Raw genomic sequence first — 115343 nt, forward strand, 5'->3', positions numbered from 1 at the left:
AATCATTGTGTCAGCAAAAGACTCTATTAATGATAAAATAACAGGCCTGGAAGTAGGTGCTGATGACTATCTGGCAAAACCGTTTAGTCTGCCGGAACTTAGTTACATTCTTAAGTTCTGAAAATTATTTGTGTGAACAGGCATTCACCTTTGCAGATGCAAAAATGAAAGTGCATTTATATGAATATGAATGCATTGTTCTTGACATAATGCTGCCAGATGGGAACGGCCTTGAACTATTAAAAGAAATCAGAGACAGACATAGCCAAGTAGGAGTAATCATTGTGTCAGCAAAAGACTCTATTAATGATAAAATAACAGGCCTGGAAGTAGGTGCTGATGACTATCTGGCAAAACCGTTTAGTCTGCCGGAACTTAAAATGCGAATATACGCCATCATCAGACGAAAAAAATTTTATACCAGCAACATTCTGTGCAGCAACGGCATAAAAATTGATCTGCTAAAAAAGACCGTAACAATAAACTCTGAAACAATAACACTCACAAGAACAGAATACGAACTGCTGTTATTTTTAATAAGCAATAAGAATAAGGTTATATCAAAACTTTCTATGGCCGAACATTTAACCGGAGAAATGGCCGACATGCTAGACAATCATAATTTTGTATATACGCATATCAAAAATCTGAAGGCAAAACTTACAAGACAAGGATGTTCAGAGTGTATTAAAAATATTTATGGTACAGGATACAAATGGATAGAAGAATGAGAAGAAGTATTCTTATAGACAAAGCCATGCTACAGTTCACCATTTGCGTAACTATTCTCATGCTATTGGCAACGCCATTATTTTATTGGCTCACAAAACACTATTATGCAGAAGACCTCATACTGGTTATTGATACAATAAAACACGGAAAAGACATTCCCCCACTCGATGTTGAACGAGACATCATGCATGGAATCATGATACAATTCGGACTGATAATATGCATCATCGGAATATCTGTAATATTAATAATGAAAAATATTTCTGTAAAGCTTTGGACACCTTTTTATTATACACTAAGCCAAATAAGCAGATTTAAACTTGAGGACAAAAAGGTGCCACAGTTTCCGGAAAACAAGGTAAATGAATTTACTAAATTAAATGAGGCTGTAACAATCCTTATGAGAAACAGCCTGATAAGTTATAATATACAAAAAGAATTTACAGAAAATGCATCACATGAGATGCAAACACCTTTAGCTATATTCCAAAGCAAACTCGATAATTTGTTACAAGACGAGCATCTCACTAAAAAGCAAGCAGATACTATACAAGACCTTTACAATCTTACCGTACGCCTGACACGCCTCAACAAAAATCTATTATTGCTTGCAAGAATAGATAACAATCAATATAGTGAAATGTCTGAAGTTGATATAATAAATATCTTAAATCGTATGTTGCCCTTGTTACATTCTATATCTGATGGGATAACTATTATAAGAGATTTTAAACTTCCGTCTATGATAATTAAATGTAATAGCACTCTTTTAGAAAGCATGATCAACAATTTAATTGTAAATGCTTTAAGACACAACCAAATTAATGGTGAAATAATAATAACAGTTGAGCAAGACAGAATGATTATCTCAAATACATCAAATGGAATGGCACTTGATGAAAACTTATTGTTTAACCGCTTTTATAGACCGATACGCGATAATAAGGGCAGCGGTCTTGGGTTATCCATCGTAAAAGCGATATGCAAATTTCACAACTGGAAAATTGAATACAAACACGTTAACAACAAGAATCATTTTATCATAGCATTTAAATAATATATAAAGATATCCTTACCATAATTGGCCATAATCATAAATATTCACTTTACGAATTAATCATAACCACCTATAAATCGATACATTACAACGACAAGACATCTCATCCAAATAACATATCCATAACGATAATAATGCCAAGCAGTATTATTGCATAATAAGTATGATTAATAAATTAATCTATACAGAAAGACCAACACAAATACATTCGCCCGTAAATATTATTTATAATAAAATTGTCTTATAAAACCTTTCTGTTCTTATAGTTTAGCATTATCATTTGTACCAATAACACCACATAAAATGCTATATTTAACACTATTGTCCTAAAATCTACAAAATGTCTTCAAAATTCCCACTTATTTTTGTGCAAAAAACAGATGAAAAGAACTATTATCATATCTACAATTTCAGCAATAATAATCGTTTTTTGTATTATTCCAGGGTATTTATATCCTATTTTTGAAATATTGGATGCTATAGACAAACAATTAACAATTGCTTTAAATTTTAATGGAGGCTCAATTGTAGATGCTATTCTATATGCCATGTCATCAAGAATAACATGTTCAATCTGTGTTTTAATAGCAATCACTTTATATTTTCTAAGAAAAAAAACAAAACTAAGAAGATATCTTGTTATTGTTTTGGGATTAACACTCGTCATAACATTATGTGATCAGATATCAGCTTCTGTTATAAAGCCATATGTATGCCGTTTAAGACCATCACACACCATTGGCGTATGCGAATTTTTACATTACGTATATGGTTACAAAGGAGGTCAATATGGATTTGTATCCAGCCATGCAGCCAATACATTAGGAGCCGCCGCATTTTTATCTTACATAATTAAAAACAAAAGAATTACAATTTATCTGTTTACATGGGCTTTTATCGTTTGCTATTCTAGAATATATTTAGGGGTGCATTATTTGGGCGATGTAATATGTGGTGGTATTCTAGGCGCTGCGATAGGATATACAACAGCTTTCGCTATAAACAGCATTATCATTAGATACATCACATGGAAACATCTTCGTTCGTATAAAGCCCAATTAAGATAAAAACGCTGAAATAAACATTATATATTATTTTAGCACTGCCGACAAAGGTATTTTATATTGCATAGAAAAAATTAGGAATAAATATCGCTTTAAATAAGTTTTATTTTTAATTTTGCAATTCAATATTATGTTAGGGCTTGCAATTATGCTTCACACGATAATATGTGAGGCATATTTTAATGTATTGCTCATAAAATCAGAAATATGAATAAACAGGAAAAAAAATTATTATTAATTCTAATGGTGATATGCGTGATATCACTTATCTCATTCATCGGTTTGTCATTATTTAATACTCGTGGCGAACCGCGTGAGGCTATAGTATCATTGTCCATGCTAAAATACGGCAACTGGATATTACCAATAAACAACGGAATAGACATTGCATATAAACCGCCATTGCTACACTGGTTTATAGCGTTATTATCATATATTTACGGAGAAGTTACTACGTTCACCGCACGTATGCCTTCAGCCCTATCATTAATAGCAATGATTGCTGCTGGATATGTATTCTTTGCCAAGCGCAAAGATGCAACAACTGCTTTCATCGCCGGCATAATTACACTCACCTGCTTTGAAGTACATAGAGCAGGAACATCATGCCGTGTTGACATGCTGCTGAGTTCGCTTATAGTTATCGCCCTATATCAGCTGCACAAATGGGGCGAAAAAGGAATGAAAGGTTTTCCGCTATGGGGTGTATTAGCAATGAGTGGTGCCTTCCTGACCAAAGGGCCTATTGGCATATTATTACCATGCCTTGTGGAGTTTGTATATCTACTTATACGTGAAACAAAGCCCGCAAAACTTATTTTTACTTTCATATTGATTGGTCTATCTGCATGTATACTTCCATCATTATGGTACATTGCTGCATATAGGCAAGGCGGAGACAAATTTTTAGAATTAGTTTATGAAGAAAATGTCCTACGCTTTCTTGGCAAGATGTCATATTCTTCACACGAGAAACCTGCATATTATAATTTAATAACAGTAATTGCCGGATATGTCCCCTACACTCTTCTTGTAATTATATCGCTTTTTGCTATTAAATATAAGTCGTTTGATTTTGGAATAAACCAATGGTGGAAAAAACTTCGCAATCGAATTACAACAATGGATTCAGCACATTTATTTTCACTATTGAGCATAGTTATTATTTTCGTATTCTATTGCATTCCAAAAAGCAAACGTAGCGTTTACCTTTTACCGATATATCCGTTCATTGCCTTTTTCTTAGCAGAATATATAATATACCTATCCCATAAACATAAAATTGTCTTAAAGGTTTTTGGAAATATCATGGCAGGAATATCAATTCTGCTAATGATTTGTTTTTTTGCTGTAAGAATCAACATTATACCTGAAAGCATTTTTTCAGGCAAACATGCAGTAGAAAACATAAATATGATGAGAGACTTGGCCACTACAGAATTGAATTTTATGTCTATAATAATATTGGCAATCCCTATCATAGCTTCAATTATATTTTGGCGTATTAAGAATCAGAGCCCTTACAAATTAGTGTTATCCACATTAGGAATTGTTTGGGGAATCTTCATCTCTCTAGACGGATTCTATCAACCTGTAATACTTAGTTCTAAGTCAGACTACAATGTTGCCATGCAAATAAAAAAGATTGTACCAAGTGGCAGAATATATTCATATAGAACAGACATTGTTGTTGGAGACCGTATGCACCCGTTCACAATAAACTTTTATCTTGGCGACCGTGTTGTGCCGTTTGACTGTTTCAACCCTTCATATGGCTACCTTATTGCAGGAAATGATGACATTGAAACTTTCAAAAAAACATACCCCAATTATAGAGTAGAAGAAATTCGTGATTTTAAACATCGCAGCTGTGATGATAAAAAATGGTTGCACTTTTATAAATTCTACAACAACGAAGCAAATAAACAGAATTACAAATCAATATAACAATAAAAATAAACCTGAACAATGAACCTTTTAATAGTTGTACCATGCTATAATGAAGAGGAAATGCTGCCGGAAACCACTAAACAATTAACTGCAGTAATAGATAAAATGGTGCATGACAGAAGCATCAGCACCGGCAGGATCTTGTATATTGATGATGGAAGCAAAGACAACACATGGAAACTGATAGAAAAATATGCCTCAGAAAGCAACAAAGTATACGGTTTAAAACTATCTCGAAATTCGGGACACCAATTCGCCCTTACTGCAGGACTTGAATGGGCTTCTGAAAATGCGGATGCAGCAATATCAATTGATGCAGACCTGCAAGATGACGTCAATGCAATATATGACATGGTCAAATGTTTTAATGATGGTAAAGACATCGTTTACGGAGTAAGACGTGAACGCAAGACAGATACGTTTTTCAAACGCAATACAGCACTTTTATTTTACAAACTCATGAATAAGTTAGGCGGTAAGATAATCTATAACCATGCAGACTTCAGACTGATGAGCCGTAGGGCCCTTAAATCATTAATGGATTATCCCGAGCGTAATCTATTTTTACGTGGAATGGTCGCTTCATTAGGATATCCGTCAGATATAGTTTATTATGACAGAAAAGAAAGAATGGCTGGTGTATCTAAATATCCATTAAAGAAAATGATCAGCTTTGCCCTAGACGGAATAACATCCTTCTCAATAAAACCTTTACACTATATTACTTACCTTGGTGTTGTATTCATATTGATTTCTATAGCCGTAATTATATATGCACTGATATCATATTTCGACAGAGATGCAATTCAAGGTTGGACATCTCTTCTTATATCTGTATGGTTTATTGGCGGGTGTATACTTATCGCATGCGGGGTCATTGGTGAATATGTTGGAAAAATCTACATTGAGACAAAAAGAAGACCATTATATTTTATAGAAAAGACCGCAGGCATTTCGAATAAATAAAAGCATAGCTACCATATAAAGACTCCCCGGATTTAAATGTTTAAATCCGGGGAGTCTTTATATGATAAATCTTATAGTAACAAGATTATTATTTTGTAACATGGAACCAATCAGCCTCTAACCATCCTCTATTAGCCTTACCAGCAGGTTCTGCTGCTACAAAACCAATTTTAGCTCCAATCCATTTGCCTTCACGCATCTTGAAACTTTCGCCTACTTTCTTATATTTTTTTCCGTCTAAACTATATGCAAAATTACAGATGCCATCATTAACCATCATACGGAGATAAATATCTTCGTGAATGGCTGGTTGATAATCAATCTTATCAACTTCAGTAGGCTTAAGCTTGGCAATGACATTAACTTTTTCCGGCTTTCCTTTATCAGCTTTTAAGCAGGTAATCTGCTGAAGTTCAAATTCATCCCCAACTCTTTTTACAACAATAGCAGAATAATCGAGTCCCATCATAATCAGACCTCCAAACTGGTTCTGATCTTTAGCTGTTACACGTACTTTAGCTGTTGCTGTAAATTTATCAGCTGGAGTTTTCTGAAGCAGCAAATTCGGCACTTCCCATAAGTTCACGAAATTCTCGCTTAACTTATGATTATAGACTCTAAAAGTACCAAATGAAGTAGGCATACCAAAGAACTGATTATAATTTGCATGCCACTGCCATTGTTTACCCAAGAGAGGCTGATTAAACTCATCGCTTTCAACAGGATTTTGAATAGGCCAAGCTTTAGATGTTTTTGGCTTACGGTAAGTTTTAACAGGATCACCGCAATAATCACCATCTTTATCTATTCCCATAACAGGCCAATTATCTCTCCATTCAACCGGCTGTAAATGCACTACACGTCCATAACAGCCCTTATCTTGAAAATGCAAAAACCAATCTTCACCAAATGCAGTATGAACCCACGCTCCTTGATGAGGGCCATTGATATCACTCTTTCCTTGGGCTAATACTTTTTTGCACTCATAAGGACCAAATGGACTCTTAGATCTCATAGCAAGCTGGAATCCTGTAGGTACTCCACCTGCTGGGCACATAATCCAATACCACCCATCCCTCTTATAAAACTTTGGACCTTCACAAGTTCGGTTCTCCGTTCCATTACCATCAAAAACAATAACAGGATCACCGATAGCCTTTGTTCCATCAGCAGATAATTCACGCACTACTATTACAGATGCGAAACGTGATCTACTATTTGCATAAGCACTTACAAGATAGCATCGCCCGTCCTCATCCCATAGTGGTGTACTGTCAATATTGCCAGGTCCCGGAATAACGCAAACAGGCTTCTCCCACTCTCCGGCAGGATTCTTTGTCTTTACCATGAACACGCCATAATCAGGATCACCCCAGTAAATATAAAATTCTCCATTATGATACCTGATACTAGGAGCCCATACGCCATTACCGTGAGAAGGCATATTGTAAACGCTTGCCGGCTCAATATCCTTCAAAGCATGTCCTATTATTTCCCAATTAACCAAATCCTTTGAGTGAAGTATTGGCAAACCTGGAGTACAGTTGAAAGAACTTGCAGTAAGATAATAATCTTCACCTACGACGCATACATCAGGATCGCTATAATCCGCATTGATAACAGGGTTTGTATAAGTGCCGTCGCCATTATCAGGACACCAAACCTCAGAACGGTATTGTCCATATGAAGCTAATGGAACAAAAAGCAATGACAAAAAGAATGTTTTTTTCATGTGTTCAAGTAAATTAATTTTATATTAATAATTAAACGATATCCTATATGACTTTCACAAAATTTTTTCCTATTGAATCAAAACGCAATAAATAATTTACATCGTGCACAATATGCATAAATTCTACAGATGTGTCATTAGTTTTTCTTACTGAATTTGCCACATGCCCCATTGTACGACGCAAATTAATCTCAATACAAGGATTCAACAAAAAGCCGTTGGCACCACCAGAAACAATCATCATGTCAACACCAAACGGACCTTGATATAAACCTGAAAGATATGATGAAAAAACTTTTATAATATTTTCTCTGATACGTGTCAGCATTTCCTCCGACACATATTTTGAGAGTAATTCCGTTTTATATGATTCCGATGCTATGATATTACCCGTATATGACACACCATCTGTATTAAACAAAGATAAGCCACAATAACTAATATGCCCATCACCATGAGAATAAAACTCCATGGCAAAATCTTTCACCTTATTATAATACGGCTCAACACAAAGTCCTCCTTGACGATTTATAATGTTTTTAATCCATCCTAATTTAGAAGGGCAGACTTCCTTTTCTGAAAGATATTTAACGCCACGTCCACTACTACTCCACGGCGCTTTAACAACGACTTGTCCATATTTTTCAACTAAGTTAAAAATATCTTCAGGATGTGTAACATAAAAACTTTCACCACACGTCATATCCTCTATACCTGCTCTAATCAATTTCAATAAAGCGGATGTATGACTGCGATTTGAAAAATGTTTTACATCAGTCAGAATGCGATCATCAACGACATCACACAAATCTTTTCCGTTAATTATTATCCCTGACTTAGAAAGCATTGAACGTAGGCTTAAGTCCCATCCCCATGGGTCTATAGATGAAAAATCCGCGGCTTTCAAATCATCAATAGTAACAAAAACGACATCAGCATGACACCTGTGGGTCTTAGCTAAAGCTTTAAGTGCATAAGGAACATCATCAACAAGAACGCAATCACCATCATTTGCCCATAGTGCAGGAATATATCCCAAGTTCATTTTGAACTCCTGAATTGCGTGCGGCAGGGTTATGCTTTCTGTCCCATATGCTAAAGCAATGTCATGCTCTGGATTAAAAATATGTAACTTCACAAAAAACAATTATTGATTTTGGTGCAAAAATAATAAAAAAAAATGAGTTTTTGCAATGTATGGTTTGCAATTATAGAATAAAATATTATCTTTGCAAAAGAAAACAAATTAAAAAAGAATGGAAGCTTTCTTTCGTACCCATACTTATTTGGTAGAACACACAAACGCCCCCGTTCGCCGCATGCTGATGGACGAGATAAACTGGGACGAGAGGATGATTGGCATAAAAGGTACAAGAGGTGTTGGCAAAACTACTTTTCTTTTACAATATGCAAAAGAAAACTTCGCACCTAATGACCGTAAATGTCTTTATGTCAACATGAACAACTTCTATTTTCAAGGAAGAGGCATTGCAGACTTTGCCGGTGAGTTTTACAAAAATGGTGGAAACGTACTGCTAATTGACCAAATCTTCAAAGAACCAAATTGGAGTAAAGAGCTACGTCTCTGCTACGAAAAGTATCCACAACTAAAAATTATATTTACAGGTAGCAGCGTTATGCACCTAAAAGAAGAAAATCCAGAACTTAATGGTATTGTAAAAAGCTACAACCTTAGGGGCTTTTCTTTAAGAGAATATATAAATCTTGTTGCTGGAACAAACTTTAGGCCGTATACATTAGATGAAGTATTACGCGACCATGAACATATAACTCGCCACATCTTACCTGAAGTTTCACCTGGAAAATATTTAAAGGAGTATCTTCACCATGGATTCTATCCATTTTTTCTTGAGCACAGAAATTTCTCCGAGAATTTGCTCAAGACAATGAATATGATGACAGAAGTTGATATACTACTGATTAAGCAGATTGAGCTCAAATATCTCACAAAGATAAAAAAACTATTTTATCAGCTTGCAGTTGACGGTCCCAAAGCACCAAACATAAGCCAACTGGCAATTGATATAGAGACAAGCAGAGCTACGGTTATGAACTACATAAAGTACCTTGCGGAAGCACGGTTGATTAACATAATATATCCTGTCGGTCAGGAATTTCCCAAAAAGCCAGGAAAGATAATGATGCATAACCCAAACCTTATTTACGCAATATATCCTATTAGAGTAGAGGAACAAGATGTTATGGAAACATTCTTTGTTAACTCTATGTGGAAAGATCACAAGATAAATCAGAGCAATAAAGATAACTGTTACACAGTAGACGAAAATAAGGAGTTCAGAATCTGTGACGCTACAGGAAATGCAAAAATCAGAATGAATCCGGACACTATTTATGCCCGCTACAACACAGAAATCGGCAAAGGAAATCAGATACCATTATGGCTATTGGGATTTCTATATTAAAAGAAGAAATATTTTATTATATAATTAAGAAGGTATATAGATACACTAACATTTAATATTTTATTAAAAATGGCTAAAGAAAAAAAGTTTATCACTTGTGATGGTAACGAAGCTGCTGCTCACATAAGCTATATGTTTAGCGAAGTTGCAGCAATTTATCCTATCACACCATCTTCACCGATGGCAGAACACGTTGACGAATGGGCTGCAAAAGGCCGTAAAAACCTTTTCGGACAGACTGTTTCTGTACAGGAAATGCAGTCTGAAGGTGGAGCTGCCGGAGCCGTTCATGGTTCACTTCAGGCAGGCGCCCTCACTACAACATTCACAGCGTCTCAGGGCTTGCTGCTCATGATTCCTAACATGTACAAAATTGCCGGAGAACTTCTGCCATGCGTTTTTGACGTATCTGCACGTTCATTGGCATCAAATTCATTGTGTATCTTTGGTGATCATCAAGACGTTATGGCTTGTCGCCAGACAGGTTTCGCAATGTTCTGCGAGGGATCTGTACAGGAAGTTATGGACCTTACAGCCGTAGCTCACCTGGCATCACTTAAAACATGCGTACCATTCCTTAACTTCTTCGATGGTTTCCGCACATCTCACGAGTATCACAAGATAGAACTTCTTGAGCAGGAAGATATCGCTCCGCTGCTTGACATGGAAGACGTTAAACGTTTCCGCGACCGTGCGCTTACACCTGAGCGTCCTGTAACACGTGGTACAGCAGAGAATCCTGAAACATTCTTCACACACCGTGAATCTTGCAACAGCTATTATGACAAAGTACCTGAAGTTGTTGAGCATTACCTCGGTGAAATCAGCAAGATTACAGGTCGTGAATACCACCTCTTCTCATATTATGGTGCAGACGATGCTGACAGAATCATAATCCTTATGGGTTCTGCAACAGAGGCAGCACGCGAAGCAATCGACCACCTCAATGCAAATGGCGAGAAAGTTGGTATGATTTCTGTTCACCTCTATCGTCCATTCTCTGTTAAACACCTGCTCGCTTCTGTACCTAAGACAGTTAAACGTATTGCTGTTCTTGACAGAACTAAAGAACCTGGAGCTGAAGGCGAACCTCTGTATCTTGATGTTAAGAGCGCTTACTATGATGTTGAAGACAGACCTCTCATCGTTGGCGGCCGTTATGGACTAGGTTCTAACGATACAACTCCTGCTACAATCATATCAGTATTCAACAATCTGAAACTTAACGAACCTAAGAATCATTTTACAGTAGGTATTGTTGATGATGTTACATTCACATCACTTCCTCAAGTTGAAGAAATGGCTCTTGGCGGCGAAGGAATGTTCGAGGCTAAATTCTTTGGTTTAGGTGCAGACGGTACTGTTGGTGCAAACAAGAACTCAGTTAAGATTATTGGTGATAATACCAACAAACACTGTCAGGCATACTTCTCTTACGACTCAAAGAAATCTGGAGGTTTCACATGTTCACACCTGCGTTTCGGTGATTCACCAATCCGTAGCACATATCTCGTAAATACACCTAACTTCGTAGCATGCCACGTTCAGGCTTACTTACATATGTACGATGTTACACGTGGTTTGCAGAAGAATGGTACATTCTTGCTGAACACAATATTCGATGGCGAAGAGCTTGTAAACTTCATACCTAATAAGGTTAAACGCTATTTCGCTCAGAACAATATTACAGTTTACTATATTAATGCAACTAAGATTGCACAAGAAATTGGCTTGGGCAACCGTACAAACACTATTCTTCAGAGTGCATTCTTCCGTATAACAGGTGTTATTCCTGTTGACTTGGCCGTTGAACAGATGAAGAAATTCATCGTTAAGTCTTACGGAAAGAAGGGACAGGATGTTGTTGACAAGAACTATGCTGCAGTTGATCGCGGTGGCGAATACAAACAGCTTACAGTTGATGCAGCATGGGCAAATCTTGAAGACGATGCTATAGTAGAAGACGATGCTCCTGCATTCGTAAAAGAACTTGTTCGTCCTATCAACGCTCAGGCTGGAGACTTGCTGAAAGTTTCAGACTTCATCAACCATGACACTGTTGACGGTACATGGCAGAATGGCACATCAGCTTATGAAAAGCGCGGTGTTGAAGCCTTCGTTCCTGTATGGAATTCTGAAAACTGTATCCAGTGTAACAAGTGTGCATATGTTTGTCCTCACGCTGCAATCCGTCCGTTTGTTCTGACAGACGAAGAGCTTAAGGGCTTTGACGACACAACTCTCGAGATGAAGGCTCCTGCAGCAATGAAGGGTATGCACTTCGTTATAAAGGCAAGTGTTATGGATTGTCTTGGATGTGGTAACTGTGCTGATGTTTGTCCTGGAAATCCGAAGAAGGGTAAGGCTCTTACAATGGTTCCATTCGCAGGAAATGATGTTGAGGCTGCTCGTTGGGATTATCTGGTTAACAAAGTTTCAAGCAAACAGGATCTTGTAGACATCAAGTCAAACGTTAAGAACTCTCAGTTTGCTAAACCTCTGTTTGAGTTCTCTGGAGCTTGCTCTGGTTGCGGTGAGACACCTTACGTTAAACTGATTTCTCAGCTCTTCGGTGACCGTGAAATGATTGCTAACGCAACAGGTTGTTCTTCTATCTACTCTGCATCTATACCTTCTACTCCTTATTGCAAGAATGAAAAGGGACAGGGTCCTGCATTCGACAACTCGCTGTTCGAGGACTTCTGCGAGTTCGGTATGGGTATGGTACTTGGTAACAAGAAGATGAAAGAACGTGTAACAGTTCTTCTGAACGAAGCTATTTCAAAAGAGGATACTCCTGCTGAATTCAAGGCAGCAGCTCAGGAGTGGATTGGTGCTCAGGATGATGCTGAAGCTTCTAAAGCTGCAGCTGCTAAGCTGAAACCAATGATTGCAGCTAGCGCAGAATCTGGATGTGAAATCTGCAAGGAACTTAAGACTCTTGATCACTATCTCGTTAAGCGCAGCCAGTGGATTATCGGTGGTGATGGTGCATCTTACGATATTGGCTACGGCGGTCTTGATCATGTTATCGCAAGTGGTGAAGATGTCAACATCCTCGTCCTTGACACAGAGGTTTACTCTAACACTGGTGGTCAGTCTTCTAAGTCAACTCCTCTTGGTGCTATCGCCCAGTTTGCTGCCCAGGGTAAGAGAATCCGCAAGAAGGATCTCGGTCTTATGGCAACAACATATGGCTATGTTTACGTTGCACAGATTGCAATGGGCGCAGATCAGGCTCAGTGCTTGAAGGCTATCCGTGAGGCTGAAGCTTATCCTGGTCCGTCACTCATCATTGCTTACGCTCCTTGTATCAATCATGGTCTTAAGGCTAAAGGTGGTATGGGCAAGAGCCAGGCAGAAGAGGCTAAAGCTGTTGAATGTGGTTACTGGCACTTGTGGAGATACAATCCTGAACTTGCAGAAGAAGGTAAGAATCCGTTCTCACTCGACTCTAAAGAACCCGATTGGAGCAAATTCCACGACTTCCTGCTCGGTGAGGTTCGTTACCTCTCTGTAAAGAAGGCATATCCAAATGAGGCAGAAGAACTGTTCGCTGAAGCAGAGCGTATGGCTAAACTCCGTTATAACAGCTACATCCGTAAATCTAAGGAAGACTGGAGTAATGGTGAAGAGGCTTAATAAGCTAAATAATAATATTTAGGTGATTTTAAACGTTTATAAATCACCTGAATATCAGATCATAAGGCTGTCCCTTTAAATCGGGACAGCCTTTTTATATTAAGAAATCTAGGATTATATATAATTATTATAGAGCCTCCCCTATATTAACAAGCCATACTTAATCACACCCACAAATTATTTTCCTGCAACGATAAAATCTTAATTAATTATCAATTAATAAAAAGTCTGATGAGAACTTTATTGTATAATGGATAAAAGTCTATGATTTTTGAATAAAAAACAAGTCATTTATATCGTAAAAACAACAGAGTTTTTACCAAGAAATCAATTACTTATAATATAAAACCTAATTGGCAAGTTTTATAAAAACAAGCTATCATACGAAGCAAAAGCATATATATATAACATTTAGCCTCTAAAATATTACAATTTTAAAGGTATCATTAAAAAATTAAATGAATAAAAATTTCTAGATAACATCTATAATTTCTTTTTTCAAATAAATTTCATCATTGAATGAAAATCGGGCAACATTTTTCTAAACTATAAATAGAGTTATCATTATAAAAAAATCAGCAGGATTATTTTTAATTCTCCATGCTGATTTCTAAGTTAGAGTCAAATCTATAGGTTGAATGAAATCCTTCTTTTAAAATATTTTATCCTATCAGATAACTTTATTCTTCAACAATACCAGCCTTCATCCATTCTGACATTATCTTTTTTGAATCAGCAAATGCTATTTCAGTTGTCACTTGATATTTTTCTGTCAAAAGATCTGTCAACGTATTCTCGTCGAAAAAATTCAATGAGGATATCTCATTCCACAAATATGCAGAAGATTCATTCATACTTATTATATTTGTGAAATCTACATTATCAATTCCTTCTGCAACAATCACATGTTCACCACATACATTGCGTAGTTTAAAACCCTTTTTTGCTTTCATATTAAACTATAATTTTACCGGAAAAATTCTTAACCATAATTTTCTATAACCATATAGTAAGTATCTTCTAATTGGAAATAATTTATTCCAAATAAATGAATACAATTGCCATTTTATACCATCTGTCCGCTCCAGAGTGCTACGTCCTTTTCTGTAAAAGCCTACAGCACAGCCTTTAATATCATTAATTCGACATAATTCGGTCTGTATGTTTCCATCACCTCTCAATAGGATAAAATTTTCATCCATATTAATTACCCGATGCAATACATATTGTCCTTTATTAATTTCTGCCAACACAACATCATCTATTTTAATGCTATCAGACTTTTTTAATAACGCTTTATCTCTTTTATCCTCTAAAAAAGGCCTCATACTGAAACCTTTTAATCTTATTGTAACAGTACGTCCCTCATCCAACAGTCTTATAATTTCTGGGATGAGATATTTATTCTGGATTTCTATATCTTTTTGTTCAAGATCTTTTCGTGACATAAAAGTGCTGCATTTCTATCAGGAAGACAATATAACGTATAAATATCTATTTTACTTATAATTTGTATTATATTACTACAAATTGAATCATATACCAATGTATCCCATTTCATTGTGGAACAGCAAGGCAATATCGACGCAAAAGCCTCTGTTGGTCTTAATTTCTTAATATGGTTGCAGTCCCCTCGCTCAATCCGAACTAAAGCTCTTAGCTTTGTTTTAACATTTCGATAACATGGTGTCTTTCCACTCCAAGGGCTACCATACAAATATGGCACATCATTAATTATACGGATAATCGGATTATCATCATTTAATAATTCAGAATTAAATATGTGTTTAATCCACAAACCGGTATGCGTACTTTTACCTGTTCCACTCTTTGCTATAAAGGCAATTCCGTCATCACCATATTTTATTGCAGATGCATGTATAAGCAACGCTCCTTTTGAACTGCCGGCAAATGCATAAATCATCATTAAAGCATTATTAAGGCCAAAACGCCGCATACTTGCATCTCCTTTTAAGACGCAATGACATTCAGTAAAAGTTTTATCTGTAAGCAATTCACAGCATACATTATTACATATATCATTAACAGAAAACAGATATTCTCCACTTTCTAATTGATCTACTATGACACAACCATTTCCTGTATCAAATGAGCCTATATGGTTCTTGCATATACCGATTTCAGGTAATACAGAAACGACATACAGACAGAACAAAAAATTACCATCTGAATTATTCGATATGCTGAAATCATTCAAAGATGGTAACAAATCAATATTATTCTTACTGATATCCTCAAAAAGGATTTTTACAATAAAATCTGCGATATTAAAATAATATGCATGTGATGCAACATTTAAGTCTATATTTTCAGTTCTTACATTGTCCATCAACAATACGATATTATATGTTTTTATTTATTCAGGTTTTACATTAGTAAAATGAAAATCATCACTAGAAATATACTTTATATTAATATTTCCATTCTTTACATATTTATTCTTTATTTTCTGATACTTCTTATCAATATCTTTACGCTTCAATGCATAGCTGACAATACATGTACGATGAGGTATATTTTTATGTTCAAAATAATTTTTCAACTGATAAGAGTAATCGCTTCTATTTAACAAAAAATCACTTTTATCATCAATCCATGCACTATCCAGTTCCTGAATATCGGTGAAATATACTATTGAATCATTAAAAGATGCTGCAACTCCAAAAACATATGCCTTGGGCACACATTTGTTTTTTGCAGAAACCGTTATACTTAAAGCTATAATAGAAAAAATAATACAAATAAAATATTTCAAACTTCTCATTGTCCTAAATATGATTTTAGTAATTTATTTTTAGTATTGTGACGCAATCGTCTTATTGCTTTTTCTTTAATCTGCCTAACTCGCTCACGCGTCAGACCATACTTGTCTCCTATCTCCTCTAATGTCATCTCTGGCTGATTTATGCCAAAAAAGGCCTCTATAATATTGCGTTCACGCTCATTAAGAGTCTGCAATGCACGATTTATTTCCTCACGTAACGACTCCAACACAAGAGTCTTATCTGCCATTGGTGAATCATTATTCGGCAAAACATCCAACAAACTATTATCTTCACCTTCAGCGAATGGAGCATCAACAGACACATGCCTGCTGTTAACCTTCATTGCTTCTTCAATTTTATCATGTGGAATGTCTACCTTGTCTGCAATTTCATCAATACTGGGCCTACGTTCATTCTCTTGTTCAAACTTATTTAATGCCCGATTAATTTTATTTACAGACCCCACCTGATTTAGTGGAAGCCGCACAATTCTGCTTTGCTCCGCTATCGCCTGAAGAATACTTTGACGTATCCACCATACAGCATATGAAATAAACTTAAAGCCTCTCGTTTCATCAAATTTCTCAGCAGCCTTAATCAATCCGACATTTCCTTCATTAATCAGATCTGGCAAACTCAATCCTTGATTCTGATATTGCTTCGCTACCGAAACGACAAAACGCAAATTTGCTTTTGTCAATTTTTCCAAAGCCTTTCGGTCACTTTTTTTTATACGCTGAGCCAACTCTACTTCTTCTTCTACACTTATTAATTCTTCGTGTCCTATCTCCTGAAGATATTTGTCCAGAGAGTCACTCTCTCTATTGGTTATCGATTTTGTGATTTTTAGTTGTCTCATGTAGCATATAAATTTAAGTATTTGCAAATTTAATAACTTTCTTATTAAATGCAAAGAAAATATTGTGAAATATACAAAATATTTTCACATAAAAATAAGTAGAAGTTATAATTGGTAATTTTATCAACAATAAAATTGTCCCAAAATAACTTCTACTTAATTTAATCTACATCAACTATTTTGATATCGGAACAGCAAAATATGACTTCTTTCCAGTAGGATAAACACCCTGGATATAAAGAACTGGATCCTTACTTACAGATGCTTCTTTTACAGCCTTCTGAAGATCGTCGATTGTCTTCATTGTAACATCATTCACCTTTTGAATTATAAAGCCTTTATTGATGCCTGCTTCTTTAAATGCGCCATCGTTCACCTTCATAACCATCAAACCATAGCTAATATTGAGCTGTTTCTTTTCTGACTCATTTATTTCACGGAAGTTACCGCCAAGAACATCAAGATCTGCATTCTTGATAACCTTAGTGTTTCCTTGCTCATTCTTAAGTGTCACTGCTGCAGTCTTTTGACGCTTATTGTGCAGGAAAGTAATTGTCACCTTTTCACCCGGACGTTTATTTGCAAGATACTCCTGCAGCTCAGCCATCTTCTTAATCTTTTTACCGTCAACAGCAGTAATAACATCGCCCTCTTCTATTCCAGCCTCAAATCCAGCACCATCTTCAGAAACTTTAGATACATAGATACCTTCCATTGTACCTAAGTCTATTTCTTTACCATTTTCTTTCTGCTGATCAACATACTTGTTGACATCAGCACCTTCTATTCCCAGAACGGCACGTTGCACGGTTCCATAAGTCTTTAAGTCTGCAACAATTTTATTCATTATAGTTGTCGGTATTGCAAATCCATATCCACTATAACTTCCTGTTTGCGAATAAAGCATGGCGTTTATACCTATAAGTTCACCCTTTACATTAACCAATGCACCGCCTGAATTTCCGGCATTAATTGCAGCGTCTGTCTGTATAAACGACTCTATGTCGTTTGCTCCTAAAGACCTGGCTTTAGCACTTATAATACCAGCTGTTACAGTAGAACTTAAATTAAAAGGATTACCGACAGCCAGCACCCATTCACCTACTTTCAACTTATCACTATCTCCAATAGGCAAAGTAGGAAGATTTTTTCCGTCAATCTTTATTAAGGCCAAGTCGGTCTTTTTATCCGTACCGATAATTCGTGCCGAAAACTCTCTATTATCATCTAACGTAACAGTTAATTCGTCGGCTCCATCTACAACATGATTGTTTGTTACGATATATCCATCTGAAGAAATTATAACACCCGAACCCGCACCTTCACGCTTTGGTGTCTGAATCTTTCTTTTCTGAGAGCCCCTGTTTCCCGGATTACCAAAAAAGCCAAAAGGATCAAAGAAATCTCCGAAAGGATCGTCCTGCACATCAACAGTCTGAATTTTGCTGTTTTGTAGATATTTAATATGAACGACAGCAGGTAGAGCTTTTTCTGCTGCATATGTCAGGTCTACAGGTTGACCGGGCAAATTATTTGCATAAGCATTTGTAAAAGCTCCTGTTGAGAATGACATTGCTATTAAGCAAATAGCATAAGCGAAATAATTTGATAATTTTTTCATCTCATTTATTTTTTATTTAAACTTAAAATATCAATTTCTTTTCATGCAAATTTAGACGCAAAATTTGTTAATACCACGTTTTCTCTTATATATTTGTCCTCTTTTAACACTAAAAATAATACTATTAACGGCTCTTAGTGAGAAGTGCACATAATTTTACATTCGTTTAAATGTGCAATTGGCTTATAATTCATGACAATACATTACAATAAAATGTAAAATTATGATTTTATATTTCAAATTACATGATTTTTATGTATCTTTGCAGTCGAATACAGTGTTCCGGCTCTGTCGCTTGTAAGTTTAATCTTATAAGAGGAAAGTCCGGGCAGCATAGGATGCTCCACTTCTGAAAATAGGAGCTGTTGGCGACAGCAGGAGATGCAGAAGAAAACAACCGCCATAAAGGCAAGGGTGAGAAGGTGGTGTAAGAGACCACCAGCTGGCAAGTGATTGACAGGCTGTGCTATCTGGAGGCTGCAAGTTCATGTAAACCATCGTCTGAGGGTTATCCGTCCGAAATATCACGATGGAGGGTAGAATGCTCGAATTATGGGGTAACTCATAATCTAGATAAATGACAGGCACTTTAATATGCTATACGCATTTTAAAGGACAAAACCCGGCTTATAGGGACACTGTTTTCTTTTTATCTAACCACAAAATAATATTATGAAAAAATTGATAAATAACATTTTATCTTTTTTTACTGTTACTATTTGGCGTGTAAAACGTCAAGACGTCTCACCTCTAAAATACTTCTGCTACGAAATAATAAAAAAATTATTCCTGGCAATAGAAAGTGCAACAACTAAACGAATGACAGATTCGGCTTCTGCACTTACATATTCAACATTGCTGGCAATAGTACCCATATTGGCAGTTGTTTTTGCAATCGCCAGAGGCTTTGGTTATAATAAATATATTGAGTCTTGGTTTAGAGACGTTTTATCAAGCCAGCCACAAGCAGCAGAAGTTATTATCGGATTTGTAAATTCATATCTTGTTCATACAAAAAGCGGTATATTTCTCGGAATTGGACTTCTTTTTATGTTATGGACCGTTATAATGCTTATATATAATATAGAACAGAATTTCAATAGAATTTGGCAAGTAAAAAAGCCAAGAAGTTTATTCCGTACAATAACGGACTATATGGCAATGTTTCTTCTTGTACCAATAATAATAGTTGTCACATCAGGTATTTCCATATTCGTGGCAACAATTGCAGACCAGATGGAAAATTATGCGTTGCTGGCGCCAATGATTCGCCTTATCATCGATGTGATGCCATACATTCTCATGATTGCCGTATTCATTGCACTTTATGTATTTATGCCAAATACTAAAGTAAAATTAAAATGTGCGATTATGCCAGGAATATTAGCGGGGTCAGCAATGCAAGGTCTTCAACTATTTTACATACACTCTCAGATATGGGTAAGCAGCTATAATGCAATTTACGGTTCATTTGCAGCATTACCTCTTTTTATGCTGTGGGTTCAGATATCATGGATAATATGTTTATTTGGAGCCGAACTATGCTATACAAATCAAAACTTAGAAGAATTTGCCTTTAAGGCACAAACTGAAGATATAAGCCATCGTTACAAACTGATGATGTGTGTAATCCTAGCCAGCTGTATATGTAAAAGATTCGAAGAAGGCAGAAAACCATATACAGCATTAGATCTTAAATTAATTACAGGTATACCCATTCGAATTACAAATGATTTATTATATGAACTTGTCAAAATAAATATCCTGACAGAAATATCAACAGACGATAAAGGTGATTACAACTTCTATCAACCAGCGGAATCTACGTCACGACTGAGCGTAGGTCTATTAATAGACCGTTTGGAATCATACGGCAAATGGAAACTTGAATTAGATTTTCACAAATTTAAATCAGAAAGATGGAAAAAGATTCTAATGGCACGTTCCACATATCTTGAGAATCAGCGTAATATACTTTTAAAGGATTTATAAGCGTTGGGATGTCAACAAGAAAATACAACAAGACATTTTCATTAGAACCTTATACATAAAAGCCATACATCCAATAATACCTGTATCAACCTAATCACATGTTTTCAAAATACGAATTGTATCTTTAAACCTCAAATTCATTTGTGTTATTTTATGTTATTTTAGGATGTCAATAATATTATTCATTCCCAAATATATTGGATAAAATAAAAATTATTACTAATTTTGTCGTGGTATATTTTATTATAAATTAAAATCAAATAGAAATGAATTTACCTGATTTCATGTCATATTCCAATAAATTCACGAATGGTGACTTTATTGAAAAAATCTCGAGAATAGCAAAACGTGCGGGAGCAAAATTGGTTTACGCTTCTTTAATATTGTATTACACTTTGCAAAGCGATAAGGTTTCCGTTAAGGATAAAGCTATTATTATCGGTGCTTTAGGATATCTTATAAGCCCACTCGACGTGATACCTGATGCAATACCAATTGCCGGATTAGGTGACGACTTGGCCGTTTTAATTTACGTACTTAACAAGGTATGGGGAGACGTGTCAGAAGATGTTAAGGAAAAAGCAAAAAGCAAACTAAGTAAATGGTTTGATGAAGACGAAATAAAAGAAATTGACAACCTTTTTGATGAAACAAAATAAGACAAAATTGAGGGCGATTGTTAATCGCCCTCAATTTTGTTTCACTCATATCATTATTTTCAATAATGTCAGCACTATTTAAATCCCCCCCGATGCACTAAATATTAAACAAATTATTGTGCAACTGACATACTTATTTTACCCTTATACGTAATAGCCAGCTTAACAATAAAACAACTAGGACTATCAGGAATTGCCAACTGCGTCTGATAATGAAAACCTGATTTATCCAGATAATCCAATTTTATATCGCTCAAAACACATTGGCTAAGCATATTCTTTGGGACGCAAGATGCAAAATCATCTTTTCTGAAATCTTTAGAAAATAATTTTGAACTACCTGAGAATATACTAATATGAATAATATTATCATAATAAATGTTCTCAATTTCAAGTCCTTCATCATTATAAAATGTGCGATAAACTTTATATGTAGTAGGATTTATCTGAACATAACAATGATAATTCTTATCAGAAAAACTAACCACGGAATCTCGTTTAATGACTTTATTTTGGTTTAAGACGATTGGAGAATGCTGCACAAATTGCATAGCATCATTAGGATCGTCACTTTTAACCAACTTAACTATATCACCATTTTGATTCTTAAACTCAAATATATTTGGACTTTGTTTTACTATAGGATACTTTGAAATATTATTACCATAAAAAATCATCGTATCAGCAATAATCTTAAACATTACCGGCTGACTCATTGAATCAGGATAGTACACAGTATCACCTTTTATACGAAATGTAACATTTTCCCCATCTGCATCCAACCAAATTCCTTCCAACATAGATTTTGCCTTCAGGTTTTCAGCTACAGGCTTTTCACGTTTATCCAAGTTATTACAACTTCCAATAAACAATAGAGCTATTGCCGATACGAATATGTATATAATATTTCTAATCATTTTCCTATACAATGATATTCAAAACCATGCTCCGCCAAATCATCATTATCAAATATGTTCCTTCCGTCCAAGATTAATTTTCTATGCATTTTATTGGCGACAACATTCCAATCCGGTAATCTAAACTCTTTCCATTCTGTCAGCAAAATCAATGCATCAGCATTTTGCAAAGCATCGTATTTATTTTCATAATACTCTATCTTATCGCCAATTATGCGTCTACATTCATTCATTGCTTCAGGGTCATAGGCCTGCACTTTACATCCAGCATCCAACAACTTCTTTATAACAACCAATGCTGTTGATTCACGCATGTCATCGGTTTCTGGTTTAAAGGCCAATCCCCACAATGCAACAGACTTACCATTCAAATCCCCGTCAAAGGCTTTAACCAACTTCTTGAACAATACTTCTTTTTGTCTTTCATTAACTTTCTCAACAGCCTTCAATACTTCTAATGAATATCCATTATCATCGGCCGTTTTTATTAAAGCCTTAACATCCTTAGGGAAACAAGATCCTCCATATCCACATCCAGCATACAAGAATTTACGGCCTATACGTGTGTCAGATCCTATGCCTGCTCTAACCTTATTAACATCAGCACCAACAAGCTCACAAAGGTTGGCAATATCATTCATAAAACTGATACGGGTGGCCAACATTGAGTTTGCAGCATATTTTGTCATCTCCGCACTAGGAATATCCATGAAAATCACACGGAAATTATTCAGAAGAAACGGTTTGTATAATTTTGTCAAAATATTCTTTGCTCTTTCACTATCTACCCCAATAACAACTCGGTCCGGACTCATAAAATCTTTAATTGCATTACCTTCCTTAAGAAATTCCGGATTGCTTGCTACGTCAAATGCGACATCCACACCACGTTTTTTCAGTTCTGCCTTTATTGTATCAGCAATTTTGTGAGAAGTTCCAACAGGAACGGTGCTTTTTGTCACAACTACCAAATACCGGTTTAAGTTCTCCCCTATTGTTTTAGCAACCTGAAGAACATATTTCAAATCAGCACTTCCATCTTCATCCGGAGGTGTGCCTACTGCAGTAAATACAATCTGCTGATCATTTAAGACTTCTGCCAATGAGGTAGAAAACTTTAATCTGCCGGCATTAATATTTTTTACAACAAGTTCATCTAACCCTGGTTCGTAAATAGGTATAATACCTTTCCTCAATGCTGCAATTTTCGCGCAATCAACATCCACACATGTTACAGTTGCCCCAGTCTCAGCAAAGCAAGCACCAGAAACCAATCCGACATAACCTGTTCCAACAATTGCTATATTCATTCGGCTATAAATTATATATTACACCTATACATTAAAATATTCAGCATCTTTAAAAGCCACTCCATTCAGATCTTTCTGACTTGTCAGAATATCATTCGAGTCTATCGGCCAATTTATATTCAAATCAGGATCATCAAATCTTATTGACGCCTCGCTCTCCGGAGAGTAGACATTGTCCACCTTATACGTAAATATTGCCTCGTCACTTAAGACCAAAAATCCATGAGCAAATCCCCTAGGAATAAAGAATTGTTTCTTATTTTCATCGCTCAATTCTACCATTACATGCTTACCGAAAGTTGAAGAATCCTTCCGGAGATCTACTGCAACATCAAGTACACGTCCCTTAATGACACGTACTAATTTAGCCTGTGAGAAATCCCCCTTCTGATAATGCAAGCCACGCAAGACGCCATAAGACGATTTTGATTCATTATCTTGAATAAATGAAACCTGCCCTACGTGCTCTTTAAAGTCAGAATATTTAAAAGCCTCAAAAAAATATCCTCTGGAATCATTAAAAACCTTTGGCTCTATAATAAAAACTCCATCTATTTCTGTTTTTATGTAATTCATAATTTGAATATAATTTCTTAATAATTTATCTGCAAAATTAAAAATATTATCCGAATTATTGCAGCATGATTAAAAAAATCTTCATAATAAGCTACATTATTTTGTTTTTTAATCAAAAACGAGTAATTTTGCATCCGTGATAGAATTAGAAAGACATATTGAAATATTATTATTAAGGAATGACTGTGTCATCGTACCCGGACTTGGCGGTTTTATCGCCAGCCACATCCCGGCTACTTACGATGAAAGGGATTGTCTATTCCTGCCCCCTCAAAGGACATTAGGTTTCAACCCCAAATTAAACATCAATGATTCCTTACTTGTACAATCGTATACAGAAGCTTATGACATAAGCTATCCTGATGCACAGAACCGTATCTCAGGAGAGGTAAATGAATTAAAACAAATTATATATAACGAAGGGTCTTACGAACTCTGCGATATCGGTACATTATATTTAAACAACGACGGTAACCTTGAGTTCAAACCTTGCGAAGCAGGAATCCTGACACCAGATCTGTACAGCCTCAGTTCTTTTGAAATGAAAAGAGAAGAGGATGACAGCAACATATCTAAAGAAAATGACGTATGTCATGAAAACAGAGCGAACTCGGATAGGACGACTGCCACTGTAACATTTTCAACATCTCCATTAAACTATAGGATAAAAGAGAACGACGTATTAGAAGAAAAATTCAATGAATCAAGCAACAATACGCCATCAACAAAAATAAAGCTATTTAAAAGCGTATTGGCGGTATTTATTGCAATAATAACATTCTTCGCCTGGTCTTCCCCAATAAACAACAATAACAAAATTATACAAATGGGGAATATGGACAATGGTATTATTCATAACTTAATCAAAAATAGTTACAATAATATCACGAAAGAAAATATACAATTAAAGAAGGAAAGTAAAGCTGATATCAATTCAAAAAATATTAGCAACAAGTCGGTACAGGCTCCAGAGGAATTAAAGCCTGTCAAGCAAGACAAATATTTTTGTATTGTATTGGCAAGTAGAGTAACAAAAAAGAATGCAGACGCTTTTGTTACGAAGCTTACTACAAAGGGATATGAAGCAAGCACTTTAATTGAAGGCAATAAATCCATCAAAGTTGTATACGGAAAATACAAGACCAGAAATGATGCATATAACGCCCTCAATGACCTGAGAGGCAATGAGTTTTTTTATGATGCTTGGGTATACCAGATAAAATAATATAATGAAAAGAGTTAGATGTCCAAAATGTGATGGATTTATCACATTTGATGAAACAAAATACAAAGAGGGGCAGTCACTTATATTTGAATGTCCACAATGTGGCAAACAATTTGGTATTAGAATTGGAGCCACAAAACTTAGAAATCCGCAAAAAGATGAGATATTAAACGAAAATGAATATAATGACGAATTCGGAGCATTAATTGTCATCGAAAATGTCTTTCATTATAAGCAGGTCATACCGCTAAAATTCGGAGACAACATAATTGGCCGATATATGAAAGGAAGTAAGACAAACACTCCTATTGAGACAAATGACCCAAGTATAGATATTACCCATTGTAATATAAATGTATCCAGAGACAAGAAGGGGCATCTGAAATACACCCTAAGCGACGGACCCAGCTACACCGGAACATTTGTAGATAATGAGATTTTGGGGAATAAAGAAAAAAGAATTATACATGATGGCACATTATTCACAATCGGAGCCACAAGTATTATACTAAAAGCGCCAAAAGGAGGTGAAACAACAGACTAATCAGCAGGTTGAGGCAGCTGTATACACTTAAAAAAAATTAAAAACGCCATAAAATGGCAAAAATAAGGAAATAAAATTACAGGAAACTGAAATATAAAATTAAAAGGTTGTAAATTTGCAGCCGATTTATAAACAAATATAAAGTCGAACTTTATTAATTATTTAATTTATTTTTAATTTTTATGTCAGATTTAAAGAACGTACAACCATTATCAGACTTCAATTGGGACGAGTTTGAGAATGGAAGCAAAGCAAATGTAAGCAAAGAAGAACTTGAAAAAGCTTACGATGAAACCCTTAACAAAGTTAGCGAGCACCAGGTTGTAGACGGAAAGGTAATTTCTATTGACAAGAAAGAAGTTGTTGTCAATATTGGCTACAAGAGCGACGGTGTTATTCCTGCAAGCGAATTCCGCTATAACCCCGATTTAAAAATCGGAGATGTTGTTGAGGTTTATGTTGAAAATCAGGAAGACAAAAAAGGTCAGCTTCTGCTTTCACACAAAAAGGCTCGCCTCAGCAAGAGCTGGGAGCGCGTTAACGCAGCCCTTGATAACGAGGAAGTTATACAGGGTTACATTAAGTGCCGCACTAAGGGTGGTATGATTGTTGACGTATTCGGTATCGAAGCATTCCTCCCGGGAAGCCAGATTGACGTTCATCCTATACGCGACTACGATGTATTCGTAGGAAAGACAATGGAATTCAAAGTTGTTAAAATCAATCAAGAATTCCGCAATGTTGTTGTTTCACATAAAGCTCTTATTGAAGCAGAACTTGAAGCACAGAAGAAAGAAATTATCAGCAAGCTTGAGAAAGGTCAGATTCTCGAAGGAACTGTCAAGAATATTACATCATACGGAGTATTCGTTGACCTTGGAGGTGTTGACGGACTCATCCACATCACAGACCTTTCTTGGGGCCGCGTAAGCGATCCGCATGAGGTTGTTGCACTTGACCAGAAGATTAACGTTGTTATTCTTGACTTTGATGATGACAAGAAACGCATTGCTCTCGGTCTGAAGCAGCTCACTCCACATCCATGGGATGCACTTGATCCTAACCTCAAAGTTGGCGATCATGTTAAGGGTAAGGTAGTTGTTATCGCTGACTATGGTGCATTTGTAGAAATAGCTCCTGGTGTTGAAGGTCTTATCCATGTTTCAGAAATGAGCTGGAGCCAGCATCTCCGCAGTGCACAGGAATTCATGCACGTTGGCGATGAAGTTGAGGCTGTTATCTTAACTCTTGATCGTGAAGAGCGTAAGATGTCACTCGGCATCAAGCAGCTTAAAGAAGATCCATGGGAAACAATCGAAGTTAAATATCCTATTGGAAGCAAGCACACTGCAAAGGTTCGCAACTTCACTAACTTCGGTATCTTCGTAGAACTCGAAGAAGGTGTTGACGGACTCATCCATATCAGCGATTTGTCTTGGACCAAGAAAGTAAAGCACCCATCAGAATTTACTCAGGTTGGTGCAGAAATAGACGTTGTTGTTCTTGAAATAGACAAAGAGAACCGTCGTCTCAGCCTTGGCCACAAGCAGCTTGAGGAGAATCCTTGGGACACATACGAAACAATATACACACCGGGTTCAATCCACACTGGTAAGATTACCGAAATAATGGACAAAGGTGCTGTTATCACTCTGAATGAAGGCGGAGAAGGTTTCGCAACACCTAAGCACCTTGTAAAGGAAGACGGTTCACAGGCTCAGCCGGGTGAAGAGCTCCAGTTCAAGGTAATTGAGTTTGTAAAAGAAACAAAACGTATCATTCTGTCACACAGCCGTACATTCGAGGATGTAAAAGAAGAGCCGAAGAAAGCTCCTCGTGCAAAGAAGGCCAAGAAGGAAGATGCTCCTGTTATAAATAACGTTGCAGCAGGAACAACACTTGGCGACATTGATGCTTTGGCTGAGCTTAAAGCTAAAATGGAAAAAGGAGAATAATAATCATATTATTCCATAATAAATAGGGAAGCAAATTTTGCTTCCCTATTTTATTATATATACAAAAACGATAACAATCACAAATGGGAGAAAAACAATCATAATCACAATTACAAAACATTTCGCCTTGTTAAATTAAAAACAATACACGTATTAATGATTTTCAATAAACATTACTACAATAGTGCACTAAATTTATTAGTGTATTTACCGCATAAACATTATATACTAGTCAAATCATTTCTATTTGACACATATTACGTATATGTCATTTAATCTAAAATATACTACAATAAGGACTAAACAAAATTATTTTATACAGAAAGCTAATTATCATTGTACACAAATAGCTTTTTCTCATTAGGCAAAAGCCTGTTCAGGCATATCCAGCAAGTCAACAAATTTTGAAGAGAGGAAAAATTGAAATTAAAATAAACATAATAGTGAATAAGTCGCTAAAGCACAGAGCAATAAAAGCACAAATAGAAAGAGAATAGGTGCATAAAAGTTTCAAATCATTAACCTATTGTTTACGTACAAAAAGTCTATTGTTTTTAATGCAAAAGTAATAGACTTTTGTACGTAAACAAGTGATTTATATAAGCAGTACAACACCTCTGCATACATTAAAACAGTTCATACCTGAAATATCATTATGTAACAATATATTAAGATACATTGTATTCAGCCTCACATACATTATATTCAACCCATTAAATTTAAAGAAGCAAGAAAACAATTCAACATATGACAAAAAGAAAATCCCCAATCCACCCATACTACATAAATAGTTTTACATAAGAGAAATTTATCTCTTAAAAATTCACACAAAAAGCAGCGAAATGATAAAATTTGCAAAAAAACAGCGTTAAAATAAAAACACAGACTAATATATTTTGGCATCTAAAGAATATAATGTAATTTTACACCCAATAACAATCTAAAATATAAAATCATGAAGAACATTAAATTTAACATCTTAAATTTAGGCCTTGCATGTTGTTTATTATCCGCATGCGGAGTTAAAAACGGCAGCAACGTAAGCACAATCTCAGGATTGTCTGAAGCTGCTTTTGATACAACTATAAATCAAAAAGCCGTAAAACTCTATACCCTAAACAACAAAAATGGTATGGAAGTATGTATAACGAACTTTGGTGGAAGAATTGTATCACTTGTTGTTCCTGATAAAAACGGCAAACAAACAGATGTTGTTCTTGGATATGACAATATAGCACAATATGCAGATTCAGTAAACAGTCCAAGTGATTTCGGAGCTGCGATTGGAAGATATGCCAACAGAATAAATAAAGGTAAATTACAAATTGCAGGAAAAAACATACAGCTACCTACAAACAATTATGGACATTGCCTGCATGGAGGCCCATCCGGATGGCAATATCAGGTATATGATGCCAAGCAACCTAATGACTCGACACTAGAACTAACAATGTTATCTAAAGATGGAGATAACAATTTCCCCGGAAATGTAACCGCTACTGTTTCATATGTATTGAGAAGCAATAACAGTCTGGACATAACATATACAGCAACAACAGACAAAGAAACCGTTATTAATATGACCAACCATTCATATTTTAATCTTAACGGAGACCCAACTAAGGACATAGAAAATTGCATTCTGTACATAAACGCAGATAATTATACCCCTTCTGATTCAACATACATGACAACGGGTGAAATTGCCAAAGTAGATAATACCCCCATGGACTTTAGGAAGCCTACTGCAATTGGAAAGGATGTCAATAATTTCAAATTTGACCAGATAAAGAATGCCAATGGCTTTGATCATAACTGGTGTTTAAATACATATAAAGATGGTAAAGGTGATGATACCAAAGTAGCAGCAAGCCTATATTCACCTTTAACAGGTATTATGCTTGAAGTTTACACAAATGAGCCTGGCATTCAGGTATATACAGGTAATTTCTTAAACGGAAAGATTAACGGGAAAAAGGGCATTGCATACAACAAACGTGCAGCATGCTGTCTCGAGACACAAAAATATCCGGACACTCCAAACAAAAAAGGATGGCCGACAGCAAACCTGAAACCTGGTGAAAAATACTATTCACACTGCATATTCAAATTCAGCATTAAATAAATAACTATTAACCTATTAAAATTTTAATCAAAAAAAAATGGAACTATTAGACTGGATTGTAATTGGTGTCTTTTGCCTGGCACTGATTGGTATAGTTGTATGGGTCATCAATCAAAAGAACAATGACTCGGCTGACTATTTTCTTGGAGGCCGAGACGCAACATGGATAGCCATTGGTGCATCTATCTTTGCCTCAAACATTGGTTCAGAACATCTGATCGGACTTGCCGGAGCCGGAGCATCTTCAGGAATGGCGATGGCACATTGGGAAATTCAAGGTTGGATGATTCTTATTCTTGGATGGGTGTTTGTACCTTTTTATACAAGAAGTATGGTATACACAATGCCTGAGTTCCTGGAAAAACGTTATAATAAAGAAAGCCGCACTATTTTATCTGTAATATCACTCATAAGCTATGTCTTGACTAAAGTTGCTGTTACGGTATACGCAGGTGGACTTGTTTTCCAACAAGTATTCGGCATTAAAGAGCTATGGGGCATTGACTTTTTCTGGATTGCTGCAATTGGACTGGTATTAATAACAGCTCTATACACTATTTTCGGCGGAATGAAAAGCGTGTTGTACACATCTGTACTGCAAACCCCTATCCTATTATTAGGTTCACTCATAATCTTAGTATTAGGCCTGAAAGCAGTTGGCGGTTGGGACCAAGTACTACAGGTATGTTCTATACAGCCTGTTAACGAATATGGAGATCACATGACAGATTTGATGCGCAATCTGAAAGACCCTGATTATCCTTGGCTTGGAGCATTAGTCGGCTCTGCTGTTATCGGATTTTGGTATTGGTGTACAGACCAGTACATCGTACAGCGTGTTCTTTCCGGAAAAAATGAAAGAGAGGCACGTCGCGGAACAATCTTTGGTGCTTACCTAAAGCTACTTCCTGTATTCATCTTCCTTATTCCAGGAATGATCGCATACGCATTGAACGTAAAATCAGGCGGCACTTTCCTGCCGGTTGATGCAAATGGAGTAACAATCAGTGATGCTGCCTTCCCGACATTAGTAGCAAAGATTCTGCCTGCAGGAGTGAAAGGTTTGGTCGTATGCGGTATTCTAGCCGCCCTCATGAGTTCACTGGCATCATTGTTTAACTCATCTGCCATGCTTTTCACCATCGACTTCTATAAACGTCTACGCCCGAACACTTCAGAAAAGTCTCTCGTGAGAATTGGCCAAATGGCAACTGTGGTAATTGTAATTCTTGGAATTCTGTGGATACCAATAATGAGAAGCGTCGGCAATGTATTGTATAACTACCTGCAAGATGTACAAAGCGTACTTGCTCCCGGCATAGCAGCAGCATTCTTGTTAGGTATATGCTGGAAAAGAACAACAGCAAAAGGAGGCATGTGGGGACTTCTGTCTGGAATAATTATAGGTCTTACAAGATTAGGTGCAAAGGTTTACTATAGCAATACAACAGACGCAACAGATAATTGGTTTAAAGCAGTATTCTACGACTTCAACTGGCTCTACTTCTGTGGTGTAATGCTGATTTTCTGCTGTCTGGTTGTCGTAATCGTAAGCTTGTGTACAGAAGCTCCATCTGAAGAAAAAATCAAAGGACTCGTATTTGGCACTGCAACACCAGAACAAAAAGCTGAATCACGTGCAAGCTGGAATCATTGGGATGTAATACATAGCATCATCATATTAGCGATTACAGTGGCATTCTACATTTACTTCTGGTAATAACGAAATAACTTAGAGCATATGACAATTTATTATAACGAACATTCAAAATTTTTTGTATCAGTAGACTGTATCGTTTTCGGTTTCGAAAGCAATAAGCTAAAACTGCTGATAGGAAAACGCCAGATGGACCCAGGAAGGAACGAATGGTCTCTTTATGGCGGATTTGTTGGAGAAAACGAGACGCTGGATGAAGCGGCAAATCGAGTATTGTATGAACTGACAGGTCTTACAGGCTTATATATGAAACAGGTAGGAGCTTTCGGAGCTGTTGACCGTGATCCTGGTGAAAGAGTTATATCAATAGCATATTGCGCCCTGATAAACGTTAAGGATTACGACAAGACTCTTCAAGAAAACCATCAGACAGAATGGGTTAATCTTGAAGAACTGCCCAAACTCTATTCTGACCACAATGATATGGTAAAAAAAACCATATCATTGCTTAGAAGAAGAATTTCATCTGAGCCGCTAAGCTTCAACCTATTGCCCGAACTGTTCACTTTAACGCAGTTGCAACATGTATACGAGGCTATCTTAGGAGAGGCTATCGACAAACGTAACTTCAGAAAACGTATAAAGACAATCGATTTCATTGAAAAGACCGATTTAATTGACAAAATTACATCTAAACGAGGAGCAGCCTTGTATCGTTTTAATAATGATGCATACATGGAAGATCCGACATTTAAATTATAAGAATTATGCTTGAAGAATTAAAAGAAAAAGTTTTTAAGGCCAATCTTGACCTTGTAAAACATAACTTGGTAATATTTACATGGGGAAATGTATCTGGAATAGACCGCGAAAAAGGGCTTGTTGTAATAAAGCCCTCAGGCGTAAGCTATGACGAGATGAAGGCATCTGACATGGTAGTTGTAGACCTCGCTACAGGAAAAGTTGTTGAAGGAGATCTCAATCCTTCATCAGATACACCGACACACTTGGTCTTGTATCGCGCATTTCCCGAAATCGGAGGCATTGTACACACCCACTCTACATATGCTACAGCATGGGCACAGGCAGGCAAAGACATTCCAAATATCGGCACCACACATGCAGATTATTTCCACGATGCCATACCATGTACAAAAGATATGACAGAAAATCAGATGGGCGAGTATGAAAAAGAAACAGGCAATGTCATTGTAGAACGCTTCAAAGGAATCAACTATGTGCACACTCCAGGGGTATTGGTTAAGAACCATGGACCATTCTCATGGGGAACAGACCCAGACAACGCTGTATATAATGCCGTTGTGATGGAAGAAGTTGCCAAGATGGCATTTGTTTCTTTCATGGTTAACCCAGACACAACAATGAATCCTCTCCTCGTTGAAAAACATTTCAGCAGGAAACACGGACCAAACGCATATTACGGACAAAAGAAATAAAATTTAATAACATAAAAAATAATTACAACTATGATAAAAGCATTCGAAAATTACGAAATTTGGTTTATAACAGGTGCTCAGCTTCTATACGGAGGTGATGCGGTTAAACAAGTTGACGGACATTCAAAAGAAATGGTTGCCGGACTGAACGATTCAGGAAGACTTCCAATTAAAGTGGTATATAAGGGAACCGCAAATAGCAGCAAAGAAGTTTCAGAACTTTTCGCAGCTGCCAACAATGAGAAAAAATGTATCGGTGTAATAACATGGATGCACACATTCTCTCCTGCCAAGATGTGGATACATGGACTTCAGATACTTCACAAGCCACTACTCCACTTGCATACACAATATAATGCCGAAATTCCATGGGATTCTATTGACATGGACTTCATGAACCTCAACCAGAGTGCTCACGGAGACAGAGAGTTCGGTCACATAATATCACGTATGCGCATAAGGAGAAAACTTGTAGTTGGATACTGGAAAGAAGAAAAGACACAGGACCATATTGCTGTATGGGAACGTGTATGTGCAGCATGGGCAGATGCACAAGACATGTTAATCCTGCGTTTCGGCGACCAGATGAATAATGTAGCTGTTACTGACGGCGACAAGGTTGCAGCAGAACAGGTTTTGGGCTATCATGTAGATTATTGTCCGTTCAGCGAAGTACTTAGCTATTTTAAAGAAATAAAGGACGCTGATGTTGACAATCTGGTTGCTACATATTTCAATGAATACGACCATGACAGTTCACTTGAGGATAAGACAAGCGAAGCATATAAGAAAGTATGGAATGCAGCAAAAGCGGAACTCGCTTTACGTGCCATACTGAAAGCCAAAGGTGCAAAAGGCTTCACAACAAACTTTGATGACCTTGGTGACGTAGACGTAGAAAGAAGCGGAATGGGATTCGATCAGATTCCAGGACTTGCCTCACAGAGACTCATGGCTGAAGGATATGGCTTTGGCGCAGAAGGCGACTGGAAGTCAGCAGCCTTATACCGCAGCATTTGGGTCATGACACAAGGCATGCCTAACGGCTGTTCGTTCCTTGAAGACTATACGCTCAACTTTAACGGTGAACAGAGTTCCATCCTGCAGTCACACATGCTGGAAGTATCACCTCTGATTGCTGCATCTAAGCCACGACTTGAAGTTCATTTCCTTGGCATAGGAGTAAGAAAGAGCCAGACCGCCCGTCTTGTATTTACTTCAAAAGTAGGAACTGGTGTTACTGCAACAGTAGTAGATCTCGGCAACCGCTTCAGAATGATTGTAAACGATGTAAAATGCATCGAACCTAAGGCATTGCCTAAACTCCCCGTTGCATCAGCACTTTGGATTCCTCAACCCAACTTTGAAGTTGGAGCAGGATGTTGGATATACGCAGGAGGCACACATCACAGCTGTTTCTCATACGATCTTACTGAAGAATATTGGCAGGATTATGCAGAAATTGCAGGAATAGAGTGTGTATTCATCAATGAAAATACAAAGGTTGATGAGTTCCGTAAAGAACTGCGCTTCAATGAAGTTTATTACATGTTGAACAAAGCTTTGCTGTAGTTTTATGACAAAATACGTTATAGGCCTTGATTACGGAAGTGATTCAGCCAGGGCTTTAGTTGTAAATGCTACAACGGGTGAAATATTAGCAACCAGCGTACAATATTATCCACGATGGAAACAAGGATTATATTGCAACCCTAAAGCAAACCAATGGCGCCAGCATCCCAAGGATTACCTTGAGGTGCTGGAAGGCACGGTAAAAGATGCTTTAAGCCAATGTCCACAAGAAGTTGCCAAGAATGTTGTCGGAATTGCCTTTGACACAACAGGATCAACACCTGCCTTCACAGACGAGACTGGCACTCCATTGGCAATGCTGCCAGAATTCGAGGACAATCCAAATGCAATGTTTGTATTATGGAAAGACCATACTGCAGTAAAAGAAGCTGAAGAGATAAACTTAGCATGTGCAAAGTCAGAAATAAACTATGCTAAATATGAAGGTGGCATATATTCTGCTGAATGGTTCTGGGCAAAAGCGATGCACATCTTACGTGAAGACAGCAAGGTTGCTCAGAAGGCATATTCAATAGTTGAATATTGTGAATGGCTGCCAGCTGTACTGACCGGTGTAAATAAATCAAAAGACATTGTCCGCAGCCGCTGTGCATGTGGCCATAAGGCAATGTGGCATAAAGAATGGGGAGGTCTTCCTTCTGAAGATTTTCTTGTTTCATTAGAGCCTAAACTTGCCGGATTCCGTGCCCGACTGTTCGAGGAGACAGAAACTGCAGATAAACCTGTCGGACATCTATGCAAAGAATGGGCAGAGCGTCTAGGACTTAATGAAGATGTTGTTGTTGCCGGAGGCGCATACGATTGTCATATGGGTGCTGTTGGTGCCGGAGTTACTCCTCATACGCTTGTACGTGTAATAGGAACATCAACATGCGACGTTATGGTTGCATCATATGATGAAATCGGTACAAAATGCATAAAAGGTATCTGTGGACAAGTTGATGGCAGCGTAATTCCCGGAATGGTTGGCCTTGAAGCAGGTCAGTCAAGTTTTGGCGATGTCTATGCCATGTTCAGAAGAATACTTGAATTCCCCGTAAGAGAAATCCTGCCTCAAACAATCGGCGATAAATTATCTAAAGAAGAAATTGACAATATTGTTGAAAAAACTTGCGATAAAATTATCGTCAAACTAACCGAAGAAGCAGAAAAAATACCTGTCTGCGAAAGCACGATGATCGCAACCGACTGGATAAACGGACGACGCACTCCAGATGCGAATCAGTTGCTAAAAGGAACAATTGCCGGATTCACTCTAGGCTCAAATGCCCCACAAGTTTTCCGTGCATTAGTAGAAGCCACGGCATATGGAACAAAAGCTATTGTTGACAGATTTGAAAGCGAAGGAATAGTAATCGACAATGTCATAGGCATTGGAGGCATCGCGCTTAAATCACCATTTGTAATGCAGACAATGTGTGATGTCATCAATAAGCCAATAAAAGTTTGCAATACAGACCAAGCATGCGCATTAGGAGCCGCAATGTTTGCAGCAACAGCAGCAGGAATATATGAGAAAGTTGAAGATGCAATAGAAAATATGAATAGCGGATTCTCTAAAGAATATATTCCACAGCCTGAAAATGTAAAAGCATACGAGGATATATACAAAAAATATCTAAAACTCGGACAATTTACAGAAAAAGAGCTATTCTAGGGTCTAAGATGGCGTTAGTGTCTGTCACTCAGACATTAACGCCACTTTCATTGTGACATTTTAAACAGACTCCTTTTAGAAGTCAAACGGTTATCTTTTAGATGAAGAAACATATCATATCGCAAGCCCAAATGCCACATTTCGTATGGAGTAAATTAATGAAAATAAAACCAACAGACATTTATCATTAAACGCAAATAGCAACCATAAACAATAAGGCATCATCTTATAAAAACAATTGCTGAAAAGCGGATAAAATCATTATTAACTTTATTGAAGTTTAAACGTCTATTTCTTTTGTTTTATCATAAGATTTAACTATCTTTGCATGTAATAAGTAAGATAATTTCAAATTATTAGATATAACCCGAAAATCATCAAATTTAATACTAAATATAATGAACGATAAAAAATTAATGAACAAAGCAGCAGACAACATACGTATTCTCGCTGCATCTATGGTAGAAAAAGCAAACTCAGGACACCCCGGAGGTGCCATGGGAGGTTCAGACTTTATCAATGTATTATTCTCAGAGTTTTTAGTATACGATCCTGAAAATCCTTCATGGGAAGGCAGAGACCGTTTTTACCTCGATCCAGGACACATGTCTCCGATGCTATACAGCGCATTATGCCTGCAAGGGAAATTCACATTGGAAGAACTAGCCATGTTCCGTCAATGGGATTCACCAACTCCTGGACATCCTGAAAGAGACGTTAAGCGCGGTATAGAAAACACATCCGGTCCTCTTGGTCAGGGACATACTTTTGCCGCCGGTGCCGCTGTTGCAGAAAAATTTTTGGAAGCACGTCTTGGAAAAGAAGTTATGCAGCACAAAATATATGCATATATTTCTGATGGTGGTATAGAAGAAGAGATATCACAAGGTACAGGCCGTCTTGCAGGTACACTTGGTCTGAACAATCTTATTATGTTCTATGATTCAAATGACATCCAGCTTTCAACAGAATGTGGTGTTGTTATGAACGAAGACACTGAAGCGAAATACAAATCTTGGGGATGGAACGTAATTAAAATAAACGGAAATGACGTTGACGAAATACGTGAGGCCCTAAAACAGGCACAAAAAGAAGAACACCGCCCTACCCTCATCATCGGAAAAACCGTAATGGGTAAAGGTGCACTTAAAGAGGACGGCACAAGCTATGAGCACAGTATCAAGACACATGGTGCACCTCTTGGCGGAAATGCATATGTAAATACAATAAAGAACCTTGGAGGTGATCCTGAAAACCCATTCCAGATATTCCCCGAAGTACAGGAATTATATGCAAGACGCAAAGAAGAATTAAAGCAAATTGTAGCAAAACGTCATGCTGAAGAAGAAGCATGGGCTAAAGCAAATCCTGAAAAAGCTGCACAGATGAAAGAATGGTTCAGCGGCAATGCTCCTAAAGTAGATTGGAGTGCTGTTGTTCAGAAAGAAGGATCGGCTACACGTGCAGCATCTGCCGCATGCCTTGGCGTACTTGCAGAACAAGTTCCTAATATGATCTGTTCATCTGCCGATTTGTCAAATAGCGACAAGACTGACGGTTTCTTGAAAAAGACATCATCAATGGTAAGAGATGATTTCAGCGGAGCTTTCTTCCAGGCTGGTGTAAGCGAACTCACAATGGCATGCATGTGCATCGGTATGTATCTCCATGGCGGCGTAATTCCTGCATGTGGAACATTCTTCGTATTCTCTGATTACATGAAACCTGCTGTACGTATGGCTGCATTAATGGAAGTGCCAATCAAATTTATCTGGACACACGATGCATTCAGAGTAGGTGAAGACGGACCTACACACGAACCTGTTGAGCAGGAAGCACAAATCAGACTGATGGAAAAACTCAAGAACCATCATGGAAAAGACAGCGTAAGAGTCTTCCGTCCTGCTGACGCAGATGAAACAACAGTATGTTGGGCTATGGCCATGGAAAATATGGAAACGCCTACAGCACTTATATTCTCACGCCAGAACATAGCAAAACTTCCGGCTGGAAATGACTACGAACAGGCACGCAAGGGAGCATATGTTGTCGCAGGTTCAGATGAAGACTTCGATGTAATACTCTTAGCTGATGGTTCTGAAGTATCAACATTGGTTGCCGGTGCAGAACTTCTCCGTAAAGACGGAATAAAGATCCGCATCGTAAGCGTTCCTAGTGAAGGTCTCTTCCGCAATCAAAGCAAAGAATACCAAGAAAGTATACTTCCTAAAAACGCCAAAATATTTGGCATGACAGCAGGTCTGCCTGTAACATTGGAAGGTTTGGTAGGTGCCAATGGTAAAGTATTTGGAATGCCAAGCTTCGGATTCTCTGCGCCATATAAAGTATTGGATGAAAAACTCGGATATACAGCCGAAAACGTATACAAACAGGTTAAATTATTTATGGAGGAATAATTATGGACATCAAGACTGTAGGACTAGCATGCGATCATGCAGGCTTTCCGTTAAAAAAGTTTGTCATCCAATATTTGGAAGACCATGGCTATCAGTATAAAGATTATGGCACATATAGTGACATGAGCTGTGATTACCCCGATTTTGCACATCCTTTGGCTGAAGGAATTGAAAGCGGAGAAGTATATCCAGGCATCGGTATCTGCGGAAGTGGTGAAGGTATGGCTATTACATTGAACAAGCATCAGGGTGTTCGTGCCGGCTTGGTTTGGTCACCTGAAATAAGTGAACTCATACGCCAACATAATGATGCAAATGTAATCGTATTACCTGGACGTTTTATTGACAATAAAACAGCCGAAAAAATACTTGATGTATTCTTTAAGACTGCCTTTGAAGGTGGACGCCATCAGAGAAGAATTGAGAAAATTCCTGTAAAATAAGAATTAGCGACCCTGACATAGTTAAAGAGAGTTGATAAAATTCAACAATATAAAAATACCCAAGATACGAAAACGTACTCTTGGGTATTTTTATATTGTTGAATATATAAAATTTCAGAATATTCCAATATCAAAATTTACATTCTACATCTTTATAATGTACGAATAATCATTGTTCTTAAGAAGATTTTCTATTGAAATTGACTTATTTTTATTCATATATTGGTCTATCATATTGACATAACGGGATTTAAAAAATTTATATCCCAAAGCAATATTACAAACCCACATAATCTTTCCTATATGCAAATCTCTCTCTAGCTGGGTACGTGATTCGAAATCATGCATAGGATAAAGACTGAGAAGATAAAAATTAAGGCAATCAGGTACTATATTATCTCGCGTCATTGTCTTGATCTGTGATGGATAATAATATTTTTTATACAAAGGATAATCTTTACCCAAATACTTATCCAATGAGATGCCTATGGTCTGGTTTCCAACAACAATACTTTGATCTAACGCACCAATTTGAGCATATATCTGAGGTATCGGTAACGTTGGAATATAAACTTTAAGACGGTCAAACGAACTGTTTAACAGTTTGTTTATATCATCCATATTTGCATACTGAGCCTCTGCATCTGATAGTATTGTCTGAAGCGTAGAATCTTGATAAAATGCCAAAAACTTGTGATTAATCTGCGGATCATTTACCTCACCAATTCTCAAAACATCCTCAAGTAATGTTCTCGTTTCCATAGGAAAGTCTGTATTCATCTGCTGTAATGCAGAGAAATCTCCAGTCGTAAGATACTGACTTTCCAAGCGGTCATAGCGACATACCTCAATACGTTGCTTGACGCTCTCATCTTCAAAAGGCTTCAATTTAAGCTCACATGCCTCAAGAAGAAAAACTGATAATACTAATAACCATTTGGAAAACTTCACTACACATTAATCTTTTACCCTGCAAAGTTAGTAAAAAACTAATTATCCCCAAACATATTAGCTAAAAAAATTAAATTAAACTCTAAAAAACGGCAATTTAACTTTAATTTTATAAAAATCAGTCAACAATAATGAATTTATATTCCACATTTATTAATAAACAACTAACATTAACAAAAGCATAAATCAACTTTGTTTTTATACATATAATACAACAATATTTGTTATAAGCCAATTTCAATTTTGCATTTAAATTATTTAGACGTATCTTTGCATTGAATAAAAATTAATTGCTATGAACAAAAAAATATTAACAGGCGTAATAACTCTGCTGCTCAGTATTCCTGGATTTTCCCAGAAAGACATCACAATTACAGTTACAAACAATTCCAAAACATCAAAGCTCAATGAGCCAATAGTGCTCAACCTGAAGGACTATAACACAGACATTGTAAGATCAGCAACAGTAAAATGTGAAGGTAAAGAAATACCATGTCAGCTTGACGACATTAACCAGGATGGCATAATGGATGAACTCTGTTTCATTACTGATATTGAAAAAAAATCTTCAAAAAAAATAAATATCACATTGTCCAATGAAGGACTGCCCAAGGAATATCCATCAGAAGTTTATGTAGAAATGCTTTTGAGTAATAAAAAAATAAAAGAAAGCAATAAACAGAACTTATATATTTCTCATCTAACTGTAGATAGAGACGTGAATCCTTATTGGTCATTACATCACCACGGAGCTGCTTTTGAGAACGACATGGTCGCATACAGAATATATTTCGACCATAGACAAACTGTTGACATCTACGGAAAATACAACAAAGGTCTGGAATTAAAACAAACACAATTCTATCCTGACGAAAATCAGAAAAAAGCAGGTTTCGGAGATGATGTATTATGGGTAGGTTCAACGTTAGGCTTAGGCACACTTAGAGGCTGGGACGGAAGTAAGCCAACAATGCTTACTGATGTCGACAAAAGAAGCCAACGCATCATTTCACGCGGCCCATTACGTACAATTGTTGAAGTTAAGGATGTTGCATGGCGTCCGCAACCTGGTCAGGAACCAATAGACATGACCACTCTTTACATTCTTTATGCAGGAAGAAGAGAATGCTATGTCAAAGCTACATTCAGCAAAAGCGTAGATAAGTATAAATTCTCTACAGGTATAATAAACGTAAAAAATTCTAAGGAATTTTCAGACAAACAAGGTTTACGTGGATGTTGGGGAACAGATTGGCCTGTATCTGAAAAAGACAGCGCAGGACATAAGCGCGAAACAGTAGGCTTGGGAATTTACATACCACAAGAATACATTATCAGCGAAGAAGCCGCCAATAAAGACAACTATGCTTTCGTAATTAGTTCAAAAACTAATGAGATAAACTATAAAATCACATTCTGCAGTGACAATGAAAAGTTCGGTTTTCACAATGCAGAAAAATGGTTTGACTATTTAAAAGAATGGAAAAAGGAACAAGAAAACCCGATTATCATTTCTAAACAATAAGAAATTAATTATAAACAATTTTGCAGGAAAAGGATGTGCGACAATTATTTCACATTCCTTTTCCTGCAAAACATTTTTACCAAAACGACATCAGACTCTCCTTAGGCTTCAAGAAAAGCAAAATATTACCATTGCATAATGATAATCTATAGCCAAAAATATAAATATAGGCAACACATTAACTAACTTATCATCATTAATAGGTATTTTACTAAAATATAAATACGAAATCATTATTTTTTGTTACTTTTGCATTACTTATTAAAATGGCAAAAAGATGAGATTATCAGAACTAAAGACAGGAGAAAGAGGTGTTATTGTTAAGGTAATGGGACATGGTGGATTTCGCAAACGCATTGTTGAAATGGGATTCATCAGAGGAAAAATCGTCAAAGTACTGCTTAACGCTCCACTTCAGGACCCCGTGAAATATCAAATAATGGGGTATGAAATCTCATTACGGCATACAGAAGCCGCAATGATTGAGATCATACCGGCCGACAACGCCCCGCAGCTAGAAGAAGAAGAGGCGAAGAAGTTGGGAATGACAAACATATCTCAAACAGCAGATGAAGACTATCTGCTCACAGATGAAATGCTCCACAAAGTTGCATTGGAAAAAAGTCATACAATAAACGTTGCTTTGGTAGGTAATCCCAATTGCGGAAAGACATCATTATTCAATTTTGCATCTGGCGCACACGAAAGAGTCGGCAATTACTCTGGTGTTACAGTAGACGCCAAAGAAGGACACGCTGAATACAATGGATATCGTTTCAATCTGGTAGATTTGCCTGGCACATACTCACTTTCAGCATATAGCCCCGAAGAATTATATGTACGTAAACAAATAATCGACAATACTCCTGATGTCATTATTAATGTTATTGATGCAAGCAACATTGAAAGAAACCTCTACCTTACGACACAACTGGTTGACATGAATCTCAAAATTGTCGGAGCATTAAACATGTTCGACGAATTTGAATCTAGAGGGGACAAACTTGACTACGATAAACTCGGTGAATTATTCGGAATGCCATTTGTCCCTACAGTATTTAAAACCGGACGCGGCATTGACGAACTCTTCAAAACTGTCATAAACGTATATGAAGGTGTTACCGAACCGGGAAAGAACAATCTCAGACACATCCATTTAAATCATGGAAAATACATAGAACAAGCAATTGACGATGTAAAAAAGGAAATACAAAAAAACGAACAAATCCGTTACAAATATTCAACACGTTTCCTGGCAATAAAGTTACTTGAGAAAGATTCAAAAATAGAAACTCAGGTAAAAGACCTTCCAAACGGAGAAGATATCATAAAAATTCGGGACAACGCAGCTGAACTAATTCTCAAAGAAACCAGAGAAGACAGCGAAACAGCCATAATGAATGCAAAATATGGCATCATACATGGAGCCATGAAAGAAGCTGGTTGTGAAGAAGGAAACAAAACAGACACATATCAGCTTACTCATGTCCTTGACGCCATAATAACAAACAAATACATTGGTTTCCCACTATTTTTCATATTCTTGTACCTAATGTTTGAAATTACGTTCACGTTAGGCCAATACCCTATGGACTGGATTGAAAGTGGTGTAAATCTCATAAGTGAATTCATGAGATCTATAATGCCGGACGGCCCACTTAAAGCCATGGTCATTGACGGGGCTATAGCAGGTGTTGGAGCCGTAATCGTATTTCTTCCTCAAATATTGATCTTATACTTTATAATTTCATTCATGGAAGACTCTGGCTACATGGCCCGAGCTGCTTTCATCATGGATAAAGTAATGCACAAGATGGGACTGCACGGTAAATCGTTCATTCCGCTTATCATGGGATTTGGATGCAACGTACCAGCCGTAATGGCAACACGAACTATCGAAAACAGACGCAGCCGACTAATTACGATATTGGTATTGCCACTTATGAGCTGCAGCGCACGCCTACCTATCTACATAATGATTATAGGTACATTCTTTGCAGTAAAATATCAGTCGCTCATCATGATATCCCTTTATGTCATCGGCATAGCTATGGCTGTGCTAATGAGCCGCATATTCAGCAGATGGCTTATTAAAGGAGACGACACTCCTTTCGTCATGGAACTGCCTCCATACAGATTTCCTACAGCAAAAGCCATACTACGCCATACTTGGGAAAAAGGCAAGCAGTACCTAAAAAAAATGGGAGGAATAATTCTCGTTGCAAGTCTAATAGTATGGGCCTTAGGTTATTTCCCTCATAATGAACAATTAAGCAATCAAGAACAAAAAGAACAAAGCTATATTGGAGTCATCGGAAAATCAATTGAACCTATATTCAGGGCACAAGGCTTCGACTGGAAACTTGACGTTAGTCTTGTAGCAGGAGTTGGCGCAAAAGAAATCATAGCATCAACAATGGGTGTACTTTATGCCGATGAAGATAATGTATCCAATGAATCTGAAAAATATCAAATTCTGAATAAAAAGATGCAGGCGGACGGAATAACTCCGCTCATTGCCTTTTCGTATTTGCTATTTGTATTGATTTATTTCCCTTGTATAGCAACAATTGCAGCAATAAAAAGCGAGACAGGTAGTTGGAAGTGGCCAATATTTACAATGGTTTATACAACATTTCTGGCATGGTGCGTTTCTGCATGCTGTTACCAAATAGGCAGCCTGATTTTATAGAAACTAAATAAGAGAAAAAGTATAAACAGACCAACCGCCTTAACATTTAATCAGATGTTAAGGCGGTTCTGTTTAATGCCAATCAGACATAAAAGCAAATTGATTAATTCAAAAAGTAAGGATAATGAAAAACAGAACAATTAAAAACCAATAAAATATAATAATAACCATATATTATGCGGAAGCGTAAAATCACTTTTTAATAACTTACAATAAAAATAATATTCACATAAATTGCGACACATAATTAATGACAAAATTATGTAAGTTAGTGATTTAGAGCATATTTAAGGCTTCAAAATCGCAAAAAAAGCAAAATAAATTTCCGTTTCACAACAAAAACTATTATATTTGCACGCCCAAATGAAAAGTTAAGAACCGATAAATAGTAAATTCATATAAAAATGACTAAGGCAGATATAATTGAGGAAATTGTAGAATCAACAGGTATTGCGAAAAAAGATGTTTCTGCAACAGTTGAAGCTTTCATGGAAGTTATAAAAACAAGCTTACTTGAAAAGAAAGAAAATGTATACCTGCGCGGTTTCGGCAGTTTCATCGTTAAGCATAGAGCCGAGAAAACGGCACGTAACATATCAAAGAATACCACAATAGTTATTAAAGCTCACGATTTTCCAAGCTTTAAGCCCGCTAAGAGTTTTGTAAGCAAAATGAAAGGCGAATAAGTGCGGATTTTTAATTTAACAATATTATATAAACCATTTAAATTTATAAGCTATGCCAAGCGGTAAGAAGAAAAAGGGCCACAAGATGGCTACACACAAGCGTAAAAAAAGATTAAGAAAGAACAGACATAAGAGCAAGTAAATTGCTTCGATAAGTCTGTAAATTCAGAAATTAAAGGGCATGTCATCACAGCCTATAACGACCGGTGGACATGCCCTCTTTTTTGACAAAACTAAGTTCAGAAAACCAGAAATGACCAGCGAAGTTGTAATTGACGTCCAACAGAAAGAGATTTCGATTGCCCTGCTGGAAGATAAAAATCTAGTAGAGTATCAGACTGAGCAGCGCTCAGCGTCTTTCTCAGTTGGCAACATCTATATGGCAAAAGTCAAAAAACTGATGCCGGGGCTTAATGCCTGTTTTGTAGATGTTGGTTTCGAACGTGATGCTTTTCTCCATTATCTTGACTTAGGAAGCCAATTTGACTCATACGAAAAGTATTTAAAACAAGTAAAAAGCGACAGAAAGAAACTTTTCCCCTTGTCAAAAGCGACTCATCTTCCTGATTTGAAAAAAGACGGAAGCATACAGAATACGTTGCGTGTCGGACAAGAGGTGATGGTACAGATTGTTAAAGAGCCAATATCAACAAAAGGTCCCAGACTGACTGGTGAGTTAAGTTTTGCAGGACGTTATTTGGTTCTGATACCATTTAATGATAAAGTTTCTGTTTCTTCAAAAATTAAAAGTGGTGAGGAACGAGCACGACTCAAACAGCTAATCAACAGTATAAGGCCTAAAAATTTTGGCGTTATTGTACGTACTGTTGCCGAAGGCAAAAGAGTTGCAGAACTTGACACCGAACTGAAGATTCTCTTAAAGCGTTGGGAGGAAACCATTACTAAAGTACAAAAGACAGAAAAAAGACCTCAACTAATATATGAGGAAACTAGTCGTGTCGTTGCATTGTTACGCGACCTGTTTAATCCGTCATACGAAAATATATATATAAATGATGAAGAGGTCTACAAAGAAGTAAAACATTACGTAACCCTAATTGCCCCGGACAAGGCAAATATAGTAAAGATGTACTCTGGTAATGTCCCGATCTTTGACAATTTTAACATCACCAAACAGATAAAATCGAGCTTTGGCAAAATTGTAAACTACAAGCATGGTGCATATCTAATTATAGAACACACAGAAGCCCTGCACGTTGTAGACGTTAATAGCGGAAACAGAACACGCTCCGCAAATGGCCAGGAAGCCAATGCACTTGATGTTAATCTTGGCGCAGCAGACGAACTTGCACGACAATTGCGCTTAAGAGATATGGGAGGTATTATTGTTGTAGACTTCATAGACATGAACCTAGCCGAAGACAGGCAACTGCTCTATGAACGAATGTGCAAGAATATGCAAAAAGATCGTGCACGACACAATATCTTACCACTAAGTAAATTCGGACTTATGCAAATAACACGCCAAAGAGTCCGTCCTGCAATGGATGTTAATGTGGAAGAAACCTGCCCTACTTGTTTTGGCAAAGGAACGATAAAATCCAGCATACTTTTTGTTGACCAGCTTGAGAGAAAAATTGACAGACTAGTCAATAAGATTGGAATTAAGAAATTCTATCTGCATGTACATCCCTATGTAGCAGCATATATCAATCAAGGCATAATAAGCCTTAAACGCAAATGGCAGATGAAATATGGCATGGGCGTACATGTAATTCCTTCTCAGAAAATGGCCTTCTTGCAATACGAATTTTATGACAGCAAGAAGCATTTTATTGACATGCAGGAGGAAATTGAAACAAAATAAAAAAGATGTGTCCATATTTGGGCACATCTTTTTTATATTTAAGACTTACAAAATCGCGAAAGATTATTTATTGCACAATTTTAAATCTTATACGGAAAGTATGTTTCTCTTCATCCCAATTAGTTCCTAGAATTTCAAATCGGCCAATTTGAGACGTAGAACGCACATGCTTACCGATACACGGGCATATATCATAATCGCCAATACGGACTAAACGCAATATTTCAGACGCATCTTCCGGCAGCCTGTCAAGCGACACTCCCTCAGGCACATTATCACGATTGACAAACTCGAAACTTACAGGCAAGTCCTCATCGATAAGCTCATTCATCTTCCTCTCAATATCACGTTCCTCATGACGGGAAGGCTTATGGTCAAGAACATAACTTATCTTACTTTTTTTGCGCTCAATATGAGCATTAGTTGACCGCTCACAACCAAACATTCGTATCATTGTCTGATTGAGAAGATGTTCTGCAGTATGTGCAGGTGGAAATTCTTCCTTATTGTGCGCATTCAAAATATAATCTTCTGCCATGGCATTAATTTATGAACTGATAGAAAGATGTATGATATAATGATTTCTATACTAAAAATTTATATATCCGAGCTCCGTATGCAGGAATATTTAATTCTACAGCAGAATCTGCCTTAAATGGCAGCATAACAGTGTCGCCTGTGAGCAAATCAGTTGCATTGACAGATTTCTCTGCCATCTGCATATAATCAAATGCATGCCTGGGTATATTTACGCCACATGTAACATCTGAATCTGAGAAATTAACCACAACAAGCAACACCTCATTATCTGCCTTTCTAAGAAAAGCATACTGACGATGAGAATCAAAAATGTCACTTTTAGGATTCACATACATCAAATCAAAAAACATGCCTTCACTCACAGCCTTTTCCTTCTTGGCTATATTAAGAATGGCTGAATAAGCCTTTTCCAGACGTTTTTCATCTGATGTAAGCTTACGTCTGTTCACATACCCATTGTAAAGAGATGCAACCGTCCAATAATCGAATATCGTAGTGCGTCCATCCAAACCGCTAAATCCCTCCTTGTCCATACCACGTTCGCCAAACTCCTGACCGGCATATAACATAAACGGATTGTTGTAGAGCAAGGCACTTACAACAACAGCCGGCAAAGCCTTGTATGCATTACCAGAAAGGAAATCACTGGCCAAGCGCTGTTCGTCATGGTTCTCAAGGAAATAAAGCATATGCTCCTTTATATCGTCAACAGCCTGCCACTGGTAAGTTATGTCTGAAGCAGCACTTTCTCCGCGGATGACTCTGCAAAGGCAATCATACATGCCGACTTTGTCATAAAGATAGTCGAAACCGCTCCCCAAATAGCTCCTGTAAAGTGATGGATTATATACCTCGCCAATAAACACTATATCAGGATAATCTGTCTTTATCTTACCAATACACCAATACCAGAATTCGGAAGGCACCATCTCAGCCATATCACAACGGAAGCCGTCAACACCTTTAGCTGCCCAAAACGAGAGTATATCTCTCATTTTATGCCATGTATCTGGCACAGGAGCGAAATGATAAGAACGGCCACCTGCATCACAATAATCAATACCGTAGTTTAATTTAACGGTTTCATACCAGTCGTTAATACCAGGATGATTATCGAAATGGTCATTTCCGGTAGCCTTGGCAGGATATTCACTATATGAATCATCTGCTTCACCTTTTAAATCAAAATATGGAGCGAAGCTCTCATTAGGGCAATAATAGAAATTATTATCAGGATAAAACCCTTTGTTAACATCATCTGTCTCACCAAAGTCCTTCACCCCATCAGGCTTCTTTACCGATTTATATTGGCGTGCAACATGATTTGGCACAAAATCGATAATAACCTTAAGCCCGGCCTTATGGCTGCGCTGCAGCAAAGCCTCAAATTCTTCCATACGCCTGTCAACATCATCAGCCAAATCCGGGTCGATGTCATAATAGTCGACAATGGCATATGGTGATCCTGCCCTACCCTTAACTACAGCAGGATGCTGGCACGGGATGCCAAATGCAGAATAGTCTGTTTTAGAAGCATGACGTATAACACCTGTATACCAGACATGTGTTACACCGAGTTTTTTTATACGTCTTAATACCGAATCGTCAAAAAAACTCATCTTTCCGCAGCCATTTTCGGCAAGAGTTCCATTTTCAACGCAATTATATGAACGGTTGCCGAAAAGGCGCGTAAAGATTTGATATATAAGTATCTTATGATGTTTCATCATTGCTGTTTATGCAATGCCATGAGCTGAAACATTTTTGTCGATACGGGCAATCATTCCCTGCAAAGCCTTGCCGGGTCCGCACTCAGTAAAGTCGTCGGCACCATCAGCAATCATGTTCTGAACACACTGAGTCCACTTTACAGAACTTGTAAGCTGTGCAATAAGATTGTTCTTTATCTCAGCAGCATCAGTATGAGGCTTAGCGTCAACATTCTGATATACAGGACATTTAGGCTCGCTGAATTCTGTTGCCTCAATAGCTGCCTGAAGTTCGTCTTTAGCCGGCTGCATAAGAGGAGAATGGAAAGCGCCTCCGACCTTCAGCGGAAGAGCACGCTTAGCTCCTGCTGCCTTAAGCTTCTCACAAGCTTCATTTATAGCTTCAATATTACCACTTATAACGAGCTGTCCAGGACAGTTAAAGTTTGCAGGAACACATACATGTCCCTCCTTGTTTACTTCGGCACAAATTTCCTCTACCTTTTCATCAGGAAGACCTATTATTGCAGCCATTGTAGAAGGAGCAGCATCACAGGCCTTCTGCATTGCCATTGCACGAGCATAGACAAGCTTAAGTCCATCCTCAAAGCTCAATGCACCGGCAGCAACGAGAGCAGAGAACTCTCCGAGAGAGTGACCGGCAACCATTGAAGGAGCAAAAGCATCACCCATGCACAATGCACTGATTACACTATGAAGGAATACTGCAGGCTGAGTTACCTTTGTCTGCTTAAGTTCTTCATCTGTTCCGTTGAACATGATGTCTGTTATCTTATAACCGAGAATGTCATTAGCCTTGTCAAAAAGTTCTTTTGCCAATGGATTACTCTCGTACAGGTCTTTGCCCATACCTACAAACTGTGCTCCCTGTCCGGGAAAAACAAATGCTTTCATATTTTTAAATATTTACTATTTGTAATTTGCGGTGCAAAGTTAACACATTTTCTGCACACATGCAAATGATGACATGTCATAAATCTGACAATCAGCGATTTATAATGACTTTAGCTTACATCATAACAGAAATATGAGTTATATTAAAATAGTGACAAACAAAACATTATGATTTTACAACGCTAATTCACTGATTTATGAACGAAAATTCATTGGATTACCGTTATCAAATCAATGGATTTCATCCGAACATATATAACATTGACATTCAAGCAGTTACAAAAGGGCATGTTTCATACGGCAAAAGGCGGCAAATTGAAGGCAGAAAGACGGCATTTTACACTGCGAAAGGACACATATCAGATAAAACGCATACAACGTACAGCTTTGAAAACAGCATGGTAGCTACAATATGTATATATACGGACAAAATCAATTGCACATGCATAACGTTCCGGCAACCAATAAGATATAACGGCCATAAAATTCATAAAATGCAGAAACCTACATGAAAAAGAGCGGAAACGTACAAAGTCCGTTCCCGCTCCCTCTAATGATACTTTCTCAACCTATAAAAAATTATTTATAAAGAGGTCCGAAGTTGGCACATGCCCTGAAATCGGCTCCTTCCTTATCCATGCCGAAAGCATTCCATGTTGCAGGACGGAACACTTTGTCGTCATCAACATTATGCATACAAACTGGTATACGGAGCATAGACGCAAGAGTGATAAGGTCTGCACCTATATGACCATAAATGATGGCTCCATGGTTTGCCCCCCAGTTATTCATAACAGAATAAACATCCTTGAAGGCAGGTTTGTCACAAAGACGCGGCACGAACCATGTAGTTGGCCAAGTCGGGTCTGTACGCTTGTCTATTATCTTATGTATTTCCGGATCGATGTCTACCGTCCATCCTTCAGCAAGCTGAAGCACCGGTCCGAGTCCCTTTACAAGGTTAAGACGTGCCATAGTTACAGGCATGCCACCTTTTGACAAGAAGTTAGAAGAGAAACCTCCACCACGGAAATAATCACGGTTTGCCGGATACCAAGTAGTAGCAGAAAGGCATGCTTCAACCTCTTTGTCTGTAAGTTCCCAATGATGTTTCATCACAGGATTTCCGTCTGCATCACAACACTGGCCTGTTCCGTCCAAAGTTGTGGCACCAGAGTTTATAAGATGTATAATACCTCCAGAAGCTCGTCCGCTAAGTTCTTTACCCGTAACACGCTTAACAGCCTCTGGACTCCAATATGTCCTGACATCAGAGAATATAGCGCTGCGGTTTGTCAGCAAATGCTCTAACAGCATTGTCAGACCATTGCATGTGTCATTTTCTGTTGCAAACACGTAAGGCTCGCGTATACCATTCCAGTCGAACGACGTATTTAGCATTGCCTCAGAGAAATCACCATTAGGCTTATAGTCTGTCCATTGTCTTTGTCCCTGGAAACCTCCGGCTATAGCATTATGGCCCAATGCCTCTTCCTTAAATCCGGCCTCTAACAGCTTCTCGTTGCCAGTCATCAAGTCTCTGAATATCATTGTCATCTTTGTGACAAACTCCCAGTCGGCATCCTTTTCCTCACGGTTCTTTTTCTTGACATCTCTATTTCCAATGTCTTCACCCTCATTTGGAACACAATATTTCTTAACCCATTCAATGGCCTTCTTGTATTCATCCTTATCATAGATGCCTTCGTCCATACGACGCAGAATTTCAGTCATATCCACTTGTTCTGCACGTATACCAAGATATTCCTGCATGAAATCAGCGTTGGCAATACTTCCTGCAATACCCATAGCTACATTTCCGATAGACAGATAAGACTTGCCGCGCATGGTTGCTACAGCCTGAGCGGCGCGCGCCCAACGTAATATCTTCTCAGCCACGTCAGCTGGTATTGTATTATCATCCAAGTCCTGCACATCGTGTCCATAAATACCAAATGCAGGAAGTCCCTTCTGAGCATGAGCAGCAAGTACTGCAGCAAGATAAACTGCTCCCGGACGCTCCGTACCGTTGAATCCCCATACGGCTTTCGGCCAATACGGATGCATATCCATTGTTTCTGATCCATAACACCAGCATGATGTAACGGAAATTGTGGCCCCCACACCATTATTTTCAAACTTCTCTGCACATCGTGCTGCCTCAGCTACGCGACCTATCGTACCGTCTGCTATGACGCATTCAACAGGAGTACCGTCTCCGTTTTTTAAGTTATTAGAGATAAGTTCTGCTACAGCTTTTGCCAAATTCATGGTCTTTTCCTCAAGACTTTCTCTTATTCCGCCTTGACGGCCATCAATAATTGGACGAATTCCGATTTTTGGATAGTTTTTCATTATATATCAGGTTTTGTTATTAAAATAAGCAAAAGAACTTCACCTAAAATAAAAATATTATCTTTATTAAGTGCTTGTTTGGCGACAAAGATAAGAAATACGACAATAACCAATCATTGTTTTTTGATAAACCTACTTAGAATTAGCACAGATAAAACACAAATAAACCTTAATAGCAATAACATTTATTAACAACAGGCACATCTATCTACTTAAACAAAAGAAATATCAAAATAGCATAAAATACAGAAAATAAGCAATATACGACGTTTTAAAGTACATCAGTAAAAGACTAGTCTTCAAAATAAGCGCCAGTTTAGAATTATGGCAGCAAAGACATTATTCGTATGTCAAATAGTGTTTTTTTTCAAAAACCTTCTTTTGTATCTAATTTTTTAGTACTTTTGCCTTAGTTATAATTTTTACATTATTTAATTTATGGCTTATAATAATAATCACTTAGTCATAATGGCTGGCGGGGTTGGCAGCCGTTTTTGGCCAATGAGTACAACAGAAAAACCCAAACAGTTTATAGATGTATTAGGAGTAGGACGCTCCCTGCTACAACTAACATTCGACAGATTCAAGGGAATATGTTCTCCTGAAAACGTATGGGTTGTAACAAACCGCAGCTATAAAGACTTAGTTTTAGAACAACTGCCGGAAATTCCGGTTACCAACATTTTATGTGAGCCATGCAGACGCAACACTGCTCCATGTATAGCATACGTGAGTTGGAGAATAAAATCCAAAGACCGTAATGCCAATATTGTTGTCACACCAAGCGATCATATAGTTACAAATTGCGAAGAGTTTAAAAGAGTCATATCTCAATGCCTCAAATTCACTAGTGAAACAGATGCGATAATAACTCTTGGAATGAAACCTACGCGCCCGGAAACAGGTTATGGATATATTCAGGCTGACCTGTCGTCATGCTCTCCACGGAATAAAGAAATATTCAGAGTTGATTCTTTCCGAGAAAAGCCAGACTTAGAAACAGCAAAAAAATATATCCAAAACAAAAGTTATTTCTGGAATGCAGGAATATTCATTTGGAGCGTCAACACTATCGTAAATGCTTTCCGCATTTATCAGCCTGCAATAAGCAAAATTTTCGAAAGCCTGCAGCCTGTATATGGCACTCCTAAAGAGCAGGAAGAAATCGACTTAAGATTCCCTGAGTGCGAAAACATATCGGTTGACTATGCAATTATGGAAAAAGCCGAGGAAATATTCGTATGTCCCGCTGATTTTGGCTGGAGCGATCTCGGCACATGGGGCTCATTGCTTGTTCAAACAAAAAAAGATCTTTACGGCAATGGAGTCATTGGAGAAAATGTCTCGCTTTTTGATACCCACAACTGCATCGTACATACTCTAGACAAAAAGAAAGTAGTTATTCAAGGACTAGACGGATACATTGTTGCAGACGACGGAAACAAGCTTTTAATTTGCAAGTTGTCTGAAGAACAGCGTATAAAACAATTTTCAAGCGACAATAAATAATTAAAGACACAAAAGATTAAAATGGAAAAAAAGATTGCATTAATTACCGGTATAACCGGTCAGGACGGTTCTTTCCTTGCCGAATTTCTAATTGAAAAAGGATACGAAGTTCATGGACTGCTCCGCCGTTCGTCTTCATTCAATACCGGACGTATTGAACATCTATATCTGGATGAATGGGTAAGAGACATGAAGAAATCAAGACTTGTAAACCTGCATTGGGCTGATATGACCGACTCGTCATCATTAATACGTATAATTGCAGAAATCAAACCAACCGAAATATATAATCTAGCGGCACAAAGTCATGTTAAAGTTTCTTTCGATGTTCCAGAATATACAGCAGATACAGATGCTGTAGGCGTATTAAGACTGCTTGAGGCAGTACGCATTTGCGGACTAGACAAGACATGCCGAATATATCAGGCTTCTACATCTGAACTTTATGGAAAAGTTCAGGAAGTGCCGCAAACTGAAACAACCCCATTCTACCCCCGATCTCCGTATTCTGTAGCCAAGCTCTATGGTTTCTGGATTATGAAAAACTACCGCGAAAGCTATAATATGTATTGTTGCAATGGTATTCTTTTCAACCATGAAAGTGAACGCAGAGGAGAAAACTTCGTTACAAGAAAAATAACTCTTGCAGCCTGCCGTATTGCTCAAGGATTCCAGGACAAATTGTATCTCGGCAATCTTGATGCACAACGAGACTGGGGATATGCACGCGACTACGTTGAATGCATGTGGCTCATTCTACAGCAACCAGAGCCGGACGACTTTGTCATTGCTACAGGAGAAATGCACACTGTAAGAGAATTCTGTACATTAGCATTCAAAGAAGCAGGCATAGAACTCCGTTGGGAAGGTGAAGGTGTCAACGAAAAAGGTATTGACACCAAGACTGGCAAGACAATAGTTGAAGTTGACCCAAAATACTTCCGCCCGTGTGAGGTAGACCAACTATTAGGAAATCCTGCAAAGGCAAAAAAGATTCTCGGATGGAATCCAACAAAAACATCATTCCATGAATTAATAAGAATAATGGTACAACATGATATGAAGTTTGTGAAAAAACTCTATATCAAAGCACAAATGGCAGAATAAAGATGTTAGACAAAAATACAAAAATATTCGTTGCAGGCCACCACGGACTAGTGGGGTCTGCAATTTGGAATAATCTTAAGCAAAGGGGGTATAACAATCTGGTTGGACGCACGCATAAGGAACTAGACTTACTTGACCCAGTTGCTGTTAAAAGATTTTTTGACGAAGAACGTCCTGAAGCTGTAGTGTTAGCAGCTGCACATGTTGGAGGCATCATGGCCAACCTTAATTACAGGGCAGACTTCATCTATCAAAATCTTCAAATACAACAAAATGTCATTGGCGAAAGTTTCAAGCACAATGTTAAAAAATTGTTGTTCTTAGGAAGTACATGCATTTACCCAAAAATGGCACAACAGCCCATGAAGGAAAATGCCCTGCTGACATCTGAACTTGAATACACAAACGAGCCATATGCAATAGCAAAGATTGCGGGTTTAAAAATGTGTGAAAGTTTCAGTCTGCAATATGGATGCAATTACATTGCAGTAATGCCGACAAACCTATATGGTCCAAACGACAACTTCCATCTTGAAAATAGTCATGTTCTGCCTGCTATGTTACGTAAAATTTATTTGGCAAAATGCCTTAACGAAAACAATTGGGAAGCTGTTCGTAAAGACTTAAACTTAAGACCTGTTGAAGGAGTATGTGGACAAAACACGAATGAGGAAATACTAAATATTCTTGATAAATTCGGAATAACGCCACAGGCCGTAACATTATGGGGCACAGGAAGTCCAATGAGAGAATTTCTCTGGAGTGAAGAAATGGCAGACGCAAGCGTTTATGTTTTATTAAACGTAGATTTCAAAGACACATACTCGCCTAATGATAAAGAAATCAGAAACTGTCACATTAATGTCGGCACCGGCAAAGAAATAAGCATACGTGATGTTGCAGAAAAAGTAATGCATGAAATTGGCTTTAAAGGACAACTATTATGGGATGCGACAAAACCAGACGGAACTCCAAGAAAGCTTACAGATGTTACAAAACTGCACAATCTTGGATGGCATCATAAAATAGAGATAGATGAGGGCATCCACAAGCTTTACGAATGGTACAAACTAGGAATTTGCATCAATCATAAAAACTGAATTTATAAATAGCCATATTTCCTTATAAGGAATAAGTTTACCAATATAGATTGGCAAGACAATAGGTAGAAACAAAATAAAAATCCATATCAGCACTGAATGTTGATATGGATTTTTTCTTTGCGGCTGTCGTCTATTTAGACAAGTGAACTTATCTACAATGACATTAAATACGCCAAAAGATTTTGTGCAGCCGTTTTATATCGTCTGCACAAATCTATTAATTCAATATTTATTTGCAATACCAGCTAACAATAGTTTCATACAACTCCTGCTTGCCAGAAGTCTGCTTTGGCTCACCCTTCTCTTTTGCATATGCTACAATATCCTCAAGAGAAAGTTTGCCTTCTTCAAATTCCTTACCCTTACCAGAATCGAATGAAGAATAACGCTCCTTAACCATGTCACAAATTGGAGAGTTCTCAATCAGATTTGCTGCATTCTCCAAAGCACGGGCCATAGCATCCATTCCGCTGATATGAGCAATGAAGATATCCTCTGGATCTGTTGAATTACGACGCAATTTAGCATCAAAGTTAGAACCACCGTTTCCTAATCCGCCATTACGAATAATCTGCATCATTGCCTGAGTAAGCTCCCAGTTATCAATTGGGAACTGGTCTGTATCCCATCCGTTCTGATTATCACCACGGTTAGCATCAATGCTTCCAAGCATACCATTGTCAACAGCAACAGCAAGCTCATGCTCAAATGTATGACCTGCAAGTGTTGCATGGTTTACCTCAATATTAACCTTGAAATCTTTTTCAAGACCATGTGCACGGAGGAATCCGATAACAGTTTCTGTATCAACATCATACTGATGCTTTGTCGGTTCCATTGGTTTAGGTTCAATCAAGAATGTTCCTGTGAATCCTTTTGAGCGAGCATAATCACGAGCAGCTTTCAGCATATTTGCAAGATGCTCTTTCTCACGCTGCATCTGAGTGTTCAAAAGGCTCATATAGCCTTCGCGACCACCCCAGAATACATAGTTAGCACCTCCAAGCTTTATTGTTGCATCAATAGCGTTCTTTATCTGCACAGCGGCACGTGCAACAACATCAAAGTCAGGATTAGTTGCAGCACCATTCATGTATCTCTTATTACCAAAAACGTTTGCAGTACCCCACAGCAATTTGATATTTGTGCCCTTCATCTTTTCAAGAGCATAATCAGTGATTGCCTTCATACGAGCTTCATATTCCTCGATAGTCTCACCCTCGTCAACCAAGTCAACATCATGGAAGCAGAAATATTCTATGCCAAGTTTGTCCATTATTTCAAATCCGGCATCCATCTTGTCCTTAGCACGCTCAACTGCATCAGCTTTTTCATCCCATGCATATGTACGTGTTCCGCCACCAAACTGGTCACCGCTTGCTGCGCCTAATGTATGCCACCAAGCCATTGCAAACTTCAACCAATCTTTCATCTTCTTACCCATTATTACTTTTTCAGCATCATAATAATGATAAGCTAAAGGATTATTACTATCCTTACCTTCAAATTTAATTTTTCCTATCTGCGGAAAATACTCTTTTACCATAACCGTTATTTATTAATTTATTAAACCTAAATAATTATATCTCGAAATTACTAATCAATGATTAATTTGTTGCAATAAAGTCTCTTTCCATAATGAATAAGCCTGCAAATATTCTGCACGTCGTTTTTCATCCGGCTCTATAACAGCCAACTTCTTCAATGTAGCAAAAGCTTCATCATGATCTTTATATATGCCACAACCCATACCGGCTCCCTTGGCAGCTCCTACACTTCCGTCTGTTTCATAAAGTTCTATTGTAGCGCCACTAACTCCAGCTAAGGTATTACGGAACAACTCACTTAAGAACATATTGGCTTTACCTGCATGTATTTTATGTATATCCATACCCATCTGCTGCATTACCTCCATACCATAACAGAAACTGAAGACAATACCTTCCTGTGCTGCACGCATCAGGTGGGCTTTGCCATGCTTGTTGAAATTTACGCCATGGATAGAGCAGCCGATCTCTTTATTCTCAAGCACACGCTCAGCTCCATTACCAAAAGGAATGATTGTTATTCCATCACTTCCTACCGGAACACTTGCCATCATATCATTCATATCTGAATATGAAATTCCTTCAGGTGCAACATTACGGCGCATCCAAGCGTTTAATATTCCTGTTCCATTAATACACAACAAAACGCCAAGACGTTCCATATCCTTTTGGTAATTAACATGGGCAAAAGTATTAACTCGACTCTTAATGTCATAATTAGCTTCGCCCAAAACGCCATAAACGACACCTGAAGTACCAGCTGTAGACGCGATTTCACCCGGATTAAACACATTAAGGCTAAGAGCGTTATTAGGTTGATCACCCGCCCTATAACTAATAGGTGTTCCTGCCTTCAAGCCTAATTCATTTGCAGCGGCCTCTGAGACTTCGCTCTGAATACTAAACGTCGGCACAATGTCAGCAATTAAGCTTTCATCAAAGCCGAAATAATCCAACAGGAATTTTGCAACTTTTTTATTCTTAAAGTCCCATAACATGCCTTCACTCAATCCGCTGATGGTAGTATTAATAGTACCGCTCAGTTTCATTGCGATGTAATCACCAGGCAACATTATCTTATATATCTTCTCGAACAGCTGCGGTTCATTCTCTTTCACCCATGCAAGCTTAGAAGCCGTAAAATTACCCGGCGAATTAAGCAAATGGCCAAGACACTCTTTGGGTCCTATATTTTCAAAAGCTTTTTCACCATAAGGCACAGCTCGAGAATCACACCAAATTATAGAAGGCCTCAATACATTCTGATTCTTATCAACACACACAAGGCCATGCATCTGATAAGATATACCAATTGCCTTAATATCTTCACCTTTAACAGATGAATCTGCCATAACCTTTTTCAAGCTGAGTTTTGCATTATCCCACCACATTTGAGGATCTTGTTCAGCCCAACCAGATTTCACGGCTATGATAGGTGCTTCCTTTTCTGGATAAAATGCTGATGCGACACATACGCCGCTATCTGAATCTACTAAAGATGCCTTTACTGAAGAGCTTCCGACATCAAAACCTAACAAATATCTACCAGACATAATAAAAATACTTTTTATATTAAAGACGATTTAGAAATGCATTTCCCTTGAATTTATGATTTTTTTGTATCTTAAAGTGTCTTAAAATAATGACAAAGACAAGTCTTCATGTTTATTTTCAGGCTCTTCTTTTTCTTCGTCATCACAAAATTCAAATTGCAGTTGAAGAGACATTTTAGAAGAATTATTGATGCGATACACTCCACGCTCATCTGTCTTCTCAACAATAGAATCAGGCACTTTACTTGTACGGATCAAATATGACGAAACATAACGGTAGACGTCTTCAAACGACACGACATTGAAGAATCCGTTGTTATGATTATAGACATGCCTTGCTATCTTTTTCACGCTCAAGCCTTTAGGCCCGGCCTCGTTAAGAATAAAGATGATATCGCGGTCGTAGCTCATAGTATTATGATAATAAAAAAGGACCGGTAAGAAAATATTACCAGCCCTTTTTAAATATTCTTTCTACAGATTAAGCTAATGTAATCTTGTTCTCTGCATCTTTTATCTTACCCTCTTTAAAGAGCCAGCCCATACCGAGCAAAGTCTCTTCTGTGGTAATTTTAGCTGCTTTAGCAATCTCAGCAACGCTCAAGGGCTTTTCAGCTGTAGCTAAGGCCTGATATACATCACCAGCCTTAAATCCTACTGTTTCTGCATTAATCTCTAATTCAACTTTCTTTGCAGTACTTCTCTTCGGTGCTGCTTTCTTCTCAACAGCTTTTGTTGCAGCTGTCTTTCTTACACTTACGTTCTTCTCTGTCATAATTCAAGTAAAACACATTAAGATCGACAATGTCTAAAAGACATACAATCTTTTCAAATTCTCGATGCAAATATAGTGATTTTATTCAAATTATTAAAAATTTTATCAAGAAAAATCGTATTCAACACATTAAGTGCTTTTTTAATATCAATTTTCTTGACTTAAATCAACCTTTATCTGCAGCTCATCCAGCTGTTTCTCATCAAGAGCAGACGGTGCATCCAACATGACATCACGTCCACTGTTATTCTTCGGGAACGCAATACAATCACGTATACTGTCTAATCCTGCCATTACAGAAACAAAACGGTCAAGGCCAAAAGCCAATCCTGCATGAGGAGGTGCGCCATACTTAAATGCATTTATCAAAAAGCCGAACTGAGCCATCGCACGCTCCGGCGTGAAGCCCAATATCTTAAACATACGCTCTTGCAGACGTCCGTCATGGATACGAAGGCTTCCTCCACCCAATTCAATACCATTGCAAACGAAATCATACGCCTTAGCACGCACTCTTTCCGGATGCTCTTCCAATAATGGAATATCATCAGGATTTGGCATTGTAAACGGATGATGAGTAGACATCAGGCGCTGTTCCTCATCGCTCCACTCAAACAGCGGGAAGTCAATAATCCACAGACATTCAAATTTATTCTTGTCACGCAAGCCAAGCCTGTCGCCCATTTCCAATCTAAGGCTACAGAGCTGAACACGTGTCTTGTTTGCATTATCACCACTAAGAATCAATACCAGGTCACCATTACCTGCCCCCATCACTTCTTTAAGTTTCTGCAAGACATCTGCATCATAGAATTTATCTATGCTGCTTTTTACAGAACCGTCTTCATTAAACTTAACCCAAACAAGTCCTTTAGCACCAACTTGCGGTTTCTTGACAAAATCAGTCAGCTGATCTATCTGCTTTCTTGTATAAGAAGCACAGCCCGGCACACAGATTCCGCCAATATATTCTGCACTATTGAACACCTCGAACGAGCCTGTGCCCTTTAGAGTATCCATTAGTTCAACGAATTCCATTCCAAAACGCAAGTCTGGCTTATCGCTTCCAAATCTGCGCATTGCCTCATGCCATGTCATTTGCTGTAGTTTGGCCGGTAATTCCACACCACGTATTTCCTTAAACAAGTGGCGTGCCATATCTTCGAAAAGATTGATAACATCATCCTGATCAACAAAAGACATCTCACAGTCTATCTGTGTGAACTCAGGCTGACGGTCAGCACGAAGATCTTCGTCACGGAAACACTTTGCTATCTGGAAGTATCTGTCAAATCCGCTCACCATAAGCAACTGCTTCAGAGTCTGCGGACTTTGTGGCAATGCGTAGAACTGTCCTGGATTCATGCGTGAAGGCACAACAAAATCTCGTGCACCTTCAGGAGTGCTACCTATTAATATAGGTGTCTCAACCTCAATAAAATCTTTTGAATCCAAGAAGTTGCGTATCAATATTGTCATACGGTGGCGCAATTCAAGATTCTTGCGGACGCATGAACGGCGCAAGTCCAAATAGCGATATTTCATTCTTATATCATCACCACCATCTGTATTATCCTCTATTGTAAACGGCGGCGTGATGCTTTCACTCAGGACATTCATCTCAGAGACGATAATCTCTATATCACCAGTAGGCAGATTCTTGTTCTTGCTCTCGCGTTCGTTGACAAGTCCTGTAGCCTGTATACAAAACTCACGTCCAAGCTTGTTGGCTGCAGCACACAGCTCAACATTGTCGTTTTCATTAAAGACAAGCTGTGTAATACCATATCGGTCACGGATATCGACAAATGTCATTCCGCCCATTTTACGGATGCGCTGAACCCATCCGGCCAGAGTAACTGTCTTGCCTGCATCAGACAAGCGCAATTCCCCACATGTATTTGTTCTATACATAAACTTACAAATTACTTTAATTATGATGCAAAAGTACAAAAAATGACCGAATGAACAAATTTTAAATGGCTAAAAGTAAAATTACACTCTATGATAGTATAAATTTCAACTGTTTAAACCGAGCAGGCATCCGTTCACCGGCTTATACAGATAACTCTTTTTAAGATGAAGAACACAAAAAATCTCCAACTTTTAGAGGAACAAATACGCAGCACTATCAGCCAAAAATTTCAAAATTGCAAACTAGCAAGCAACTCCCAAACATCCCTCTGACAATTATAATAAATACATTAAAAAAACAGAAAACTTTTTGGTTAAAAGCCTCTGAAAACGCCATTATTTTTTACATGAATGTATTTCCTTTAGAAAATAGCGAAAAACCTCATTTTTCGTATTTCACTACATATCAATGGGTTAACACAGAACATCTAATTACCTGATACATTCTCCAATACAAAACATGCCCTTTTACACAGCAAAAAGCATGGTTTCAGGACACAAAAGCAATGCTTTAACCGATAAAAAACAATGAATTTACGCCTAAAAACAATAACATCACACAGACTTCGACCACGAAAGCAATAAAAAAGGTTATAAAAACACGAAGAACGTCCATCAACATTTAATTTATGTTACGATGCTTTTTCTATTTTAGAGAAAACTTTTTGCAAAATAACAGCACAAAATCAGTAATAAAATTTTACCATACCAGACACAAAAATACAATTTACAAATTAAGGCTAAAACGAATAATCACACAACCATTCTAAACCAAAATAATTAAAGATATTTCCCCTTTATCCTAGAACTGATAAAAACAGGCACGAAATGGCATGCCCATAAAACATGCAGCCAACTACCCCGTTTGACAAAATTATATTACAAAACGAATTTGAATATAATCTTACAATCAAATCATAATTAATTAACACAAAATAAATCATCGATTATATATTTTATAAAAAAAAGATGTAAATTTGCTGCAAAAAATTATTTTAACCGAATAAAAATGAAAAAGATCCTATTCATTTCAATGTTGCTGATACTTTGCATAAGCAATGCAGCAGCACAAAAGACGGCAGAAATTAAGTTTGACAAGCAAACTTATAATTTCGGCAAATTTTCAGAAAGTAATCCCGTACAAAAGTGTACATTTAACTTTACCAACGTGGGAGACGCCCCACTCGTAATAAACCAAGCAATGGCCAGCTGTGGATGCACAGTTCCATCATACACTAAAGCTCCAATAGCTCCCGGCGGAAAGGGAACAGTGACAGTGACATACAACGGCAAAGGCAAATTTCCTGGACATTTTAAGAAATCAATCACAATAAAGTCTAACGCAAAGAATGAAATTGTGCGCTTATATGTAGAAGGCACAATGGAAGAAGCAAAATAAATAAAAAGGGAGCATTGAGCTCCCTTTTTTATTACCATTATATCATAAGAATATTCATCACTAACCTTATTCACATCAAAATGAATATGCAAAACCTATTGAGGCATATTCTTTAAACTGCCAATATCCATAGTCATCATGGCGCACTGACGATCCGTCGTCAAATCTCGGATATATGAAGATATTTGTCGAGATATATTTATTAAACTGGAATGTAAAAGTGTTTTCCCATTCTACTTCAGTTCGTTCATAAGTCGTATAACCATAAAGACGGGTCTTCCATTTAATCAAATCCGAAAAAGCCCATGTCAAATCTATCGTACATTCAGAACCCACATCATTCATTGTATGCGAACCTTCCTCTAGTCCATATCTTGTTGCAAGCGATTTTCGTCCGACATATCTGAAGTTGTATGCAATAGGAGCCATCTGCAAAGATCCTGTTAGTTTTCCGTTAAAAGCGTTTACCGAATAGCTCATACCCAAAGATAAGTTTATATTCAACGGCGATAAAATATCTGAATATACCTCAGGATCGTTGCTCTTATAGCCACGCATAAACTGGGTATATGCGATAAGCTGCAATGTATAATACCAATTCTTGCTTGCCTGAAGTCCCAATTTACCCGTATATCTTATAAGGTCCTCTGTAGTCTTAAAGTTATGCAGGGTGTCTCCGCTTGAGGTTTGGAATCCTAATTTAAGCTCAAGTTTATTTTCGAACTTAACCTTTTGTTTATTATTGTAATTCGCTTGTAGCGTGGTACTTGCAACCATTGAATAATTGCTTTCGCCACCTTTATACCAGTTACTGGAGACATAATTTTGCAGGAACTGCAAATAGTAGTCACCGCCAAAAGTCCAAAAGTTCGGTTTCTCTATGACAATTTCAACAGGAGCGTCAAGGCTTACGTCCGGTGCGGAAGCCTCTTCCCTAGAATAATCAACCTTATGACGTATTGGCGAAGTTATCTCTTCATGCAAAGAGCCTATTTTGCTTAAGTCACTTTCCGTATTTACGACATATTCCGGATGATTAACATAAACAGACATCAACGCATCATCAATAGCGCTGCTCACATCATCAACACCCTTGTACTTATCATTAATGCTAAAAGTATGACCAGCTACAGAATAATAAAATGTCAGAGGAGCAAAAACGCGGAAAAAGCGGGCATCAGATCCTGCATCATCATCCAAAGTATCAGCTGCATACATTAAAGAATCCATATGGACTTTACACGCTTTAAGCGAATCAATATACGAAGCTACGATGAAAGAATCTCTGCTTATGTTTCGGCCATTATGATGCTTAATAGGCGCTCCGAAACAAGACACCGCACAGAAGAACTCCAAGATTATTAATATCAATATTTGCTTATGTTTCATACTTTTAGCACTTTTTGCGTGCAAAGTTAGTATTAATATTCAAAAACAGAACATTAATGGCTGTTTTTTTCAACACACACGAAACTATTAAAATTAAGAGATTATAATTTTGGCATATCAGCATTTTTTCTTAATTTTGCACCTTGTATATTAGTATTAATAAATAACCAAAATATTATAATCGTGGCAGAGACAAAGTATATATTCGTTACCGGCGGTGTAGCTTCCTCTCTTGGAAAAGGAATAATATCGTCATCAATAGGCAAACTTCTTCAGGCCAGAGGATACAACATCACAATCCAAAAGTTCGACCCATACATCAACATTGACCCGGGTACGCTGAACCCTTATGAACATGGCGAATGTTATGTAACAGTGGATGGCCACGAGGCAGACCTTGACCTCGGACATTACGAACGTTTTACCGGTATTCAGACAACCAAAGCCAATAACCTTACAACAGGCCGTATATATAAGGCCGTCATAGACAAAGAGCGCCGTGGCGACTATTTGGGAAAGACAATACAGGTAATCCCCCATATCACAGATGAAATAAAGCGCAACGTAATGTTGCTTGGCAAGAAGAACAACTATGACTTCGTAATTACAGAAATCGGAGGTACAGTAGGAGATATTGAAGGCTTGCCTTTCTTAGAAAGTATCAGACAGCTAAAATGGGAACTTGGCAAGAGGGCTCTTTGTGTCCATCTTACTTATATTCCTTATTTGGCTGCAGCCAAAGAATTAAAGACAAAGCCGACTCAGCACTCAGTCAAAGAGCTGCAAAGCGTTGGTATCCAGCCGGATATCCTTGTGTTAAGAACCGAGCATCCAATAAACGACAATATCAGAAAGAAAGTTGCAAACTTCTGTAATGTTGACGCTGACGCAGTAGTACAAAGTGTCGACATGCCGACAATATACGAAGTTCCGGTAAGGATGCAGGAACAAAAGCTTGACGAAACGATATTGCGCAAAATGGGTGAACCTGTTGGTGAAACACCGACATTAGGTCCATGGCGTTCATTCTTGGAACGTAGACATAAAGCAACAGAAATCGTAAATATCGGACTTGTTGGAAAATATGACCTGCAGGATGCATACAAGAGTATCCTGGAGAGTCTGTCACAGGCAGGAACATATAACGATTACAAAGTCAAAACGACATTCATAAACAGCGAAAAGATTACAGAAGACAATGTTGCCGAAAAGCTTAAAGATATGGACGGCATTGTTATTTGCCCGGGATTCGGTCAAAGAGGAATAGAAGGAAAGATTGTCGCCGCACATTACACACGTACACATGACATTCCAACATTCGGTATATGTCTGGGTATGCAAATGATGGTAATTGAATTTGCACGTAATGTCCTTGGATACGAAGATGCCAACAGTCGAGAGATGGACGAGAAGACAGAACATAATGTCATTGATATTATGGAAGACCAGAAGAACATCACAAACATGGGCGGCACGATGCGACTTGGTGCTTATGAGTGTATTTTGAAACAAGGCTCACGCGTATTCGATATCTATAAGAAAGAATATATCCAGGAGCGTCATCGTCATCGTTATGAATTTAATAACGATTTCGAACAAGAATACGAAAGAGCCGGAATGAAGTGTGTTGGCCGTAATCCTGAAAGCAATCTGATTGAAATAGTTGAAATACCAGGATTGAAATGGTATATCGGCACACAATTCCATCCGGAATATTCAAGCACAGTACTTCATCCACATCCGCTGTTCCTTGATTTTATCAAAAAGGCTATAGAGAACAAAAAAAGCAAAAATTGATATATTATTAAAAGGTAAAAGAATAAAAATAACACCATAGAGAGAAACAAAAGATGGATAAGAATACAATCATTGGCTTTGTTCTCATCGCTGCTCTGCTAATCGGCTTCAGCTGGTATACTCAACCATCTGAAGAAGATATTGCCAAACAACGTATGCAAGACTCGATAACAGCTCTTGCAAAGAAAAAAGCCGAAGAAAGCCGTAACGCTGAGGCACAAGCCTCTAATCAGAATGCACAAAATAATGTAAATGCAGATACTACAGCTGTTTTCTATAAGTCGTTAAGCGGTAAAGCTCAAAACATTATTTTGAAGAATTCAAAATTAGAGCTCACACTCAGCACAAAAGGCGGTACTGTTGAAAAAGCTGTAATAAAGGACTTTAAAGATAACAAGGGCAATAAAGACCTTACTCTTTTTGACAGTAAAGATCAGTCTTTAAAATTCATGCTTGAAGGTAAAGAAACAAATATCATAACAAGCGATCTATACTTTACACCTTCAAACATTACAGACTCAACAGTTACAATGACTGCTGTTGGCTCTAATGGAAGATCCTTAGTAATGAATTATAAGCTTGGCAAGAACTATCTGCTACATTTCTCTTTAAAAGCAAATGGAATGAGCGGACTTTTCTCACCAAACTACAACAAACTTGACATCGAATGGACAGACCACTGCCGCCAACAAGAAAAGGGTTTTACCTTTGAAAACCGGTATGCATCCCTTACTTATCATTTCACGGATGGAGGTACTGACTATATTAGCGAGACAAGTGAAAAGGTTGATGAGAAAATAGAAGACGCCATCGACTGGGTTGCCTTCAAGAACCAGTTCTTCAGTGCAGTAATGATTGCAAAGGACGACTTGGGAACAAACTCATTAATGACAAGCATTCCACAGGAAAAAGGTTCTGGCTACCTGAAACAATATGGTGCAAAGGTCAAGACATCATTTGACCCAACAGGCAATAATTCAACTGAACTTGAATTCTATTATGGTCCCAACGACTTCAGACTGTTGCAAAAGATTGAAAAAGAAAGCACATTCAACAAAGATTTAGAGCTTCACCGCTTGGTATATCTTGGATGGCCTTTGTTCCGTATAATTAACCGTTGGTTCACCTTATACGTGTTCGACTGGCTTACAGGCTTGAACATCAATATGGGTATTGTCCTTATATTGATCACCCTTTTACTTAAGGTAATAACTTATCCTTTGGTCAAGAAGAGCTACATGTCTTCAGCAAAGATGAGAGTTTTAAAACCAAAACTTGAAGAAGCGACCAAACAATACAACAAGCCTGAAGACCAGATGCAGAAGCAGCAGGCAATGATGGCACTATACGCCAAATATGGTGTAAGTCCATTAAGCGGCTGTCTCCCAATGTTAATACAGATGCCTATCTGGATTGCCATGTTCAACTTTGTCCCCAATGCGATACAGCTACGTGGTGAAAGTTTCTTATGGATAAGTGACTTGTCAACATACGATCCGATAATCGAATGGCATAACAACATATGGCTCATAGGTGATCACCTGAGTTTAACATGTATTCTATTCTGTGTAGCAAACGTTTTGTATTCAATAATGACAATACGTCAGCAGAAAGACCAGATGGTCGGAGCTCAGGCTGAACAAATGAAGATGATGCAATGGATGACTTATCTTATGCCAGTTATGTTCTTCTTCATGTTCAACGACTATTCATCAGGCCTTAACTTCTATTACTTTGTATCTTTGTTCTTCAGTGCTGCCATCATGTGGACTTTGCGCAAGACTACAAACGATGAAAAATTGTTGAGTATTCTTGAAGCAAGATATCAGGAAAACAAGAATAATCCTAAAAAGATGAGCGGCTTGGCGGCAAGACTCGAAGCCATGCAAAAACAGGCAGAGGAGTTAAAACGCCAACGCGAGGCACAAGACAAAATGAGAAAATAGGAAAAAACACATTTATAAATTAATAGGGGCATGCAAAAGTATGCCCCTATATTCTAAAAACACTAAATTTATGAACAAAGCAACAATCTTAGCAACCGCACTTTCAATTTGTTGTAGTTCGGTTAACGCACAAGAAAATGCGAGCTTCATCGGTAAAAGTAACATCACCTTACAAAGTGATCTAATGACACCAGAGGCTCTGTGGGCAATGGGTCGAATCGGCACTGCACAGGCCTCGCCAGATGGAAAACACATTATCTACCAAGTAGGTTATTACAGTGTAAAACAAAACAAAGGCCATCAGGTAATCTACATTATGGATTCTGATGGAAAGAATAACAAAATGCTGACTACGTCTGCAAAAAGTGAGACGGATGCAGTATGGATAAAAGACGGTCAGAAAATTGCTTTTTTATGTGACGGCCAAATATGGGAAATGAATCCTGACGGAAGCGGCAGAAAGCAACTTACAAACGACAAAACAGGTATTGACGGATTTAAATTTTCTCCTGACGAAAAGTATGTTATACTTATCAAACAAATCCCTTACCATGGAATTATAAAAGAAAAGCCGGAAGACTTACCTTTAACAACAGGAAGAGTCATCACAGATATGAATTACAGACACTGGGATGAATATGTTGAATCTATCCCCCACCCTTATCTAGCTGAAGTAACGTCAAACGGCATTGGAGAAGGCACTGATATAATGAAAGGTGAACCATACGAATGTCCTGTTAAGCCTTTCGGAGGTGCAGAGCAGCTAGCATGGAGCACTGACTCAAAAACAATTGCATATACTTCAAGAAAGAAGACCGGAATAAATTATGCAATTTCAACTGACACAGATATATACCTTTATAATATAGAGTCTAAACAGACTGTAAATATTTGCAAGCCCGCAAATTACAAAGAGCCTGAAATCAACATGACAAAGTCTATGAAAAACCAGGCAGTTAACTCTGAAGAAAATCTTAAAAACAACCCTGGATATGACGTAAATCCCAAATTCTCTCCCAATGGCCAATATGTCGCATGGTTGAGCATGGCACGCAACGGATATGAAAGCGACCGCAACAGACTTTGCGTCTATAACTTAAAAACTGGGGAAAAGACATATACAACAGAGTCATTCGACTCTAATGTCGATGATTTCTGCTGGTCTGCAGATTCAAAAACTTTATATTTCCTCGGCATTTGGCATGGTTGTGAGAACATATATCAGACCAATCTTAAGGGCAATGTAATGCAACTTACAGACGGTTGGAATGATTATGGCTCAGTTCAGATGCTTAATGACGGCAAAAAACTGCTAGCAGAGAGACACAGCATGTCTCAAGCATCTGAGTTATACATAGTAACTCCTGGCAAAAAAGAAAAGACAGCAAAAGTTGAACAAATAACATTTGAAAATAAGCACCTGTATGATCAAATGACATTTGGCAAAATTCAGCAGCGCTGGACAAAGACAACAGACGGCAAAGACATGATGTATTGGATCATACTTCCGGCACACTTCGATGCAACAAAGAAGTATCCTACCCTACTGTTCTGCGAAGGCGGTCCGCAAAGCCCTGTTTCACAATTTTGGAGCTACCGATGGAACATGCAGATAATGGCGGCCAACGGTTATGTTGTAATAGCTCCGAACAGAAGAGGTCTGCCAGGCTTCGGCAGTGAATGGAATGAGGAAATTTCAGGCGACTGGACCGGCCAGTGCATGAATGACTATCTAAGTGCAATTGATGATGCATGCAAGAATCTCCCGTTCGTAGACAAGGATCGTCTCGGTGCTGTTGGTGCAAGCTTCGGAGGCTTCAGCGTATATTATCTTGCCGGACATCACAACAAGCGTTTCAAGTGTTTTATCGCTCATGACGGTGCTTTCAATCTAGAATCAATGTACACTGATACAGAAGAAGCTTGGTTCAGCAACTGGGAGTATGATGATGCATTCTGGAACAAGGACATGACAGAAAATGCAAAGAGAACATATGCCAACTCACCACACAAGTTTGTAGACAAATGGGACACACCAATATTGTGTATTCACGGAGAAAAAGACTACCGCATCAATGCGAACCAAGGTATGGGTGCATTTAATGCTGCTCGCATGAGAGGTATTCCTGCTGAGCTTCTGCTTTTCCCCGATGAAAACCACTGGGTGCTGAAGCCACAAAATGGCGTACTTTGGCAAAGAACTTTCTTCAACTGGCTTGACCGCTGGCTGAAATAATTTAAACACCGAAATAATTAACAGTAAAAATAAAAGAAAACAATGACAGAAGCAATTCAAAGAAAGCTGAATGATTCAGCCGCAGCGCGCTGGACAGCTTTGGTGTTAATAGCATTGGCAATGTTTTTTGCCTATATGTTTGTTGACGTAATGTCGCCATTACAGTCGCTGATCGAATCAGAAAGAGGCTGGGACAGTGGAGTTTTCGGAACATACGCCGCTTCGGAATACATCCTTAACGTGTGTGGTTTTCTTATCCTTGCAGGTATCATCCTCGATAAGTGCGGAATAAGATTCACTGGTATATTGTCAACATCATTAATGGTTATAGGCGCCTCTATAAAATATATTGGTGTAAGTGACTGGTTCCAGGCAACAGCCATGTGCAGCTGGCTTGACTCATGGTGGACAACACTGCCCGGAAGTGCCAAAATGGCATCATTTGGTTTCATGGTGTTCGGCTGTGGCTGTGAGATGGCAGGTATAACAGTGTCAAAAGCAATAGCAAAATGGTTCAAGGGCAAAGAAATGGCCTTGGCAATGGGACTTGAAATGGCAATTGCACGTCTTGGCGTGTTTGCTGTATTCTCTGTTTCACCTAAAATTGCTACACAGTTCGACAACTCTGTTGTGGCACCAATAGCATTCTGTACCGTTCTTTTGATTATCGGCCTTATCAACTTTATTGTGTTCTCCGTAATGGACGCAAAACTGGACAAACAGCTTGGAGAGGCTAATTCAGACGAACCAACTGAAGAATTTAAAGTAAGCGACCTCGGACGTATATTCAGCAGCAAGATGTTCTGGATTGTAGCATTACTGTGTGTACTTTACTATTCTGCAATCTTCCCGTTCCAAAGATATGCAACAAACTATCTTGAAGTAACACTGCACATTGAAAAAGAAGCTGCAGCAGATTTGTTCAGATGGTTCCCGATTCTCGCAATGATACTGACTCCTGTGCTTGGTTCATTCCTTGACCACAAGGGAAAAGGCGCAACAATGCTTATGCTCGGTTCACTTATAATGATAGCATGCCACCTCAGCTTTGCATTCTTGTTGCCAATCTATCCTAACGAATGGTTCGCACTTCTCATTATAGTAATTCTCGGCGTTTCGTTCTCTTTGGTTCCCGCAGCATTATGGCCAAGTGTCCCGAAGATTATAGACCCGGTAATTTTAGGAAGTGCATACTCTCTTATTTTCTGGATACAGAATATAGGTCTATGTTTCGTTCCCCTTATAATAGGTATGACTCTGAAAGCTACAGGCGGCTACTTGGTTCCGATGCTTATATTCGCATCATTAGGAGTACTGGCATTGATTCTAAGCTTCGCCCTTAAAGCTTTCGACAAGAAGAAAGGCTTCGGACTTGAAGAACCTAACATAAAAGAATAAGTTGCACATAATAACGTTATCAAGCAACTGAATGCTTAATATACATGAAAAAAGAATGCTGGATTTATTTCTTAAATCCAGCATTCTTTTTGTTTAAACACAACACACAATACTCTTACACATCAGAAAATCTTCACATTTGCGTACCAAGACCACACTTTATGGCATTTAGTATACGATAAAAACAGAATCAGTTAATATATGATTATCAACAACAAATCTCTTTCAATTTCAGAGTAAAAAATCAGGACAAAAATATTTTCCAATCTAGAAAATCAATATGTAATAAATTCTAAATTTACCTTGTACATGCACACGATTAATTAACCTTTATTTACACTATTCGAATTTAAGCATAAAAAATCAACCCATTTATGAGAATAAAACAATGATTATGAGCTATAAAATCAGGCAAATTGCAAGCTAAAACCACTGAGTTTGCAATGCTAAAGCATTGATTTTAGCATAAAAAGGAGTATCAATAGATGGTCTAAACGGCATAAAGCCCTATCAATCAGCGTATTACTGAAATTATAACATTTTACTACTTTTTGTCCAAAACACAAGACTCAATTACAAATAATTAAATCTGAGAGCGTCAAAATTCATTTAAAGCAACAATACACGACAAAATATCCTTACAAAAAGGACATTATATAAAAACAAAAAGCATGACATAAAATTTTATGCCATGCCTATCGTTTAATATCTAATTCCGGACAGAACAAATAAGTTGATTACATTCATAAATAATCACTAACCTAAATCCCCGGATATAAAGTTCTTAACCTCACCCATGTTTATTGATCAATGAATCTGAAACAGATATAATCACAATAAACATAAATGCACCTTACCCGTTATATAATTAGAACGGTAAATCATCTTCACTCTCACCTTCTTGCTGCGGCGGGAAAGGAGCAGCCTCTGAAGCCGGCTGAGTTTCTGCTGATACTGGAGCCTGAGGCGCAGCAACCGGAGCTGTATAAGGCATTCCCTGTGTAGCATTCATTTGTGCAGCAGCTGCATTCGGATCAATACGCTCCACTTTCCAAGCACGCAAAGAATTGAACCATTTACCCTGATATTCGCGCGCATCAATATCAAAACTTACACGCAATTCCTCACCACTCTGAATATTGAACATTTGTATCTTGTCTGCACCGAAAACATTGAAGCAACATTTCTTTGGATAAGCCTCATGAGTCTCTATTACATAGTCTTGTGATTTCCACTGTGTTCCTCTGGCAGAAACGCCTTCTCTTGCAGGAAGAACAACTATAATTTTTCCTTCAATCTCCATTTCTTTATATATTATTTGTTTCTATTTTTTGAATTGCGAAATTACTAAAATACTCGTAAATAAAGAAATTTTTACACGTTTTTTTTGTTTTAGAGTTTGCTTTTTTGTATTTTTGTGTCCTATTAATTACGCAGATAAAACGAATAATAATATTAAATAATGAGACTTACAATATCAAGCACGGCTTTAGCCAGCCGCCTATCGGCTTTATCAAAAGTGTTCAGCAGTAAAAATTCATTGCCTATATTGGATTGCTACTTATTTGAGGTAAACGGCAATCATCTGACAATAACTGCATCAGACAGCGAAAACATTATGACAACGAACATACAACTCGACGAAACATGTGACAGCGGTGTGTTCGCAGTCAACAACCAAACCATTTTAGATGCCGTAAAGGAGCTGCCGGAACAGCCACTGACACTGGATGTGGACATGACGACATTTGCAATAAAGGTGATATATCAGAATGGTGTATACAACTTTACAGGACAGAGCGGTGAAGAGTTTCCAAAGTTCCAGTCACTCCCCGAAAATGCGACGTCAATAATAATCGACTCTAAAACACTTAACAACGATATTTCACGCTCGATATTCGCAACCGCCAACGAAGAGCTGCGCCCGGTGATGAATGGTATCTTTTTCGACCTGAGCCAAGACACATTGGCAATAGTTGCCAGCGACGGACATAAACTCGTAAAGACAAAGAGCAAGAACATAAAGTCAGACAATACGCTGTCATTCATCTTGCCCAAGAAACCTGCAACATTATTAAAAAATGTGCTGCAGAAAAATGATGATGACATAATAATCAGATTTGATGACCGCAATGCAAACATCATATTCTCAGACGGAACGTTATCTTGCCGCCTGATTGAAGGACGCTACCCGAACTACAACTCCGTAATACCACAAGACAATCCTAACCAGCTTACGATAGACAGACTTGTACTTATAGGAGTTTTAAAGCGTGTCCTACCATTCGCAAGCGACAGCAGCCAACAGATAAGACTGCATATCGAAATGGGCAAAGTAGTTATATCATCAGAGGATGTTGACTTCTACACAAGCGCACAAGAAGAGATTGTATGCGACTACAACGGCAACATAATGGACATCGGCTTCAAGGGTACTTCACTGATGGAAATATTAAGCCATCTTGACTGTGAAGAGGTTGTATTAAAGTTGGCAGACCCAAGTCGCCCCTGCCTGATACTTCCGGCAGAACAGCCTGAAAATGAAGATATACTGATGCTTATCATGCCAATGTTATTAAACGATTAATCAGAAGAATGAAATTAAATCTTACAAAGCCCCTGATTGTCTTCGACCTGGAGACAACAGGGCTTGATCTTGTTAAAGACAGGATTATACAGATTTCTTATATTAAGGTATATCCTGACGGTAAGGAGGAACGCTCAAACCAGTTTGTAAACCCCGAAAGAAGTATTCCGCAGGAAGTTGTGGACATTACAGGCATTACAGATGCAGACGTAGCAAATGCTCCTACATTCAAGATGCTTGCAACAGATTTGGCAAACAAGTTTCAAGGATGTGACTTTGCCGGATTCAACTCAAACCATTTTGACGTGCCTATGCTTGCCGAGGAATTTCTGCGCGCAGGCATCGACTTTGACTTTTCAAAATGTAATCTGATTGACGTTCAGACAATATTCCACAAGATGGAACGCCGAAATCTGGCAGCAGCATATAAATTCTATTGCGGCAGAAAGATGGAAGACGACTTTGTGGCTCATAAAGCTGATCAGGATACTGAGGCTACCTACAGAGTGCTGCAAGGAGAGCTCGACATGTATGCCCCCGGAAAACAGGAAGAGCCTGAACGTCAGCTAAACAACGACATGAACGAGCTTGCAGAATTCTCAAAGCTCAACAATAACGTTGATTTCGCAGGACGTATCATTTGGAAAGAAATGAAGGATGCCAACGGAAATGTCCTTACAGATTCTGACGGCAATCCACGTATGCAGGAAGTTTTCAATTTTGGCAAATACAAAGGATGGAGTGTTGCAGAAGTACTAAACCGCGACCCGGGATATTTCAGCTGGATGCTCAGCAGCGACTTCACATACAACACCAAGCAAGTGCTTACACGAATACGCCTAAGAGAATTCAACAAGCGATAAACTCTAGGGTAAGAAATAAAATAACACAATATCATATATAAAGACAACATGTTGAAAGGTAAGAAAATTGTACTTGGCATAACAGGCAGTATTGCAGCATATAAAGCATGCCTCATAATCAGAGGACTTATAAAACAAGGTGCTGAGGTGCAGACCGTTATAACTCCGGCAGGAAAGGAATTCATAACACCAATAACATTATCAGCACTTACGCATAAGCCTGTCATCAGCGAATTTTTCTCTCAACGTGACGGCACATGGAACTCACACGTTGACATTGGTCTTTGGGCCGATGCTATGCTGATTGCTCCATGCACGGCAAGTACAATAGGAAAAATGGCCAACGGAATAGCAGACAACATGCTTATAACGACATACTTATCGATGAAAGCACCTGTGTTTGTCGCTCCGGCAATGGACCTTGACATGTTCGCACACCCTTCAACACAACAAAATATCAAGCGTCTGCAGTCATATGGCAATATCATCATTGAGCCGCAAAGCGGTTTCCTTGCAAGCGGTCTGGAAGGCAAGGGAAGAATGGAGGAGCCGGAAGAAATTGTAAGATATCTTGATGAATTCTTTGATGAAAACAAAGATACGCTGAAGGGGAAAAAAATAATGATAACAGCCGGTCCGACTTATGAGAAGATAGACCCGGTAAGATTTATCGGCAACTACTCTAGCGGGAAAATGGGATTTGCCATGGCTGAAGAATGCCGCAGACGCGGTGCTGAGGTAACATTAATAAGCGGACCTGTTGGTATTGAATGCTCTAAAAAGATAAAACGCATCAATGTAGAAAGCTGTAACGAGATGTATAATGCAGCCGTCACAGAGTTTAAAGATTGCCACGCCGCAATATTGTGTGCAGCTGTAGCCGACTTTCGTCCTATATCTATCGCAGAAAATAAAATTAAGCGCGAAAAAGATAATCTTAACATACAGCTATGCCCAACAAATGACATTGCAGCAGAACTAGGACGTATAAAGACTGATGAACAGATTTTGGTTGGCTTCGCATTGGAAACAAACAATGAAGAAATTAATGCCAAAAGTAAACTGGAAAGGAAGAATCTCGACTTTATCGTATTAAACTCAACGCGCAATGAAGGAACGACATTCCGCAGCAATGATAACCAAATTGAAATCATAACAAAGAATGAAATAAAAACATTTGAAAAGAAAAACAAAAAGTACGTTGCTGTAGATATCATTGATGAATTAACAAAACTTTTCACTGAAAAAAACAGATCATAATCATAACAGGCAAAATGAGGTTGCTATTACTTATAATAAGTTGGTTGTTTGTCACAGCAGGCACAAATGCTCAGGAGTTGCTGGCTAAAGTAACAATAAACCATAATCAGATTCAAGGCACTGATGCAAGTGTCTTCGACAATCTGCAGCAAACCCTGGAACAGTTTATCAATGACAAACAATGGACATCGTTGCAGTTTCAGAAAAATGAAAGAATAATATGCAACTTCAATATAACTGTGACGAAATACGACGCATCATCAAATTTATTTACATGTACGGCACTAATTCAAGCAAACAGGCCAGTATACAACTCAGCATATAATTCAACCTTATATAATAATAAAGACGGCGACTTTAACTTTGAATTTGCACAGTTTGATCAATTAAACTTCAACGAAGAACAGATAGACAACCAACTGACAGCACTTATTGCCTATTACGCATATCTGATCATAGGTATGAATCTTGACAGTTTCTCGCCTATGGGTGGCGAGGACATTCTGCAAAGATGCCTTAATCTTGTAAATAATGCACAGAATCTGAATTTTACAGGATGGAAGGCTTTTGAGAATGACAGAAACCGCTTTGCATTCATTAATGACTACATGGAAGGAGCGATGAAACCTTTCAGACAGCTGCAATATGACTATTACCGCAGCGGCCTTGACGAAATGGCCAACAATGTAGAAAGAGGAAGAACAAACATCACAACAACAATCGAGACAAATCTGAAAAAAGCACACGAAGACAAACCTTTGAGCACCTTGCCGCAAATATGGACGGACTACAAAAAAGATGAGTTGGCAAACATATATAACGGTAAAGGCACACAAAAAGAAAAAGAATCAGTTTATGAGATTCTATTTTCTATAAATGCTTCGCAAAACAGTTATTGGGAGAAAATAAAAAAATAAAAATAATATATTTCATTTCAATATAAAATGCTGAAACAGTTATATATTAGGAACTTTACGCTGATTGATACACTCGACATACATTTCAATCCTGGCTTTTCGGTCATTACAGGTGAAACAGGAGCTGGAAAAAGTATTATCTTAGGAGCTATAAATCTGCTTCTTGGACAGCGTGCAGACGTGAAAAGCATAAAATCAAATAGTTCAAAATGTGTTATTGAGGCTCATTTCGACATAAGCCGATATAACATGCAGGACTTTTTCACAGAAAACAATATCGACTTTGACGATACCGACTGTATATTAAGAAGAGAACTGAACTCATCAGGAAAGACACGTTCTTTCATTAATGACACCCCCGTTGCATTAAACCTAATGCGCACTTTGGGACAACAGCTTATAGACATACACAGTCAGCATCAAAACCTCTTGCTGAACGAAGAAGATTTCCAGCTAAACGTAGTCGACATTATAGCCAAGGACAGAGAACTCCTTATAAAATACAAGGAACATTTCAATGCGTATAAAGATGCAAAGAAAGCCGTAGACAGACTATGCAAAGAAATTGAAGAAAATAAAAAAAATGAAGACTACATCCGTTTTCAGCTAAAAGAGCTCACAGAAGCAGAACTGAAAGACGGCATGCAGGAAGAGCTCGAGCGGGAAAGCGAAAAATTAAGTCACGTAGAAGAGATAAAGACAGCGCTCTATTCAGCCGGAACTTCACTAAACTCATATGAATCAGACAATAATGTACTTGATAAAGTGAAGGAAGCATCGCGCTCCATTATCGGCATAACAAACATATATCCTGAAATCAGTTCTATTTCAGACAGGTTGGAAAGCTGTTTTATAGAACTGAAAGATATATCAGACGAAATAAATTCAGAAGCCGACAATATCGAATTCGATCCCTCAAGACTTGAACAGATAAACAGTCAGCTCGACAAAATCTATTCTCTTGAACAAAAATATCATGTGTCCAATATTGCAGATCTCATTAATATACAAAATAATCTGGAGAAACAGATAAGTAATATCGACAACAGTGATGAAGAGTTAGATAAGCTTAAATCAGAAGAAGCACGTTTACTTAAGGAGTGTGAAGCCATAGCATCTGAACTGACAGAAATAAGGACAAAAGCATCGAAAGTGATTGAGCAGGAAATGCGTAACAGGCTCATACCCTTAGGAATACCTAACGTAAGATTCTCTATAAAAATCGAAAACAAAAATATCAGTGAGGATGGCCACGACCGGATATCATTCTTATTCAGTGCCAATACCAGCACACCTGTACAACCTGTTGCACAGGTTGCATCCGGAGGTGAAATTGCAAGAGTTATGTTGTCACTTAAAGCAATGATAAGCGGTGCTGTGAAACTGCCTACAATAATATTCGATGAAATAGACACCGGAGTTAGCGGGAAAATTGCAGAAAAGATGGGTGATATAATGCAGGAAATGGGAAAAGCCAACCGTCAGGTCATAAGCATTACTCACCTGCCACAGATTGCAGCAAAAGGAACCACCCATTATAAAGTGTTTAAGGAAGAAACAGAACATGGCACGAGCAGTCGCATGCTCATTTTAAGCAAGGACGAACGCACAAAAGAAATCGCACAGATGCTCAGTGGCTCTGAAATTTCTGATGCAGCCATAAACAATGCCAAAGAATTATTAAAAACATTATAAACGATGAAACAGATAGGAGTTATTTTAACATTAATCATAGTTTGTGTATGCGGCAACAGCAAAGCACAGCCTTCAGCCGTAAAAAATGCGGCAAAATCCGTATTCAAACTAACAACATACAACGCAGATGGAACTGTTCTTTCAACAAGCCATGGTGTGTTTGTCGGCAATAATGGTGAAGCAATAAGTGACCTTAAGCCATTTATTGGAGCATCTAAAGCTATTGTTACAGACAGCAAAGGACGCGAAATGAATGTAGAAAGAATAATGGGCGTCAATGATATATATGACGTTGCAAAATTTAAGGTCAACGGCAAAACTATTCCACTGAATGTTGCACAATCTGCATCTGCTTCTGGCTCACAGGCATGGCTTGTATCATATGCAGAAAAATCACCGACAATAACAGCTGCAACTGTAAAAAACGTAGAAACGTTTATGGATAAATACTCATATTATATATTCTCACTTGCTGTTCCGGAAAACACAAATGCCTGCCCTTTTGTTAATTCTGAAGGACAAGTTATTGGAATAATGCAACCGTCTACGACATCAACAGACATACACGCAACAGACGCAAAGTTTATTACAGAACTGCAGACAACAGGACTTTCTGTTGAAGATGAAACCATGAAAAAGATAGGCATACCTCCATCATTGCCGACAGACAAGAGCCAGGCTCTTCTGACACTCATGATGGCTGCACAAGCGAATGACTCAATAAAACATGCGGCTATAGTCAGCGATTTCATAAACCAATACCCTACTTCTGTTGACGGCTATACAGCTCAAGCACAAATATATCTTGACGCAAATGACTTTGAAAGTGCTGAAAAAGAAATGGAAACGGCCATCAAGAAGGTTGAAAACAAAGATGAGGCTCACTATAATTACAGCAAAATAATATACAACAAAGAAGTTTATAAAAGCGACATACCATACGCGGCCTGGAATCTGGACAAGGCTTTTGAGGAAATCAATAAAGCATATGCAATAAATCCTCAGCCATCATATCAGCACCAACAGGCACTCATAACATATGCAAAGGGCGAATATCAGAAAGCCTATGACATGTTTATGGACCTGACAAAGACATCAATAAGAAACCCGGAATTATTCTATAACGCATCACAATGCAAACAAATGCTTAAAGCCCCAATGAAAGAGGTTATAGCGCTGCTTGACAGTGCCATAACAACAACAGACACTTTAAGACTTAGAGAAGCAGCTCCGTATTTCTTGGCACGTGCAGAAGCTTATATTACGACAGACAGCTTCAGACAAGCTGTTTTTGACTACACACGCTACGAAATTCTGGTAAACGGAAATGTAAATGCTAATTTCTATTATATACGTGAACAAGCAGAAGTAAAAGCAAAACTTTACCAACAAGCTTTGATAGATATATCAACAGCTATTATGCTTGCCCCGAAAGAACCAACATATTATGCAGAAAAAGCATCATTGGAACTAAGAGTAAACATGATGGATGACGCTATAAAAACTGCAACAAAATGTATTGAGCTTGCACCTGAATATGCAGACGGTTATCTGATATTAGGGTTAGCACAGATAAATAAAGGAGATAAGGCCAACGGAATGTCAAACTTAGAAAAGGCCAAAGAGCTGGGGCATGTTCAAGCACAAGCAATGATAGAAAAGTATTCTAAATAATCGGCGCTATTATAAATAACAAGAAATAAGAAGCGGCAGGTGAAATGATTCTCACCTGCCGCTTCTTTTATTTTCAATTAAGACTTACTTGTTTTAAAGACAAAAGCAATCAACTACTTCTTCGTCCTAATAATATCAAACAAATAAGTAAGCTTAACAATTATATTACCAAAGTTTGACTTGCCAAAATAATCTTTCTTTGAATCACCATAGATATTGCCCAGGCCATAATAATAACGTGCTTCCAACTGGAAATGACCAACTTTAGGATGAGAATACTCAACTCCAAGTCCGGCTGCTATACCATAGTCAAATTTATTCTCTACAGCCATTGTGTCTTGAGCAACCGTATGGTTAACACGATCATCAAGGTTTATGTCCTCAAAATTAAAATTCATCTTGGTTGATTCACTTAGACAGAAACCCAGCTGCGGACCAGCTTGAAAAAAGAACTGAAAGCCTTTATCCTCACTTCCCCACCCTAAATGAGCAAATATCGGTATCTGCACATAATTCATTGTTCGGCTATATTGCTCAGCCACACCTGTAACAGGATTAATTACCGGAGCGTCATTTGCATCGAGTATTTCCTCCTTCCATCCAATCTGGGCGAAGTTGACTTCCGCCTGCAAAGCACAGATTGTACTGAAATACTTTTCACAAACATATCTAAAAGACACGCCCCCGGTAAAACCTCCATGATATGTCTGATTTACTTTCGGATTAAAACCGACATTACTCAAAACATATCCTCCGTTTACACCGATACTCATATCATTACGATACAATCCTATCTGGGCATATGCTCCAGACACCAACAAAGAAAACACAGCCGATATTAATAATCTACGCATCTTTTCTGTCAAAAATTGATAAGTGATATCGTATTATTACGATTGTAATGGACAAACATAAAGCCGGCATTCTGATATCCACCAGAACCAAGTTTGGTAAAATGCAATGGTGTTTGTACTGCATTTTTATCAGCAGTACTTCCATTAAACTTCTTTCCATTGTTATATATACCACGCAGGAAGAACATGCCATGATCATAACCAGTAAGGGCAAAACGTGGCAGATAATCCATCATACTGCTCTTAAACCAACGCATATATCTGTTTTCCAAAGTCTTTACCTTGGTTGAATAAGAGTTGTAATATGCTGCTGTCGGGATATATGTATCATACTTAAAAAACTTTTCCTGGTTGTATTTCACATACATTAGCCATTCTGTATATCCAAACAATGAAACTGCCAACGAAGGATGCTCACCAGTAAGTGCATCCAACCTTTCCAAAACCTGATTTAGTTCAGGTGAACGTCCTGTATTCAATATTACCATATTTGGTTTTACTGCACTGAATGATTTGGCAAACATTGCATCGCTAGAATTCAAATTTGTCACATTACATGAAATGTTCCTAGCTTCAAGTTCTTTACGCAGTCCGAATGTAAACACCCCCTTATCACTTGTGCGGTCGTTACAGTCGATAACAACAACATGATAGTTACTGAAACGATAAACGAAATGCTTAATAACTTCATTATAAAAATATTCAGGAGACTGATAAACCTGAAAAATGTTAGAATTTGATGCGACATCATTGCCATTAATAGAAAATGGTATAACCAGCTTTGCCCCATTATCCTTGGCAAAATCAGCAATAGGCTTTACCTGTTTCGTATAAAGCGGTCCAAAAATAACATCAGCCTTATTAAGTCCTGCCGTAGATAATGTTTGATAAACGTTTCCATCTATCGGCAAATTGCACGCATTAATTTCTATCGACAATCCTTCCTTCTTCAAGTCATCACAAGCCATAAGCAGGCCACGATAATATTCCAACATACGACGTCCATCACCATCAACATTGTGCAGCGGCAACAATACTCCAACTTTGACAGACTTTGATGATGTCTTTATGGCCTTATCAGATGTATTTACAGACTTAGAAGCTACCGACTTACCAGACTTTGGTATAATGATATAATCACCTTTTTTAAGCTCGTAATTCGGATCATTCATTTCCGGATTAGCCTTAATAAGTTCACTCACCGTAATGCCATATTTACGGGCAATTCCAAAAATTGTTTCACTACGTTTAACCTTGTGCATATCCTGCACGTCCTTGTTTTGTGCAAACATATCGAATGCTGCAAAAAAAACTAGAAACAGCACGATATATCGTGAAAAATGCCTCATATTTATTTAATTTGGTATCTTATTTAACCCAATGTTGATAAAGACTAAACACCAATGCCACTACCAAGCAGACATATATAATTGGCCATGCCGTGCAAAGCCTTACCAAACTTTTGTGTGCAAAAATACAAAAAAAGAGCGTCTAAATCAACTTTATTACGTAAATTTGCATAAATATATTTTGAAGAAATGAGAATCATACTTTTATTCAGTTGCGTAGCAACACTCATAACTGCCATAAACATAAAGGCAGACACTTACGACGAAATACCGACAATCAGCCCTACAGCCACTTATGTAACTGATGAAGGAGAAGAGGAAAACTCTAATATGTCCGGAAATGCTCCACTAGTAGGGCGCTTTCAGGCTAATCCACAAAATGTAGGTGAATATAGTGCCAATTATGAATGGAGGTTCACCATTGACGGAGAAAGTACACCATATCTGACAAGATATGAGGAAAACACTGAATATACTTTTACAAAAGCAGGCACTCACAATATCGTAGTATATGCAACCTTCATCAATGGAAATGACACAATAGCATATACTCAAGAATATTGGGATGAAATAGGACCAATGCGCGTTACGATAAGCGAAAGCAAACTAGAAATGCCAAATGCATTTTCACCTAACGGAGACGGCATAAATGATATATATAAGGCCAAAGACGGATATCAGTCTATTATTGAATTCCATGCATACATATTTAACCGCTGGGGACAAAAGCTGTATGAATGGGACGATCCAGCCGGAGGATGGGACGGAAAATATAATGGGAAAGACGTAAAACAGGGTGTCTACTTTGTTTTAGTAAAAGCAAAAGGAGCTGACGGACGCACATTTAATATAAGAAGAGACGTCAATTTGTTACGTGGATACACAGAAGAATCAGGAACATCAACAACAGAATAAAGTATCCAGAATTGTACATCAAAGAGTCAAATTAGAAATGGATAGAGAAGATGAAAAGATAAACGTGTGGGGAGCACGCGTACACAATCTTAAAAACATAAACGTAGAAATTCCGCGTAACAGTCTTACTGTTATAACCGGACTTAGCGGTTCAGGCAAGTCATCACTTGCCTTCGACACCATATACGCAGAAGGCCAAAGACGGTATATCGAAACGTTTTCTGCCTATGCACGCAACTTCCTTGGCGGAATGGAGCGTCCTGACGTTGACAAAATTACTGGATTAAGTCCGGTAATAAGCATCGAGCAGAAAACTACAAACAAGAACCCAAGATCTACTGTAGGAACGACAACAGAAATATATGACTATCTGCGCCTGTTGTACGCACGTGCAGGTATTGCATACAGTTATGCAACGGGTGAAGAAATGGTGAAATATACGGAAGAAGACGTGCTGAAGATGATCCATACAAAATACGACGGAAAGAAGATTTTCATATTGGCTCCTCTTGTACGCAACCGTAAAGGTCACTATCGCGAACTGTTTGAAAGCATGCGCAAAAAAGGATACTTGCATATCAGAGTAGATGGTGAGGTGAAAGAAATTGTCAGAGGAATGAAAACTGACAGGTACAAGAACCACAACATCGAGGTTGTCATAGACAAACTGCAAGTACAGGACAAAGACGACGAACGGCTGAAAAAGAGCGTTGCAGCAGCAATGAAGCAAGGCGATGGGCTGCTCATGATTATGGAAAAAGACACAAATGAAGCAAAATATTACAGCAAAAGGCTAATGTGTCCCACTACAGGTATGTCCTACGGAGATCCAGCCCCTAATAAATTCTCATTCAACTCACCCGAAGGCGCATGCCCGCGCTGCAAAGGGCTCGGCTATGTAAACGAAATTGACATCAACAAAATTATGCCGGACATGAAGCTGTCAATAAAACAAGGAGGCATAATTCCGCTAGGAAAGTATAAAAACCAAATGATATTCTGGCAAATTGATGCAATTCTTGAGAAATACGGCTGCGACCTTAACACGCCAATAAATGAGATTCAAGAAGAAGCCATGAACGAGATATTATATGGCTCACTAGAACCCGTACGCATAAGAAAAGAACTTGTCCATACATCAAGCGACTATTTCGTTGACTTCGACGGCATTATAAAATATCTTCACAATGTCATCGAAAATGACGATAGCGCAAGCGGTCAAAAATGGGCCGATCAGTTTCAGACTGTATGCCAATGTCCTGAATGCAACGGACAAAGACTTAAACGTGAGTCGCTTTCATACAAAATATGGGACAAGAATATATCTGAAGTAGCAAACCTTGACATAAGTGAACTCAAAGAATGGCTTATCGAAGCAAAAAGGCATCTGAACGAAAGACAAACAAAAATTGCCTCGGAAATCATTAAAGAAATTATAACAAGAATCGACTTCATGCTTGAAGTTGGACTCGACTATTTGTCACTCAATAGACAATCAGCAACGCTTTCCGGTGGAGAGAGCCAGCGAATAAGACTGGCAACACAAATCGGGTCGCAACTTGTGAACGTACTTTACATATTGGACGAACCTAGTATTGGATTGCACCAACGTGATAATGACAGACTTATAAAATCACTGAAAGAACTACGCGACCTTGGCAATACTGTTATTGTTGTTGAACACGACAAAGACATGATGCTCAGTGCAGACTATATTGTAGACATAGGTCCAAAGGCAGGACGCAAAGGCGGAGAGGTTGTATTTCAGGGTAAGCCTGATGAAATGCTGAAACAGCACACCATTACCAGCCAATATCTCAATGGAGAGATGAAAATAGAAGTTCCTGCCGAAAGACGTAAAGGCAACGGAAAATATATAATATTAAAAGGTGCATCGGGAAACAACCTTAAGAATGTTGATGTCGAGTTTCCTCTCGGCAAGCTCATTGTCGTTACTGGAGTGAGCGGAAGCGGCAAATCAACATTAATTAATGAAACGTTGCAACCTATACTGAGCCAACACTTCTATCGTTCGCTCAAAAAGCCGATGCCATACAAGAGCATTGAAGGCATTGAGCATATAGATAAGGTGGTGAATGTAGACCAAAGTCCGCTCGGAAGGACACCACGTTCAAACCCGGCAACATATACAGGTGTGTTTAGTGACATACGCTCACTTTTCGTAAATCTTCCTGAAGCGAAGATAAGAGGCTACAAGCCTGGCCGATTCTCATTTAACGTAAAAGGCGGTAGATGTGAAGCCTGTGGCGGCAACGGATATAAGACAATAGAAATGAGATTTCTGCCGGACATAATGGTACCATGTGAAGTATGCCACGGAAAACGATACAACAGGGAAACTCTTGAAGTGAGATATAAAGGCAAGAGCATAGCAGACGTACTTGACATGACCATAAATCAGGCTGTAGAATTCTTCGAAAACATTCCTGACATTTTACGAAAAATAAAAACAATACAGGATGTAGGACTTGGGTACATTAAACTCGGACAGCCCTCAACGACGCTTAGCGGAGGTGAAAGCCAACGAGTGAAACTGGCAACAGAATTGAGCAAACGTGACACGGGCAAGACGCTGTATATTCTTGATGAACCAACAACAGGTCTGCATTTTGAAGATATACGCATACTGATGAACGTACTTCAGGAGCTAGTCGACCGCGGCAACACAGTCATTATTATTGAGCACAACCTTGACGTAATAAAGCTGGCTGACTATATAATAGATATGGGACCAGAAGGTGGACGCAACGGAGGTACAGTATTGGCTACAGGCACACCGGAAGAAGTGGCAGAAAGTACGAAAGGCTTTACTCCTCGATTCTTAAAGAAAGAGCTGCAGGCATAATAGAATTAAACATAAGGCAAGTCTGTCAATATATAATGATTTTACATTTTAATATTGAAAGACTTGCTCTTTTTGTTTAAAAGAACATGTATTTTTGAGTCATTGCCTATGCGCTGTCAGCCATTTCCAAACTATTACAATCTGCATCATTATTTACGAGCAATACTTAACTAAAGGAAAAGACGCATATCTTTAGTCCAAAATTGATCTTTATTAAAATACCTCATTACAAGGCCTGAAGAACATTCGTAAATTACTGATAATCAGCGACAAATAACGTTCATTACAAAACATGGCTTTTTAAGATGCAAAAGACCATGTTTTATACTGCAAAACGCCACATATCATAAGGTAAAAAAGCACATATCAAAAAATCATACTGCATCAGTAGCAATAAATATCGCATACGTATAAATTTAAAAACCGCACAACACACCATATGGTGTTATTGCGCGGTACACTAACAATCCTATGTATTTTATTCTATAAAATCAGAAATTTAATCAGAATCTTGTCATTACTTCAATTACAATTTTATCACGTTCTGATGGTTTAGCAACAGCTCCAGAACGATAGAAATACTTCTCATAGTTGAGACGAATATCTGAAATAAACGGCTTAGCTATACTAAAGGTAAGTCCACCAGTAATTCTTGAGCGCTGATAGTCGTTTATCATCAATGATCCTTCTGTATTCTCCTCACCGTCAAGATACCGCATACCATCACTATGATCACTCATATAATCATAACGCAAAAGTGGCGAAATCTTTGTAAAGAAACACTTGCGTAACGGAATATCATAGTTAACAAACGCATCAAATGCATGCACGTTCTTAAAGGCATTATCCTCATAATGCTTAAAAAGATATTCTGCCTCAATATGCCAGCCATGTGCATGATAATAAGCACCTGCATCATACATCATAACCGAAATATGGTCAGGACGGATTTTCTGCGTACTAAGAGTAATATTAAAGCCATTAGGAATAAAGATTTGAGCCTTAGCTGAAAAATTAATATTGTTTGTCCAGAAATCCTTCTGATTCGTTAATCCAGAGCCGTTAAACATTCCGGCCTGAAGAATAATTGGAATCCCGACATTAAACGAATAGCCTAAAGTTGCACCAACATCACGCACATTACCTACCTGCTTAGCAATAAAAGATCGGTTAGCAAAATACTGCTGATGAGGAGAACGATGGGCATCAATTGTAAATGGCACACGCATCTGTCCTATAGTAAAATCAAATCCTCTAACGGGCTTGATTTTTGTATATGCATCAAGCATCTTTATCTGTCCCTCATCCGACAAGTCGATCTCTGCTTTATATTCAACAGCTTTTGCCACTTTTCCTTCAAGACTGACACGCGCGTTTCTAACTTGAAAACGTCCGTCTCCTTCTTCCGTCTGATATTCATACTTTCCGCGTATGGTGCCGTGCACCTTCGGAGTAAGGTCGACCTTATCTTCTTCTTGAGCGTGTAATGGCAAACCAACACACAAAGCCAACAATGGCAAAATCAGTTTCTTATTATTCATACAATTACTTATTTTTTTTGCAAAATTAAGCATTATGTGTTACAAAAATATTACATAGCAATTAAAACGCTTGTAACATCCTATGCCATACATCAAAACGAATTATAAAATCAACTAAACACAGCAAATAATATTCTGTAAAAACAGTATATTCTCTTATTTAATTTCCTTTTATTATACCTGTATCATTATCTTTTTTATTAACTGTATACTTCGGACTTTCATATTTACGGCCTTTTGAAAAACGCCAGCTTAAATTAAAAGTTAGCATATTTCCCATATCACCATTAATAAGCTTTTGCGTCTTTCCTACATATCTGTTAAGCAAATATGCTTTATTAGAAAGCATATCGTTCTGAAAACCATTCTGCCAGATTAATGAAAAGATGAAATCTTTATACTTATATGATGCGACAAGACTGTAAGTACAAATATTTGTAGTACGGTTTTCGCCCTCAAGAAAACTCCATCCGTTACTTGCATCAGCAGAAAACGTAAAATCACCCAAATATGCAGTAGCCCTGAATGCACCATTAAACGAAGAATAATGATGTTTGTATGTATTTCCATAATTGAAGAAACGGAAAAAGCCACCTGTTGCAGCAAACGTAAGTTTGTCAGAAACAATAGCAAAACGAGTATAGCCATTGACATAAAACATAGAAATCCGGCGCTGATTCTCACGGGTAAAAATAAAATTTGTGTTTCCGCTTTCATCAATCTCTCTATTAATCTGAGACATAACGCAATGATAATTATTACGATACGACGTTTCTATTTCTGCATAAAACGAGGGCAATTGGCACGACAAGGTAAACGACTGCTCCAATACACGTGCAGGAAACAACGCAGAATTACCTCGGGATACTTCTAGCTCATTATTTCTCACATCAACATCTCCCAAATATTCAAGACGTGGAGGATTCTGATACATACGCAGATAATACCTTAATTTAAATTTTTCCAAAAACGGATAAGCAAGAGAAAGCTCCGGACGCCAAAGCCAATATTCATAAGCATCATTAGCCTGATGATAATACAGACGACTTACCCCTGCACCAAAGGTATATTCTAATGCCGCCAAATTACCTTTTATCTGCGCATAAGCATAGACTTGTGAATTACGTATAGTATTTATAGCTTCTGCATCCCCAAGATATTTATTACTAATATATTTCTGAAAATATTGTATACCCGATGAAAAAGTCAGCAGACGCATTCTGTTTTCATATATACCTTCAGCAAAAAGCGACCAGCTGTCACCATCAGAAGTATAGCTATAAGGTGATTTCCCATCATAGCTCCATGAATAAGAAGCGTCGCTATATGTCCCTGTTGCATTTATTGTTACAGACTGATTTCGGCCTATATTCTGATTATAATAAAGATCCAGGACAGGAGAAAAAGATTTGTCAGACGAATTTATCCCGACAGTATCACATTCTTGATTTACAATATTTTCCCTTAAAGTATAATCATCAGGACAATTCGATAAATCTGTGCCGAGTGTAGCCTGAAAGACATATCGTCCTGTCTCTGAAAAAGAATATTTTAATTGTAAATTATGACATATATTTTTTAGTCTGCGTTCCTTATCTCTTCGCGTTATATAATAAAAAGAATTATCAGGCATAAGATATTGGGCCGTTTCTTCATAACGTAACTTTCGTTTGTCTGAAAAATCCAGCCAATAACTCAAAGATATTTCACTCTTTCCAAAATTAAATTTTGCGAACAAATTATCCGAACAATTAAGATATGTCAAAGTATGTGTCAGGTCAGCTCCTATGGCATAACCACTAACAGCTTTTTTCACAACTATATTAATTACGAAACCTACATTCTGACCATATCTTGCTCCCGGATTTCTTATATATTCAACATATTTCACAGCACTTAAATCTATTGATGACAAATCGTTTGCAGTTGCTTCAATATCGTTAATACGTACCTGAACGACTCCCATATTATTAGGCGCCGAAATAGTATGTGCCACTTCATCAACAGAAATAAGTGGTAAAGCTAACTTTGACAAAAAGCTATAAGCCGTTGAAGAATTTTCTTTTTGTTTATCTGTAGGAAAAATTCTTAGTGTCCCATTAGTATTTACAACACGAGAACTTTTTACAACGACCTCATTCAAGATTAAAGAATCAGATACAACGATGTCATTATCATGACTATAATTATGATAACTGATATCTTTGTCTGCAACAACACATTTCGTTTTAACACTGTCTTTCTTTGCTTCTTTATAACTTTGAGCCATTGAAAAACATGAAAACATTAATAAAACTACAGATAATAACGTCTTTTTCATCTTTAAGCTTTTTCGCACAAAGATAAATCAGGCGTTAGACAAAAGAATATTTTTACACTGACAACTTACTGACATTTACCTGACAGTCTATAGGTCAAGACATCAGAATCTTGTAATAAACTATTAATCAATGAATTACGTCAAGCTAAAAGATAAAATAAAAACTTCTATAACACACTTTAGTCATCAACGCGCAACTTATATGCGCGTCCGCGTTCTACTTCTATTTTCAAATTACTGTTAGCCTCAACAACAGACTTCAGTCTTTTAATCATTGTATAAAGTGTTTCGTTTGCATTATCTTTCCCTGGCCACAGAGCATTACAAATATCAGTTTTAACAAGCCTGTGCCCGTCTGCTTTAAAAAACATCTGCATCAATTCAAATTGCATCGGCGTCAAGTTAATCTCTCTGTTATCTGCACCATAAAATGTTTCCGACTGCTTATTATACAACATATTGCCTACTGATATAATACAAGAGTCGTCATTTTTAGCACAAACGCATGCAGTATCATTACTTTCAGCAAAAGATACACTATACAAAAGCTCTTTCTTCTTAAAACAAAAATAAGTAATGCTGCCCCAAATCAAAGATAAAAGCATTAAGGTTATCGGCAGTTTCTGATCAGAAAGACTCAATACCATGAAAAAAGAACACTCTGCATAACCGCGCATGGCAACTGATCCGTTACAGTATTTCAACGAAGCAGGATTTAATATTATTGTATCACTGCATATCCCATTCGGAATATATTTTGAGTTATGCGCAACGAAATTTTCAGGCACTATGTCGAACGATATATATGCCCTGTTGCGTAATTCAGGTATAGAAAGTCGTTTATTGAAAAGTTCATCATTAATCAATAATGCCACATGACCAGATGTCGTATTCTGTAACTGTTTATACGCCTTTATTGTATCTGTTGCCAACCATGCGCCACCCTTTACAGCAATGGTATGAGCTAAGGCTTGATTCAAATCATCCTTAATCAAGTCTTCTGTACTAAGATATCTGTCCGTTCCGGTTACAACAGATGACAGCAACAATACAAAGAATACTACAATAGAGAAATATGACTTCATAACCCAAATTATTATAACTTATGCCTCTTAATACAAAAATACAACAGTCTGGCAATGACATGCAATATTATATGAAATACAGCATAAGCCAAGCTGCGACACTTATGCAAAGATACAAATTTACAAGCTATAATACAAGAGCTATAACATGTTTTTCATAACACGGCAAATTTAATTTTAGCATGAATTTTTATATAAAAGTAATATTGTATAAAAACAAAAATCCCGGTGCTTAAAAGCAACCGGGACTTTTATATAAAACTGCTTTACAGTGCGAAAATTACTCTTCTACAGTTGTTTCTTCTGCCTTGGGAGCCTCTTCAGCTACTGTTTCAGCAGGAACTTCCTCTGCCTTAGGAGCCTCAACCTCAGGAGCTGCATTCTCAGCAACAACCTTTACAGGCACCTCTACGAGAACTTCTTTGTGGAAGTGTACGGTAGCAACAAAGTCACCTACCTTCTTAGCATCGTGCATTGTAACAATCTTACGATCGATGTCAAAACCTTTCTTCTGAAGCTCAGCAGCTACAGTTGCGGCATTAACAGAACCATAAGTTACACCATTAGCACTTACCTTCATCTCTATAACAAGAGCAACATCTTTCAGAGCCTCAGCCTTCTTCTCAGCCTCAGCCTTGATAGCAGCAAGTTTACGAGCCTGCTGTTTCAAGTTCTCAGCCAATACCTTCTTTGCTGAAGGAGACGCTATAACACCCTTGCCCTGAGGTATCAGGTAGTTACGGCCATAGCCGGCTTTAACATTAACGATATCGTTCTTAAATCCTAAGCCGATAATATCTTCTTTCAGTATAATTTCCATTCTGTCTCCTCCTTCAAATTATTTCATCAAATCGGTTACATAAGGAAGCAGAGCTATCTGGCGTGCACGCTTAACAGCCTGAGCCACACGGCGCTGATACTTAAGAGAAGTTCCTGTGATACGGCGGGGAAGTATCTTACCCTGCTCGTTCAAGAATTTCTTAAGGAACTCAGGATCCTTATAGTCAATATACTTTATACCGCTCTTCTTGAAACGGCAATACTTCTTTTTCTTTGTATCCACTGAAGGCGGAGTCAAATATCTGATTTCTGATTCTTGTGCTGCCATAATTTAAGCCTCCTCTTTTTTAGCGTATTTGTTTCTTCTCTTCTCGGCATACAGTACGGCATACTTGTCGAGCTTAACTGTCATAAAACGGATTACCTTCTCATCACGACGGAATCCAGTCTCGAGAGTGTTAATTACATTAGGCTCAGCCTTGAACTCTATCAGGCAATAAAAACCTGTAGATTTCTTCTGAATAGGATAAGCCATCTTCTTCAGTCCCCAGGTCTCCTCATTCAGAATTTCCGCACCTTTGTCAGTAAGCAGATTTTTGAATTTAGCGACCGTTTCCTTCATCTGTTCATCAGACAAAACGGGAGTTAAAATGAAAACGGTTTCGTATTGATTCATACTACTTTAAAATGATTAATTTGTTTATTATTTTGCAAAATGCGGTGCAAAGGTACGCTTTTCCGCTGATATATCCGACATTATTAATGTATACAATTGCAACATTTAACTTTATTTCACCTTTACATGCCTTATTTTGCCAATCTTTCATATACAAAGCCTTGCTTTATTGATTTTTATCTGTATTTTTGCACCTATAATATTAAGATCATAAAAAATTATTGATATGAAGAAATACGTACGCTTTTCAGGACTGGCAGCCATGTATCTGGGCGTCATTCTGCTGATTGTCGGCTACGCTTTCTGTTGGACCGACAGTAACGCATTCATCATCTCGGCCTTGACTCTGGTGGTGTTTGGAGCAGTTGGGCACGTGTATCTTCTGAAAAAGGAAAGCAAATATTAAACATACCGGAAACGCGACATTTCGCAATTAATGCCATTTTACATTGTAAAAGGCCATAAAACGCGAAATAAAAGACATCTTTTTGACTGCGAAACTGTATTTTTTTACAAACCTCTAGCTATCAGCACATTACACATCTGGCAATTATGCAGGCCTCAATAGTCGGAAATCTGCACACACAAGAACACCAATATAAGTACCAACACAATAATCAACCAATAGAGCATTTCACTTTTTCTATTGGCCGAAGTCTGCTCCTCATCGAAAATTTCGGCATTATTACTATATTCTAAGATAGCACGTTTCAAACTACTCATTCTGAAAGCCAATTCAAAATCCTTAAGATCTATATCATGATACTTACTGTTGCTGTTTGACAATTTTGTAACGACAACAAGCCTGCGCACCGGCATTGAATAATAATGCCACCAGTCAATATAGCATCTGCTCACCTGTGACCATGGATAATCGTGCTTGGTTATCTTAAATAAAAAACGTTCATAATAATGAATACCTCGTGAATCAATTACAATTTTCTGCCTACGTATAAACAGACTCAATACAACAGAAAATATTACAAGTATGAATATAACTACGGAGATTGCGACATACCATGGTTTACAATAGCCGTCCAACAAACCGCCAGCCAAAATAAGGCAAAAGCCCAATTCCAAAACCGAGGAAGCGGGACTTTCAGTAATCACATACCTGTCAACAAGTTTCATAGTCAATTTCTGTCGTTTCTGCAAATATATAATTTTATTATATAAAAAACAAATAACTTATAATAATATAAAAAAAACAATCCTCAGAGCCGGTATATTCGGTTCTGAGGATTGTTTTATTATTATCGTTCAAGGCTTATGTTTATTCTTGCTCAGGAGTGATGAGCTTGTATCCCTTGCCGTGAATGTTGATGATTTCTATCTGGTCGTCGTCCTTAAGATGTTTACGCAACTTTGTAATGTAAACGTCCATAGAGCGTGCGTTGAAGTAGTTATCGTCAATCCATATTGTCTTCAGTGCGAAGTCACGCTGCAGAATCTCGTTAGCATGAGAGCACAGAAGAGCAAGAAGCTCATTCTCTTTAGTTGTAAGCTTTGTCTGCTTGTCGTCAATGGTAAGCAACTGTTTCTGAGTATCGAAAGTAAAACGTCCGATATGATAAACAGTATTTTCTTTGTTTTTCTTACCACGTACACGACGCAGGATAGCCTCTATACGGAACACAAGCTCTTCCATTGAGAACGGCTTTGTGATATAGTCATCAGCACCAATCTTGAATCCCTCAAGAATATCCTCTTTCAATGTTTTTGCCGTGAGGAATATGATTGGAATTTCAGCATTGGCCTGTCTTATTTCCTGAGCCAATGTAAATCCATCTTTCTTTGGCATCATAACATCAAGTACACATATATCAAACTTGCTCTTCAAGAAAGCTTTATATCCTGCGTCACCATCAGGACAAAGTTCTGCGCTATAACCCTTTGCCTGTAAATATTCGCGAAGGAGCATACCTAAATTCTCATCATCTTCGCATAAAAGAATTTTCAATTTCTCATCCATAGTCTTTCTTATTTTTTAATTATAGGTAATGTTATTATAAAATTCGTTCCTTTTCCTTTTTCGCTTTCTGCATGTATTTCACCCTTATGCAGTTCTACGATTTTCTTTACATATGCCAAGCCAAGGCCAAAGCCTTTGACATCATGCACATTTCCGGTATGAACACGATAGAACTTCTCAAAAATCTTTTTAAGATTCTCTTTTTTTATGCCCAATCCGTTATCTCTAACCGACAAATAAAGATGCTCTTTGTCATTCCATGTATTAATAAACAATTCTACCGGTCGCTCAGGATCACGATATTTAACAGCATTGTCCAACAAGTTGAAAATAACATTTGTAAAATGCATCTCGTCAACATAGATTGTCGGTTCCGTTGCATTCAGTTTTGTCGTTATATGCCCTCCTGTATGTTCTACACGCAATGTAAACGTATTAGCAACATTTTCAGCCAACTCATTCAAATTAAGCTCTTTCTTTTTAAATATGGCTTTCTTGCGGTCAAACATTGACATCTGCAACACCTTTTCTACAAGGAAGCGTAAACGCTTCGACTCGTCATTAATAACTCCTCCCAGATGCTTCATCATAACAGGACTCTTAGTTACGCTTTCATCATTGAGCATCTGTGCAGCAAGAGAAATACTGCTTATAGGAGTTTTTAATTCATGAGTCATATTGTTTATAAAGTCATTCTTTATCTCAGTATAACGTTTCTGCCTGAATATAACTACGATTGTAAAAATAAATGTCACCAGCAACACAACAGTAAACGCAATAGAAGGAATCATAAAACGTACACTGCTGAAAATATAGCTGTTCATATCAGGAAAGTGTATCTTGACAATTCCAGCCTTCGATGAAGGATCATTTCTGAATAATGCCTGCGAATAAGTATATTCCTCACCTTCATCCGTATAGTCAGGACATCTGTATACTTCTCTTCCGTCTTGTGTCGAAACCGTAAAATGATAGGCAATATCAATACCATTGTTCATCAGTTCCGTCTTAATGTCCTGATCAAGCATCTTGAAGTTTATACGCTCCTTCAACGGTTTTTCTGAAGCAGTATAAAGTATGCTGTAAACGACCTCGTCAAGCAAAGCTTTCTGATAGATATAACGGTTTTTCACAATTTCCCTCATTGACTTTGTTGCCTCTGATATCGAGTTCTTGTCATTACGCAGAATCATCGCTTTGGGCATTGTGGACGGTTTCATTGTTATCGTTTTTAATTCAAAAGACGAATACATCGTACCGTTTTTATCAACAACAGAGTATTGATGTGAATGCTGGACAGTGCCGTCCATTTCACCCGAACGAGTTCCAACCGAATCTTGTTTGAATGCACGGCGTTCTGTCGCGTTAACATCCTTCTCAAGATACCTTAATGTCTCATTCAGTTCCAAGTTACGGGCAGCCTGAGACAGAGCCTTTGTTACAGACTCGTCAAACTGTTCTTTCTTCATGTGCACCATCTCTTCAATATATTTTATTTGCATAAAGAGCAGCACAAGGAAAGAAAGTCCCATCACGATTGCTACTGTCCAAATTGTTGCTTTTTTCATATTGGCAAATATATGGTAAAAATAAATAAAGCCAAATTATTTTGTTAATTAATTATTCAAAATTTATCTATATTAACCAAATAACCATACTATAATTGATAATTATCAAGTTAAAGGCCTTCACAAAAGTTCTTGCAATTAAACAGAACAGCATGAAGAATAATTGTAAAGAACTATAAGGTTATATATAGTGCTATGACATTCATGACATACCAAGGAAACTGCATTATATAAAAAGAATAAAACAGACTTTATATACAAGCAGGAAACGGCATAACACTTATAAAAATAGCAAGATTACAATAAGCTATAATTTTTCAAACAAACTATTCAACATGCAATATCAGCATAAAAAAACAGCCGTGGGATTTACTCCACACGGCTGATTCATTATTGTTATTCGTCTTTATCAGCAAGTTCTGCCTCATGCTCTTGTATCAGAGCCTGTTGTATGTCGTTAGGAACAAGCTCGTAACTTGCAAACTTCGTGGTAAACGAAGCACGTCCGCCTGTAATAGAGCTCAGCGAGATAGAATAGTTTGCAAGTTCCTTCAAAGGTATCTTGGCCTGCAGTTTCTGATAACCGGCTTCGCTGTCCATACCCATGATGAGGGCACGACGTCCCTGCAAGTCGCTCATGACATCACCCATAAAGTCTGCCGGAACATAAACCTCAAGGTCGTAAATAGGCTCAAGAATCTTCGGACCAGCATTCTTAAATGCATCAGAGAAGGCATGGCGGGCTGCCAACATGAACGAAAGTTCGTTACTGTCAACCGGGTGCATCTTTCCATCATAAACAACAACACGTACGTCACGTGCGTAGCTTCCAGTCAGAGGTCCCTGCTCCATACGCTCCATAATACCCTTCAAAATAGCAGGCATAAAGCGTGTATCAATAGCACCACCGACAACAGAGTTGATGAACACAAGCTTGCCGCCCCACTCCAGGTCAACAACTTCCTTACTCTTGATGTTCATCTTGAACTCCTGACCGTTAAACTTGTACATTACAGGATCAGGCATACCTTCTGCATAAGGCTCAACAATAAGGTGAACCTCACCAAACTGTCCTGCACCACCCGACTGTTTCTTATGACGATAGTCTGCACGTGCAGCCTTAGTGATGGTCTCACGATAAGGAATCTTGGCATCAACAAACTTAACCTGCAGTTTCTCATTATTCTCAAGGCGCCATTTTAGTGTACGCAAATGGAACTCACCCTGACCATGAACTATTGTCTGCTTCAGCTCCTTGCTCTGCTCTATTACCCATGTCGGATCTTCCTGTCTCATCTTCAACAAAGCAGCCATCAGTTTTTCTGTGTCAGCCTCATTGACAGCCTTAATGGCACGAGAATACTTAGAGTTAGGATATTTTATGAAGTCGAATCTATTATCACAATCCTTTCCATTAAGAGTGTTGCCTGTCTTCACGTCCTTCAGCTTAACAGTACAGCCAATATCACCGGCATTAAGACAGTCAACAGGCTGACGGTTAGCTCCTGCACAAACATAAATATTTGCAATGCGTTCTTTTGAGCCACGGTCGGCATTGCTTAAATCGTCTCCGGCCTTAACGCATCCGCTCATAACCTTGAAGTAAGAAACTTCTCCGATATGAGGCTCAACGCCTGTCTTAAAGAAGTAAATAGATTCAGGTCCTGCACTTTCTGCAGCAACTTCCTCACCACGTGTGTTATGAACCTTAGGCATTTCGCTTACAAACGGAACTACGTTGCCCAAGAATTCCATCAGGCGGTGAACACCCATACTCTTTCCTGCGCAAACACAGAAAACAGGGAATATAGAACGTGTAACCAATCCCTTACGTATACCTTCACGCATTTCATCCTCTGTGAGAGTTTCCTCCTCAAAGAATTTCTCCATCAGAGTTTCATCGTTCTCTGCAGCGGCCTCCACAAGAGCCTTATGAAGTTCCATTGCCTTGTCCATCTCCTCTGCCGGTATATCCTCTATGATAGGAGCACCGCCTTCGGGCTTCCAAGAATATTTCTTCATCAGAAGAACGTCAATAAGGGCATTAAAGCCTGGACCTGTAGTTATCGGATATTGTATCTGGACGCATTTCGGACCATAAATGTCCTGCATGCTGCTTATTATCGAATCGAAATCACACTTATCGCTGTCAAGCTGGTTTACAAGGAAGATAACCGGCTTCTTCAGCTTCTCAGTGTATCTGAAGTTATTCTGTGTGCCAACTTCAGGACCATACTGACCATTGATTAATATAACAGCCTGGTCAGTAACGTTAAGGGCTGTGATGGCGCCGCCGACAAAGTCGTCAGAGCCCGGGCAATCTATGATATTAAGTTTTTTATTGTTCCACTCTACATTAAAAACAGTTGAAAATACCGAGTAGCCGTATTCTTGTTCAACAGGGAAATAGTCACTTACTGTGTTTTTTGCTTCTACAGAACCGCGGCGCTTAATCAGTCCGCTCTCATATAACATAGCTTCGGCAAGAGTAGTCTTGCCTGAGCCCGCACTGCCAAGCAAGGCAATGTTTTTAATCTCGTTAGTTTGATAAACTCTCATATTATTATAGATTTAAGTTAATAACTTATGTTGGCCTCTAAGTTACGATTTTTTGCGCAAACAAGCAAAAGAAAACACAAAAAAGCGTCAAAAAATTAAAACATATTAGTAATTTTGCATTAAAATAAAGAAAACGAAACTGAAACATCTAATAAACAATGGCCGGCATATACATCCATATACCCTTCTGCAAGAGCCGCTGCATTTATTGCGGTTTCTACTCGACCACACTTCTTGACTTACGCAAGAAATACATAAATGCGGTTTGTCGCGAAATGGAATTAAGGAAAAACTATATCCGCGAACCATTCTCCACTATATATCTTGGCGGAGGCACGCCTTCGTTGCTGGACGAGGCTGAACTTACCAAACTGTTTCTATATATAAATAATGTGTATGACGTGGATAGAAATGCCGAAATAACAATGGAGTGCAACCCTGATGACATCACTCCGGAGTTTACAAACATGCTAAGCCGCCTGCCTATAAACCGTGTAAGCATGGGTGCGCAGACATTTGCAGACAGCAGACTCCGTCTTCTACACAGACGCCACAACTCTGACGAAGTGAAACATGCCGTAAAATTGCTGAGAGAAGCAGGCATCAAAAATATAAGCATCGACTTGATGTTTGGATTCCCTGACGAAAGTTTAAGCCAGTGGAAGGAGGACATATCTGCCGCTTTGGCTCTAAACGTAGAACACATCTCGGCATACAGTCTTATGTATGAAGAAGACACGCCATTGTGGAAAATGCTCGACACAGGCAAGGTAAAAGAGATTGACGAAGAACTGAGCCTGACAATGTTCAAAGAGCTTGTATGCCAACTTACGGATGCCGGATATGAACATTATGAAATAAGCAACTTTGCACGTCCTGGATATCGCTCACGTCATAACAGCAGCTATTGGCATCAAGTGCCATATATCGGTCTTGGCGCAGCCGCTCACTCGTTTGACCTTAACTCCAGACAGTGGAATGTGGCCGATTTAAAACTATACATCGAGGAAATTAATAACGGCATCATACCTATGGAGCGTGAAGAACTAGACAACGACACAACTTTCAACGACATCATAACCACTGCCCTACGCACATCAGACGGGATTGATCTAAATGCCCTGGAAACACGTTTGGGTAAAAGATACAGAAACACGCTTATTTCTGCCGCCGGCAAACATCTTGAGCAAGGACTACTTGAGATACGGCACGACCGGCTAAGACTTACAGCCGAAGGCATCTTTATCAGTGACATGGTGATGAGCGACCTTATGATTGTTTAGTCATGCATTCTCATGTGGCAACCGGTAATAATATTAACGAAATTATGGCATAAACAAAACTTAAGCATTTTCATATGTTCCTACGTGGACAAAACAATAAGATCATAATATACCATTTCAGCACCTTGCAAAGCAACGTGCTGCCAATTTACTAAAAGACATTACAGAATGTCACTGTTATTTTGTATGAGTTTTTAGCTAAAATAGAAACAAGATGAGACAAAAACAGTCGGAAAACAGTAAACAATATTTACAAAGTCTGTAAAAAGCTATGTTTTATGATGCAAAAAGCATCGTATTACACCACAAAACACTATGTTTTTAACGTTCAAAAACAAGTCTTTTTCCTATCAAAAAACAGCTTATTATAACTGTTTTTACATCAGTTTTCATTGCACACAATCCAGCATCCTCGCATAGTCCATTGTAATACAGCAACTTACGGATGCACACGAATTATGCCAATTTTCACGTCCAAATGATTTTATTTTCAAAACAACTCAGTCTGAAGAAGTCTGCAAAAATCAAATTGAAAGAAAATAAAGGACAAAAGAATCAAAAAGTAAAATCGAGCAGGAAGTCCTGACAGCCAAAAGCTCTATGCGACATAAACCATTATCATAATTAATGATATAAAACATCAACATGCAAACATATTCGGCATGTATAAAAGAATGGCAACCAACTATTACTAAAGTAACGGATTACATACGACAGGCCTTTACATATACCATTTTGGACAGACAAAAAGGAAGCTTTAAACTGGCGAATGTTCCTCATAGCGGCATCCTTTTTCTTGCTATTGTTTGGTTTTAAAGATAAAATTATTTAATTTTGCCACCTAAAGCAATAGTAATACGCAGAATGAGCCTTACACGGCTGACAAATAGTAAGCGTAAAGAAACGAAAAGAATGATTTCAGTAGAAGGACTAAAAGTAGAATTTGGCGTTAAGCCGCTCTTCAGCAACGTCAACTTCGTTATTAACGACCGCGACAGAATCGCGCTGGTCGGAAAAAACGGAGCAGGCAAATCTACCATGCTGAAGATTCTCTGCGGCATGCAAAAGCCAACTGCAGGTGTCGTGGCTGTACCAAGTGGAACAACTATAGGCTATCTGCCGCAGGTGATGATTCTTCAGGATGACACAACAGTACGTGAAGAGGCGCGTAAGGCTTTCGCAGGAAATACGGAAATGAAGGCCAGGCTCGACAAAATGAATCAACAGCTGGCTGAACGCACCGACTATGACAGTGATGAATATATGGCTCTAGTGCAGAAGTTCACCCAAGAGCACGAAAGATACATGATGATGGGCGCAGAGAACTATGAAGCAGACATAGAGCGCACATTGACAGGTCTAGGATTTGAGCGTTCAGACATGTCACGTCCTACAAGCGAGTTTAGCGGAGGATGGCGTATGCGTATAGAGCTGGCAAAGATTCTTTTGCAGAAACCCGACGTTTTATTGCTCGATGAGCCTACCAACCATCTCGACATAGAGAGCATACAGTGGCTCGAACAGTTTCTTGCACAAAGCGCAAAAGCCGTGGTTTTGGTAAGCCACGACCGTGCATTCATCAACAATGTGACCAACCGCACGCTCGAAATAAGCTGCGGCAAGGTGGTTGACTATAAAGTGAAATATGACGAGTACGTGAAGCTCAGAGCCGAACGACGCGAGCAGCAACTGCGTGCCTACGAGAACCAGCAGAAGGAAATAGCCGACATAAAAGATTTCATTGAACGCTTCAGGTACAAGCCCACAAAGGCTGTACAGGTGCAGAGCCGCATAAAGCAGCTCGAGAAGATTGTGCCTATAGAAGTTGACGAAGTGGACAACTCGGCAATGCACCTCAAGTTTCCCCCATGCCTGCGCAGCGGTGACTATCCTGTAATATGCGATGAAGTGCGCAAGGATTATGGCACTCATACCGTGTTCGACCATGTAACACTCACAATAAAACGTGGCGAGAAGGTGGCCTTCGTAGGAAAGAACGGAGAAGGAAAATCAACACTCGTGAAATGTATAATGAACGAGATTCCATACACCGGAACGCTTAAGATTGGCCACAACGTTCAGATTGGCTATTTTGCCCAAAATCAGGCACAGCTGCTTGACGAGGAGCTTACGGTGTTCCAGACAATAGACAATGTAGCCAAAGGAGACATCCGCCTAAAGATTAACGACATTCTCGGAGCTTTTATGTTCGGAGGCGAAGCATCTGAGAAGAAAGTGAAAGTGCTCAGCGGTGGCGAACGCAGCCGACTCGCAATGATAAAGCTCCTGCTCGAACCGGTTAACCTGCTGATTCTCGACGAGCCGACTAACCATCTCGACATGCCGTCGAAGGATGTCCTAAAAGAGGCCATCAAAGCTTTTGACGGCACGGCCATCATAGTAAGCCACGACCGCGAGTTCCTCGACGGACTGGTAACCAAGGTCTATGAGTTTGGAGGTGGAAAAGTAAGAGAGCATATCGGCGGAATATACGACTTTCTACAGACTCAGAACATCGACTCACTCGACTCTCTTGGTCATCACCAAGCAACGACAACGATACAACAGCCTGCAAGCTCAGGAAACTCAACATGCAATGAGCAGCAACAGGCTGAAAACTCGGCCAAGCAATCGTATGAAGAACGCAAAGAGCAACAGAAAAAAATACGTAAGGCTGAAAAGGCCGTAAAGGACTCAGAAACAAAAATCGAGACGCTTGAAAAGCGTCTTAAGGAACTCGACGAAATGCTATGTCAACCCGAAAGGGCCAGTGACATGAAGTTGATAAACGAATATACATCTGTAAAGAAAACTCTCGATGAAGAAGTTGAGAGATGGGAGCAGTTGTCGGAAGAACTTGAAAAATATATGTAACAGACAAATACCATCAACTTAAATTAAAAAAATTATGAAAATGAAACACATTATCCCAGCAGTGCTATTTGCCTCTGCCTCACTGACAGCAGGCGCACAGGCACAGCTGACGTCGGGAATCGACCTGAAGAATCTCGACAACAGTGTCAGACCAGCTGATGATTTCTATCAGTACGCATGTGGCGGATGGATGAAAAACAATCCGCTGCCCGCAGCTTATTCACGCTTCGGAAGCTTCGATCAGCTCGGACTCGACAACAACAAACGCGTTAACACAATTTTGAGCGACCTGCTGAAGAAAGAATATCCGCAGGGCACCACAGAGCGCAAGCTAAGCGACTTCTACAAGCTTGCAATGGACTCTGTGCGCCGCAACAAAGAAGGCGTAAAGCCTGTTATGCCGCTCATAAATGAGATAGAAAAGGCCAAGACCGTGGCTGACCTCCGCAAGGTGCAGCTTAAATATGCTACATTCGGCTATGGAGTGCCTATGGGCATCGGATTTGGAGCTGATGAAAAGAACGCCACAATGAACATCCTGAATATATATCAGGGTGGTATATGCCTCGGCCAGAAGGAATATTATCTTGACACAGACCCTGCAACAACAGCCATAAGAGAGGCTTACAAGAAGCATATTGAGCGTATGTTCAAACTCTTTGGTTTCTCTGACGCTGCAGCCAAGAAGAAGATGGAGAGCATCATGAAAGTAGAAACTGCGCTGGCAAAGGTTTCTAAGTCAAGCACAGAGCTGCGTGACGTTGCTGCCAACTACAACAAGATGACTATTCAGAACTTTGAGAGCAACTATCCTCACGTAGGCTTAACCCAACTTCTGAACGCAGAAGGCGTAAAGAGCGAGTACTTCAAGGAACTCGTTGTAGGTCAGCCTGCTTTCGTAAAGGGTGCAGACAAGATTCTCTCTGAGATGACAGCAGACGAAATGCGTGCTTATATGGAATGGGATGTTATCCTCTCAGCAGCAGGCTACCTGAGCGATGACGTAATAGCTGCCAACTTCGACTTCTTCGGAAAGACAATGTCTGGCCGTAAGGAAGACCATCCACGTTGGAAGCGTGCAACAAGTCAGGTAGAAAGCCAGATGGGTGAAGCTCTCGGCAAGATGTATGTTGAGCGTTACTTCCCCGCATCTTCAAAAGAGCGTATGGAAAAGCTCGTAAAGAATCTGCAGATTTCTCTTGCTGAAAGAATCAAGGCTCAGGACTGGATGAGTGACGACACCAAGAAGGCTGCACTCGACAAACTCGACGCTTTCTACGTAAAGATCGGTTATCCCAATAAATGGAAAGATATGTCAGGCCTGACAATCGACCCCAAATTGTCTTACTATGAGAACGTACAGAACTGCCGCAAATTCTGGAACGAGTGGGACATCAACTATCGTGCAGGCAAACCGGTTGATAAGGATGAATGGTTCATGACACCTCAGACCGTCAATGCATACTATAATCCGACAACCAACGAGATTTGCTTCCCGGCAGGAATCCTGCAGCGTCCTTTCTTTGATCCTGAAGCAGACGACGCATTCAACTATGGTGCCATCGGTGTTGTTATTGGCCATGAGATGACTCACGGATTCGACGATCAGGGACGCAACTATGACAAGAACGGAAACATGATTGACTGGTGGACAGCCAGCGACGCTGAAAACTTCAATAAGCGTGCACAGGTTTGCGTTGACTTCTTCTCTGCAATCAAAGTTCTGCCTGACCTCAATGCCAACGGTAAACTCACACTTGGCGAAAACATTGCCGACCACGGCGGTCTGCAGGTTTCATACAATGCATATAAGAACGCCACAAAGGACGCTCCTCTGAAAGAGATTGACGGCCTTACAGCCGACCAGCGTTTCTTCTTGGCTTATGCAGGCGTATGGGCAGCAAACATTACAGAAGAGGAGATACGTAACCGTACAAAGAGCGATCCTCACTCTCTCGGCGAATGGCGCGTAAATGGTGCACTGCCACATATCGACGCATGGTACGAAGCTTTCAACGTTAAACCTACAGACAAGCTTTATCTGCCGGCAGACAAACGAGTAAAACTTTGGTAATTTCACCTCAGTGGCAACATCGTTGAAGACATGTTGAATTAATCAAGCCTGAAAGCAGGCTGATATCTTATAGCCCCATGGAAACTTTCCCATGGGGCTTTTTTATATGACAAACTTCATCCCCACAAAAGTTTTTCGGTGCCAATCATACGCTATATCGTTTTTTTTATGTAAGTTTGCCACACGTTAATGAGAAAGAGAGAATAAAAAGATGCCATTACGAATACCAGACAAGCTGCCGGCAATAGACATTCTTAAGAAAGAGAATATCTTTGTCATGGACAGTTCCAGGGCTCACACGCAGGACATACGCCCTCTGCACATCGTCATATTAAACCTCATGCCTCTGAAGATTACGACAGAGACCGACTTGATACGTCTGCTGTCGAACACACCACTACAGATGGATATAACCTTCATGAAGCTTAAAAGCCACACACCGAAGAATACTCCAATCGAGCACATGCTGGCTTTTTATAAAGACTTTGACGTTCTGAAAGACAAAAAATTCGACGGAATGATCATTACCGGTGCACCGGTTGAGAACTATGCCTTCGAAGAAGTGACATATTGGGAGGAAGTAACTAAAATTTTTGCATGGGCACGCAATCATGTCACCAGCACATTATATATATGCTGGGCTGCACAGGCAGGGCTCTACTATCATTATGGCATACCCAAATATCCACTGCCAAAGAAGATGTTCGGTGTGTTCAAGCAACACACACTCATGCCGCTTTTGCCCATATTCAGAGGCTTCGACGACTTTTTCTACATGCCACAGAGCAGACACACAGAGATACGCAAACAAGATATTGAGACAACTTCAGGCTTACAGCTCATAGCCGAGTCAGAAGAAAGCGGTGTAAGCATAGTGATGGCCCGCGGCGGAAGAGAGTTCTTCATAACAGGTCATCTCGAATATTCACCTGATACACTCGACAAAGAATACCGCCGCGACATAGGCAAGCGTGACGATGTGGAGATGCCTATAAACTACTATGCAGACGACAACCCGGACAATCCTCCGTTGGTGCGCTGGCGGGCTCATGCCAATCTCCTTTTCAGCAACTGGATTAACTATTACGTATATCAAGAAACCCCTTACGACATAAACAAAATTGAGTAAAGCTATAGAACTTTTGGCTCCGGCCAAAAACCTGGAATGCGGCATAGCCGCCATCGATCACGGAGCAGATGCCGTATATATAGGAGCGAGCCGCTTCGGAGCAAGAGCCGCAGCAGGCAATACCCTCAGCGACATCAAGGCACTGTGCGAGTATGCCCACACGTTCATGGCCAAAGTCTACGTGACTGTGAACACCATTATCTATGACAATGAACTTTGTGCCACCAAAGAGCTTATATCGCAACTATATGAGGCTGGTGCAGATGCCATATTGGTACAAGATATGGCTCTAGCCTCAATGATTGCCTCAAGAGACGGACTTCCGCCTATACCCATCCATGCCAGTACGCAGACTGATAACCGTACAGCAGATAAGGTAAAATGGCTAGCCTCACAAGGATTCAGCCGTGTCGTACTTGCCCGTGAACTCTCGGCAACAGAGATCGCACAAATTCACAAAGCCGTGCCGGACGTCGAACTCGAAGTGTTTGTCCATGGTGCCTTGTGTGTAAGCTATTCAGGACAATGCTACGCTTCGCAGTATTGTTTTGGGCGCAGTGCCAACAGGGGCGAATGCGCCCAGTTCTGTCGCCTAAAATTCGATTTAGAGGATGAACACGGCAACGTCATTGAACGCGGACGCCACTTGCTGTCACTCAAGGACCTATGCCTCATAGACCGCCTTGAGACACTGCTCGACAGTGGAGCTACATCGCTCAAGATTGAAGGCAGGCTAAAGGATATAACATATGTGAAAAACGTAACTGCAGCCTACAGCCGCAAGCTTAACGATATAATAGCACGCAGCAACGGACGCTACTGCCGCGCTTCGCTCGGCCGCAGCAATTATACTTTTGAACCAAATCTTGATAAGACATTCAGTCGAGGCTTCACCCACTATTTTGCAGATGGACGCAGCGCTGACATGAGTTCACCACTCACCCCAAAGGCTATAGGTCAGTATGTGGGCACGGTAAAGTCAATAAACCGCAACGATATTACCGTAGCTGGCACTGCAGCCTTTTCCAATGGCGATGGCCTGTGCTTTTTCAACGGAAATGACGAGCTGCAGGGATTCAGAGTCAACAGGGCACAAGGCAACACCATATTCCCTCAAAGGATGCCTTCCGGATTGAGTCGCGGCCAGGCTCTCTACCGCAACAGCGACCAAGCATTCGAGAAACTTCTTACGGGCAAAAGTGCCGAACGCAAGATAAACATAACAATGAGTCTGAAAGAATCTGCCCCAGGCAACATAATACTGACGGCAACTGCCGACAGTGTCAGTGCCATTACAGAGTTACAATGTGAGCCGCAAACTGCGCAGAAACCACAGACCGACAATATTGTGCGTCAACTTACACGACTTGGCAACACACCATTTAAGTGCACCGACGTGTCAGTTCCACAAGATGGAATAAAAACGTTTATACCATCGAGCCTCCTGTCTCACATGAGACGCGACATTATCCAAAAACTGGAGCAAGCCATCAGACAGGCTACAGCAGACGCACGCACGGAAGCAAGTAGCAAGGCGGCAAATACAAAAACAGAAAAAGGCGGCAGCAACACATATCCTGCAGCCTATCCGTATCTGTATAATGTTGCCAACAACAAGGCGGCAGAATTCTACAAGTCGCAACAAACTAAAGCGATACCAGCCCCAGAGATCAACATGCCGCCACATGCCCTGCTTATGCAGTGCCGCTACTGCCTGCGTCATGCCATGGGCATATGCACACGCCAAGGCGGACACCCACATAGTTTCAAAGGTCCCCTATACCTGCGCATGACAGACGGCCGCCGTTTCAAACTGCAGTTTGATTGTGCACGATGCCAAATGAACGTCATTGCCGACAAGTAGATTTAATCCGGTCTCCTTCCCGACAAGAAACACTCGCAATACATAGCCATGCAACAAACAACAAACAAATACGCCGCTAAAGCCCTATACACCTGTATGCTGGCAATCCTTGTGATACAGGCATCAATGCTGTCGTCATGCTATCACAACGCGGGGCGCAGTAAAACCAAGACGGTAGCTACTGCACAGCCAGACACTGCCGCTTTTGAACGCACCCACCACTATTCGTTAAACTACAACTTCGTGGTGAAGGCAGACTCGCTGGTACTGCTGCGCCAGCAGCCAGAAGAATTGCTTAACGGTATGCAGACCGACTCTGTATCCGTCTACAAGCACGACCATATCGTCGTTGCCGACATCAGAGTAATGCCATCTGCAACTGCCGATTCTGTATGGATACAAGTAGCGCGTGACCAAGAAACCTTCGGTTGGACACGCGAGCAGATGCTATTGGCTTCAACTGTACCCAGCGACCCAATATCACAGTTCATATCAATATTCTCCGATACCCACCTTCTCATCTTTCTTATCGTCATCAGCACAATATCCGTGGCATATCTTATGCGCACCCTACTGCGCCGCAATGCTAGAATAGTTCACTTCAATGACATAGGCACATTCTATCCCACGCTGCTAGCCCTCACCGTGGCTACAGCTGCAGTCATCTACTCAAGCATACAGAACTTTGAGCCAGACACATGGCGCCATTTCTACTTCCATCCCACGCTCAATCCCCTAAATGTACCACCCGTCCTAGCCATCTTCTTGGCTGCCGTATGGACTATGCTCATTCTTTCTCTGGCTGTAGCCGACATTGTACGCCGCCTTTTGCCACCGGCGGAAGCTTTACTATACCTCTGCGGACTGGCTGGCATCTGCGCCGCAAACTATATAATATTCTCTATAGCCACGCTTTATTACATCGGCTATCCACTCTTGGCCGCATACACCTACTTTGCCGTAAAAATCTACTTCAAACGTGCTAAATGCAACTACACCTGCGGCAAATGTGGAGCAGGTCTAAGACACAAGGGTATTTGCCCACAATGCGGAGCAATGAACACGTAGACAAATAACTTAAGAATTGTAAAATGTAAGCAGATGTTTACGGCAAATAACTAGGCCACTTTTAAAGTAAAAGTGGCCTAGTTATTTGCCGTAAACGATAGGTTAATAATTTGAGACCAAAGTATGTCATCAAACTTTCAGTTTATACGATAATTACAGAAAAATTCATCACACATTAAGCCAACGCACATACTTTACTTTTATTTCTCAGACAAGAAAATCATATAACATTATTATCAGCAAATTTATCATATACCCAACATATCAATACGAAATCCTGCAATAATACAAGTCATTATTCATCATATCCACAACAATCAACCCATGCATTATAATCCATGTCAAATCATTTCGTTCCAGAGACCGATGATGCGCATTCAGATACTGATAGAGCTGCTTCAGTAATATTTGTATTGACATTTGCCCATGCTGCATGTTATCTTTGCGAATAAAAAGCATACAAACTTAACAGGAAAAAAGATGATTACGATTAGAAAAAACATGCTGCTGATTCTGTCGTCTGCCATTATGGCTGTATCGTGCAGTGGCCGACACGATGCTCCTGGCACGGTACGCACTGTGGACGTGGCCACGGCTGAAAGTATGGCCGATACATCTGCCCGCAAGTATCCTTTCATATCTGAGCCTTGCCGCACAGCCGAACTCGCCTTCAGAGTTGGCGGACATATAGCCCAACTTGACGTTCAAGAAGGTCAGTTTTTCAGACGCGGAGAGGTGATAGCCGCACTCGACGCCCGTGACTTCATTGTAAGGAAAAGACGAGCAGCGGCAATATGCCGTCAGGCTAAGGCTGAATACGAGCGTACTACACGCTTATTTAAGGCCGGCAACATAGCTGAACAGGAGTATGAACGTGCAAGAGCCGATTATGAACGCGCAAAAGCTGACTATGACATGGCTGCAGATGAATTGGACCGTACACAACTCATAGCTCCTTTCAGCGGATATGTACAGACACAACATGTAGAACGCTATCAGGACGTGGCAGCAGGACAGCCAGTGGTTACGTTTATAGATATGTCACGCATAAAGGCAGAGGCCTACGTACCAGAAGACATAGCCGCACAACTACAACAGAACATAGGCGGCAGGACATGTCTGATAAGCTTTGACCGCATGAGCGGCAGGACATTCAGACCGGCAGAAACATATATAACACGTACCGCCACGGGTAACAATATGTCCTTCAAACTGACTGCATTGATAGACAATGGCAAATCACACCTACCAGGTGGCATGTCTGGCAACATGCTCATTGGGCAGACTTCAAATAAGTTTGTAGGAGTAGCCGTACCTCAGAAAGCAGTATGGAGTCCATCCTCTGGAGGCAGTTGTGTTTGGACGATAGACAACGGCGGACGGGTATGCCGCCGTAACGTGGTCACAGGACGCCTTTTAGGCGGAGGTATGATAGAGATTTGTAGCGGTCTAAAAGCCGGCGAACGCGTGGCCACAGCAGGTCAAGCCATGCTCAATGAAGGCGACACCGTGGCCACACAGGCCGTTGCCAACCGGAAAGGAGGAATGCAACAATGAGAGGCGCAGCTGAATTTTGCTTACGCAACAGAGCGCTGAGCTGGTTGATACTGGCACTTGTGCTTGCGGGTGGTATAATTGCCTATGGCAACATGGGCAAACTTGAAGACGCCCCATTCACAATTAAACAGGCTGTGGTAACGACATCGTATCCGGGAGCCTCACCGGCTGAGGTTAGAGAGCAAGTGACAGACGTGCTCGAAGAGTCAATACAGGAACTTGGCGAGCTCTATTATCTGAAAAGCGAAAACAGGGCAGGTCTGTCAAAGATTACCGTTTACGTGAAAAAAGAAATACGCGCTGCTGACATGCAGCAGTTGTGGGACAAACTGCGACGTAAGGTGAACGACGCCCAACCACATCTGCCAGCAGGAGCCGGTCGCCCTGTTGTAAACGATGACTTCGGCGATGTACTCGGAGTGTTCTACGCTCTAAGTTCATCTAACCATAGCTGGCGAGAGCTTGAAGACAAGGCAGACAGCCTAAAAAATGGTCTGCTGGGCATAAAAGATGTAGCCCGCGTAGAGCTGTTCGGACTGCAGGACCGCACCATAGACATTGAAGCCGATCCTTCGCTATTGGCAGCCAGCGGAATAACCATGTCTGACATAACAGCAGCATTCGACAGACAAAATAGAATTGTAGATGCCGGTGCCATAGAAACCGAACACAATCGCATAAGAGTAGAGGCTACCGGCAGTTTTGGCAGTCTTGAAGAACTAGAGCAACTAACGATTGTGGGACGGGACGGAGCCTACATCAGGCTTGGCGAGGTAGCTCATATAAGCGAAGGTTACCGCCATCCAGCACGCAACCAAATGCGGACCGACGGACAGCCGGCCGTAGGTATGGCCATATCTACTGTGGCCGACGGCAATGTGGTTGATATGTCGGAACGTGTTGCAGCATACATAGACGAAGCCAGACAAACACTGCCCGAAGGATACAGTCTGCAGACAATATACGACCAAGGACATGAGTCAGCCGAGGCCAACGAGGGTTTTGTGCTAAACCTTATAATATCTGTAATAACCGTAGCTGGCGTACTACTTCTATTCATAGGGATAAAGAACGGCATACTAATAGGCAGCGGACTGGTTTTCTCTATCTTCGGCACATTGATATACATGTGCGCAACAGGTATTGCTCTGCAACGAATGTCACTTGCAGCCATAATAATAGCCATGGGTATGCTCGTAGACAACGCTATCGTGGTATATGACGCAGCATTGGTAAACATGCAGCGCGGCATGCGCAAACGCCCGGCCATACTGTCAGCCGTCGGCACCACAGCCATGCCACTATTAGGTGCAACATTAATAGCTGTGCTGACATTTTTGCCCGTATACCTCTCTCCACACATAACGGGTGAAATTCTATCGTCTCTGTTCATAGTTATAGCAGTATCGTTGCTGCTTAGTTGGGTTCTGGCCATAACACAAAACGTGTTTTTCGTGCAAGAGTTTGTGCGCCGTCCACGTCCTGATGAGCTCAAGGGGGAACTGTTCAGAGGCAGACTTTACGATATGTTCAGAAAAGCCCTACGCTTGACGATAAGCCACAGATATGCCGTTACTGCATGCCTTGTCACATTGCTCATTCTAAGCGCAGTTGCTTTCAAGCTCATCCCGCAGCAATTTATGCCATTGCTTAACAAGCAGTACTTCACCATAGACCTGTGGCTGCCAGAAGGAACGCGCATAGAGCAGACTGCAGAACAGACACAAGCATTGGCTGACACGCTGAGACGACGCAAAGACATAAAGCACATTTCAACATTTACGGGGCAGACGCCTCCACGCTACTATCTGGCCAACGCTGCTTACGGTCCTCAAAGCAACTATGCCCAGTGCCTGGTTGAAGCCGTCAGCCCTGAGGCTGCCAGAAACATGCAACAGAAACTGCAGAACGAAATATCACAAGCTTTCCCTGATGCATTAGTACGCGTAAATAGCTTTGAGCTGAACTCTGTACCACAGGCCCTCATAGAGGCACGCTTCAGCGGCGATGATCCACGCGTACTCGATTCGCTGACCAATGTGGCAATAGAAATAATGAGACGCAATCCCAAGGTTATGAATGCACGCAATGAATGGGGCAACAAGGCCATGATGATGACCACTCCGTACAATCCTGTAAAAGCAGGAAGGCTTGGACTAGGAAAAGCCGACATGATGACCGCCGTGAAAAGCACTGCCGACGGAGTTGCAGTAGGCATATACAGAGATGCCGACAAGCAGGTGCCTGTGATGTTACACACAAACACCAAGGGCATGATATCACAAGACGCGTTGGGCGACCTGGCTGTATGGAACGGCACAAACTCAGCTCCGTTGGCACAGCTTGCAGACAGCATAAGCACGGGATGGGAATGGCCGCTAATGAAAACATACAACAGGCGGTTGTCAATGGCAGCCCAGTGTGACGTTAAACACGGACACACTATGAAGGAAGTACATGCCGAAATACGCAACGAGATAGAACAGATAAAACTACCACCAGGTTACACCTTCTTCTGGGACTCTCAGTATAAGGACCAGCAAGAGGCCATGGCCGCACTGACCAAGTATTTTCCACTGGCCATAGTATTCCTGGTGGTAATCCTCGTAATGCTATTCGGCAACTTCAAGCAACCGCTAATAATATTTCTCATTCTTCCACTCTCAATCATAGGCGTAGTTGTCGGCATGCTCGTCACGGGTTTCCAATTCGGTTTCTTCTGCATTGCCGGATGGCTCGGATTGCTGGGTATGATAATAAAAAACATCATCGTATTGCTCGATGAAGTCAATCTGCAGAGACGCGCAGGCGTACCACCATCTACGGCTATAGTAGAGGCAACTGTCTCGCGTACACGTCCGGTGCTCATGGCTGCCGCAACAACAGTATTCGGCAGCATACCACTGCTGTTCGACATTGTGTTCGGAGGCATGGCAGCAACAATCGTGTTCGGTCTTTCATTTGCCACGCTGCTCACTCTCTTTGCCACTCCTGCCCTATATGCCATATTCTATCCAGAAGCAGCAAAGCAAGCCGAAGATACGACAGAAACATGTAAACATGCATAACAAGCAACAGACAAGGTATGAAAATAAAACATATAATAACAATATATGCAGCGTTGACTGCCATAAGCACAAACGTTGATGCTCAAGATGCGGCTATGCTACAGGCATACCGCCGTCAGGTGGAAGCCTATAGCCACGACGTAAAAGCCGCCACACACGCATTAGAAGTATATAAAGAAAATGCAGCAGCGGCAAAAGCAGACTTTAAGCCCAAGATTACGGGCAACGCCGACGCTAAATATACAGGCAATCCACTCGAACTGAACATAGTACTGCCGAGTACAGACGGCGGTCGCAGCTACACGTTCAGCGGCAGAAACACAAAATACGGTGCATCGCTGACAATGGCTCAACCAATCTACACGGGCGGATTGCTCAAGGCTTCCTACGGAAAGGCCAAGGCAGAAAGCGAGAATGCTGCATTCGAGAAAAAACGCATAACCAACAATCTTATATATCAAGCCGATCAGACATACTGGAACTATGTAGCAACACGCGAAATGGTAACAGTGGCACAGAGACATCGTGATGCCGCAGCCGCACTTGCAGAGGCCGTAGCATTACGTGTAAGCAACGGATATACAGGCCGCAACGATCTTCTGACAGCCGAAGTGCGTCTCAACGATGCCGAATATCAACTGCAGCGTGCGCTAACTGATGCCGAAAATGCTCGGCTTGCCCTAAACTCGCT

General features: G+C 39.2%; 83 protein-coding genes, 1 other RNA gene and 1 pseudogene (1 of these 85 cut by a window edge). 51 read left to right on the top strand and 34 right to left on the bottom strand.

Annotation, left to right across the window (positions count from 1 at the left end):
- Positions 1-62: 62 nt before the first annotated feature.
- The 5 genes from ACZMIG_RS08295 to ACZMIG_RS08315 all read left to right on the top strand — a co-directional run bounded on the left by ACZMIG_RS08295 (position 63) and on the right by ACZMIG_RS08315 (position 5769).
- Entirely contained in the window at positions 63-731 is a 669-nt protein-coding gene (locus ACZMIG_RS08295; RefSeq protein WP_487889418.1) for a response regulator transcription factor, read from the top strand.
- On the top strand, positions 728-1789 hold the full coding sequence (locus ACZMIG_RS08300; protein WP_487889419.1) for a sensor histidine kinase: 1062 nt from the start codon (positions 728-730) through the stop codon (positions 1787-1789). The genes ACZMIG_RS08295 and ACZMIG_RS08300 overlap by 4 nt, the downstream gene beginning before the upstream one ends.
- A gap of 380 nt (positions 1790-2169) precedes the next feature.
- Entirely contained in the window at positions 2170-2856 is a 687-nt protein-coding gene (locus tag ACZMIG_RS08305; RefSeq protein WP_302432750.1) for a phosphatase PAP2 family protein, read from the top strand.
- Positions 2857-3060: 204 nt separating this feature from the next.
- Positions 3061-4800 (top strand): ArnT family glycosyltransferase, encoded by a 1740-nt coding sequence (locus ACZMIG_RS08310; RefSeq protein ID WP_487889420.1) that lies wholly within the window; start codon positions 3061-3063, stop codon positions 4798-4800.
- A gap of 21 nt (positions 4801-4821) precedes the next feature.
- Entirely contained in the window at positions 4822-5769 is a 948-nt protein-coding gene (locus ACZMIG_RS08315; RefSeq protein WP_487889421.1) for a glycosyltransferase, read from the top strand.
- 88 nt (positions 5770-5857) lie between these two features.
- Here ACZMIG_RS08315 and ACZMIG_RS08320 read toward each other — a convergent pair whose 3' ends face one another.
- Both ACZMIG_RS08320 and ACZMIG_RS08325 read right to left on the bottom strand, forming a co-directional pair.
- The gene (locus ACZMIG_RS08320) at positions 5858-7501 is read right to left on the bottom strand and encodes a glycoside hydrolase family 43 protein (protein ID WP_487889422.1); all 1644 of its coding nucleotides are present in this window, start codon (positions 7499-7501) and stop codon (positions 5858-5860) included.
- 43 nt (positions 7502-7544) lie between these two features.
- A complete protein-coding gene (locus tag ACZMIG_RS08325) occupies positions 7545-8639 on the bottom strand; it encodes an ATP-grasp domain-containing protein (protein ID WP_487889423.1) in 1095 nt (364 codons plus the stop codon).
- A 118-nt stretch (positions 8640-8757) separates the two neighbouring features.
- Here ACZMIG_RS08325 and ACZMIG_RS08330 point away from each other — a divergent pair, with 118 nt between their 5' ends.
- Together ACZMIG_RS08330 and nifJ are read left to right on the top strand one after the other, a co-directional pair.
- Complete coding sequence (locus ACZMIG_RS08330) at positions 8758-9945, top strand: ATP-binding protein (protein WP_021854560.1); 1188 nt, start codon at positions 8758-8760, stop codon at positions 9943-9945.
- Between the two features lie 69 nt (positions 9946-10014).
- On the top strand, positions 10015-13587 hold the full coding sequence (gene nifJ, locus ACZMIG_RS08335) for a pyruvate:ferredoxin (flavodoxin) oxidoreductase (RefSeq protein WP_418874315.1): 3573 nt from the start codon (positions 10015-10017) through the stop codon (positions 13585-13587).
- A 680-nt stretch (positions 13588-14267) separates the two neighbouring features.
- Here nifJ and ACZMIG_RS08340 read toward each other — a convergent pair.
- From ACZMIG_RS08340 to ACZMIG_RS08365, 6 genes are all read right to left on the bottom strand, one after another.
- Positions 14268-14540: a PqqD family protein gene (locus ACZMIG_RS08340; protein WP_053399125.1), complete on the bottom strand. Its 273-nt coding sequence runs from the start codon at positions 14538-14540 to the stop codon at positions 14268-14270.
- 6 nt (positions 14541-14546) lie between these two features.
- The gene (locus tag ACZMIG_RS08345; RefSeq protein ID WP_418874316.1) at positions 14547-15035 is read right to left on the bottom strand and encodes a S24/S26 family peptidase; all 489 of its coding nucleotides are present in this window, start codon (positions 15033-15035) and stop codon (positions 14547-14549) included.
- Positions 15002-15937: a hypothetical protein gene (locus ACZMIG_RS08350; protein ID WP_053399123.1), complete on the bottom strand. Its 936-nt coding sequence runs from the start codon at positions 15935-15937 to the stop codon at positions 15002-15004. Before ACZMIG_RS08350 ends, ACZMIG_RS08345 begins: the two co-directional genes overlap by 34 nt.
- Before the next feature lie 27 nt (positions 15938-15964).
- Positions 15965-16372 carry a hypothetical protein gene (locus ACZMIG_RS08355; RefSeq protein ID WP_418874317.1) on the bottom strand — a complete coding sequence of 136 codons (408 nt, stop codon included), beginning with the start codon at positions 16370-16372 and terminating at the stop codon, positions 15965-15967.
- Positions 16369-17232, bottom strand: a complete 864-nt coding sequence (locus ACZMIG_RS08360) for a sigma-70 family RNA polymerase sigma factor (RefSeq protein WP_302697560.1) — start codon at positions 17230-17232, stop codon at positions 16369-16371. The genes ACZMIG_RS08355 and ACZMIG_RS08360 overlap by 4 nt, the downstream gene beginning before the upstream one ends.
- Before the next feature lie 175 nt (positions 17233-17407).
- Positions 17408-18853: a Do family serine endopeptidase gene (locus ACZMIG_RS08365; protein WP_021854568.1), complete on the bottom strand. Its 1446-nt coding sequence runs from the start codon at positions 18851-18853 to the stop codon at positions 17408-17410.
- A 274-nt stretch (positions 18854-19127) separates the two neighbouring features.
- Here ACZMIG_RS08365 and rnpB point away from each other — a divergent pair.
- The 3 genes from rnpB (at position 19128) to ACZMIG_RS08380 (ending at position 21504) form a co-directional block, all read left to right on the top strand.
- Positions 19128-19499, top strand: an RNA gene (gene rnpB / locus ACZMIG_RS08370) — RNase P RNA component class A.
- 26 nt (positions 19500-19525) lie between these two features.
- Positions 19526-20845, top strand: a complete 1320-nt coding sequence (locus ACZMIG_RS08375; protein ID WP_053399121.1) for a YihY/virulence factor BrkB family protein — start codon at positions 19526-19528, stop codon at positions 20843-20845.
- 266 nt (positions 20846-21111) lie between these two features.
- A complete protein-coding gene (locus ACZMIG_RS08380) occupies positions 21112-21504 on the top strand; it encodes a YkvA family protein (RefSeq protein ID WP_021854570.1) in 393 nt (130 codons plus the stop codon).
- Positions 21505-21617: 113 nt separating this feature from the next.
- On the opposite strand, the gene ACZMIG_RS08385 is transcribed toward ACZMIG_RS08380, so the two are convergent.
- The 3 genes from ACZMIG_RS08385 to rfbC all read right to left on the bottom strand — a co-directional run bounded on the left by ACZMIG_RS08385 (position 21618) and on the right by rfbC (position 24307).
- The gene (locus ACZMIG_RS08385; protein ID WP_162207750.1) at positions 21618-22352 is read right to left on the bottom strand and encodes a DUF4738 domain-containing protein; all 735 of its coding nucleotides are present in this window, start codon (positions 22350-22352) and stop codon (positions 21618-21620) included.
- Between the two features lie 65 nt (positions 22353-22417).
- On the bottom strand, positions 22418-23731 hold the full coding sequence (locus ACZMIG_RS08390) for a UDP-glucose dehydrogenase family protein (RefSeq protein WP_021854572.1): 1314 nt from the start codon (positions 23729-23731) through the stop codon (positions 22418-22420).
- A 24-nt stretch (positions 23732-23755) separates the two neighbouring features.
- Positions 23756-24307, bottom strand: coding sequence for a dTDP-4-dehydrorhamnose 3,5-epimerase (gene rfbC / locus ACZMIG_RS08395; protein ID WP_302023245.1), 552 nt, complete (start codon positions 24305-24307; stop codon positions 23756-23758).
- Positions 24308-24443: 136 nt separating this feature from the next.
- Between rfbC and ACZMIG_RS08400 the strand changes: the two genes are divergently transcribed.
- The 11 genes from ACZMIG_RS08400 (at position 24444) to rpiB (ending at position 39380) form a co-directional block, all read left to right on the top strand.
- Positions 24444-25532 (top strand): HU domain-containing protein, encoded by a 1089-nt coding sequence (locus ACZMIG_RS08400; protein ID WP_021854574.1) that lies wholly within the window; start codon positions 24444-24446, stop codon positions 25530-25532.
- A 4-nt stretch (positions 25533-25536) separates the two neighbouring features.
- On the top strand, positions 25537-26076 hold the full coding sequence (locus ACZMIG_RS08405; RefSeq protein ID WP_125104347.1) for an FHA domain-containing protein: 540 nt from the start codon (positions 25537-25539) through the stop codon (positions 26074-26076).
- Between the two features lie 182 nt (positions 26077-26258).
- A complete protein-coding gene (gene rpsA, locus ACZMIG_RS08410) occupies positions 26259-28031 on the top strand; it encodes a 30S ribosomal protein S1 (RefSeq protein ID WP_021854576.1) in 1773 nt (590 codons plus the stop codon).
- A gap of 964 nt (positions 28032-28995) precedes the next feature.
- Complete coding sequence (locus ACZMIG_RS08415) at positions 28996-30156, top strand: aldose epimerase family protein (RefSeq protein ID WP_441295429.1); 1161 nt, start codon at positions 28996-28998, stop codon at positions 30154-30156.
- Between the two features lie 37 nt (positions 30157-30193).
- The gene (locus tag ACZMIG_RS08420) at positions 30194-31876 is read left to right on the top strand and encodes a sodium:solute symporter (RefSeq protein WP_021854579.1); all 1683 of its coding nucleotides are present in this window, start codon (positions 30194-30196) and stop codon (positions 31874-31876) included.
- A gap of 21 nt (positions 31877-31897) precedes the next feature.
- On the top strand, positions 31898-32575 hold the full coding sequence (locus tag ACZMIG_RS08425; RefSeq protein WP_418874318.1) for an NUDIX hydrolase: 678 nt from the start codon (positions 31898-31900) through the stop codon (positions 32573-32575).
- A gap of 5 nt (positions 32576-32580) precedes the next feature.
- Positions 32581-33270 carry an L-ribulose-5-phosphate 4-epimerase gene (locus ACZMIG_RS08430; RefSeq protein WP_302697566.1) on the top strand — a complete coding sequence of 230 codons (690 nt, stop codon included), beginning with the start codon at positions 32581-32583 and terminating at the stop codon, positions 33268-33270.
- Positions 33271-33300: 30 nt separating this feature from the next.
- A complete protein-coding gene (gene araA / locus ACZMIG_RS08435; protein WP_288949272.1) occupies positions 33301-34842 on the top strand; it encodes an L-arabinose isomerase in 1542 nt (513 codons plus the stop codon).
- 4 nt (positions 34843-34846) lie between these two features.
- Positions 34847-36520, top strand: coding sequence for a ribulokinase (locus ACZMIG_RS08440; protein WP_302697567.1), 1674 nt, complete (start codon positions 34847-34849; stop codon positions 36518-36520).
- 398 nt (positions 36521-36918) lie between these two features.
- Complete coding sequence (locus ACZMIG_RS08445; protein ID WP_053398111.1) at positions 36919-38937, top strand: transketolase family protein; 2019 nt, start codon at positions 36919-36921, stop codon at positions 38935-38937.
- A gap of 2 nt (positions 38938-38939) precedes the next feature.
- Entirely contained in the window at positions 38940-39380 is a 441-nt protein-coding gene (rpiB, locus tag ACZMIG_RS08450) for a ribose 5-phosphate isomerase B (protein WP_021854584.1), read from the top strand.
- Between the two features lie 144 nt (positions 39381-39524).
- Here the strand turns inward: rpiB and ACZMIG_RS08455 are convergent, their stop codons facing one another.
- Positions 39525-40331 carry a gliding motility protein GldB-related protein gene (locus ACZMIG_RS08455; protein ID WP_021854585.1) on the bottom strand — a complete coding sequence of 269 codons (807 nt, stop codon included), beginning with the start codon at positions 40329-40331 and terminating at the stop codon, positions 39525-39527.
- A 295-nt stretch (positions 40332-40626) separates the two neighbouring features.
- On the opposite strand from ACZMIG_RS08455, the gene ACZMIG_RS08460 reads away from it, so the two are divergent.
- The 4 genes from ACZMIG_RS08460 (at position 40627) to ACZMIG_RS08475 (ending at position 47062) form a co-directional block, all read left to right on the top strand.
- Complete coding sequence (locus ACZMIG_RS08460) at positions 40627-41856, top strand: DUF4861 domain-containing protein (RefSeq protein ID WP_418874319.1); 1230 nt, start codon at positions 40627-40629, stop codon at positions 41854-41856.
- Between the two features lie 277 nt (positions 41857-42133).
- The gene (feoB, locus tag ACZMIG_RS08465; RefSeq protein WP_302023237.1) at positions 42134-44548 is read left to right on the top strand and encodes a ferrous iron transport protein B; all 2415 of its coding nucleotides are present in this window, start codon (positions 42134-42136) and stop codon (positions 44546-44548) included.
- 404 nt (positions 44549-44952) lie between these two features.
- Positions 44953-45234 carry an HU family DNA-binding protein gene (locus ACZMIG_RS08470; protein ID WP_021854589.1) on the top strand — a complete coding sequence of 94 codons (282 nt, stop codon included), beginning with the start codon at positions 44953-44955 and terminating at the stop codon, positions 45232-45234.
- 253 nt (positions 45235-45487) lie between these two features.
- Positions 45488-47062 (top strand): Rne/Rng family ribonuclease, encoded by a 1575-nt coding sequence (locus tag ACZMIG_RS08475; RefSeq protein ID WP_053398124.1) that lies wholly within the window; start codon positions 45488-45490, stop codon positions 47060-47062.
- Between the two features lie 67 nt (positions 47063-47129).
- Here ACZMIG_RS08475 and ACZMIG_RS08480 read toward each other — a convergent pair.
- From ACZMIG_RS08480 to fucI, 3 genes and pseudogenes are all read right to left on the bottom strand, one after another.
- Positions 47130-49329: pseudogene (locus tag ACZMIG_RS08480) on the bottom strand (alpha-amylase family glycosyl hydrolase).
- Between the two features lie 9 nt (positions 49330-49338).
- A complete protein-coding gene (fabD, locus tag ACZMIG_RS08485) occupies positions 49339-50226 on the bottom strand; it encodes an ACP S-malonyltransferase (protein WP_021854594.1) in 888 nt (295 codons plus the stop codon).
- 579 nt (positions 50227-50805) lie between these two features.
- A complete protein-coding gene (fucI, locus tag ACZMIG_RS08490; RefSeq protein WP_125104391.1) occupies positions 50806-52581 on the bottom strand; it encodes an L-fucose isomerase in 1776 nt (591 codons plus the stop codon).
- Between the two features lie 438 nt (positions 52582-53019).
- Here fucI and ACZMIG_RS08495 point away from each other — a divergent pair, with 438 nt between their 5' ends.
- The 3 genes from ACZMIG_RS08495 to ACZMIG_RS08505 are packed head-to-tail and all read left to right on the top strand — an operon-like array spanning position 53020 to position 56297.
- A complete protein-coding gene (locus ACZMIG_RS08495) occupies positions 53020-54090 on the top strand; it encodes a mannose-1-phosphate guanylyltransferase (protein ID WP_053398108.1) in 1071 nt (356 codons plus the stop codon).
- Between the two features lie 21 nt (positions 54091-54111).
- Positions 54112-55197, top strand: coding sequence for a GDP-mannose 4,6-dehydratase (gene gmd / locus ACZMIG_RS08500; protein WP_021854598.1), 1086 nt, complete (start codon positions 54112-54114; stop codon positions 55195-55197).
- 2 nt (positions 55198-55199) lie between these two features.
- Complete coding sequence (locus ACZMIG_RS08505; protein WP_021854599.1) at positions 55200-56297, top strand: GDP-L-fucose synthase family protein; 1098 nt, start codon at positions 55200-55202, stop codon at positions 56295-56297.
- A gap of 232 nt (positions 56298-56529) precedes the next feature.
- Here the strand turns inward: ACZMIG_RS08505 and xylA are convergent, their stop codons facing one another.
- The 5 genes from xylA to aspS all read right to left on the bottom strand — a co-directional run bounded on the left by xylA (position 56530) and on the right by aspS (position 62089).
- Positions 56530-57846 carry a xylose isomerase gene (xylA, locus tag ACZMIG_RS08510; RefSeq protein ID WP_021854600.1) on the bottom strand — a complete coding sequence of 439 codons (1317 nt, stop codon included), beginning with the start codon at positions 57844-57846 and terminating at the stop codon, positions 56530-56532.
- Positions 57847-57900: 54 nt separating this feature from the next.
- Complete coding sequence (locus ACZMIG_RS08515) at positions 57901-59400, bottom strand: xylulokinase (protein WP_021854601.1); 1500 nt, start codon at positions 59398-59400, stop codon at positions 57901-57903.
- 81 nt (positions 59401-59481) lie between these two features.
- Positions 59482-59811 carry a hypothetical protein gene (locus tag ACZMIG_RS08520; protein WP_302023234.1) on the bottom strand — a complete coding sequence of 110 codons (330 nt, stop codon included), beginning with the start codon at positions 59809-59811 and terminating at the stop codon, positions 59482-59484.
- 70 nt (positions 59812-59881) lie between these two features.
- Complete coding sequence (locus tag ACZMIG_RS08525; protein ID WP_053398106.1) at positions 59882-60175, bottom strand: winged helix-turn-helix domain-containing protein; 294 nt, start codon at positions 60173-60175, stop codon at positions 59882-59884.
- A 147-nt stretch (positions 60176-60322) separates the two neighbouring features.
- Entirely contained in the window at positions 60323-62089 is a 1767-nt protein-coding gene (gene aspS / locus ACZMIG_RS08530; protein ID WP_125104392.1) for an aspartate--tRNA ligase, read from the bottom strand.
- Positions 62090-63098: 1009 nt separating this feature from the next.
- Between aspS and ACZMIG_RS08535 the strand changes: the two genes are divergently transcribed.
- The gene (locus tag ACZMIG_RS08535; protein WP_053398104.1) at positions 63099-63488 is read left to right on the top strand and encodes a DUF1573 domain-containing protein; all 390 of its coding nucleotides are present in this window, start codon (positions 63099-63101) and stop codon (positions 63486-63488) included.
- A gap of 75 nt (positions 63489-63563) precedes the next feature.
- Here ACZMIG_RS08535 and ACZMIG_RS08540 read toward each other — a convergent pair whose 3' ends face one another.
- The gene (locus ACZMIG_RS08540; protein WP_021854606.1) at positions 63564-64877 is read right to left on the bottom strand and encodes a DUF3078 domain-containing protein; all 1314 of its coding nucleotides are present in this window, start codon (positions 64875-64877) and stop codon (positions 63564-63566) included.
- A 183-nt stretch (positions 64878-65060) separates the two neighbouring features.
- Here ACZMIG_RS08540 and pyrG point away from each other — a divergent pair, with 183 nt between their 5' ends.
- The 4 genes from pyrG (at position 65061) to ACZMIG_RS08560 (ending at position 72254) form a co-directional block, all read left to right on the top strand.
- Complete coding sequence (gene pyrG / locus ACZMIG_RS08545; RefSeq protein ID WP_021854607.1) at positions 65061-66674, top strand: CTP synthase; 1614 nt, start codon at positions 65061-65063, stop codon at positions 66672-66674.
- 53 nt (positions 66675-66727) lie between these two features.
- Positions 66728-68620, top strand: coding sequence for a membrane protein insertase YidC (gene yidC, locus ACZMIG_RS08550; protein ID WP_053398103.1), 1893 nt, complete (start codon positions 66728-66730; stop codon positions 68618-68620).
- Positions 68621-68690: 70 nt separating this feature from the next.
- Positions 68691-70856 carry a dipeptidyl-peptidase Dpp5 gene (gene dpp5, locus ACZMIG_RS08555; RefSeq protein WP_302023232.1) on the top strand — a complete coding sequence of 722 codons (2166 nt, stop codon included), beginning with the start codon at positions 68691-68693 and terminating at the stop codon, positions 70854-70856.
- A gap of 42 nt (positions 70857-70898) precedes the next feature.
- Positions 70899-72254 (top strand): MFS transporter, encoded by a 1356-nt coding sequence (locus ACZMIG_RS08560; RefSeq protein WP_021854610.1) that lies wholly within the window; start codon positions 70899-70901, stop codon positions 72252-72254.
- Between the two features lie 868 nt (positions 72255-73122).
- Here the strand turns inward: ACZMIG_RS08560 and ACZMIG_RS08565 are convergent.
- Positions 73123-73557, bottom strand: a complete 435-nt coding sequence (locus tag ACZMIG_RS08565; protein WP_302023231.1) for a DUF3127 domain-containing protein — start codon at positions 73555-73557, stop codon at positions 73123-73125.
- Between the two features lie 159 nt (positions 73558-73716).
- Here ACZMIG_RS08565 and dnaN point away from each other — a divergent pair, with 159 nt between their 5' ends.
- The 6 genes from dnaN to ACZMIG_RS08595 are packed head-to-tail and all read left to right on the top strand — an operon-like array spanning position 73717 to position 81250.
- A complete protein-coding gene (dnaN, locus tag ACZMIG_RS08570; RefSeq protein ID WP_487889424.1) occupies positions 73717-74841 on the top strand; it encodes a DNA polymerase III subunit beta in 1125 nt (374 codons plus the stop codon).
- An 8-nt stretch (positions 74842-74849) separates the two neighbouring features.
- On the top strand, positions 74850-75704 hold the full coding sequence (locus tag ACZMIG_RS08575) for a 3'-5' exonuclease (protein ID WP_053398100.1): 855 nt from the start codon (positions 74850-74852) through the stop codon (positions 75702-75704).
- A gap of 48 nt (positions 75705-75752) precedes the next feature.
- Positions 75753-76964 carry a bifunctional phosphopantothenoylcysteine decarboxylase/phosphopantothenate--cysteine ligase CoaBC gene (gene coaBC / locus ACZMIG_RS08580; RefSeq protein WP_302432782.1) on the top strand — a complete coding sequence of 404 codons (1212 nt, stop codon included), beginning with the start codon at positions 75753-75755 and terminating at the stop codon, positions 76962-76964.
- 14 nt (positions 76965-76978) lie between these two features.
- Positions 76979-77881: a type IX secretion system protein PorD gene (gene porD, locus ACZMIG_RS08585; RefSeq protein WP_486998205.1), complete on the top strand. Its 903-nt coding sequence runs from the start codon at positions 76979-76981 to the stop codon at positions 77879-77881.
- Positions 77882-77908: 27 nt separating this feature from the next.
- A complete protein-coding gene (gene recN / locus ACZMIG_RS08590; protein WP_125104398.1) occupies positions 77909-79576 on the top strand; it encodes a DNA repair protein RecN in 1668 nt (555 codons plus the stop codon).
- A gap of 3 nt (positions 79577-79579) precedes the next feature.
- Complete coding sequence (locus ACZMIG_RS08595; protein WP_487889425.1) at positions 79580-81250, top strand: tetratricopeptide repeat protein; 1671 nt, start codon at positions 79580-79582, stop codon at positions 81248-81250.
- 113 nt (positions 81251-81363) lie between these two features.
- On the opposite strand, the gene ACZMIG_RS08600 is transcribed toward ACZMIG_RS08595, so the two are convergent.
- Together ACZMIG_RS08600 and ACZMIG_RS08605 are read right to left on the bottom strand one after the other, a co-directional pair.
- Complete coding sequence (locus tag ACZMIG_RS08600) at positions 81364-82104, bottom strand: porin family protein (protein ID WP_418874510.1); 741 nt, start codon at positions 82102-82104, stop codon at positions 81364-81366.
- A gap of 8 nt (positions 82105-82112) precedes the next feature.
- Positions 82113-83453: a LysM peptidoglycan-binding domain-containing protein gene (locus ACZMIG_RS08605; protein ID WP_288949177.1), complete on the bottom strand. Its 1341-nt coding sequence runs from the start codon at positions 83451-83453 to the stop codon at positions 82113-82115.
- 189 nt (positions 83454-83642) lie between these two features.
- On the opposite strand from ACZMIG_RS08605, the gene ACZMIG_RS08610 reads away from it, so the two are divergent.
- Both ACZMIG_RS08610 and uvrA read left to right on the top strand, forming a co-directional pair.
- Positions 83643-84368: a T9SS type B sorting domain-containing protein gene (locus ACZMIG_RS08610; RefSeq protein ID WP_021854620.1), complete on the top strand. Its 726-nt coding sequence runs from the start codon at positions 83643-83645 to the stop codon at positions 84366-84368.
- Between the two features lie 37 nt (positions 84369-84405).
- On the top strand, positions 84406-87234 hold the full coding sequence (gene uvrA, locus ACZMIG_RS08615; RefSeq protein WP_302697577.1) for an excinuclease ABC subunit UvrA: 2829 nt from the start codon (positions 84406-84408) through the stop codon (positions 87232-87234).
- Between the two features lie 503 nt (positions 87235-87737).
- On the opposite strand, the gene ACZMIG_RS08620 is transcribed toward uvrA, so the two are convergent.
- From ACZMIG_RS08620 to rpsF, 6 genes are all read right to left on the bottom strand, one after another.
- A complete protein-coding gene (locus ACZMIG_RS08620; protein ID WP_021854622.1) occupies positions 87738-88775 on the bottom strand; it encodes a porin in 1038 nt (345 codons plus the stop codon).
- A gap of 160 nt (positions 88776-88935) precedes the next feature.
- A complete protein-coding gene (locus ACZMIG_RS08625; RefSeq protein ID WP_418874513.1) occupies positions 88936-91095 on the bottom strand; it encodes a TonB-dependent receptor in 2160 nt (719 codons plus the stop codon).
- Positions 91096-91274: 179 nt separating this feature from the next.
- Positions 91275-92180, bottom strand: a complete 906-nt coding sequence (locus ACZMIG_RS08630; protein ID WP_487889426.1) for a helix-turn-helix domain-containing protein — start codon at positions 92178-92180, stop codon at positions 91275-91277.
- A gap of 280 nt (positions 92181-92460) precedes the next feature.
- Positions 92461-93000 carry a 50S ribosomal protein L9 gene (gene rplI, locus ACZMIG_RS08635; RefSeq protein WP_125104404.1) on the bottom strand — a complete coding sequence of 180 codons (540 nt, stop codon included), beginning with the start codon at positions 92998-93000 and terminating at the stop codon, positions 92461-92463.
- Positions 93001-93018: 18 nt separating this feature from the next.
- Positions 93019-93288 carry a 30S ribosomal protein S18 gene (gene rpsR, locus ACZMIG_RS08640; RefSeq protein ID WP_021854625.1) on the bottom strand — a complete coding sequence of 90 codons (270 nt, stop codon included), beginning with the start codon at positions 93286-93288 and terminating at the stop codon, positions 93019-93021.
- 3 nt (positions 93289-93291) lie between these two features.
- The gene (gene rpsF, locus ACZMIG_RS08645) at positions 93292-93636 is read right to left on the bottom strand and encodes a 30S ribosomal protein S6 (RefSeq protein WP_021854626.1); all 345 of its coding nucleotides are present in this window, start codon (positions 93634-93636) and stop codon (positions 93292-93294) included.
- Between the two features lie 226 nt (positions 93637-93862).
- Between rpsF and ACZMIG_RS08650 the strand changes: the two genes are divergently transcribed.
- The gene (locus tag ACZMIG_RS08650; protein ID WP_021854628.1) at positions 93863-94042 is read left to right on the top strand and encodes a hypothetical protein; all 180 of its coding nucleotides are present in this window, start codon (positions 93863-93865) and stop codon (positions 94040-94042) included.
- Positions 94043-94197: 155 nt separating this feature from the next.
- Here the strand turns inward: ACZMIG_RS08650 and ACZMIG_RS08655 are convergent, their stop codons facing one another.
- The 4 genes from ACZMIG_RS08655 to ACZMIG_RS08670 form a co-directional block, all read right to left on the bottom strand.
- Positions 94198-94767 carry a hypothetical protein gene (locus ACZMIG_RS08655; protein ID WP_418874515.1) on the bottom strand — a complete coding sequence of 190 codons (570 nt, stop codon included), beginning with the start codon at positions 94765-94767 and terminating at the stop codon, positions 94198-94200.
- A 142-nt stretch (positions 94768-94909) separates the two neighbouring features.
- A complete protein-coding gene (gene rprY / locus ACZMIG_RS08660; RefSeq protein ID WP_021854630.1) occupies positions 94910-95608 on the bottom strand; it encodes a response regulator transcription factor RprY in 699 nt (232 codons plus the stop codon).
- An 8-nt stretch (positions 95609-95616) separates the two neighbouring features.
- On the bottom strand, positions 95617-97176 hold the full coding sequence (locus ACZMIG_RS08665; RefSeq protein WP_418874516.1) for a sensor histidine kinase: 1560 nt from the start codon (positions 97174-97176) through the stop codon (positions 95617-95619).
- 396 nt (positions 97177-97572) lie between these two features.
- On the bottom strand, positions 97573-99735 hold the full coding sequence (locus ACZMIG_RS08670) for an elongation factor G2 (protein WP_021854632.1): 2163 nt from the start codon (positions 99733-99735) through the stop codon (positions 97573-97575).
- 158 nt (positions 99736-99893) lie between these two features.
- Here ACZMIG_RS08670 and hemW point away from each other — a divergent pair, with 158 nt between their 5' ends.
- From hemW to ACZMIG_RS08715, 9 genes are all read left to right on the top strand, one after another.
- The gene (gene hemW / locus ACZMIG_RS08675; protein ID WP_443982741.1) at positions 99894-101018 is read left to right on the top strand and encodes a radical SAM family heme chaperone HemW; all 1125 of its coding nucleotides are present in this window, start codon (positions 99894-99896) and stop codon (positions 101016-101018) included.
- Positions 101019-101930: 912 nt separating this feature from the next.
- Positions 101931-103892, top strand: a complete 1962-nt coding sequence (locus ACZMIG_RS08680; protein ID WP_487889427.1) for an ABC-F family ATP-binding cassette domain-containing protein — start codon at positions 101931-101933, stop codon at positions 103890-103892.
- Positions 103893-103926: 34 nt separating this feature from the next.
- Entirely contained in the window at positions 103927-105966 is a 2040-nt protein-coding gene (locus tag ACZMIG_RS08685) for a M13 family metallopeptidase (RefSeq protein WP_053398084.1), read from the top strand.
- Positions 105967-106177: 211 nt separating this feature from the next.
- A complete protein-coding gene (gene metA / locus ACZMIG_RS08690) occupies positions 106178-107095 on the top strand; it encodes a homoserine O-acetyltransferase MetA (protein WP_418873915.1) in 918 nt (305 codons plus the stop codon).
- A complete protein-coding gene (locus ACZMIG_RS08695) occupies positions 107088-108959 on the top strand; it encodes a peptidase U32 family protein (protein ID WP_418873914.1) in 1872 nt (623 codons plus the stop codon). Before metA ends, ACZMIG_RS08695 begins: the two co-directional genes overlap by 8 nt.
- Positions 108960-109007: 48 nt before the next feature.
- Positions 109008-110027, top strand: a complete 1020-nt coding sequence (locus tag ACZMIG_RS08700; RefSeq protein WP_487889428.1) for a zinc ribbon domain-containing protein — start codon at positions 109008-109010, stop codon at positions 110025-110027.
- Positions 110028-110507: 480 nt separating this feature from the next.
- Positions 110508-111584: an efflux RND transporter periplasmic adaptor subunit gene (locus ACZMIG_RS08705; RefSeq protein ID WP_418873912.1), complete on the top strand. Its 1077-nt coding sequence runs from the start codon at positions 110508-110510 to the stop codon at positions 111582-111584.
- Complete coding sequence (locus ACZMIG_RS08710) at positions 111581-114652, top strand: efflux RND transporter permease subunit (RefSeq protein WP_418873911.1); 3072 nt, start codon at positions 111581-111583, stop codon at positions 114650-114652. The genes ACZMIG_RS08705 and ACZMIG_RS08710 overlap by 4 nt, the downstream gene beginning before the upstream one ends.
- Positions 114653-114669: 17 nt before the next feature.
- Positions 114670-115343: the 5' portion of a TolC family protein gene (locus tag ACZMIG_RS08715; protein WP_418873910.1), read on the top strand. 622 nt of this gene lie beyond the right edge of the window; 674 of the gene's 1296 nt are visible here — the first part of the coding sequence; the start codon lies at positions 114670-114672; its stop codon lies beyond the right edge, outside the window.

It is taken from the genome of Xylanibacter sp., assembly GCF_057607445.1.

Excerpts from the sequence above, each read along its gene's own strand:
- nifJ (WP_418874315.1), top strand. The coding sequence starts at position 10,015 with ATGGCTAAAGAAAAAAAGTTTATCACTTGTGATGGTAACGAAGCTGCT.
- metA (WP_418873915.1), top strand. The coding sequence starts at position 106,178 with ATGCCATTACGAATACCAGACAAGCTGCCGGCAATAGACATTCTTAAG.
- ACZMIG_RS08345 (WP_418874316.1), bottom strand. The coding sequence starts at position 15,035 with ATGTCACGAAAAGATCTTGAACAAAAAGATATAGAAATCCAGAATAAA.
- ACZMIG_RS08425 (WP_418874318.1), top strand. The coding sequence starts at position 31,898 with ATGACAATTTATTATAACGAACATTCAAAATTTTTTGTATCAGTAGAC.
- ACZMIG_RS08670 (WP_021854632.1), bottom strand. The coding sequence starts at position 99,735 with ATGAGAGTTTATCAAACTAACGAGATTAAAAACATTGCCTTGCTTGGC.
- ACZMIG_RS08520 (WP_302023234.1), bottom strand. The coding sequence starts at position 59,811 with ATGAGCTACGACCGCGATATCATCTTTATTCTTAACGAGGCCGGGCCT.
- ACZMIG_RS08710 (WP_418873911.1), top strand. The coding sequence starts at position 111,581 with ATGAGAGGCGCAGCTGAATTTTGCTTACGCAACAGAGCGCTGAGCTGG.
- ACZMIG_RS08630 (WP_487889426.1), bottom strand. The coding sequence starts at position 92,180 with ATGAAGTCATATTTCTCTATTGTAGTATTCTTTGTATTGTTGCTGTCA.
- coaBC (WP_302432782.1), top strand. The coding sequence starts at position 75,753 with ATGTTGAAAGGTAAGAAAATTGTACTTGGCATAACAGGCAGTATTGCA.
- ACZMIG_RS08445 (WP_053398111.1), top strand. The coding sequence starts at position 36,919 with ATGAACGATAAAAAATTAATGAACAAAGCAGCAGACAACATACGTATT.
- ACZMIG_RS08575 (WP_053398100.1), top strand. The coding sequence starts at position 74,850 with ATGAAATTAAATCTTACAAAGCCCCTGATTGTCTTCGACCTGGAGACA.
- ACZMIG_RS08685 (WP_053398084.1), top strand. The coding sequence starts at position 103,927 with ATGAAAATGAAACACATTATCCCAGCAGTGCTATTTGCCTCTGCCTCA.
- ACZMIG_RS08340 (WP_053399125.1), bottom strand. The coding sequence starts at position 14,540 with ATGAAAGCAAAAAAGGGTTTTAAACTACGCAATGTATGTGGTGAACAT.
- ACZMIG_RS08380 (WP_021854570.1), top strand. The coding sequence starts at position 21,112 with ATGAATTTACCTGATTTCATGTCATATTCCAATAAATTCACGAATGGT.
- ACZMIG_RS08605 (WP_288949177.1), bottom strand. The coding sequence starts at position 83,453 with ATGAGGCATTTTTCACGATATATCGTGCTGTTTCTAGTTTTTTTTGCA.
- ACZMIG_RS08440 (WP_302697567.1), top strand. The coding sequence starts at position 34,847 with ATGACAAAATACGTTATAGGCCTTGATTACGGAAGTGATTCAGCCAGG.
- xylA (WP_021854600.1), bottom strand. The coding sequence starts at position 57,846 with ATGGTAAAAGAGTATTTTCCGCAGATAGGAAAAATTAAATTTGAAGGT.
- aspS (WP_125104392.1), bottom strand. The coding sequence starts at position 62,089 with ATGTATAGAACAAATACATGTGGGGAATTGCGCTTGTCTGATGCAGGC.
- rprY (WP_021854630.1), bottom strand. The coding sequence starts at position 95,608 with ATGGATGAGAAATTGAAAATTCTTTTATGCGAAGATGATGAGAATTTA.
- ACZMIG_RS08475 (WP_053398124.1), top strand. The coding sequence starts at position 45,488 with ATGACCAGCGAAGTTGTAATTGACGTCCAACAGAAAGAGATTTCGATT.
- porD (WP_486998205.1), top strand. The coding sequence starts at position 76,979 with ATGAGGTTGCTATTACTTATAATAAGTTGGTTGTTTGTCACAGCAGGC.
- ACZMIG_RS08540 (WP_021854606.1), bottom strand. The coding sequence starts at position 64,877 with ATGAAACATAAGCAAATATTGATATTAATAATCTTGGAGTTCTTCTGT.
- ACZMIG_RS08595 (WP_487889425.1), top strand. The coding sequence starts at position 79,580 with ATGAAACAGATAGGAGTTATTTTAACATTAATCATAGTTTGTGTATGC.
- ACZMIG_RS08460 (WP_418874319.1), top strand. The coding sequence starts at position 40,627 with ATGAACAAAAAAATATTAACAGGCGTAATAACTCTGCTGCTCAGTATT.
- hemW (WP_443982741.1), top strand. The coding sequence starts at position 99,894 with ATGGCCGGCATATACATCCATATACCCTTCTGCAAGAGCCGCTGCATT.
- ACZMIG_RS08350 (WP_053399123.1), bottom strand. The coding sequence starts at position 15,937 with ATGGACAATGTAAGAACTGAAAATATAGACTTAAATGTTGCATCACAT.
- ACZMIG_RS08665 (WP_418874516.1), bottom strand. The coding sequence starts at position 97,176 with ATGAAAAAAGCAACAATTTGGACAGTAGCAATCGTGATGGGACTTTCT.
- feoB (WP_302023237.1), top strand. The coding sequence starts at position 42,134 with ATGAGATTATCAGAACTAAAGACAGGAGAAAGAGGTGTTATTGTTAAG.
- ACZMIG_RS08620 (WP_021854622.1), bottom strand. The coding sequence starts at position 88,775 with ATGAATAATAAGAAACTGATTTTGCCATTGTTGGCTTTGTGTGTTGGT.
- ACZMIG_RS08295 (WP_487889418.1), top strand. The coding sequence starts at position 63 with ATGACTATCTGGCAAAACCGTTTAGTCTGCCGGAACTTAGTTACATTC.
- ACZMIG_RS08650 (WP_021854628.1), top strand. The coding sequence starts at position 93,863 with ATGAAGAAATACGTACGCTTTTCAGGACTGGCAGCCATGTATCTGGGC.
- ACZMIG_RS08390 (WP_021854572.1), bottom strand. The coding sequence starts at position 23,731 with ATGAATATAGCAATTGTTGGAACAGGTTATGTCGGATTGGTTTCTGGT.
- yidC (WP_053398103.1), top strand. The coding sequence starts at position 66,728 with ATGGATAAGAATACAATCATTGGCTTTGTTCTCATCGCTGCTCTGCTA.
- ACZMIG_RS08515 (WP_021854601.1), bottom strand. The coding sequence starts at position 59,400 with ATGTCTGGTAGATATTTGTTAGGTTTTGATGTCGGAAGCTCTTCAGTA.
- ACZMIG_RS08430 (WP_302697566.1), top strand. The coding sequence starts at position 32,581 with ATGCTTGAAGAATTAAAAGAAAAAGTTTTTAAGGCCAATCTTGACCTT.
- ACZMIG_RS08525 (WP_053398106.1), bottom strand. The coding sequence starts at position 60,175 with ATGACAGAGAAGAACGTAAGTGTAAGAAAGACAGCTGCAACAAAAGCT.
- uvrA (WP_302697577.1), top strand. The coding sequence starts at position 84,406 with ATGGATAGAGAAGATGAAAAGATAAACGTGTGGGGAGCACGCGTACAC.
- ACZMIG_RS08305 (WP_302432750.1), top strand. The coding sequence starts at position 2,170 with ATGAAAAGAACTATTATCATATCTACAATTTCAGCAATAATAATCGTT.
- ACZMIG_RS08560 (WP_021854610.1), top strand. The coding sequence starts at position 70,899 with ATGACAGAAGCAATTCAAAGAAAGCTGAATGATTCAGCCGCAGCGCGC.
- ACZMIG_RS08700 (WP_487889428.1), top strand. The coding sequence starts at position 109,008 with ATGCAACAAACAACAAACAAATACGCCGCTAAAGCCCTATACACCTGT.
- recN (WP_125104398.1), top strand. The coding sequence starts at position 77,909 with ATGCTGAAACAGTTATATATTAGGAACTTTACGCTGATTGATACACTC.
- gmd (WP_021854598.1), top strand. The coding sequence starts at position 54,112 with ATGGAAAAAAAGATTGCATTAATTACCGGTATAACCGGTCAGGACGGT.
- ACZMIG_RS08330 (WP_021854560.1), top strand. The coding sequence starts at position 8,758 with ATGGAAGCTTTCTTTCGTACCCATACTTATTTGGTAGAACACACAAAC.
- dpp5 (WP_302023232.1), top strand. The coding sequence starts at position 68,691 with ATGAACAAAGCAACAATCTTAGCAACCGCACTTTCAATTTGTTGTAGT.
- ACZMIG_RS08535 (WP_053398104.1), top strand. The coding sequence starts at position 63,099 with ATGAAAAAGATCCTATTCATTTCAATGTTGCTGATACTTTGCATAAGC.
- ACZMIG_RS08420 (WP_021854579.1), top strand. The coding sequence starts at position 30,194 with ATGGAACTATTAGACTGGATTGTAATTGGTGTCTTTTGCCTGGCACTG.
- araA (WP_288949272.1), top strand. The coding sequence starts at position 33,301 with ATGATAAAAGCATTCGAAAATTACGAAATTTGGTTTATAACAGGTGCT.
- ACZMIG_RS08355 (WP_418874317.1), bottom strand. The coding sequence starts at position 16,372 with ATGAGAAGTTTGAAATATTTTATTTGTATTATTTTTTCTATTATAGCT.
- rpsF (WP_021854626.1), bottom strand. The coding sequence starts at position 93,636 with ATGAATCAATACGAAACCGTTTTCATTTTAACTCCCGTTTTGTCTGAT.
- rfbC (WP_302023245.1), bottom strand. The coding sequence starts at position 24,307 with ATGAATTACATAAAAACAGAAATAGATGGAGTTTTTATTATAGAGCCA.
- ACZMIG_RS08470 (WP_021854589.1), top strand. The coding sequence starts at position 44,953 with ATGACTAAGGCAGATATAATTGAGGAAATTGTAGAATCAACAGGTATT.
- ACZMIG_RS08320 (WP_487889422.1), bottom strand. The coding sequence starts at position 7,501 with ATGAAAAAAACATTCTTTTTGTCATTGCTTTTTGTTCCATTAGCTTCA.
- ACZMIG_RS08680 (WP_487889427.1), top strand. The coding sequence starts at position 101,931 with ATGATTTCAGTAGAAGGACTAAAAGTAGAATTTGGCGTTAAGCCGCTC.
- rpsA (WP_021854576.1), top strand. The coding sequence starts at position 26,259 with ATGTCAGATTTAAAGAACGTACAACCATTATCAGACTTCAATTGGGAC.
- ACZMIG_RS08315 (WP_487889421.1), top strand. The coding sequence starts at position 4,822 with ATGAACCTTTTAATAGTTGTACCATGCTATAATGAAGAGGAAATGCTG.
- ACZMIG_RS08360 (WP_302697560.1), bottom strand. The coding sequence starts at position 17,232 with ATGAGACAACTAAAAATCACAAAATCGATAACCAATAGAGAGAGTGAC.
- ACZMIG_RS08310 (WP_487889420.1), top strand. The coding sequence starts at position 3,061 with ATGAATAAACAGGAAAAAAAATTATTATTAATTCTAATGGTGATATGC.
- ACZMIG_RS08600 (WP_418874510.1), bottom strand. The coding sequence starts at position 82,104 with ATGCGTAGATTATTAATATCGGCTGTGTTTTCTTTGTTGGTGTCTGGA.
- ACZMIG_RS08300 (WP_487889419.1), top strand. The coding sequence starts at position 728 with ATGAGAAGAAGTATTCTTATAGACAAAGCCATGCTACAGTTCACCATT.
- rplI (WP_125104404.1), bottom strand. The coding sequence starts at position 93,000 with ATGGAAATTATACTGAAAGAAGATATTATCGGCTTAGGATTTAAGAAC.
- ACZMIG_RS08505 (WP_021854599.1), top strand. The coding sequence starts at position 55,200 with ATGTTAGACAAAAATACAAAAATATTCGTTGCAGGCCACCACGGACTA.
- ACZMIG_RS08655 (WP_418874515.1), bottom strand. The coding sequence starts at position 94,767 with ATGAAACTTGTTGACAGGTATGTGATTACTGAAAGTCCCGCTTCCTCG.
- dnaN (WP_487889424.1), top strand. The coding sequence starts at position 73,717 with ATGAGACTTACAATATCAAGCACGGCTTTAGCCAGCCGCCTATCGGCT.
- ACZMIG_RS08375 (WP_053399121.1), top strand. The coding sequence starts at position 19,526 with ATGAAAAAATTGATAAATAACATTTTATCTTTTTTTACTGTTACTATT.
- ACZMIG_RS08405 (WP_125104347.1), top strand. The coding sequence starts at position 25,537 with ATGAAAAGAGTTAGATGTCCAAAATGTGATGGATTTATCACATTTGAT.
- fucI (WP_125104391.1), bottom strand. The coding sequence starts at position 52,581 with ATGAAAAACTATCCAAAAATCGGAATTCGTCCAATTATTGATGGCCGT.
- ACZMIG_RS08365 (WP_021854568.1), bottom strand. The coding sequence starts at position 18,853 with ATGAAAAAATTATCAAATTATTTCGCTTATGCTATTTGCTTAATAGCA.
- ACZMIG_RS08610 (WP_021854620.1), top strand. The coding sequence starts at position 83,643 with ATGAGAATCATACTTTTATTCAGTTGCGTAGCAACACTCATAACTGCC.
- ACZMIG_RS08495 (WP_053398108.1), top strand. The coding sequence starts at position 53,020 with ATGGCTTATAATAATAATCACTTAGTCATAATGGCTGGCGGGGTTGGC.
- ACZMIG_RS08705 (WP_418873912.1), top strand. The coding sequence starts at position 110,508 with ATGATTACGATTAGAAAAAACATGCTGCTGATTCTGTCGTCTGCCATT.
- fabD (WP_021854594.1), bottom strand. The coding sequence starts at position 50,226 with ATGAAAGCATTTGTTTTTCCCGGACAGGGAGCACAGTTTGTAGGTATG.
- ACZMIG_RS08565 (WP_302023231.1), bottom strand. The coding sequence starts at position 73,557 with ATGGAGATTGAAGGAAAAATTATAGTTGTTCTTCCTGCAAGAGAAGGC.
- ACZMIG_RS08625 (WP_418874513.1), bottom strand. The coding sequence starts at position 91,095 with ATGAAAAAGACGTTATTATCTGTAGTTTTATTAATGTTTTCATGTTTT.
- rpiB (WP_021854584.1), top strand. The coding sequence starts at position 38,940 with ATGGACATCAAGACTGTAGGACTAGCATGCGATCATGCAGGCTTTCCG.
- rpsR (WP_021854625.1), bottom strand. The coding sequence starts at position 93,288 with ATGGCAGCACAAGAATCAGAAATCAGATATTTGACTCCGCCTTCAGTG.